Annotated in this window: 104 protein-coding genes, 14 tRNA genes and 1 pseudogene (1 of these 119 running past the window's edge); 68 read left to right on the plus strand and 51 right to left on the minus strand. The window is 57.7% G+C overall.

What is annotated here, in order from left to right; translation table 11 throughout:
• Position 1: 1 nt before the first annotated feature.
• The 26 genes from K5R89_RS11405 to sdhC all read right to left on the minus strand — a co-directional run bounded on the left by K5R89_RS11405 (position 2) and on the right by sdhC (position 20,967).
• Positions 2 to 77, minus strand: a tRNA-Lys gene (locus tag K5R89_RS11405).
• Between the two features lie 133 nt (positions 78 to 210).
• Positions 211 to 286, minus strand: a tRNA-Lys gene (locus tag K5R89_RS11410).
• Positions 287 to 432: 146 nt separating this feature from the next.
• Positions 433 to 508 (minus strand) — tRNA-Lys (locus tag K5R89_RS11415).
• 3 nt (positions 509 to 511) lie between these two features.
• A tRNA-Val gene (locus K5R89_RS11420) sits at positions 512 to 587 on the minus strand.
• Between the two features lie 52 nt (positions 588 to 639).
• A tRNA-Lys gene (locus tag K5R89_RS11425) sits at positions 640 to 715 on the minus strand.
• A 3-nt stretch (positions 716 to 718) separates the two neighbouring features.
• Positions 719 to 794 (minus strand) — tRNA-Val (locus tag K5R89_RS11430).
• A gap of 125 nt (positions 795 to 919) precedes the next feature.
• Positions 920 to 995: transfer RNA gene (locus tag K5R89_RS11435), tRNA-Lys, on the minus strand.
• Positions 996 to 1,156: 161 nt separating this feature from the next.
• Positions 1,157 to 1,954, minus strand: a complete 798-nt coding sequence (gene cpoB / locus K5R89_RS11440; protein WP_065804712.1) for a cell division protein CpoB — start codon at positions 1,952 to 1,954, stop codon at positions 1,157 to 1,159.
• Positions 1,955 to 1,963: 9 nt separating this feature from the next.
• Entirely contained in the window at positions 1,964 to 2,488 is a 525-nt protein-coding gene (pal, locus tag K5R89_RS11445; RefSeq protein ID WP_002895068.1) for a peptidoglycan-associated lipoprotein Pal, read from the minus strand.
• A gap of 34 nt (positions 2,489 to 2,522) precedes the next feature.
• On the minus strand, positions 2,523 to 3,815 hold the full coding sequence (tolB, locus tag K5R89_RS11450) for a Tol-Pal system beta propeller repeat protein TolB (protein WP_023288877.1): 1,293 nt from the start codon (positions 3,813 to 3,815) through the stop codon (positions 2,523 to 2,525).
• A 131-nt stretch (positions 3,816 to 3,946) separates the two neighbouring features.
• Positions 3,947 to 5,275: a cell envelope integrity protein TolA gene (gene tolA / locus K5R89_RS11455; RefSeq protein WP_086075267.1), complete on the minus strand. Its 1,329-nt coding sequence runs from the start codon at positions 5,273 to 5,275 to the stop codon at positions 3,947 to 3,949.
• 99 nt (positions 5,276 to 5,374) lie between these two features.
• Positions 5,375 to 5,803, minus strand: a complete 429-nt coding sequence (gene tolR, locus K5R89_RS11460; RefSeq protein ID WP_002895061.1) for a colicin uptake protein TolR — start codon at positions 5,801 to 5,803, stop codon at positions 5,375 to 5,377.
• 3 nt (positions 5,804 to 5,806) lie between these two features.
• Positions 5,807 to 6,499, minus strand: a complete 693-nt coding sequence (gene tolQ, locus K5R89_RS11465) for a Tol-Pal system protein TolQ (protein WP_004152221.1) — start codon at positions 6,497 to 6,499, stop codon at positions 5,807 to 5,809.
• Entirely contained in the window at positions 6,496 to 6,900 is a 405-nt protein-coding gene (gene ybgC / locus K5R89_RS11470) for a tol-pal system-associated acyl-CoA thioesterase (protein WP_002895056.1), read from the minus strand. The genes tolQ and ybgC overlap by 4 nt, the downstream gene beginning before the upstream one ends.
• Positions 6,901 to 7,049: 149 nt before the next feature.
• Positions 7,050 to 7,334: a cyd operon protein YbgE gene (ybgE, locus tag K5R89_RS11475; protein WP_008805691.1), complete on the minus strand. Its 285-nt coding sequence runs from the start codon at positions 7,332 to 7,334 to the stop codon at positions 7,050 to 7,052.
• A gap of 130 nt (positions 7,335 to 7,464) precedes the next feature.
• On the minus strand, positions 7,465 to 7,578 hold the full coding sequence (gene cydX / locus K5R89_RS11480) for a cytochrome bd-I oxidase subunit CydX (protein WP_004100325.1): 114 nt from the start codon (positions 7,576 to 7,578) through the stop codon (positions 7,465 to 7,467).
• A 15-nt stretch (positions 7,579 to 7,593) separates the two neighbouring features.
• Complete coding sequence (gene cydB, locus K5R89_RS11485; protein ID WP_004885993.1) at positions 7,594 to 8,733, minus strand: cytochrome d ubiquinol oxidase subunit II; 1,140 nt, start codon at positions 8,731 to 8,733, stop codon at positions 7,594 to 7,596.
• Between the two features lie 15 nt (positions 8,734 to 8,748).
• Positions 8,749 to 10,317, minus strand: coding sequence for a cytochrome ubiquinol oxidase subunit I (cydA, locus tag K5R89_RS11490; protein ID WP_002895047.1), 1,569 nt, complete (start codon positions 10,315 to 10,317; stop codon positions 8,749 to 8,751).
• A gap of 827 nt (positions 10,318 to 11,144) precedes the next feature.
• The gene (gene sucD / locus K5R89_RS11495) at positions 11,145 to 12,014 is read right to left on the minus strand and encodes a succinate--CoA ligase subunit alpha (protein ID WP_004885990.1); all 870 of its coding nucleotides are present in this window, start codon (positions 12,012 to 12,014) and stop codon (positions 11,145 to 11,147) included.
• Positions 12,014 to 13,180, minus strand: a complete 1,167-nt coding sequence (sucC, locus tag K5R89_RS11500) for an ADP-forming succinate--CoA ligase subunit beta (RefSeq protein WP_002895039.1) — start codon at positions 13,178 to 13,180, stop codon at positions 12,014 to 12,016. Before sucC ends, sucD begins: the two co-directional genes overlap by 1 nt.
• A 103-nt stretch (positions 13,181 to 13,283) precedes the next feature.
• Complete coding sequence (odhB, locus tag K5R89_RS11505) at positions 13,284 to 14,510, minus strand: 2-oxoglutarate dehydrogenase complex dihydrolipoyllysine-residue succinyltransferase (protein WP_023288876.1); 1,227 nt, start codon at positions 14,508 to 14,510, stop codon at positions 13,284 to 13,286.
• A gap of 14 nt (positions 14,511 to 14,524) precedes the next feature.
• Entirely contained in the window at positions 14,525 to 17,332 is a 2,808-nt protein-coding gene (gene sucA, locus K5R89_RS11510) for a 2-oxoglutarate dehydrogenase E1 component (protein ID WP_023288875.1), read from the minus strand.
• Between the two features lie 391 nt (positions 17,333 to 17,723).
• Positions 17,724 to 18,440, minus strand: coding sequence for a succinate dehydrogenase iron-sulfur subunit SdhB (gene sdhB, locus K5R89_RS11515; protein ID WP_023288874.1), 717 nt, complete (start codon positions 18,438 to 18,440; stop codon positions 17,724 to 17,726).
• A 15-nt stretch (positions 18,441 to 18,455) separates the two neighbouring features.
• Positions 18,456 to 20,222 (minus strand): succinate dehydrogenase flavoprotein subunit, encoded by a 1,767-nt coding sequence (sdhA, locus tag K5R89_RS11520; protein ID WP_004179067.1) that lies wholly within the window; start codon positions 20,220 to 20,222, stop codon positions 18,456 to 18,458.
• Positions 20,222 to 20,569, minus strand: coding sequence for a succinate dehydrogenase membrane anchor subunit (gene sdhD, locus K5R89_RS11525; protein WP_002894949.1), 348 nt, complete (start codon positions 20,567 to 20,569; stop codon positions 20,222 to 20,224). Before sdhD ends, sdhA begins: the two co-directional genes overlap by 1 nt.
• On the minus strand, positions 20,563 to 20,967 hold the full coding sequence (gene sdhC / locus K5R89_RS11530) for a succinate dehydrogenase cytochrome b556 subunit (RefSeq protein WP_004142216.1): 405 nt from the start codon (positions 20,965 to 20,967) through the stop codon (positions 20,563 to 20,565). The genes sdhD and sdhC overlap by 7 nt, the downstream gene beginning before the upstream one ends.
• 640 nt (positions 20,968 to 21,607) lie before the next feature.
• On the opposite strand from sdhC, the gene gltA reads away from it, so the two are divergent.
• Positions 21,608 to 22,891, plus strand: coding sequence for a citrate synthase (gltA, locus tag K5R89_RS11535; protein ID WP_023288873.1), 1,284 nt, complete (start codon positions 21,608 to 21,610; stop codon positions 22,889 to 22,891).
• Positions 22,892 to 22,976: 85 nt separating this feature from the next.
• Here gltA and nei read toward each other — a convergent pair whose 3' ends face one another.
• From nei to K5R89_RS11565, 6 genes are read right to left on the minus strand one after another with little or no spacing between them, the layout of a single operon-like run.
• Complete coding sequence (gene nei, locus K5R89_RS11540) at positions 22,977 to 23,768, minus strand: endonuclease VIII (protein WP_032455160.1); 792 nt, start codon at positions 23,766 to 23,768, stop codon at positions 22,977 to 22,979.
• A gap of 15 nt (positions 23,769 to 23,783) precedes the next feature.
• A complete protein-coding gene (gene pcp / locus K5R89_RS11545) occupies positions 23,784 to 24,428 on the minus strand; it encodes a pyroglutamyl-peptidase I (protein ID WP_044521708.1) in 645 nt (214 codons plus the stop codon).
• A gap of 29 nt (positions 24,429 to 24,457) precedes the next feature.
• Complete coding sequence (pxpA, locus tag K5R89_RS11550) at positions 24,458 to 25,210, minus strand: 5-oxoprolinase subunit PxpA (RefSeq protein ID WP_044521673.1); 753 nt, start codon at positions 25,208 to 25,210, stop codon at positions 24,458 to 24,460.
• Positions 25,200 to 26,132 carry a 5-oxoprolinase subunit PxpC gene (gene pxpC / locus K5R89_RS11555; protein WP_023288869.1) on the minus strand — a complete coding sequence of 311 codons (933 nt, stop codon included), beginning with the start codon at positions 26,130 to 26,132 and terminating at the stop codon, positions 25,200 to 25,202. The genes pxpA and pxpC overlap by 11 nt, the downstream gene beginning before the upstream one ends.
• Entirely contained in the window at positions 26,126 to 26,782 is a 657-nt protein-coding gene (pxpB, locus tag K5R89_RS11560; RefSeq protein ID WP_044521671.1) for a 5-oxoprolinase subunit PxpB, read from the minus strand. Before pxpB ends, pxpC begins: the two co-directional genes overlap by 7 nt.
• A gap of 14 nt (positions 26,783 to 26,796) precedes the next feature.
• The gene (locus tag K5R89_RS11565; RefSeq protein ID WP_004885970.1) at positions 26,797 to 27,540 is read right to left on the minus strand and encodes a type 2 GTP cyclohydrolase I; all 744 of its coding nucleotides are present in this window, start codon (positions 27,538 to 27,540) and stop codon (positions 26,797 to 26,799) included.
• A gap of 267 nt (positions 27,541 to 27,807) precedes the next feature.
• On the opposite strand from K5R89_RS11565, the gene K5R89_RS11570 reads away from it, so the two are divergent.
• Positions 27,808 to 29,286 carry an MFS transporter gene (locus K5R89_RS11570; protein WP_032455154.1) on the plus strand — a complete coding sequence of 493 codons (1,479 nt, stop codon included), beginning with the start codon at positions 27,808 to 27,810 and terminating at the stop codon, positions 29,284 to 29,286.
• On the opposite strand, the gene phrB is transcribed toward K5R89_RS11570, so the two are convergent.
• Together phrB and K5R89_RS11580 are read right to left on the minus strand one after the other, a co-directional pair.
• Complete coding sequence (gene phrB, locus K5R89_RS11575; protein WP_064155119.1) at positions 29,258 to 30,700, minus strand: deoxyribodipyrimidine photo-lyase; 1,443 nt, start codon at positions 30,698 to 30,700, stop codon at positions 29,258 to 29,260. The genes K5R89_RS11570 and phrB overlap by 29 nt on opposite strands.
• 182 nt (positions 30,701 to 30,882) lie before the next feature.
• Complete coding sequence (locus K5R89_RS11580; protein ID WP_004142243.1) at positions 30,883 to 31,092, minus strand: DUF2517 family protein; 210 nt, start codon at positions 31,090 to 31,092, stop codon at positions 30,883 to 30,885.
• A gap of 307 nt (positions 31,093 to 31,399) precedes the next feature.
• On the opposite strand from K5R89_RS11580, the gene kdpF reads away from it, so the two are divergent.
• From kdpF to kdpE, 6 genes are read left to right on the plus strand one after another with little or no spacing between them, the layout of a single operon-like run.
• Positions 31,400 to 31,489 (plus strand): K(+)-transporting ATPase subunit F, encoded by a 90-nt coding sequence (kdpF, locus tag K5R89_RS27785; RefSeq protein WP_020323459.1) that lies wholly within the window; start codon positions 31,400 to 31,402, stop codon positions 31,487 to 31,489.
• Entirely contained in the window at positions 31,489 to 33,168 is a 1,680-nt protein-coding gene (gene kdpA, locus K5R89_RS11590) for a potassium-transporting ATPase subunit KdpA (protein WP_217259392.1), read from the plus strand. The genes kdpF and kdpA overlap by 1 nt, the downstream gene beginning before the upstream one ends.
• 20 nt (positions 33,169 to 33,188) lie before the next feature.
• Positions 33,189 to 35,237, plus strand: a complete 2,049-nt coding sequence (kdpB, locus tag K5R89_RS11595; RefSeq protein ID WP_101989801.1) for a potassium-transporting ATPase subunit KdpB — start codon at positions 33,189 to 33,191, stop codon at positions 35,235 to 35,237.
• A gap of 10 nt (positions 35,238 to 35,247) precedes the next feature.
• Positions 35,248 to 35,823 carry a potassium-transporting ATPase subunit KdpC gene (kdpC, locus tag K5R89_RS11600; protein ID WP_023288862.1) on the plus strand — a complete coding sequence of 192 codons (576 nt, stop codon included), beginning with the start codon at positions 35,248 to 35,250 and terminating at the stop codon, positions 35,821 to 35,823.
• The gene (gene kdpD / locus K5R89_RS11605; RefSeq protein ID WP_032455149.1) at positions 35,824 to 38,511 is read left to right on the plus strand and encodes a two-component system sensor histidine kinase KdpD; all 2,688 of its coding nucleotides are present in this window, start codon (positions 35,824 to 35,826) and stop codon (positions 38,509 to 38,511) included. It abuts the gene before it with no gap.
• A complete protein-coding gene (gene kdpE / locus K5R89_RS11610; RefSeq protein ID WP_002894776.1) occupies positions 38,508 to 39,185 on the plus strand; it encodes a two-component system response regulator KdpE in 678 nt (225 codons plus the stop codon). Before kdpD ends, kdpE begins: the two co-directional genes overlap by 4 nt.
• Here kdpE and K5R89_RS11615 read toward each other — a convergent pair.
• The 3 genes from K5R89_RS11615 to seqA are packed head-to-tail and all read right to left on the minus strand — an operon-like array spanning position 39,167 to position 41,880.
• The gene (locus K5R89_RS11615; protein ID WP_049014755.1) at positions 39,167 to 39,604 is read right to left on the minus strand and encodes a hypothetical protein; all 438 of its coding nucleotides are present in this window, start codon (positions 39,602 to 39,604) and stop codon (positions 39,167 to 39,169) included. The genes kdpE and K5R89_RS11615 overlap by 19 nt on opposite strands.
• A 54-nt stretch (positions 39,605 to 39,658) precedes the next feature.
• Complete coding sequence (gene pgm, locus K5R89_RS11620; RefSeq protein WP_023288859.1) at positions 39,659 to 41,299, minus strand: phosphoglucomutase (alpha-D-glucose-1,6-bisphosphate-dependent); 1,641 nt, start codon at positions 41,297 to 41,299, stop codon at positions 39,659 to 39,661.
• A gap of 32 nt (positions 41,300 to 41,331) precedes the next feature.
• Positions 41,332 to 41,880 (minus strand): replication initiation negative regulator SeqA, encoded by a 549-nt coding sequence (gene seqA, locus K5R89_RS11625; RefSeq protein ID WP_102004251.1) that lies wholly within the window; start codon positions 41,878 to 41,880, stop codon positions 41,332 to 41,334.
• 183 nt (positions 41,881 to 42,063) lie between these two features.
• Between seqA and ybfF the strand changes: the two genes are divergently transcribed.
• The 8 genes from ybfF (at position 42,064) to K5R89_RS11665 (ending at position 49,721) form a co-directional block, all read left to right on the plus strand.
• Positions 42,064 to 42,837: an esterase gene (ybfF, locus tag K5R89_RS11630; protein WP_044521651.1), complete on the plus strand. Its 774-nt coding sequence runs from the start codon at positions 42,064 to 42,066 to the stop codon at positions 42,835 to 42,837.
• 133 nt (positions 42,838 to 42,970) lie between these two features.
• Entirely contained in the window at positions 42,971 to 43,264 is a 294-nt protein-coding gene (ybfE, locus tag K5R89_RS11635) for a LexA regulated protein (RefSeq protein WP_002894767.1), read from the plus strand.
• 151 nt (positions 43,265 to 43,415) lie between these two features.
• Entirely contained in the window at positions 43,416 to 43,946 is a 531-nt protein-coding gene (gene fldA, locus K5R89_RS11640; protein ID WP_002894765.1) for a flavodoxin FldA, read from the plus strand.
• A 291-nt stretch (positions 43,947 to 44,237) separates the two neighbouring features.
• A complete protein-coding gene (gene fur / locus K5R89_RS11645; protein WP_004885952.1) occupies positions 44,238 to 44,690 on the plus strand; it encodes a ferric iron uptake transcriptional regulator in 453 nt (150 codons plus the stop codon).
• A 127-nt stretch (positions 44,691 to 44,817) separates the two neighbouring features.
• On the plus strand, positions 44,818 to 45,744 hold the full coding sequence (gene tcuR, locus K5R89_RS11650) for a tricarballylate utilization LysR family transcriptional regulator TcuR (protein WP_023288855.1): 927 nt from the start codon (positions 44,818 to 44,820) through the stop codon (positions 45,742 to 45,744).
• A gap of 97 nt (positions 45,745 to 45,841) precedes the next feature.
• Entirely contained in the window at positions 45,842 to 47,245 is a 1,404-nt protein-coding gene (gene tcuA, locus K5R89_RS11655) for an FAD-dependent tricarballylate dehydrogenase TcuA (RefSeq protein WP_032455143.1), read from the plus strand.
• The gene (gene tcuB, locus K5R89_RS11660) at positions 47,232 to 48,371 is read left to right on the plus strand and encodes a tricarballylate utilization 4Fe-4S protein TcuB (protein WP_023288853.1); all 1,140 of its coding nucleotides are present in this window, start codon (positions 47,232 to 47,234) and stop codon (positions 48,369 to 48,371) included. Before tcuA ends, tcuB begins: the two co-directional genes overlap by 14 nt.
• A gap of 54 nt (positions 48,372 to 48,425) precedes the next feature.
• Positions 48,426 to 49,721, plus strand: a complete 1,296-nt coding sequence (locus K5R89_RS11665; protein ID WP_023288852.1) for an MFS transporter — start codon at positions 48,426 to 48,428, stop codon at positions 49,719 to 49,721.
• A 51-nt stretch (positions 49,722 to 49,772) separates the two neighbouring features.
• Here K5R89_RS11665 and chiQ read toward each other — a convergent pair whose 3' ends face one another.
• Together chiQ and chiP are read right to left on the minus strand one after the other, a co-directional pair.
• Positions 49,773 to 50,105, minus strand: coding sequence for a ChiQ/YbfN family lipoprotein (gene chiQ / locus K5R89_RS11670; RefSeq protein WP_023288851.1), 333 nt, complete (start codon positions 50,103 to 50,105; stop codon positions 49,773 to 49,775).
• Between the two features lie 47 nt (positions 50,106 to 50,152).
• Positions 50,153 to 51,556, minus strand: a complete 1,404-nt coding sequence (gene chiP, locus K5R89_RS11675; protein WP_023288850.1) for a chitoporin — start codon at positions 51,554 to 51,556, stop codon at positions 50,153 to 50,155.
• A gap of 76 nt (positions 51,557 to 51,632) precedes the next feature.
• On the opposite strand from chiP, the pseudogene K5R89_RS11680 reads away from it, so the two are divergent.
• Positions 51,633 to 51,941: pseudogene (locus tag K5R89_RS11680) on the plus strand (methionine synthase).
• A gap of 54 nt (positions 51,942 to 51,995) precedes the next feature.
• Here K5R89_RS11680 and glnS read toward each other — a convergent pair.
• Together glnS and nagE are read right to left on the minus strand one after the other, a co-directional pair.
• Positions 51,996 to 53,663 (minus strand): glutamine--tRNA ligase, encoded by a 1,668-nt coding sequence (gene glnS, locus K5R89_RS11685; protein ID WP_032455140.1) that lies wholly within the window; start codon positions 53,661 to 53,663, stop codon positions 51,996 to 51,998.
• A 178-nt stretch (positions 53,664 to 53,841) separates the two neighbouring features.
• On the minus strand, positions 53,842 to 55,797 hold the full coding sequence (gene nagE / locus K5R89_RS11690; protein WP_217259391.1) for a PTS N-acetyl glucosamine transporter subunit IIABC: 1,956 nt from the start codon (positions 55,795 to 55,797) through the stop codon (positions 53,842 to 53,844).
• Positions 55,798 to 56,113: 316 nt separating this feature from the next.
• On the opposite strand from nagE, the gene nagB reads away from it, so the two are divergent.
• From nagB to K5R89_RS11750, 12 genes are all read left to right on the plus strand, one after another.
• Positions 56,114 to 56,914, plus strand: coding sequence for a glucosamine-6-phosphate deaminase (gene nagB / locus K5R89_RS11695; protein WP_012542446.1), 801 nt, complete (start codon positions 56,114 to 56,116; stop codon positions 56,912 to 56,914).
• A 114-nt stretch (positions 56,915 to 57,028) separates the two neighbouring features.
• On the plus strand, positions 57,029 to 58,177 hold the full coding sequence (gene nagA / locus K5R89_RS11700) for an N-acetylglucosamine-6-phosphate deacetylase (protein ID WP_032455137.1): 1,149 nt from the start codon (positions 57,029 to 57,031) through the stop codon (positions 58,175 to 58,177).
• An 8-nt stretch (positions 58,178 to 58,185) separates the two neighbouring features.
• Entirely contained in the window at positions 58,186 to 59,406 is a 1,221-nt protein-coding gene (locus tag K5R89_RS11705) for an N-acetylglucosamine repressor (protein ID WP_032455136.1), read from the plus strand.
• A 119-nt stretch (positions 59,407 to 59,525) separates the two neighbouring features.
• Positions 59,526 to 60,278 (plus strand): HAD-IIA family hydrolase, encoded by a 753-nt coding sequence (locus tag K5R89_RS11710; RefSeq protein ID WP_023288846.1) that lies wholly within the window; start codon positions 59,526 to 59,528, stop codon positions 60,276 to 60,278.
• Between the two features lie 278 nt (positions 60,279 to 60,556).
• Positions 60,557 to 62,221, plus strand: coding sequence for an asparagine synthase B (asnB, locus tag K5R89_RS11715; protein WP_217259390.1), 1,665 nt, complete (start codon positions 60,557 to 60,559; stop codon positions 62,219 to 62,221).
• A 237-nt stretch (positions 62,222 to 62,458) separates the two neighbouring features.
• Positions 62,459 to 62,535 (plus strand) — tRNA-Met (locus tag K5R89_RS11720).
• A 9-nt stretch (positions 62,536 to 62,544) separates the two neighbouring features.
• Positions 62,545 to 62,629 (plus strand) — tRNA-Leu (locus K5R89_RS11725).
• 23 nt (positions 62,630 to 62,652) lie between these two features.
• Positions 62,653 to 62,727, plus strand: a tRNA-Gln gene (locus tag K5R89_RS11730).
• A 36-nt stretch (positions 62,728 to 62,763) separates the two neighbouring features.
• Positions 62,764 to 62,838, plus strand: a tRNA-Gln gene (locus tag K5R89_RS11735).
• Positions 62,839 to 62,861: 23 nt separating this feature from the next.
• A tRNA-Met gene (locus K5R89_RS11740) sits at positions 62,862 to 62,938 on the plus strand.
• Positions 62,939 to 62,985: 47 nt separating this feature from the next.
• A tRNA-Gln gene (locus K5R89_RS11745) sits at positions 62,986 to 63,060 on the plus strand.
• Between the two features lie 76 nt (positions 63,061 to 63,136).
• Positions 63,137 to 63,211: transfer RNA gene (locus K5R89_RS11750), tRNA-Gln, on the plus strand.
• Between the two features lie 118 nt (positions 63,212 to 63,329).
• Here K5R89_RS11750 and ubiF read toward each other — a convergent pair.
• Complete coding sequence (ubiF, locus tag K5R89_RS11755) at positions 63,330 to 64,505, minus strand: 3-demethoxyubiquinol 3-hydroxylase (RefSeq protein ID WP_217259389.1); 1,176 nt, start codon at positions 64,503 to 64,505, stop codon at positions 63,330 to 63,332.
• 179 nt (positions 64,506 to 64,684) lie between these two features.
• Here ubiF and miaB point away from each other — a divergent pair, with 179 nt between their 5' ends.
• The 11 genes from miaB (at position 64,685) to K5R89_RS11810 (ending at position 77,856) form a co-directional block, all read left to right on the plus strand.
• Entirely contained in the window at positions 64,685 to 66,109 is a 1,425-nt protein-coding gene (miaB, locus tag K5R89_RS11760; RefSeq protein ID WP_004885906.1) for a tRNA (N6-isopentenyl adenosine(37)-C2)-methylthiotransferase MiaB, read from the plus strand.
• 153 nt (positions 66,110 to 66,262) lie between these two features.
• Positions 66,263 to 67,309 (plus strand): PhoH family protein, encoded by a 1,047-nt coding sequence (locus tag K5R89_RS11765; RefSeq protein WP_004176871.1) that lies wholly within the window; start codon positions 66,263 to 66,265, stop codon positions 67,307 to 67,309.
• A complete protein-coding gene (ybeY, locus tag K5R89_RS11770) occupies positions 67,306 to 67,779 on the plus strand; it encodes an rRNA maturation RNase YbeY (RefSeq protein WP_023288844.1) in 474 nt (157 codons plus the stop codon). The genes K5R89_RS11765 and ybeY overlap by 4 nt, the downstream gene beginning before the upstream one ends.
• Positions 67,780 to 67,925: 146 nt before the next feature.
• The gene (gene corC / locus K5R89_RS11775; RefSeq protein WP_004197606.1) at positions 67,926 to 68,804 is read left to right on the plus strand and encodes a CNNM family magnesium/cobalt transport protein CorC; all 879 of its coding nucleotides are present in this window, start codon (positions 67,926 to 67,928) and stop codon (positions 68,802 to 68,804) included.
• A gap of 128 nt (positions 68,805 to 68,932) precedes the next feature.
• Positions 68,933 to 70,471, plus strand: coding sequence for an apolipoprotein N-acyltransferase (gene lnt, locus K5R89_RS11780; RefSeq protein ID WP_217259388.1), 1,539 nt, complete (start codon positions 68,933 to 68,935; stop codon positions 70,469 to 70,471).
• A gap of 356 nt (positions 70,472 to 70,827) precedes the next feature.
• Entirely contained in the window at positions 70,828 to 71,739 is a 912-nt protein-coding gene (locus tag K5R89_RS11785; protein WP_023288842.1) for an amino acid ABC transporter substrate-binding protein, read from the plus strand.
• Between the two features lie 164 nt (positions 71,740 to 71,903).
• On the plus strand, positions 71,904 to 72,644 hold the full coding sequence (locus K5R89_RS11790) for an amino acid ABC transporter permease (RefSeq protein ID WP_032455129.1): 741 nt from the start codon (positions 71,904 to 71,906) through the stop codon (positions 72,642 to 72,644).
• Complete coding sequence (gltK, locus tag K5R89_RS11795; protein ID WP_002894707.1) at positions 72,644 to 73,318, plus strand: glutamate/aspartate ABC transporter permease GltK; 675 nt, start codon at positions 72,644 to 72,646, stop codon at positions 73,316 to 73,318. Before K5R89_RS11790 ends, gltK begins: the two co-directional genes overlap by 1 nt.
• Complete coding sequence (locus K5R89_RS11800; protein ID WP_004885898.1) at positions 73,318 to 74,043, plus strand: amino acid ABC transporter ATP-binding protein; 726 nt, start codon at positions 73,318 to 73,320, stop codon at positions 74,041 to 74,043. The genes gltK and K5R89_RS11800 overlap by 1 nt, the downstream gene beginning before the upstream one ends.
• 300 nt (positions 74,044 to 74,343) lie before the next feature.
• On the plus strand, positions 74,344 to 76,014 hold the full coding sequence (locus K5R89_RS11805) for a ShlB/FhaC/HecB family hemolysin secretion/activation protein (protein WP_217259387.1): 1,671 nt from the start codon (positions 74,344 to 74,346) through the stop codon (positions 76,012 to 76,014).
• A 63-nt stretch (positions 76,015 to 76,077) separates the two neighbouring features.
• Complete coding sequence (locus K5R89_RS11810; RefSeq protein ID WP_217259386.1) at positions 76,078 to 77,856, plus strand: filamentous hemagglutinin N-terminal domain-containing protein; 1,779 nt, start codon at positions 76,078 to 76,080, stop codon at positions 77,854 to 77,856.
• Between the two features lie 309 nt (positions 77,857 to 78,165).
• Here the strand turns inward: K5R89_RS11810 and K5R89_RS11815 are convergent, their stop codons facing one another.
• A complete protein-coding gene (locus K5R89_RS11815; RefSeq protein WP_025999140.1) occupies positions 78,166 to 78,648 on the minus strand; it encodes a zinc ribbon-containing protein in 483 nt (160 codons plus the stop codon).
• 226 nt (positions 78,649 to 78,874) lie between these two features.
• Between K5R89_RS11815 and leuS the strand changes: the two genes are divergently transcribed.
• From leuS to lipA, 15 genes are all read left to right on the plus strand, one after another.
• On the plus strand, positions 78,875 to 81,457 hold the full coding sequence (leuS, locus tag K5R89_RS11820) for a leucine--tRNA ligase (RefSeq protein ID WP_044521615.1): 2,583 nt from the start codon (positions 78,875 to 78,877) through the stop codon (positions 81,455 to 81,457).
• A 14-nt stretch (positions 81,458 to 81,471) separates the two neighbouring features.
• A complete protein-coding gene (gene lptE / locus K5R89_RS11825) occupies positions 81,472 to 82,062 on the plus strand; it encodes an LPS assembly lipoprotein LptE (RefSeq protein ID WP_004885890.1) in 591 nt (196 codons plus the stop codon).
• Complete coding sequence (gene holA / locus K5R89_RS11830; RefSeq protein WP_217259394.1) at positions 82,062 to 83,093, plus strand: DNA polymerase III subunit delta; 1,032 nt, start codon at positions 82,062 to 82,064, stop codon at positions 83,091 to 83,093. The genes lptE and holA overlap by 1 nt, the downstream gene beginning before the upstream one ends.
• A complete protein-coding gene (gene nadD, locus K5R89_RS11835; protein ID WP_032455122.1) occupies positions 83,086 to 83,736 on the plus strand; it encodes a nicotinate-nucleotide adenylyltransferase in 651 nt (216 codons plus the stop codon). The genes holA and nadD overlap by 8 nt, the downstream gene beginning before the upstream one ends.
• A gap of 72 nt (positions 83,737 to 83,808) precedes the next feature.
• Positions 83,809 to 84,438, plus strand: coding sequence for an adenosylcobalamin/alpha-ribazole phosphatase (locus tag K5R89_RS11840; RefSeq protein WP_101976521.1), 630 nt, complete (start codon positions 83,809 to 83,811; stop codon positions 84,436 to 84,438).
• Positions 84,439 to 84,660: 222 nt separating this feature from the next.
• Positions 84,661 to 84,978 carry a ribosome silencing factor gene (gene rsfS, locus K5R89_RS11845; RefSeq protein WP_023288834.1) on the plus strand — a complete coding sequence of 106 codons (318 nt, stop codon included), beginning with the start codon at positions 84,661 to 84,663 and terminating at the stop codon, positions 84,976 to 84,978.
• A 3-nt stretch (positions 84,979 to 84,981) separates the two neighbouring features.
• Positions 84,982 to 85,449 (plus strand): 23S rRNA (pseudouridine(1915)-N(3))-methyltransferase RlmH, encoded by a 468-nt coding sequence (gene rlmH, locus K5R89_RS11850; RefSeq protein ID WP_002894620.1) that lies wholly within the window; start codon positions 84,982 to 84,984, stop codon positions 85,447 to 85,449.
• 27 nt (positions 85,450 to 85,476) lie between these two features.
• Entirely contained in the window at positions 85,477 to 87,378 is a 1,902-nt protein-coding gene (gene mrdA / locus K5R89_RS11855; RefSeq protein ID WP_023288833.1) for a peptidoglycan DD-transpeptidase MrdA, read from the plus strand.
• Positions 87,378 to 88,490, plus strand: coding sequence for a peptidoglycan glycosyltransferase MrdB (gene mrdB, locus K5R89_RS11860; protein ID WP_004885876.1), 1,113 nt, complete (start codon positions 87,378 to 87,380; stop codon positions 88,488 to 88,490). Before mrdA ends, mrdB begins: the two co-directional genes overlap by 1 nt.
• Before the next feature lie 11 nt (positions 88,491 to 88,501).
• Positions 88,502 to 89,644 (plus strand): endolytic peptidoglycan transglycosylase RlpA, encoded by a 1,143-nt coding sequence (gene rlpA / locus K5R89_RS11865; protein ID WP_064158166.1) that lies wholly within the window; start codon positions 88,502 to 88,504, stop codon positions 89,642 to 89,644.
• Between the two features lie 139 nt (positions 89,645 to 89,783).
• Entirely contained in the window at positions 89,784 to 90,983 is a 1,200-nt protein-coding gene (gene dacA / locus K5R89_RS11870) for a D-alanyl-D-alanine carboxypeptidase DacA (protein WP_023288831.1), read from the plus strand.
• A gap of 112 nt (positions 90,984 to 91,095) precedes the next feature.
• Complete coding sequence (ybeD, locus tag K5R89_RS11875; RefSeq protein ID WP_002894474.1) at positions 91,096 to 91,359, plus strand: DUF493 family protein YbeD; 264 nt, start codon at positions 91,096 to 91,098, stop codon at positions 91,357 to 91,359.
• 104 nt (positions 91,360 to 91,463) lie between these two features.
• On the plus strand, positions 91,464 to 92,108 hold the full coding sequence (gene lipB, locus K5R89_RS11880; RefSeq protein ID WP_023288830.1) for a lipoyl(octanoyl) transferase LipB: 645 nt from the start codon (positions 91,464 to 91,466) through the stop codon (positions 92,106 to 92,108).
• Between the two features lie 129 nt (positions 92,109 to 92,237).
• Entirely contained in the window at positions 92,238 to 93,197 is a 960-nt protein-coding gene (locus tag K5R89_RS11885) for a YbeF family transcriptional regulator (RefSeq protein WP_217259385.1), read from the plus strand.
• Between the two features lie 180 nt (positions 93,198 to 93,377).
• On the plus strand, positions 93,378 to 94,343 hold the full coding sequence (lipA, locus tag K5R89_RS11890) for a lipoyl synthase (protein ID WP_023288828.1): 966 nt from the start codon (positions 93,378 to 93,380) through the stop codon (positions 94,341 to 94,343).
• A gap of 190 nt (positions 94,344 to 94,533) precedes the next feature.
• On the opposite strand, the gene tatE is transcribed toward lipA, so the two are convergent.
• Both tatE and K5R89_RS11900 read right to left on the minus strand, forming a co-directional pair.
• Positions 94,534 to 94,740: a twin-arginine translocase subunit TatE gene (tatE, locus tag K5R89_RS11895; protein ID WP_023288827.1), complete on the minus strand. Its 207-nt coding sequence runs from the start codon at positions 94,738 to 94,740 to the stop codon at positions 94,534 to 94,536.
• A gap of 242 nt (positions 94,741 to 94,982) precedes the next feature.
• Entirely contained in the window at positions 94,983 to 95,771 is a 789-nt protein-coding gene (locus K5R89_RS11900) for a deaminated glutathione amidase (RefSeq protein ID WP_023288826.1), read from the minus strand.
• 89 nt (positions 95,772 to 95,860) lie between these two features.
• Between K5R89_RS11900 and crcB the strand changes: the two genes are divergently transcribed.
• Positions 95,861 to 96,244 (plus strand): fluoride efflux transporter CrcB, encoded by a 384-nt coding sequence (gene crcB / locus K5R89_RS11905; RefSeq protein ID WP_002894459.1) that lies wholly within the window; start codon positions 95,861 to 95,863, stop codon positions 96,242 to 96,244.
• A 67-nt stretch (positions 96,245 to 96,311) separates the two neighbouring features.
• Here the strand turns inward: crcB and cspE are convergent, their stop codons facing one another.
• On the minus strand, positions 96,312 to 96,521 hold the full coding sequence (cspE, locus tag K5R89_RS11910) for a transcription antiterminator/RNA stability regulator CspE (protein ID WP_002439184.1): 210 nt from the start codon (positions 96,519 to 96,521) through the stop codon (positions 96,312 to 96,314).
• Positions 96,522 to 96,715: 194 nt separating this feature from the next.
• Positions 96,716 to 97,237, minus strand: coding sequence for a lipid IV(A) palmitoyltransferase PagP (gene pagP, locus K5R89_RS11915; RefSeq protein ID WP_223171797.1), 522 nt, complete (start codon positions 97,235 to 97,237; stop codon positions 96,716 to 96,718).
• Positions 97,238 to 97,572: 335 nt separating this feature from the next.
• Here pagP and dcuC point away from each other — a divergent pair, with 335 nt between their 5' ends.
• From dcuC to uspG, 4 genes are all read left to right on the plus strand, one after another.
• Complete coding sequence (gene dcuC / locus K5R89_RS11920) at positions 97,573 to 98,946, plus strand: anaerobic C4-dicarboxylate transporter DcuC (RefSeq protein WP_023288824.1); 1,374 nt, start codon at positions 97,573 to 97,575, stop codon at positions 98,944 to 98,946.
• 92 nt (positions 98,947 to 99,038) lie between these two features.
• Positions 99,039 to 99,836, plus strand: coding sequence for a ribonuclease I (gene rna, locus K5R89_RS11925; RefSeq protein ID WP_217259384.1), 798 nt, complete (start codon positions 99,039 to 99,041; stop codon positions 99,834 to 99,836).
• 177 nt (positions 99,837 to 100,013) lie between these two features.
• Positions 100,014 to 100,424 carry a nucleoside diphosphate kinase regulator gene (rnk, locus tag K5R89_RS11930; RefSeq protein ID WP_032455114.1) on the plus strand — a complete coding sequence of 137 codons (411 nt, stop codon included), beginning with the start codon at positions 100,014 to 100,016 and terminating at the stop codon, positions 100,422 to 100,424.
• 188 nt (positions 100,425 to 100,612) lie between these two features.
• Entirely contained in the window at positions 100,613 to 101,041 is a 429-nt protein-coding gene (gene uspG / locus K5R89_RS11935) for a universal stress protein UspG (RefSeq protein ID WP_002894401.1), read from the plus strand.
• 76 nt (positions 101,042 to 101,117) lie between these two features.
• On the opposite strand, the gene ahpF is transcribed toward uspG, so the two are convergent.
• Together ahpF and ahpC are read right to left on the minus strand one after the other, a co-directional pair.
• Positions 101,118 to 102,683, minus strand: coding sequence for an alkyl hydroperoxide reductase subunit F (gene ahpF / locus K5R89_RS11940; RefSeq protein WP_017899084.1), 1,566 nt, complete (start codon positions 102,681 to 102,683; stop codon positions 101,118 to 101,120).
• A 187-nt stretch (positions 102,684 to 102,870) separates the two neighbouring features.
• Complete coding sequence (gene ahpC, locus K5R89_RS11945) at positions 102,871 to 103,434, minus strand: alkyl hydroperoxide reductase subunit C (RefSeq protein WP_002894394.1); 564 nt, start codon at positions 103,432 to 103,434, stop codon at positions 102,871 to 102,873.
• 410 nt (positions 103,435 to 103,844) lie between these two features.
• Between ahpC and dsbG the strand changes: the two genes are divergently transcribed.
• The 4 genes from dsbG (at position 103,845) to K5R89_RS11965 (ending at position 107,655) form a co-directional block, all read left to right on the plus strand.
• Complete coding sequence (dsbG, locus tag K5R89_RS11950) at positions 103,845 to 104,594, plus strand: thiol:disulfide interchange protein DsbG (RefSeq protein WP_217259383.1); 750 nt, start codon at positions 103,845 to 103,847, stop codon at positions 104,592 to 104,594.
• 180 nt (positions 104,595 to 104,774) lie between these two features.
• Positions 104,775 to 105,707, plus strand: coding sequence for a LysR family transcriptional regulator (locus K5R89_RS11955; protein ID WP_044521604.1), 933 nt, complete (start codon positions 104,775 to 104,777; stop codon positions 105,705 to 105,707).
• A gap of 113 nt (positions 105,708 to 105,820) precedes the next feature.
• Positions 105,821 to 107,044, plus strand: a complete 1,224-nt coding sequence (locus K5R89_RS11960) for a phosphoadenosine phosphosulfate reductase (RefSeq protein WP_048334386.1) — start codon at positions 105,821 to 105,823, stop codon at positions 107,042 to 107,044.
• Positions 107,029 to 107,655 carry a ParB/RepB/Spo0J family partition protein gene (locus K5R89_RS11965; RefSeq protein ID WP_217259382.1) on the plus strand — a complete coding sequence of 209 codons (627 nt, stop codon included), beginning with the start codon at positions 107,029 to 107,031 and terminating at the stop codon, positions 107,653 to 107,655. The genes K5R89_RS11960 and K5R89_RS11965 overlap by 16 nt, the downstream gene beginning before the upstream one ends.
• Here K5R89_RS11965 and K5R89_RS11970 read toward each other — a convergent pair whose 3' ends face one another.
• Positions 107,656 to 108,801, minus strand: a complete 1,146-nt coding sequence (locus tag K5R89_RS11970; protein WP_162543137.1) for a pyridoxal phosphate-dependent aminotransferase — start codon at positions 108,799 to 108,801, stop codon at positions 107,656 to 107,658.
• 141 nt (positions 108,802 to 108,942) lie between these two features.
• Between K5R89_RS11970 and mtnC the strand changes: the two genes are divergently transcribed.
• On the plus strand, positions 108,943 to 109,632 hold the full coding sequence (gene mtnC / locus K5R89_RS11975; RefSeq protein WP_023288816.1) for an acireductone synthase: 690 nt from the start codon (positions 108,943 to 108,945) through the stop codon (positions 109,630 to 109,632).
• Complete coding sequence (locus K5R89_RS11980) at positions 109,629 to 110,171, plus strand: acireductone dioxygenase (RefSeq protein WP_023288815.1); 543 nt, start codon at positions 109,629 to 109,631, stop codon at positions 110,169 to 110,171. The genes mtnC and K5R89_RS11980 overlap by 4 nt, the downstream gene beginning before the upstream one ends.
• 105 nt (positions 110,172 to 110,276) lie before the next feature.
• Here the strand turns inward: K5R89_RS11980 and K5R89_RS11985 are convergent, their stop codons facing one another.
• Positions 110,277 to 112,586, minus strand: coding sequence for a molybdopterin-dependent oxidoreductase (locus tag K5R89_RS11985; RefSeq protein WP_072421915.1), 2,310 nt, complete (start codon positions 112,584 to 112,586; stop codon positions 110,277 to 110,279).
• 408 nt (positions 112,587 to 112,994) lie between these two features.
• Here K5R89_RS11985 and K5R89_RS11990 point away from each other — a divergent pair, with 408 nt between their 5' ends.
• Positions 112,995 to 113,975, plus strand: a complete 981-nt coding sequence (locus tag K5R89_RS11990; protein WP_023288813.1) for a sugar ABC transporter substrate-binding protein — start codon at positions 112,995 to 112,997, stop codon at positions 113,973 to 113,975.
• Between the two features lie 44 nt (positions 113,976 to 114,019).
• Positions 114,020 to 115,343 carry the 5' portion of a sugar ABC transporter ATP-binding protein gene (locus K5R89_RS11995; RefSeq protein ID WP_074186689.1) on the plus strand. The gene runs 179 nt beyond the window's last position, so 1,324 of the gene's 1,503 nt are visible here — the first part of the coding sequence; it begins with the start codon at positions 114,020 to 114,022; the stop codon falls past the right edge of the window.

The following is a 115,343-nucleotide window of genomic DNA, read 5'->3' on the forward strand; positions in this document are numbered from 1 at the left end:
TTGGTGGGTCGTGCAGGATTCGAACCTGCGACCAATTGATTAAAAGTCAACTGCTCTACCAACTGAGCTAACGACCCCTTGCGGGATTTTGCTACTGTCACCATTCAGGATGGTGGGTCGTGCAGGATGACTCGGCTTCGCCTCGCCCTTCGGGCCGTCGCTGTCGCAACGTTATCCTTCACGTTTCTACCAGTTACCATCATTAAAGATTGGTGGGTCGTGCAGGATTCGAACCTGCGACCAATTGATTAAAAGTCAACTGCTCTACCAACTGAGCTAACGACCCGCTCTGGTACTACCTGAATAATTTCACTCGACACCAATATTGAAATTGGTGGGGCGTGCAGGATGACTCGGCTTCGCCTCGCCCTACGGGCCGTTGCTGACGCAACGTTATCCTTCACGTTCAACATCTGAGTTAAATGCTGAAATTGGTGGGTCGTGCAGGATTCGAACCTGCGACCAATTGATTAAAAGTCAACTGCTCTACCAACTGAGCTAACGACCCGAGTGGTGGGTGATGACGGGATCGAACCGCCGACCCCCTCCTTGTAAGGGAGGTGCTCTCCCAGCTGAGCTAATCACCCGAAACTGCGCTGGATACTGCTGATACTGCCTCCACCGACCCCATCATTAAAATGGTGGGTCGTGCAGGATTCGAACCTGCGACCAATTGATTAAAAGTCAACTGCTCTACCAACTGAGCTAACGACCCGAGTGGTGGGTGATGACGGGATCGAACCGCCGACCCCCTCCTTGTAAGGGAGGTGCTCTCCCAGCTGAGCTAATCACCCGATACTACGCTGGATACTGCTAATTGGTGGGTCGTGCAGGATGACTCGGCTTCGCCTCGCCCTGTGGGCCGTTGCTGTCGCAACGTTATCCTTCACGTTTTACTATCGCGTTCCACCAGAACGATTGGTGGGTCGTGCAGGATTCGAACCTGCGACCAATTGATTAAAAGTCAACTGCTCTACCAACTGAGCTAACGACCCACTCTGGCGTCGCTTTGGGCTTGTTTGATATCCCTTGGCAACGGCGGCATATATTACTGATTTCAGAATTCAGCGCAACTAAAATTTCGATAAAGATCACTTAACTGCTGGCGATTCAGGCGACAAGACCAGAAATAACGCGATTTCTGGTCATGCCGTAATCAACCAAGAGCATTAAGTCGTTTTTGCGCTTGTTTCGCACCGTCGGTGCCGGGGAATTTGCTGATCACCTGCTGGTAAACCGCTTTCGCTTTCGCGGTATCACCTTTGTCCTGCATGATCACGCCGACCTTAAACATGGCGTCCGGCGCTTTTGGCGATTTCGGGTAGTTCTTCACCACCGAGGCGAAGTAAAACGCCGCATCGTCTTTTTTCCCCTTATTGTAGTTCAACTGTCCGAGCCAATAGTTGGCGTTCGGCTGATAAGTTGAATCCGGGTACTTTTTAACGAAGTTCTGAAACGCCACCATGGCGTCATCCTGGCGTGAAGCATCCTTCACCAGGGCAATGGCCGCATTGTAATCGGTGTTCGCATCGCCGGTCATCGCCGGAGCGCCTGACGAGGCCGCTGGCGCTGCGCTGGCGGTAGCCGCGCTCTGATCGCCGGAAGACGACGACGCCTGGGCGCCCGCCGCCGCTGCGCCACCTCCGCTCGTCAGCCCGTCAATCTGCAGCAGAATCTGCTTCTGACGCTCAACGATCTGATTCAGCTGATACTGGTTCTCCTGGATCTGACCACGGAGAGAATCAATGTCAGTCTGGTTATCAGAGAGTTGTTGCTGGAGTTGGGTTAAAAGCTGGCTGTGAGCATTGGAAATACGCTCGAGTTGAGTGACACGGTCTTCGACCGAGCCTGAGCCGACACTACTGATTGGCGCCTGAGCAAAAGCGGCCCAGGGGGCCGCTATGCCAACCAGTAACGACAGACTCAATAAATGATGTCTGAAGTTACTGCTCATGCAATTCTCTTAGTAAACCAGTACGGCGCGACGGTTTTTGGCATATGCCGCTTCGTCATGACCCAGTACTGCTGGTTTTTCTTTACCGTAAGAAACGATGGAGATCTGATCGGCAGAAACACCTTTGCCCTGCAGATACATCTTAACGGCGTTAGCACGACGCTCACCCAGCGCGATGTTGTATTCCGGGGTACCGCGCTCATCCGCGTGACCTTCTACAGTCACTTTGTAGGACGGGTTGCTGCGCAGGAAGTTAGCGTGCGCGTCCAGCATTGCAGCGAAGTCAGAACGGATATCGTACTTGTCCAGATCGAAGTAAACGATGTTGTTCTGCTGCAGCTGCTGCATCTGCAGACGAGCTTGCTCTTCAGAAGACATGTTGCCGCCGTTACCGTTAGCGTCCATACCAGTGCCGGCACCCAGCATGCCTTCACCGCTCTGGTCGTTGCTGGCGTTCTTGTTAGAAGAACATGCCGCGATTGCCATAACCGGCAGAGCGATCATCAGCCCTTTCAGCACTTTGTTCAGTTGCATTTCTTTGATTCCTTTAATAATCAATTATTTATTATCACAGATACGGCGACCAGGCAGGCGATTTTACCTGTCCATCAGTTGCCGGAAGACGCGCTTTGAAACGCCCATCTGTAGAAACCAGATTCAGCACGGATCCCATCCCCTGAGAAGAGCTGTAGATTACCATAGTGCCGTTAGGTGCCAGACTTGGCGTTTCGTCTAAAAACGTTGATGACAGAACCTGTACACCACCCGCTTCCAGATCTTGTTTGGCAATGTGCTGCTGGCCGCCGGCCGAGCTGACCATTACCATCGTTTTACCATCCGCGCTCACGTCAGCGTCCTGGTTCTGCGAACCTTCCCAGGTGATACGCTGCGGCGTGCCGCCATTAATATTGACTTTATACACCTGCGGACGACCGGCCTGGTCAGAGGTGAAGGCCAGGTTCTGGCTGTCCGGGAACCAGCTTGGTTCGGTGTTGTTGCTGCGACCGTTGGTCACCTGACGAATCTGACCCGAGCCCAGATCCATCACGTACAGGTTCAGGCTACCGGTTTTCGACAGCGCGAAGGCCAGTTTAGAACCATCCGGCGAGAACGCCGGCGCGCCGTTGTGCTGCGGGAAGGAGGCAATCTGACGCACAGCGCCGTTCGCCAGGGTCTGCACCACCAGCGCAGAGCGACCGCTTTCGAAGGTGACGTAAGCCAGTTTTGAACCGTCCGGTGACCAGGCCGGGGACATCAGCGGCTGGGAGGAGCGGTGAACCACAAACTGGTTGTAGCCATCATAATCGGAAACGCGCAGCTCATACGGGAACTGACCGCCATTGGTCTGCACCACGTAGGCGATACGAGTCCGGAAGGCGCCTTTAATACCGGTCAGCTTTTCAAATACCGCGTCGCTGGCAGTGTGCGCGGCATAGCGCAGGTACTGTTTAGTGACTTTGAAAGAGCCTTGCGCCAGCGTTGTGCCCGGCGCACCGCCGGTATCCACCAGCTGATACGCTACCTGGTAAGAACCATCCGGGTTTGACGTCACCTGGCCGACGACCACGGCGTCAATGCCCAGCGCAGACCAGGCAGCAGGCTGCACTTCCTGGGCACTGGTCGGCTGCTGCGGCAGACGCGAGCGATCCAGCGGGTTGAATTTACCGCTGTTGCGCAGGTCAGCCGCCACGATACCGCCAACATCTTCCGGCGCAGCGCCCTGGCCGGCCCACTGGAACGGTACCACGCCGATGGGGCGCGCCGAGTCCACCCCCTGGGTGATCTCGATACGTACTTCTGCGTGCAGCACCGCCGCCCACAGCATTAAAAAACCAAATGCTACTCGTAATGCCTGCTTCATCATATCTCCCTTATCCGGGCGGAAAGCCCACGATAATTTAGCAGAATGTTAACAAACTCAAATACACAAAACTACCAAAACCCATGACCGCCCTATTTTCTTTCCCCCCGCTGACGCAGGGGAAAAAGCGCTTAAGGTTTGAAGTCCAGTGGCGCATTTTTGAACGTTTCATAAACAGCCTGCGACGGCGGTTTAGGGAATTTGCTCATCCGACTGGTGGCCGCCAGCATTTGCTGGCAGAACGCCGGATCGCCGCCTTCCGATTTCACACTCAACAACGTTCCATCCTGAGCCAGGTTTACGCGCAACGTACATACTTTACCCTTGTACGTATCCCAGTCATAGAGATGTCCTTTAATCGCGGCCTGCACCTGCGAAATATAGCTGGCAATCTCCGCCTGAGACGCACCGCCCTGCCCCGGTTTACTTCCTTTAGCAGGTGAAGAGCCACCTGTGCTACCGCTGGTGCTACCTTTCGGCGCATTCTTACCTGAGCTCAGATCGCCGAGCAGGTCGTCCACGCCGTCCGCTTCTTTCGCGGCAGCCGCTTTCTTCGCTGCCGCGGCTTTTGCTGCTGCCGCTTTGGCCGCTTTATCGGCCGCTGCCTTCTCAGCAGCAGCCGCTTTGGCTGCTGCGGCTTTTTCAGCTGCGGCGGCTTTCTCGGCGGCGGCCTTCTCCGCGGCCGCTTTTTGCGCGGCGGCCTTCTCAGCGGCTTTTTCTGCTGCCGCTTTTTCAGCCGCGGCCTGCTTAGCCGCTTCCTGCTGGGCCTTCTTCTCCGCTTCCTGTTGCGCTTTCTTCGCCGCTGCCGCTTCCGCTTTCTTCTGTGCCTCTGCCGCGGCTTTCGCCGCTTCGGCTTCCGCCTGTTTCTTCGCATCGGCAGCCGCTTTCGCGGCGGCGGCTTCGGCCTGTTTCTTCGCGTCAGCCGCCGCTTTCGCTGCCGCCAGTTCAGCCGCTTTCGCCTGGGCATCCGCCTTCGCTTTCGCCTCGGCGGCCGCTTTGGCCGCCGCTTCCTGCGCTTCTTTGGCCTGCGCATCCGCTTTGGCTTTCGCCGCCGCGGCAGCCTTGGCAGCGGCTTCCTCAGCCTGCTTCTGTTGTTCCTTCGCTTCTTTCGCCGCTTCCTGCGCCTGCAGCCGCTCCTGTTCGAGCTGTTTCAGCCGTTCCTGTTCCGCCGCCTGCTTCTCACGTAACTCTTCCGCCTGCTGCTGCGCCTGTTTTTCACGCTGTTCAGCGGCGCGACGTGCGCTGGCCTGCTGCTGTTGCTGACGGTTATAATTGTTTACCACCGCCCCCGGATCGACCATGACGGCATCAATCGACGATCCCCCGCCGCCGCCGGCAGAGGCATCCAGATGCTCGTCAAACGAACTCCAGATCAGCAGCGCGATCAGTATGATGTGCAGCGCGACTGAAATGATGATCGCTCGTTTAAGCTTGTCGTTTTGTTCGGTTGCCTTTGACACTATCGGTTCCCAAAAACTGTTCGCCTGTACCCGCGATGCGCACCGACGGCGAGCGATACTCGCCGCCGAACGCCGTGCGGACGCACCTACCTGAAGCGATTAAATAGGTTTGGTCATCAAGCCGACCGATTTAACCCCTGCGCTATGCAACAGGTTCAGCGCTTTAATAATTTCATCGTAAGGGACGTCTTTCGCACCGCCGATCAGGAATACCGTTTTCTCATTGGCTTCAAGACGACGCTTCGCTTCGGCAATCACCTGCTCCGGCGGCAGCTGGGACAGCGTCTCCTGCCCCACTTTCACGCTGTACTGCCCTACCCCGGAGACTTCCACAATCACCGGCGGATCGTCATTGCTTTTCACCGCTTGCGATTCCGTGGCGTCCGGCAGATCGACTTCCACGCTCTGCGTAATGATCGGCGCCGTTGCCATAAAGATCAGCAACAGCACCAGCAGGACATCCAGCAGCGGAACGATGTTGATCTCGGACTTCAGTTCGCGACGTCCGCGTCCACGTGCTCTGGCCATGGCTTACCCCTTATTGCTTTCGCTGGTGGTAAAGGCCTGACGGTGCAGAATAGCGGTGAACTCTTCCATAAAGTTGTCGTAATTCAGTTCAAGCTTGTTCACCCGCTGGTTCAGGCGGTTGTACGCCATCACCGCCGGGATAGCGGCGAACAGACCGATCGCGGTGGCGATCAGCGCTTCGGCGATACCCGGCGCCACCATCTGCAGGGTGGCCTGCTTCACCGCGCCAAGGGCGATAAAGGCGTGCATGATCCCCCAGACGGTGCCGAACAGACCGATATACGGGCTGATGGAGCCTACGGTGCCGAGGAACGGAATATGGGTCTCCAGCGTTTCCAGCTCGCGGTTCATCGAAATACGCATCGCGCGCGATGCCCCTTCGACGATCGCCTCCGGCGCATGGCTGTTGGCCCGATGCAAGCGCGCAAACTCTTTGAAGCCGCTGTAGAAGATCTGCTCCGAACCGGTCAGATTATCGCGACGCCCCTGGCTCTCCTGATACAAACGGGACAGTTCAATCCCGGACCAGAATTTGTCCTCGAACGCTTCAGCTTCGCGCGCGGCCGAGTTAAGGATACGCGTTCTCTGAATAATGATAGCCCAGGAAGCGATAGAAAAACCAATCAAAATCAACATGATAAGTTTAACCAGAAGGCTCGCCTTCAGGAACAAATCAAGGATATTCATGTCAGTCACTGCTTAAACTCCGCGACAATAGACTTGGGAAGCGCACGTGGCTTCATTAAGAGTGGATCAACGCACACGATGAGAACCTCAGCTTCGTTTAACACTGTATTCTCGGCGTTGACGATTCGCTGCGTGAAAACCAAAGAGGTGCCGCGCATCGAGGTAATTTCCGTCTGGACTTCGAGCATGTCGTCGAGTCTGGCGGGGGCAAAATACTCCAGCGTCATTTTGCGAACCACGAAGGCAACGCGTTCAGCCAACAGAACCTGTTGACTAAAGTGATGGTGGCGCAGCATCTCTGTGCGTGCTCTTTCATAAAAAGCGACGTAACTGGCGTGGTAAACCACACCACCGGCGTCGGTATCTTCGTAGTAGACCCGAACCGGCCATCGAAACAGCGTTGTATTCACTTTACATCCCGGTAATGCAAAAAAAGGTTAGAGCTTTCAAACTTCGCTACTATACGCGCGGGAAAGGTGGTTTGGAATGGGGGAAAGTAAACGGGGAGTAAATTTTTATGGGCTTATGCAAGCCCATAGCATTAACAGAGATCTCTTATTCAAAAGAAGAAAAAGAAGAGACCTAAAGCGAGCACGATATCAGCGATAAGCGGACAAAAAATCCCCTGCCAGTGAACGGCACGCGGGCGGAAGCCCACGCCGTGAATTACGCCGCTGCAAACCGCCCACATCAGCAAGAAACCGTGCCAGATTTCCAGCTCGCTGGTCTTCGCGGCAAAGCGCGACGGATCCCAGAAAATGCAGCCTGCCAGCAGCAGCGCCATCAACAAGGAAAGCGCCCTTAACGGGCGCTTGTCCATTATCGCATACATATACTTTATCATTCACGTCGCCTCTTTGTTGGCTCCGTCTGCTTACCCCAGTCACTTATTGGTGTAAGCTCCTGGGGATTCACAGACTTGCCGCCTCGATGCAACCCGAATGATTTCGTATATCGCATCACGATAATACTCATCAGTGTTCTTCTTTACCTGCTTTGGTGGCTTCCACGTGCTCAAGCGCCAGCGCGGTAATCACCCCAAAGGCACAGGCAAGAAGCGTTCCCAAAATCCATGCGAAGTACCACATATATAGCTCCTTACCTTAGTACAGCGAGTGGGTGTTCTTTTCGATGTCTTCACGGGTGATGCGGCCAAACATCTTCCAGTAACACCAGCTGGTGTAGCCCAGAATGATCGGCACGAAGACAATCGCCACGTAGGTCATCAGGTTCAGCGTCCGCTGGCTGGAGGTCGCGTCCCACATCGTCAGGCTGGCGTTCAGCATGGTGCTGGACGGCATGATGAACGGGAACATCGCGATACCGGCAGTCAGAATGATGCAGGCCAGGGTCAGCGAGGAGAACAGGAATGCCCAGGCGCCTTTATCCGCTTTGGTCGAAACGACGGTCAGCAGCGGCAGCACCACGCCCAGGGCAGGGATCGCCCACAGCGCTGGCATATTGTTAAAGTTCACCATCCACGCGCCAGCCTCACGCACCACTTCTTTGGTCAGCGGGTTAGACGGGCCGGTATGGTCAATCACCGATTTCACCACATAGCCGTCGATGCCGTAGTAGACCCACACGCCCGCCAGCGCGAAGCAGACCAGCGTCACCAGCGCCGCCACCGTGGAGACGGTGCGGGTGCGCAGATGCAGTTCGCCTACGGTACGCATCTGCAGGTAGGTCGCGCCCTGGGTGAGGATCATCGCCACGCTGACGATACCGGCCAGCAGACCAAACGGGTTCAGCAGCTGGAAGAAGTTACCGGTATAGAACAGACGCAGGTATTCGTCGACATGGAACGGCACGCCCTGCAGCAGGTTGCCGAAGGCCACGCCAATCACCAGCGGCGGCACGAAGCTGCCGATGAAGATGCCCCAGTCCCACATATTGCGCCAGCGGGTGTCCTCGATCTTGGAACGGTAGTCGAAACCGACCGGACGGAAGAACAACGAGGCCAGCACCAGAATCATCGCCACATAGAAACCGGAGAACGCCGCGGCGTAGACCATCGGCCAGGCAGCGAACAGCGCGCCGCCGGCGGTGATCAGCCACACCTGGTTACCGTCCCAGTGCGGGGCGATGGCGTTGATCATAATCCGACGCTCGGTGTCGTTACGGCCGAGGAAGCGGGTGAGCATGCCCACCCCCATGTCGAACCCGTCGGCGACGGCGAAGCCAATCAGCAGGATGCCAATCAGCAGCCACCAGATAAAACGCAATACTTCATAATCGATCATTTGACGACTCCTGTCTTAGCGTGCCGACTGAATAGCCGCAGAGGACTGTTCAAAGTGATAGCGGCCGGTTTTCAGGCTGCTAGGTCCTTTGCGGGCAAACTTGAACATCAGGAACAGTTCAGCCACCAGGAACAGCGTGTACAGACCGCAGATCAGCAACATAGAGAAGATCAGATCGCCCGCGGTCAGCGACGAGTTGGCCACCGCCGTCGGCAGGACTTCACCAATCGCCCACGGCTGACGGCCGTATTCGGCAACAAACCAGCCCGACTCCACGGCAATCCACGGCAGCGGCAGGCCATAGAACGCGGCGCGCAGCAGCCATTTTTTCTCGCCGATACGGTTACGAATCACGCTCCAGAAGGAGGCGCCGATAATCAACAGCATCAGGATGCCGCACGCCACCATGATACGGAAGGCGAAGTACAGCGGTGCGACGCTTGGAATAGAGTCTTTGGTGGCTTTGGCGATCTGCTCTTCCGTGGCGTCAGCGACGTTCGGGGTATAGCGTTTCAGCAGCAGACCATAGCCGAGATCTTTCTTCACGTTATTGAACTGGTCGCGAACGGCCTGGTCGGTGGAACCGGCGCGCAGTTGCTCCAGCAGCGCGTAGGCTTTCATGCCGTTACGGATACGCTCTTCGTGCTGAACCATCAGATCCTTCAGACCGATAACCGGCTTATCCACCGAGCGGGTGGCAATGATGCCCAGCGCGTAGGGGATCTGGATGGCGAAGTGGTTAGTTTGCGCATTCTGATCGGGAATACCAAACAGGGTAAAGGCCGCCGGCGCAGGCTGGGTTTCCCACTCTGCTTCGATAGCCGCCAGTTTGGTTTTCTGCACGTCACCCATTTCGTAACCGGATTCGTCACCCAGCACAATAACGGAGAGGATCGCCGCCATACCGAAGCTGGCTGCGATGGCGAAGGAGCGCTTAGCAAAGGCAAAGTCACGACCTTTCAGCATGTACCAGGAGCTGATAGCCAGGATAAACATCGCACCGGTGACATAGCCAGACGCCACAGTGTGAACGAATTTCACCTGAGCAACCGGGTTGAGCACCAGTTCGGAGAAGCTGACCATCTCCATACGCATGGTTTCAAAGTTGAAGTCCGATGCGATAGGGTTCTGCATCCAGCCGTTAGCGACGAGGATCCACAGCGCGGAGAGGTTAGAGCCCAGAGCGACCAGCCAGGTGACGGCCATATGCTGAACTTTACCCAGACGATCCCAACCGAAGAAGAACAGACCTACAAAGGTGGATTCGAGGAAGAAGGCCATCAGACCTTCAATGGCCAGCGGCGCGCCGAAGATATCGCCCACGTAGTGTGAGTAATACGACCAGTTAGTCCCGAACTGGAACTCCATGGTCAGACCGGTCGCCACACCCAGCGCGAAGTTGATACCAAACAACTTGCCCCAGAATTTGGTCATATCTTTATAAATCTGTTTGCCGGAAAGGACGTAGACCGTTTCCATGATGGCCAGCAGGAACGCCATACCGAGCGTCAGTGGCACAAACAGGAAGTGGTACATCGCGGTCAAGGCAAACTGTAAGCGCGACAGTTCGACTATATCTAACATCATGACTCCTTGCTCATCGCATGAAGACTCCGAAAATGAACCGTGAAGCTCTGGCTCATACGCATGCCCCAATACAAATTTTTATTTGTCGCCCGCCCGGAGCGGGTTTCAACCGAAAGTGAAACCACGCCAGGACAAGGTTACAAATACGTTAACGAAAAACCCAATTGATTCCCCAATATATTACGCCGCAATAACCTTACAATAAATATGTTTTTATTGTTCCAGTTTTACATTTTTCGACGGTGATCAATATATAGCGAAGATGGCCGGTTTAGGCCAATTTGACTTGAGACAATTTAACGTTTTTTGAAGGATTTTTCCAAGCATTAAGTATTGATATAAATCAATTTTTACTCTGCGTGTTAATTATGTAGCTCAATAAAGAATATTGGTAAACCCAATGTTAATGCTGTGTTTAAAGTATGCCTTGATTGGTTACTAAAAAGGGAAAGATGAGAATCATAGGTAATATTATTTAACGCCACAGAAAAAAAATAAAAAAAAGAGCCGATCCGATTAATGCTAGACCGCTCACAGTATTTTTTCCTGCTTTCTTCTCCCCTCCCCCACTCCTTTTTTACTGTCTGTTTCGTTACCCTGCGGTACGACCAGGGCAAATTTTCATTTCCGACAACCGCGCGTCGATAATATTTATGAAATAATTCATAAAATCAATATGATAGATAAGGTTTTTGCCAAACGCAGGGTTTACTGACGCAGCGGCGTACGGAAGAAGCGGACAACGGCCAAAAAAAAGGCCACCTGACGGTGGCCAACCATGTCGAAATCGGACAGATTTCTGCTTGCGGATAAGCAGAGAGGGTTTACTTGATGATAGCTTTCAGCGCTTCGCCGATATCGGCCAGGCTGCGAACGGTTTTCACACCGGCTGCTTCCAGGGCTGCGAATTTCTCATCGGCAGTACCTTTACCGCCAGCGATGATGGCGCCAGCATGGCCCATACGCTTGCCCTTCGGCGCGGTCACGCCGGCGATGTAACCGACAACCGGCTTGGTCACGTGCTCTTTGATGTAGGCAGCCGCTTCTTCTTCCGCGCTACCGCCGATCTCACCGATCATCACAATCGCTTCGGTCTGCGGGTCTTCCTGGAACAGCTTCAGGATATCGATGAAGTTAGAGCCCGGGATCGGGTCGCCGCCGATACCGACGCAGGTAGACTGACCGAAGCCGTAGTCGGTGGTCTGCTTAACTGCTTCATAGGTCAGGGTACCGGAACGGGAAACGATGCCCACTTTACCCGGCTTGTGAATGTGACCCGGCATGATGCCGATTTTGCATTCGCCCGGCGTGATCACGCCTGGGCAGTTCGGGCCGATCATACGCACGCCCGCTTCGTCCAGTTTCACTTTCACGGTCAGCATATCCAGCGTCGGGATACCTTCGGTGATGGTGATAATCAGCTTAATGCCCGCGTCAATCGCTTCCAGAATGGAATCTTTGCAGAACGGAGCCGGAACGTAGATCACGGTCGCGGTGGCGCCGGTCGCTTCAACGGCTTCGCGCACGGTGTTGAACACCGGCAGGCCCAGGTGAGTGGTGCCGCCTTTGCCTGGCGTCACGCCGCCAACCATTTGCGTACCGTAAGCGATCGCTTGTTCAGAGTGGAAGGTCCCCTGGCTACCGGTGAAGCCCTGGCAGATAACCTTGGTATCTTTATTAATTAAAACTGACATTATTTCCCCTCCACTGCGGCAACAACCTGCTGTGCTGCGTCCGTCAGACTTTTCGCTGCAATAATATTCAGGCCGCTGTCAGCCAGTTTTTTCGCGCCCAGTTCGGCGTTGTTACCTTCCAGACGAACCACGACCGGAACGTTAACCCCAACTTCCGCTACCGCACCGATGATGCCGTCAGCGATCAGGTCGCAACGCACAATACCGCCGAAGATGTTCACCAGCACCGCTTTCACATTGTCATCAGAGAGGATGATTTTGAACGCTTCGGTGACGCGCTCTTTGGTCGCACCGCCGCCCACGTCGAGGAAGTTAGCCGGTTCGCCGCCGTGCAGTTTAACGATGTCCATGGTACCCATCGCCAGGCCTGCGCCGTTAACCATGCAGCCGATGTTGCCGTCCAGCGCGACGTAGTTCAGTTCCCACTGCGCCGCCTGCGCTTCACGCGGATCTTCCTGCGACTGGTCGCGCATTTCGCGCAGATCCGGCTGGCGGAACAGCGCGTTGCCGTCAGCGCCCAGTTTGCCGTCGAGGCAGATCAGGTCGCCCTGCTTAGTGATAACCAGCGGGTTGATTTCGATCAGCGCCAGGTCGCGCTCCAGGAAAATGGTCGCCAGGCCCATGAAGATCTTGGTGAACTGCTGAACCTGTTTACCTTCCAGACCCAGTTTGAACGCCAGTTCACGACCTTGATAAGGCATCGGGCCCGCCAGCGGATCGATGGCGATCTTGTGGATCAGGTGCGGGGTCTCTTCCGCCACTTTTTCGATTTCCACGCCGCCTTCGGTAGAGGCCATGAACACTACGCGACGGGAGCTACGGTCCACGACCGCGCCCAGGTACAGCTCTTTGTCAATATCGGTCGCCGCTTCAACCAGGATCTGGTTAACCGGCTGGCCGTTCGCATCTGTTTGATAGGTCACCAGACGTTTGCCCAGCCAGTGCTCGGCAAATGCGCGGATCTCTTCTTTGCTCTTCACCACTTTCACACCGCCCGCTTTGCCGCGGCCACCAGCGTGAACCTGACATTTCACTACCCACGGACCCGCGCCGATTTTTGAAGCGGCTTCTTCTGCTTCACGCGGAGTAGTACAGGCATAACCCACCGGCGCCGGTAAGCCATAGCGGGCAAAAAGTTGTTTTGCCTGATATTCATGTAAGTTCATGTGTTCAGTCCATCCTTCAGGGTGTAATTATCTTTAAACCTGTAGGCCTGATAACGGCGTTAACGCGTGTTATCCGGCCTACGGTAGGTAATACGCTTGCTGACTACACGTCCAGCAGCAGACGGGTCGGATCTTCCAGCAGCTCTTTAATCGCCACCAGGAAGCCTACCGATTCACGTCCGTCGATCAGACGGTGGTCGTAGGAGAGCGCCAGGTACATCATCGGCAGGATCTCTACCTTGCCATTCACCGCCATCGGACGGTCTTTAATGGCATGCATACCCAGGATGGCGCTCTGCGGTGGGTTGATGATCGGCGTGGACATCAGGGAGCCGAACACGCCGCCGTTGGTAATGGTGAAGTTACCGCCGGTCAGGTCGTCTACGGTCAGCTTGCCGTCACGGCCTTTCACCGCCAACTCTTTAATATTCTTTTCGATATCCGCCATGCCCAGCAGGTCAACGTCACGCAGAACCGGGGTGACCAGGCCGCGTGGAGTGGATACGGCCATGCTGACGTCGAAGTAGTTGTGGTACACCACGTCGTCGCCATCGATAGAGGCGTTCACTTCCGGATAGCGTTTCAGCGCTTCCACGACCGCTTTCACGTAGAAGGACATAAAGCCCAGACGGATGCCGTGACGTTTTTCGAACGCGTCGCCGTACTGCTTACGCAGATCCATGATTGGCTTCATGTTGACTTCGTTGAACGTGGTCAGCATGGCGGTGGAGTTTTTCGCTTCCAGCAGACGCTCGGCCACGCGTTTACGCAGGCGGGTCATCGGGACGCGTTTTTCAGAGCGGTGGCCCAGCTGCGGCGCCGGCGCGGCTGCCGGGGCAGCGGCTGGCGCTTTGGCTTCTGCCGCCGCCGGGGCTTTCGCCAGATGTTTCTCGACATCTTCGCGGGTCAGGCGGCCGCCGACGCCGGTGCCTTTGATGGCCGCCGCGTCGAGGTTGTGTTCAGCCAGCAGACGACGGATCGCCGGGCTCAGCGCATCGTTGTTCTGCTCTTCCAGAGAGGCCTGCTGACGCTGCGCCGGCGTGGACGCTTTCGCATCGGCTTTTTCGCTGCTTTCTTTACCTGCGCTGTTACCTTCGCGCAGGCGGCCAAGGATCTGGCGAGACAGGACGGTAGCGCCCTCGTCTTCCAGCACTGCATCCAGAATGCCGTCCGCTGATGCCGGTACTTCCAGTACCACTTTGTCAGTTTCGATTTCGACCAGGACTTCGTCACGGACGACCGCGTCGCCCGGTTTTTTGTGCCAGGTGGCGACGGTTGCGTCAGCTACGGACTCAGGCAGGTCGGGAACCAGAATATCTACGCTACTCATTGTGTATCCTTTAATTAATCGACGTTCAGCGCGTCATTGACCAGATCTTGTTGCTGTTTCTGGTGAACGGACATATACCCTACCGCCGGAGAGGCGGAGGCCGGGCGGCCTGCATAACGCAGAGAGGCCCCAAACGGAATCACTTCACGGAAGTGATGCTGGCTGCAGTACCATGCGCCCTGGTTGAGCGGCTCTTCCTGGCACCAGACAAAATCATGTACGTGCGCATACGCTTTCAGCGCATCCTGCACCGCCTGATGCGGGAACGGATAGAGCTGCTCGATACGAACGATAGCGACATCTTTTTGCTCGTTTTTACGGCGCTGTTCCAGCAGGTCGTAGTAAACCTTACCAGAGCACAGCACCACGCGCTTCACAGCCTGCGGATCAAGTTGATCGATTTCACCGATGGCCGGCAGGAAAGTGCCGTTCGCCAGCTCATCCATGCTGGAGACCGCCAGCGGATGACGCAGCAGCGACTTCGGCGACATCACCACCAGCGGACGACGCATACCGCGCAGCGCCTGACGACGCAGCATGTGGTACACCTGCGCCGGCGTGGACGGCACGCATACCTGCATATTCTGCTCAGCGCACAGCTGCAGATAACGCTCCAGACGGGCGGAGGAGTGCTCCGGGCCCTGGCCTTCGTAGCCGTGCGGCAGGAGCATCACCAGGCCGCACATCCGGCCCCACTTCTGCTCACCGGAGGAGATGAACTGGTCGATCACCACCTGCGCGCCGTTGGCGAAGTCGCCAAACTGCGCTTCCCAGATGGTCAGGGTGCGCGGCTCTGCAGTGGCGTAACCATATTCAAACGCCAGCACCGCTTCTTCAGACAGCACGGAGTCCCAAACGCGGAACTGGCCCTGACCGTTATGGACATGCTGCAGCGGGGTGTAGGTTGAACCATTGGTCTGGTTATGGATCACCGCATGACGGTGGAAGAAGGTGCCGCGACCGGAGTCTTCCCCGGACAGACGCACCGGAATACCTTCGTCAACCAACGTGGCGTAGGCCAGGTTTTCAGCGCCGCCCCAATCGAACAGCTTCTCACCTGCCGCCATCGCCTGGCGGTCGGCGTAAATTTTCGCCACGCGGGACTGCATTTCGATACCTTCCGGCACCGTGCTGATGCGTTTGGCCAGCTCCTGCAGACGCTTCGGCTCCACTTTATCCGGATAGCTCTCGTCCCACTCATGGTTGAGGTACGGCGACCAGGTAAAGGAGTGCATGTTCATCGGACGCCATTCCTTCACCACGCATTCGCCGGCATCCAGCGCATCGCGGTAGAGGTTAACCTGCTCGGTAGCATCTTCCAGGGTCGCGACCTTGTCCTGCTCCAGCTTGTCAGCATAGATTTTGCGCGGAGTCGGGTGCTTTTTGATCTTCTGATACATCAGCGGCTGGGTTGCGCTCGGCTCATCGGCTTCGTTATGGCCGTGACGGCGGTAGCACACCAGGTCGATGAAGACATCGCGTTTGAAGGTATTGCGGAAATCCAGCGCCAGACGGGTGACGAAAGCGACCGCTTCCGGATCGTCGGCGTTGACGTGGAAAATCGGCGCCTGCACCATTTTACCGATGTCGGTGCAGTACGGGGTCGAACGCGCATCCAGCGGGTTAGAGGTCGTGAAGCCCACCTGGTTGTTGATAACGATGCGCACGGTCCCGCCCACTTCGTAACCGCGGGCTTTGGACATGTTCAGGGTTTCCTGAACCACGCCCTGGCCGGTCACCGCGGCGTCGCCGTGGATAGTGATCGGCAGAACCTTGTTGCTGCTCGGCTCGTCCAGACGATCCAGACGGGCGCGTACGGAACCGATCACCACCGGGCTGACGATCTCGAGGTGCGACGGGTTAAACGCCAGCGCCAGGTGCACCAGACCGCCTTCGGTTTCTATATCGGAAGAGAAGCCCATGTGGTACTTCACATCGCCGGTACCGAGGTGTTCTTTATGTTTGCCGGCAAACTCGTCGAACAGGTCCTGCGGTTTTTTACCCAGCACGTTGACCAGCACGTTCAGACGGCCACGGTGCGCCATGCCCAGCACCACTTCACGGGTGCCGCTCTTACCCGCATGGCGGATCATCTCTTTGAGCATGGGGATCAGGGCGTCGCCACCCTCCAGCGAGAAGCGCTTCGCCCCCGGGAATTTGGCGCCGAGGTAGCGCTCCAGCCCTTCCGCGGCAGTCAGTTCGCCGAGGAAACGTTTTTTCTCTTCCGCGGTAAAGCTCGCTTTGCCGGCTACCGATTCAATGCGCTGCTGGATCCAGCGTTTTTCTTCGGTAGAGGTGATATGCATGTATTCCGCGCCGATGGAGCCGCAGTAGGTTTGCTTAAGGGCGGCAATCAGCTCGCCCAGCTTCATCGTGTCTTTACCGATGGCAAATGAACCTACGTTATAGCTTTCCTGGAAATCGGCCTCGGTCAGATCGTGGTAGGCCGGATCGAGATCCGCCACTCTCTCTTGCTTCCACAGCCCCAGCGGATCGAGATTCGCATGCTGGTGGCCACGGAAACGGTATGCGTTGATGAGCTGCAGGACTTTAACCTGCTTCACATTGGTGTCTGGGTCGGAAATCGAAGAAGTGTAACGTGAGGCATCCTTCGCCAGTCGACGGAAATAATCACGCGTTTTGGAATGAAATTGATCCGGTTTAACTCCGGTGCCAGGTAACTGCTGGAACATTGAACGCCAGTTGGCGTCAACAGAGTCAGGATCGGTTAAGAAGTCTTCATAGAGCTGTTCTATCCAGCTCTGGTTCGAACCAGAGAGGTAAGAAGAGTCCAGCCAGGCTTTCATTGCGCCGTTCTGCATCGTGATCCCTTAAGCATTCATATGCTTATTTCGCCGTAGAAACTACCACGCACACCGAGTGCACGTGCCGGGGTTCACTTGTTGCGGACGAGTTGTGGTTTCTATCCGCTAAGGAACCTTTAAAAACTGCCATTAATCTTCGGCGTTCAGGCTGCGGTTGCGTTAGCTGCCTTCACTTACCCCGGTCACATAGTTCACTATGCTCCCGGGGATGCGTTCAGTTGCCGCCTTACCTCGCTCTGAACGCCTTGATTACTGGTACATATTTGGCGGTTTTTAAAGATTTCCTGCTATATCTATTGCCTGATGGCGCTTCGCTTATCAGGCCTACAAAATATGCTCCTGTAGGCCGGATAAGACGTTTACGTCGCCATCCGGCAACTAAAACAACTTACGCGCTGCGCTGCAGCAGCATCGACTTAATATGGCCGATGGCGCGCGTCGGGTTCAGCCCCTTAGGACACACACTGACGCAGTTCATAATGCTGTGACAGCGGAATACGCTGAAAGCATCGCTCAGGCCGTCCAGACGCTCGCTGGTTTCGGTATCGCGACTGTCGATCAGGAAGCGATACGCGGCCAGCAGGCCTGCCGGGCCGATGAACTTGTCCGGGTTCCACCAGAACGACGGGCATGAGGTCGAACAACATGCGCACAGAATACACTCGTACAGGCCATCGAGCTTCTCACGCTGCTCAGGCATCTGCAGATGCTCGCGAGCCGGAGGATTTTGCCCATTATTCAACAAGTAAGGCTTAATCTTCTCATATTGTGCATAGAATTGCCCCATGTCCACCACCAAATCACGGATAACCGGTAATCCTGGCAGCGGGCGGATAACAATCTTCTTGCCCGGCTGATTCAGCGCGGAGATCGGCGTGATGCACGCCAGACCGTTTTTCCCGTTCATGTTCAGGCCATCGGAACCGCAGACCCCTTCACGGCAGGAGCGGCGGAACGACAGCGACGGATCTTTTTCTTTCAGCTGGATCAGCGCATCCAGCAGCATCATGTCACGACCTTCTTCCGCGTCGAGGGTGTAATCCTGCATGTGCGGAGCGTCGTCAACATCCGGGTTATAGCGATAAATTGAAAACTCGAGTTTCATTTTCCTGTCTCCGCATTAATAAGTACGAATCTTCGGCGGGAATGCCGGACGCAGTTTCGGTTCCATGTTGACGCTACGACGCGTCATGGATTCCGACTCTGGCAGATACAGGGAATGGCACAGCCAGTTTTCATCATCACGATCCGGGAAGTCGAAGCGGCTGTGAGCGCCACGGCTCTCGGTACGGAAGTTAGCGGATACGGCGGTCGCGTACGCGGTTTCCATCAGGTTATCCAGCTCCAGGCACTCAACGCGCTGGGTGTTGAACTCGCTGGAGGTATCGTCGAGACGGGCGTTTTTCAGGCGCTCGCGGATCACTTTCAGCTGTTCCAGACCTTTGTGCATCGCATCGCCTTCGCGGAACACCGAGAAGTTATGCTGCATACATTCCTGCAGCGCTTTGCGGATCGCCACCGGATCTTCACCGGAACGGGTGTTGTTCCAGCGGTTGAGGCGGTCCAGCGAGCCTTCGATATCGGATTCGCTGGCGTCGCGCAGCGTGCCCTGCTCGGCGATAGACTCCTGCAGATGCAGACCCGCCGCGCGGCCGAAGACCACCAGGTCGAGCAGCGAGTTGCCGCCCAGACGGTTGGCGCCGTGGACCGATACGCAGGCGATTTCGCCCACCGCGAACAGACCCGGGATCACCACGTCTTCGCCCTTCTCATTGACGGTCAGCGCCTGGCCGGTCACTTTGGTCGGAATACCGCCCATCATGTAGTGGCAGGTTGGGATAACCGGGATCGGCTCTTTCACCGGATCGACGTGAGCAAAGGTGCGGGACAGCTCAAGGATACCCGGCAGACGAGATTCCAGAACCTCTTTACCCAGGTGATCCAGTTTCAGTTTCGCGTGCGGGCCCCACGGACCGTCGCAGCCGCGGCCTTCGCGGATCTCGATCATGATGGAACGCGCCACCACGTCACGACCCGCCAGGTCTTTCGCGTTCGGCGCATAACGCTCCATAAAGCGCTCGCCGTGTTTATTCAGCAGATAACCGCCTTCGCCGCGGCAACCTTCGGTGACCAGAACCCCGGCCCCGGCGATACCGGTCGGGTGGAACTGCCACATTTCCATATCCTGCACCGGCACGCCGGCGCGGATGGCCATCCCGACGCCGTCACCGGTGTTGATGTGGGCGTTGGTGGTGGACTGATAGATACGGCCTGCGCCGCCGGTCGCCAGCACGGTGGCGCGGGCTTTAAAGTAGACCACTTCGCCGGTCTCGATGCACAGGGCGGTACAACCCACCACCGCGCCGTCCTGGTTTTTCACCAGATCGAGGGCATACCATTCGGAGAAGATAGTGGTGTGGTTTTTGAGGTTCTGCTGGTACAGGGTGTGCAGCAGGGCGTGGCCGGTACGGTCAGCCGCCGCCGCGGTACGCGCCGCCTGCTCGCCGCCGAAGTTCTTCGACTGGCCGCCGAACGGGCGCTGATAAATACGGCCGTCGTCAAGACGGGAGAACGGCAAGCCCATATGCTCCAGCTCGAGAATCGCTTCCGGGCCGGTCTTACACATATATTCGATGGCGTCCTGGTCGCCGATATAGTCCGACCCTTTTACGGTGTCGTACATATGCCATTCCCAGTTATCTTCATGGGAGTTACCGAGCGCGACGGTGATACCACCCTGCGCGGATACGGTGTGCGAACGGGTCGGGAAAACTTTGGAGAGCAGCGCACAGGTCTGTCCGCTCTGGGAAATTTGCAGCGCCGCGCGCATACCTGCGCCGCCGGCACCGATGACAACAGCATCAAACTCTCTGACTGGCAATTTCATTACACACCCCACACCACAACAAATCCATAAAGAACGTAAGCCACCAGCGCCACAACGATAGCCAGTTGCAGAACCAGGCGCAGAGCCAGTGGTTTAACGTAGTCCGTTAACACCTGCCACATCCCGATCCAGGCATGGATAAGAATGGAAACGAGAGCCAGCAGAGTGAAGACTTTAGTGAAGCCGGAGGCAAAGAATCCGGTCCACACTTCCCATGAGATTTCACCGGTGGTAGCGAAGAAGCCAACCATGTAGATGATGTAGAGGGTCAGAACGATGGCGGTAGCACGGACCAGAATAAAGTCATGTACGCCGTTGCGTCCCAGTGCTGAGGCGTTGCTTACCATACGAGGACTCCTGCGAGAAGTGAAAGCACGACAGTAATAACAAAAGAAATCTTGGCGGAACGTTTCCCTGCTTCGAGGGTTTCGTCCAGGTAGCCAAAGTCCATCATCAGATGGCGGATACCAACAACGACGTGATAGGCCAGCGCGGTGAGAATGCCCCACATGATGAACTTCACAAAGAAGCTATCCATGATCGAGGCCGCCGTCAGAAAACCTTCAGGGGAGGAGAGGCTGGTGCCCAGCAGCCAAAGCAGAATTCCGACCGCCACGAAGGTGATGACACCGGAAACGCGATGGAGAATGGACGCTATCGCCGTGATTGGGAACCGTATCGTTTGTAGATCCAGATTGACAGGTCTTTGTTTTTTCACATTTCTTACCATGAATAACGCCCACATGCTGTTCTTATTGTTTCCTTCCTCCGGTCTGCTTGCGGGTCAGACAGCGTCCTTTCTATAACCAGAAGTCATGTTAAAACGTCTTTTCAGGCATTAAAACATCACTAAACAACGCTGGGTGGCTCGGGATTGCAGGGTGTTCCGGAGACCTGGCCGCAGTATAGGCCGTTCACAAAATCATTACAATTAACCTACATATAGTTTGTTGGGTTTTCTCCGGAACAGTGATCAAGGTCACGATAACAACATTTTTTTAATTTTTAATCACCTGATTTGACAAATATTAAACATTCTTGTTACAACCATTACCAGTTAAATGCAATAATGCTCAAAAGTTATGAGGTCATGCTTTCACCTGAGAATAAGTTATGTAACAGTGTGTCAGTATTGACCGATGTAATCAGGACAGTTATTAGTGGTATACAGGTTTTAATATTCGGACTGCTAAAACGCTGATTTGCTGTTGTTTCACCGCAGCCCTGAAGAACGTGCCATCAAGCGCCGTTGCTCTGTACCCTGCCCTTTTCGCTGACGCAGAGCTGTGTGCAACATAACAAACTGGTAACGTATACGGGCGCGGGCCGAAAGCAAATCCACCACCCGGCAGTCTTAAGCAATAAAGGCGCTAAGGAGACCATAAATGTCTGATGCTAAAGCAAAAATCACCCTGGGTGGTGACACTGCTATTGAACTGGATGTGCTAAAAGGCACGCTCGGTCAGGATGTTATTGATATTCGTAGTCTTGGTTCAAAAGGCGTATTTACCTTTGACCCAGGTTTCACATCTACCGCTTCCTGTGAATCTAAAATTACGTTTATCGATGGTGACGAGGGGATCCTGCTGCACCGTGGCTTCCCGATCGACCAGTTAGCGACCGAATCAAACTATCTTGAAGTTTGTTACATTCTGCTAAACGGTGAAAAACCGACCCAGGCAGAATATGACGAATTCAAAACCACCGTCACCCGCCACACCATGATCCATGAGCAGATTACTCGTCTGTTCCATGCGTTCCGTCGCGATTCTCACCCGATGGCCGTTATGTGCGGGATCACCGGCGCCCTGGCGGCGTTCTATCACGACTCCCTCGACGTGAATAACCCGCGTCACCGTGAAATTGCCGCCTATCGCCTGCTGTCCAAAATGCCGACCATGGCAGCCATGTGTTACAAGTATTCTATCGGCCAGCCGTTTGTTTATCCGCGCAATGACCTCTCCTACGCCGGCAACTTCCTGCGCATGATGTTCGCCACGCCGTGCGAAGAGTACGAAGTCAATCCGGTGCTGGAGCGCGCAATGGACCGTATTCTGATCCTGCACGCCGATCACGAACAGAACGCCTCGACCTCGACGGTACGTACCGCGGGCTCTTCCGGCGCTAACCCGTTCGCCTGTATCGCAGCCGGCATCGCCTCCCTGTGGGGACCGGCGCACGGCGGCGCCAACGAAGCGGCGCTGAAAATGCTGGAAGAGATCAGCTCCGTTGAGCACATTCCGGAATTTGTTCGTCGTGCGAAAGACAAGAATGACTCTTTCCGCCTGATGGGCTTTGGCCATCGTGTGTACAAAAACTACGACCCGCGCGCCACCGTGATGCGTGAAACCTGCCATGAAGTGCTGAAAGAGCTGGGCACCAAAGACGACCTGCTGCAGGTGGCCATGGAGCTGGAGCATATCGCGCTGAACGACCCGTACTTCATCGAGAAGAAACTCTACCCGAACGTCGACTTCTACTCCGGTATCATCCTGAAAGCGATGGGTATTCCGTCCTCCATGTTTACCGTTATCTTCGCCATGGCGCGTACCGTGGGCTGGATTGCGCACTGGAACGAAATGCACAGCGATGGCATGAAAATCGCCCGTCCGCGTCAGCTCTATACCGGCTACGAAAAACGCGATTTCCAGTCCGACATCAAGCGTTAATCTCGCTGTCCGGATGATAAAAACGCGCCTGATGGCGCGTTTTTTTATGCCTGACGATGAGGTCTGGCGCTGCCTGGCCGCCGGCTTAATGCTGGCAGCGCGGGCACCAGTAAAACGGCCGCGAGGAGAGCATCGTCTTCTCAATCACGCCCCCGCAGCGCTCGCACTGTTCGCCATCGCGATGGAACACCTTAAAGCGGAACAGCGCGCCGTGGTGCTTGTTGTCATCGGGCTGGCCGCGGGTACGATAAGAAAGCCGCGGGATATCGAGCAGCGCGTGCGCCAGCGCATCCAGTTGTATTGCATTCAGCTCCGAGGCCTTATGCTGCCCGGTCAGCCCCACCTGCCAGAGGATTTCCACCCGCAGATAGTTTCCCAGCCCGGCAAGAAAAGCCTGATCCAACAGCAGGCCGGAAAACTGACGATGGCGGAATTTGGCCGACAGCAGCCGCGCTTTCACCTGCTCCGCGGTTAACGTCATATCCAGTACGTCCGGACCGATGCGCAGCAAGAACGGATGGTTGGCCACCTGCTCCGCTGTGAGCATCTCAATGTCCGACGCGCTGTAGAGCAAAATCGCCTTGCTGGCGGTCTGGAGCCTGACGCGCAGCACCCGGTTAGAGGCGGGCTGTTCGCCAGCGTCAACCACGCGCCAGACGCCGTACAGCTGATTATGGCTGTACAGGGTCAGGCCGCCGGAGAAGCGGGTCAGCAGGGCTTTGCCCCGGGTGTCGATATGGGTAACCCGCTGACCAATCAGCGGGGTTTGGTAGGGTTGCAACCGGGGAAAGGCGAACCAGACGTCGGTTAAGGGTTCGTCTTTGATTGCCGCCTCCAGTGTATCCGCCGCGCGGCGGATCTCCGGACCTTCCGGCATACTGTCATCCTTTTGTCAGTGGGTGGCGCCGCCGCCCAGTTTACTGTCCACCGGCTGGCGCAGGGCCACGGCAATGGCCGTCTCCAGCGCCTCCCGCACGGTGGCGATCGCCATACTCGGCTCGCCGGGATGGGCCGCCGCCTGCGCCGGTAGCCATGGAATATGGATAAAACCGCCTCTCACCTCAGCCTGACCCTGCAGCCTGTGCAACAGGCCGTACATGACGTGGTTGCAGACGAAGGTGCCGGCGGTCTGCGACACCGAGGCCGGGATCCCGCGATCGCGCAGCGCGTTGACGATCGCTTTGATCGGCAAGGTGCTGAACCACGCCGCCGGCCCGCCGTCGACGATCGGCGTGTCGATGGGTTGCTGGCCTTTGTTATCGGGGATGCGCGCATCATCGACGTTGATCGCCACACGTTCGACGCTGATATCGACCCGACCGCCGGCCTGCCCCACCGCGATAACCAGCTTCGGCTGCAGGTCCTCTATCGCCGCGTCGAGCGCCGACAGCGCCTCGCCAAACACGCAGGGAAGCTGCCGGGCGGTCACCGGCTGGCCAGCAATCATAGTGCCGTCAAGCTGCTGCACCACTTCCCAGGAAGGGTTCACCGTCTCGCCGTCAAAGGGTTCGAAACCGGTGAGTAATACTCCCGCCACCATCCTCTCCTTCGCGGTCATGCCGATTGTCATATCTCAGCCTCAGGCTGAGCGCTGACCAGAATATGGCGCCCGGCGAACGCCGCCCGCAAACGGCGGGCAAAATCGAGGGCATGCGGACCATCACCGTGCAGACATACCGTCTGCGCCACCACATTCGCCCATTCGCCGCTGACGCTGCGCACCCGGTGGTGTTGCACCATCTCGAGGGTTTGCGCCAGGGCCTGCTCTTCGCTGTCAATCAGCGCCCCGGGCTGGCTGCGCGGCACCAGGCTGCCGTCGGCCAGATAACCGCGATCGGCAAACACCTCCTGACGCGTCGTCAGACCATAGCGCTGTCCGGCGCGGATCAATTCGCTGCCCGCCAGACCCACCAGCACCAGCTGCGGGTTAACATCGCGGACCGCGCGGGCGATCGCGTCGGCCAGCGGCGGCGATTTGGCCGCCTGGTTGTAGAGCATGCCGTGCGGCTTCACGTGCTGCAGCTCGCCGCCCTGCGCCTGAACGATCGCCGCCAGAGCGCCAATCTGATACAGCGTCTGGGCATAGACCGTTTCCGGCGGTAGATCCATCGCCGTGCGGCCAAAATTTTCCCGGTCGGGATATCCCGGATGGGCGCCCACCGCCACGCCGTACTTCAGCGCCTCGCGCACGCTCTGCACCATCAGCCCGGCGTCGCCGGCGTGAAAACCACAGGCGATATTCGCCGATGACACCAGCTGGAGCAGCGCGCTATCGTTCGCCCCGCCTTCCCCGAGATCGGCATTAAGATCAATCATCATCGTGGAGTCTCCAGGCCAGTTGTTCAAGATAACGCTGGCGATCGGCCCGCGCCTTCAGCGCCTCCTCCAGCGAGCAGGCCACGAAATGGATCGGCTGCCCCAGCGGGATCTGCGCCAGCTGGTACATATCGGCATCGATAATGCAGGCGATCCGCGGATAGCCGCCGGTGGTTTGCGCGTCGTTCATCAGCACAATGGGCTGGCCGTTGTGCGGCACCTGCACCACGCCCGGTAGCAGGCCGTGCGACAGCATTTCACGATCGGTGGTGCGTTTCAGCGGCTGCCCCTGCAGGCGGTACCCCATGCGGTTACTCTGCGGACTGAGCTTCCAGGGGGCGCGCCAGAATGACGCCTGCGAGGCCTCGTCAAATTCATGATACTCCGGCCCGGGCAGCGCACGAATGCGGTTGCCCAGCGGCAGCTGCTTGACGCCGCGCGGGGTGGTGAAGCGGCGGGCGGCTTTCCCGAGCTTCAGCTTGTCGCCATCCTGCAGGCGGCGTCCTTCCAGACCGCCAATCCCCGCCTTGAGATCCGTGCAGCGCGAGCCAAGGACCTCGGGGACCGCAATCCCGCCCGCCACCGCCAGATAGCTACGGATGCCATGCTGCGGCGTTTTCAGCACCAGCCGCTGCCCGGCCCGGTAGGCGGTGCGCCAGCCCACCCAGACCGCTTTACCGTCCAGCGTCGCTTCGCAGGCGGCGCCGGTCAGCGCAAACCAGCCGCTGCGGGCAAATTCGATCTCCACCTGGCCGAGGGTAATCTCCAGCCCGGCGGCATTCGCCTCGTTGCCAACCAGCAGATTGGCAATCACCAGCGAGGGATAATCCAGGGCGCCGCAGCGGCTGATGCCAGACTGGCGCAGGCCTTCTCGTCCACCGTCCTGTACCGAGGTGTACAGGCCGGCGCGGATCAAGGTCAACATACCCCCTCCTTTTGTGGCACAAAGCGAATTTTATCGCCCACGCGCAGTAGCGCAGGCTCCTTCCGCGCCGGGTCGAACAGCGTCAGCGCGGTGCGCCCCAGCAGCTGCCAGCCGCCGGGCGTCGCCAGCGGATAGATACCGGTTTGCGCGCCGCCGATACCCACCGATCCGGCCGGAACGAGCACGCGCGGTTCGGCGCGACGCGGTGTCGCCAGCGCCGCAGGCAGCCCGCCCAGGTAGGGAAATCCCGGCTGAAAACCAATAAACCAGACCAGATATTCCACCGAGGCGTGCAGCTCCACGACCTGTTTTTCACTCAGGCCGCTGTGCTGCGCCACTACACCGAGGTCAGGTCCGGCCTCGCCGCCGTAGACGACCGGAACAGACAGCGAGCGCGACTCAGGCTCGATCGCGAGGCTCTCCTCCCACCAGCGCTGCAGACGGTCTATCGCCTCCCACGCCACCTCCTGCGGGCGGCGGAGCACCACAGTGATATTGTTCATGCCGGGAATGGCGTCAATCACCTCTTCATGGTTTGCCAGACGCTGGGCTAATCCCCAGATCCGTTGCTGGCTTTCAAGGGTAACCGGCGGCTCCAGCTCCAACACGACAGCCGTTTCTCCTAACAGATAACAACGCGCTCGCTGCACTTTTCTCTCTCCCGTCAGGCAGGGTTAGGAATATCAATAAAGGTGACATCCAGGTCGGTGGTTTCCGTCAGCCATTCGCTGAGGGCGCGAATGCCGCCCCGCTCGGTGGCGTGGTGGCCGGCGGCATAAAAATGCAGGCCCTGCTCGCGGGCAGAGTGGATGGTTTGTTCCGACACCTCGCCGGTGATAAACGCGTCCACGCCAAAGCGCGCCGCGGCGTCGATAAAGCTCTGGCCGCCCCCGGTACACCAGGCGACGCGGCTGACGGTGTCCGGCCCGGTATCGCCGCACCACAGCGGCTTGCGTCCCAGCCGCGCTTCAATCCACGAGGCCAGCTCGAGGCCGGACACCGGCATCGACAGTTCGCCCCAGGGCACCAGGGGTTCGATTTCGCCCAGCACGTTAATCCCCAGCAGATGCGCCAGCTGCGCGTTATTGCCCAGCTCGGGATGGGCATCCAGCGGCAGGTGCCAGCCGTAGAGGTTGATATCGTTGGCCAGCAGGGTTTTCAGGCGCCGGCGCTTCATGCCGCGGATCACTGGCGATTCGTTTTTCCAGAAATAGCCGTGATGGACGATTACCGCATCCGCCTGCAGGCGGACGGCCTCATCCAACAGCGCCTGGCTGGCCGTGACTCCGGTGACGATCTTGTGCACCGTGTCGCGCCCTTCCACCTGCAGACCGTTAGGGGCGAAGTCACTGATGGCTGCGCTATTGAGCTTGTCGTTTATCAGTTGTTCCAGTTCGCTATTTTTCATCGCCACTCCAGCAGATAATCAGGGTATACAAAGGCATAACATAACCAGATCCATTCGGGTCGTCGATAGTCCGCCTCCGACACTGACGATGACTTTTTACCGAATAGCGCAATTTGTCTATTCATCCCGCCGCGCATTCGTGTATATTTATGCATTAATAAAGCATATTAAATAATCAGAAAGCCCCTCAAGCCATGAATATGACTAATTAAACGCTATTCATGCAGAACGATCGACTTTCGCTTTACGCCAGGAAACACACTTCTCATGAAGACAACATCATCGCAACCGCGGGCGATTTACTACGTCGTGGCGCTGCAAATCTGGGAATACTTTAGCTTCTACGGCATGCGCGCCCTGCTGATCCTCTATCTCACCAATCAGCTTAAATATGACGATAACCACGCTTACGCCCTGTTCAGCGCCTACTGTTCGCTGGTCTATGTGACGCCGATCCTCGGCGGCTATCTGGCCGATAAGCTGTTAGGCAACCGGATGGCGGTCATGCTCGGCGCGCTGCTGATGGCCATTGGCCATCTGGTGCTCGGGGCCAGCGAAACCGCCCCGGTCTTCCTCTACCTGTCGCTGGCGATCATCGTCTGCGGCTACGGGTTGTTTAAATCCAACGTCAGCTGTCTGCTGGGCGAGCTGTACGAACCCGCCGATCCGCGTCGCGATGGCGGTTTCTCGCTGATGTATGCCGCGGGCAATATCGGCTCGATCATCGCGCCGATCGCCTGCGGCTACGTCCAGGAGGAGTATAGCTGGGCGATGGGCTTTGCCCTGGCGGCCATCGGCATGGTGGCGGGACTGGTGATTTTCCTCTGCGGCAACCGTCACTTCCAGCATACCGCCGGCGTGAACCGCCAGGCGCTGTGCGCCCGTCGTTTCCTGCTGCCGAACTGGGGCTGGCTGCTGGTGCTGCTGGTCACTGCTCCGCTGCTGATTGCCGTGCTGTTCTGGCAGGAGTGGTCGGTATATGCCCTGATCGTGGCCACGGCCATTGGCCTCGCGGTGCTGGCGCGGATCTACCTGCGCGCTGAGACCGATAAACAGCGCAAGGATCTGCGCCTGATCGTCGTCCTGACCGCTTTCAGCCTGCTGTTCTGGGCCTTCGCCCAACAGGGCGGCAGCTCCATCAGCCTGTATATTGACCGCTTCGTTAACCGCCATATCATGAGCTACGAAGTCCCTACCGCTATGTTCCAGTCGATCAACGCCTTCGCGGTGATGCTCTGCGGCATGGTGCTGGCGTGGCTGGTGAAAGAGAGCGTCGGCGGTAATCGCACCGTGCGCATCTGGGGAAAATTTGCCCTCGGTCTGGGCCTGATGAGCGCCGGGTTCTGCATCCTAACCCTCAGCGCCCGCTGGTCGGCGGCCTATGGTCAGTCATCCATGCCGCTGATGGTGCTGGGGCTGGCGGTGATGGGTTTTGCCGAACTGTTTATCGACCCGGTCGCGATGTCGCAAATCACCCGCATTGAGATCCCGGGGGTCACCGGGGTGTTGACCGGCATCTATATGCTGCTCTCCGGGGCTATCGCCAACTATCTGGCCGGCGTTATCGCCGACCAGACCTCGCAGGCGTCATTCGACGCCGCCGGGGCGGTGAACTACTCCATTGACGCCTACATCAACGTCTTCAGCCAGATCACCTGGGGCGCGCTGGCCTGCGTCGGCGTGGTGCTGGTCATCTGGCTGTATCACTCGCTGAAGGTCAGGACCCGCCGTCTGGCGGTGGAGTAATCCCCTTTCTGGCGGCCTCCCAGGCCGCCAGCGTCTCCTGCCGCGCCTGCTTGTGATCGACTATCGGGCGCGGATAATCCAGCGTAATCCCCTGTTTATCCGCCCACGCCCACGGCTGATGCAGCGCCTTCTCCGGCACCTTTGCCAGCTCCGGCAGCCAGCGACGCATAAACACCCCCTGCTTATCAAACTTCTCGCCCTGGGTGGTGGGATTAAATATGCGGAAATAGGGCGCGGCGTCGGTGCCCGTCGAAGCCGCCCACTGCCAGCCGCCGTTGTTCGCCGCCAGGTCGCCATCAATCAGCTGGCTCATGAAATAGCGCTCCCCTGCCCGCCAGTCGAGGCGCAGATCTTTAGTCAGGAAGCTGGCGACGATCATGCGCAACCGGTTATGCATCCAGCCGGTGGCGTTAAGCTGGCGCATGGCGGCATCGACAATCGGATAGCCGGTCTCCCCGCGCTGCCAGGCCTGCAGGGCGCCATCCTCTTCGCGCCAGGCGACCTTATCGGTCCAGGCGACAAACGGCCGTCCTTTACAGAGTTTCGGATAGTAGACCATCAGATGGCGGTAAAACTCGCGCCAAATCAGCTCATTAAGCCAGGTGGCGCCTGCCCCGCCGTCCAGCGCGGCGGGGTGTTCCGTCAGCAGCCGATGCAGGCACTGGCGCGGCGACAGCACCCCGGTGGCCAGGCAGGGCGACAGGCGACTGGTCCCTTCCACGGCCGGGAAGTCGCGCTGCCCCTCATAATCCGCCGCCGGTTGCTGACAAAACGTGCGCAGCCGCGCCAGCGCCGTTTTTTCATCCGCGGCAAACAGCAGCCCATCGAACGGCGTTTGCGGATAGTTGAGCTCCGGCGGCGGCGGCGCCTGGCGGGCGGGTGCCTCGCGCGGCTTTGGCGCGGCCACGCACGCCGGCAGCCCTTCCCGCAGCCGGCGAATAAACGCATTCTTAAACGGAGTGAAGACTTTATACATTTCGCCGCCGCCGGTCAGTACGCTGCCGGGCGGCAACAGGACGCTGTCGTCAAATCCCTGGCAAATCACTTCGCTCAAGGTGTTCTCAACGGCGGCATCGCGCTGGCGTTCATTGAATTCGTACTGATAGTTGTAGAACAGATGACTGACCTGGTGCTGCTGGCAAAACTGGGCCAGCCGCTCGACGCTGGCGCTAAAATCGTCCGCCTCTTCTACCCACAACGGTATGCCACGCTCCGCCAGCGCGGCGTGCAGACTGTGCAAATGGCTGGCGATAAAAGCGGCCTGCCGCGGCGCCATATGATGCTCGCGCCACTGCCCCGGGGTGGCAATATAGAGCGCCAGCACCTGCGCCTGCGAATCGCGGCAGGCGGCGGCCAGCGCCAGGTTATCGTGAATGCGTAAATCCGTGCGTAACCAGACCAGATGGGTGGCCATATCACTCCTCATTATCCGTCAGCAAAACTCATCTCATGATCTAAGCCGGAAAAAATAGCGCGCTCCGGCAAAATAAGCACCTGCCAATTCCGCTGCGGCGCTTGCAACGAGTGTAGACAAGCGACGAAAAAAAACCGCCGGGGGCAACCGGCGGTTATTGGCTTTCATTGCAGCAGGGCGAATCAGTAGAAGTCGTGAGCGGCTTTTTCCGCCTGCGCCATCCACACCGGCTGCTCGCTGGTTTTCGACCACACCCGGTGCAGCCAGCTGTAATAGCGGGCGCGATCTTTCCAGAACAGCATCACCGGCAGCGCCGCGACGCCAGCCACGACGGCGAAAGCCCGACGCAGCAAAATAATATGAGCAGGATAAGCTTTGTACAACGCCATCATTTCTCTCCCCTTTGTCAGGCCGGCAAGTCGCGCCGGTAAAAAATTACCATGTTTGTTTGAGCAAAATAGTACCGCGTTGGTTGTAATTTTACTACTCATCCGACCACTAAAAAGCACGTATTTATACTTAATTTACATTCATCCCGTAAATTAGTTACGAAAAAGTTAAATTAATACTAACCATCAGTTAAATTGTGCCTTTGCCATTTTTATACTTTTTTTACACCGCGCCCGCGGATTTTTGCGAAATCTTTGCGCCGTAATTTCTATTCTCCTGGTAAATCAAAAACACACCCGGAGGTGGATTGTGACTGCAGGCGTACTCACTGGCGTTGGGCTGGTGTTCCTGTTACTGGCTTATCTGGTTTATGCCTTGATACATGCGGAGGCATTCTGATGGCTGCCCAGGGATTTTTATTATTAGCCAGCTACCTGCTGGTATTGCTGGCGCTGGCGCGCCCGCTGGGGATGTGTCTGGCGAGAATGGTGAACAACATCCCGCTTCCCGGCCTGGCCGGCGTCGAGCGCGTCCTGTGGCGCGTGGCCGGGATCCGCGCCGATGAGATGGGCTGGCTGCAGTATTTGCTGGCGATCCTGCTGTTTAACGCCCTCGGCGGCCTGGCGCTGTTTGCCCTGCTGATGCTCCAGGGCGTGCTGCCCTTTAACCCGCAGCACCTGCCGGGGCTGCCGTGGGATCTGGCGCTCAACACCGCGGTCAGCTTTGTCAGTAATACCAACTGGCAGGCTTACGCCGGCGAAAGCACCATGAGCTATCTCAGCCAGATGGTGGGGCTGACGGTGCAGAATTTCCTCTCCGCCGCCACCGGCATCGCCGTGGTCTTCGCCCTGACCCGCGCCTTCGCCCGACAGAAAATGTCCACCCTCGGCAATGCCTGGGTCGACCTGACGCGCATTACCCTGTGGCTGCTGCTGCCGCTCTCTCTGCTGGTGGCCCTGTTCTTTATTCAGCAAGGCGTGCCGCAGAACCTGCAGGCTTACCAGCCCTTTACCACCCTCGAAGGGGCGCACCAGCTGCTGCCGATGGGGCCTGTCGCCTCACAGGAAGCGATTAAGCTGCTGGGCACCAACGGCGGCGGTTTCTTTAACGCTAACTCCGCCCATCCGTTTGAAAACCCGACGGCGCTGACCAATCTCGTGCAGATGCTGGCCATCTTCCTGATCCCGGCGGCGCTGTGCTTCGCCTTCGGCGAGGTGGTGAGCGATCGCCGCCAGGGGCGCGCTATTCTGTGGGCGATGACGCTGATCTTTATCCTCTGCGTCGCCGTGGTGATGTGGGCGGAAACCCGCGGCAACCCGCACCTGCTGACGCTGGGCGCCGACAGCAGCCTGAATATGGAAGGTAAAGAGAGCCGCTTCGGTATTCTCGCCAGCAGTCTGTTCGCGGTGATCACCACCGCCGCCTCCTGCGGCGCGGTCAACGCCATGCATGACTCCTTCACCGCGCTGGGCGGGATGGTGCCGATGTGGCTGATGCAGATTGGCGAAGTGGTGTTCGGCGGCGTCGGCTCGGGTCTCTATGGCATGCTGCTGTTCGTTATGCTGGCGGTGTTTATCGCCGGGCTGATGGTCGGCCGCACCCCGGAGTACCTCGGGAAGAAAATCGATGTCCGGGAAATGAAAATGATCGCCCTGGCCATTCTGGTCACCCCGACGCTGGTACTGCTCGGCACGGCGCTGGCGATGATGACCGAGGCCGGCCGCGCCGGGATGTTCAACCCCGGCGCGCACGGCTTTAGCGAAGTGCTGTACGCCGTCACCTCGGCGGCCAATAACAACGGCAGCGCCTTCGCCGGCCTGGGCGCGGCGACGCCCTTCTGGAACCTGCTGCTGGCGTTCTGCATGCTGGCTGGACGCTTCGCCGTCATCATTCCGGTGATGGCTATCGCCGGCTCGCTGGTGACGAAGAAAATTCAACCGGCCAGCCCCGGTACCCTGGCCACCCACGACGCCCTGTTTATCGGTCTGCTGATCGGCACCGTGCTGCTGGTGGGCGCCCTGACCTTTATTCCTGCGCTGGCGCTTGGCCCGCTGGCCGAACACTTTTCCTTACTTTGAGCGATGCGGAGCCCCCTGTTATGAGTCGCAAACAATTAGCCCTGCTGGAGCCGACGCTGGTGCGCCAGGCGCTGCTGGATGCCGTGAAAAAACTCAGCCCGATGGTGCAGTGGCGCAATCCGGTGATGTTTATCGTCTGGGTGGGCAGCCTGTTAACCACCCTGCTGGCCATCGCCATGGCTGGCGGCGCCATGACCGGCAGCGCCACGTTTACCGCCGCCATCAGTATCTGGTTATGGTTTACCGTGCTGTTCGCCAACTTTGCCGAAGCGATGGCGGAAGGCCGCAGCAAAGCCCAGGCCAATAGCCTGAAAGGGGTGAAAAAAACGGCCTTCGCCCGTAAGCTGCGCGCCCCGCAGCATGACGCGACGGTCGACCATGTGCCGGCGGAAGACCTGCGCAAAGGCGACGTGGTGCTGGTGGAAGCCGGGGATATTATCCCCTGCGATGGCGAAGTCATCGAAGGCGGCGCCTCGGTGGACGAAAGCGCCATTACCGGCGAGTCCGCGCCGGTGATCCGCGAATCCGGCGGCGATTTCGCCTCAGTGACCGGCGGGACGCGCATCCTCTCCGACTGGCTGGTGATCCGCTGCAGCGTCAACCCGGGAGAAACCTTCCTCGACCGGATGATCGCCATGGTGGAAGGCGCCCAGCGCCGTAAAACGCCGAACGAAATCGCCCTGACGATCCTGCTGATCGCCCTGACGCTGGTGTTCCTGCTGGCCACCGCCACCATCTGGCCCTTCTCGGCCTGGAGCGGCAATGCGGTGAGCGTCACCGTGCTGGTCGCTCTGCTGGTGTGCCTGATCCCGACCACCATCGGCGGTCTGCTGTCGGCGATCGGCGTCGCCGGGATGAGCCGTATGCTGGGCGCCAACGTGATCGCCACCAGCGGCCGCGCGGTGGAGGCCGCTGGCGATGTCGATGTCCTGCTGCTGGATAAAACCGGGACCATTACGCTTGGCAACCGCCAGGCCTCCGCTTTCCTGCCGGCGCGCGGTGTGGAAGAGCGAACCCTCGCCGACGCCGCCCAGCTCTCCTCGCTGGCTGACGAAACCCCTGAGGGACGCAGCATCGTGGTGCTGGCGAAGCAGCGCTTCAACCTGCGCGAACGCGATCTGCAGTCGCTGCACGCCACCTTTGTCCCCTTTACCGCGCAAACGCGGATGAGCGGCATCAATATCGATCAGCGCATGATCCGTAAAGGCTCGGTGGACGCGATTCGCCGTCACGTAGAGGCCAACGGCGGCCACTTCCCTGCCGATGTCGAGAAGCAGGTGGAAGAGGTCGCCCGCCAGGGGGCAACGCCGCTGGTGGTTGCCGAAGGTGAAAAGGTGCTGGGGATTATTTCGCTCAAAGATATCGTCAAAGGCGGCATCAAAGAACGTTTCGCCCAGCTGCGCAAAATGGGCATTAAAACGGTGATGATCACCGGCGATAACCGCCTTACCGCCGCGGCGATCGCCGCCGAGGCCGGCGTCGACGATTTCCTCGCCGAAGCGACGCCGGAAGCCAAGCTGGCGCTGATCCGCCAGTATCAGTCGGAAGGTCGGCTGGTGGCGATGACCGGCGACGGCACCAACGACGCGCCCGCGCTTGCCCAGGCCGACGTGGCGGTGGCCATGAACTCAGGCACCCAGGCGGCGAAAGAGGCGGGCAACATGGTCGACCTGGATTCCAACCCCACCAAACTGATTGAGGTGGTCCATATCGGCAAACAGATGCTGATGACGCGCGGCTCGCTGACCACCTTCAGTATTGCCAACGACGTGGCGAAATATTTCGCCATTATTCCGGCGGCGTTTGCCGCGGTCTATCCCCAGCTGGCGATGCTGAACGTGATGGGCCTGCATTCGCCATCGTCGGCGATCCTCAGCGCCGTTATCTTCAACGCGCTGATCATCGTCTTCCTGATCCCGTTGGCCCTGAAAGGGGTGAGCTATCGCCCGCTCTCCGCCTCGGCGATGCTGCGCCGCAACCTGTGGATCTACGGCCTCGGCGGTCTGCTGGTGCCATTTATCGGTATTAAAGCCATTGACCTGCTGCTGACCCTGAGCGGTCTGGTGTGAGGAACAAACTATGTCATTGATTCGTCCAGCACTTGTGCTATTTATTCTGTTAACCCTGCTCACCGGCGGCGTTTATCCTCTGCTGACCACCAGCCTGGGACAGTGGTGGTTTAACTCACAGGCCAATGGCTCGCTGATCCGCCTGAACGGCGAGGTGCGCGGCTCGGCGCTGATTGGCCAGAACTTTACCGCCGCAGGCTATTTCCAGGGCCGCCCGTCAGCCACCGCGGAGACAGCGGATAACCCGATGGCCTCTGGCGGCAGCAACCTCGCCGCCAGCAACCCGGCGCTGGATAAGGCGGTGAGCGAGCGGGTGCAGGCCCTGCGCGCCGCGAACCCGGATGCCGACCCGCGGGTGCCAGTCGAACTGGTCACCACCTCGGCGAGCGGTCTCGATAACAACCTGACCCCGGCCGCCGCGCTGTGGCAGGCGCCCCGGGTGGCCAAAGCGCGCCAGCTGAGCGTCGACCAGGTGACCGCGCTGGTTAACCAGGCCACACAAACGCCGCTGCTGAGCTTCCTTGGCCAGCCGGTGGTCAATATACTGCAACTCAATATGGCGCTGGATGCCCTGAAGGATAAGTAAATGAGTGACGAGCCGCTGCGTCCGGACCCTGACCGCCTGCTGCAGCACACCGCCGCCCCGCATCGCGGCAAACTGAAAGTCTTCTTCGGCGCCTGCGCCGGGGTGGGGAAAACCTGGGCGATGCTGGCGGAAGCGCAGCGGCTGCGGGCCCAGGGGCTGGATATTCTGATTGGCGTGGCGGAGACCCACGGCCGGAAAGAGACCGCCGCGATGCTGCAGGGCCTGAGCACCCTGCCGCCGCGGCGGCTCGCTCACCGCGGGCGCTACGTGTATGAGTTCGACCTCGACGCCGCCCTCGCCCGCCGCCCGGCGCTGATTCTGGTGGATGAACTGGCGCACAGTAATGCCCCCGGCTCCCGCCATCCGAAGCGCTGGCAGGATGTGGACGAACTGCTGGAAGCCGGGATTGACGTCTTCACCACGGTTAACGTTCAGCATCTGGAAAGCCTGAACGACGTTGTCAGCGGGATCACCGGCGTGCAGGTGCGGGAGACCGTCCCCGATCCCTTTTTTGACGCCGCGGACGACGTGGTGCTGGTGGACCTCCCCCCTGACGATCTGCGCCAGCGGCTCAATGAGGGCAAAGTCTACATCGGCGGCCAGGCCGAGCGCGCTATCGAGAACTTTTTCCGCAAAGGGAACCTGATTGCGCTGCGCGAACTGGCTCTGCGCCGTACCGCCGATCGCGTCGATGAGCAGATGCGCGCCTGGCGCGACCGCCAGGGCCAGGAGAAAGTCTGGCACACCCGCGACGCCATTCTGCTCTGTATCGGGCACAACACCGGCAGCGAAAAGCTGGTGCGTACCGCCGCCCGCCTCGCTGCCCGTCTGGGCAGCGTCTGGCATGCGGTATATGTCGAAACGCCTTCCCTGCACCGCCTGCCGGAATCCCGGCGGCGGGCCATCCTCGCCGCGCTGCGTCTGGCCCAGGAGCTGGGCGCCGAAACCGCCACCCTCTCCGACCCGTCTGAAGAGAAAGCGGTCCTCCATTACGCGCGCGAACATAACCTCGGAAAAATTGTCATCGGCCGCCAGAGCAAACGCCGCTGGTGGGATCGCAGCGGCTTCGCCGACCGTCTGGCTCGTCACGCGCCGGACCTCGATCTGGTGGTCATCGCCCTGGATGAAAAGCCCTTCCCCCTTCCGGCGCGCGCCAGCGACACTCGTCCGGCGCTGGAGAAATGGCGGCTGCAACTGCAGGGCTGCGCGTTGGCGGTGGCCCTGTGCGCCATCATTACCCTGGTGGCCATGCAGTGGCTGATGGCCTTCGAAGCCGCCAACCTGGTCATGCTCTATCTGCTGGGGGTGGTGATCATCGCCCTGCTCTATGGCCGCTGGCCGTCGGTGCTGGCGACGGTGATCAACGTTATCAGCTTCGATCTCTTTTTTGTCGCCCCGCGCGGCACGCTGGCGGTGTCAGATGTCCAGTATCTGCTCACCTTCGGCGTGATGCTCACCGTTGGCCTGCTTATCGGTAACCTCACCGCCGGCGTGCGCTACCAGGCGCGGGTGGCGCGCTATCGCGAGCGGCGTACCCGCCACCTGTATGAAATGTCCAAAGCGCTGGCGGTGGGTCGTAGCCAGCAGGATATCGCCACCACCAGTGAGCGGTTTATCGCCTCCACCTTTCAGGCTCGCAGCCAGCTGCTGCTCCCGGACGCCCAGGGGAAACTGCTGCCCTTAACCCACCAGCCCGGGCTGACGCCGTGGGATGACGCCATCGCCCGCTGGAGCTTTGATAAGGGTCAACCCGCCGGCGCCGGCACCGATACCCTGCCCGGCGTGCCGTATCAGATCCTGCCCCTGAAGAGCGCCGCCCGCACATGGGGACTGCTGGTGGTGGAGCCGGCGAATCTGCGCCAGCTGATGATCCCGGAGCAGCAGCGGCTGCTGGAGACCTTCACCCTGCTGGTGGCCAGCGCCCTGGAGCGTCTCACCCTGACCGCCAGCGAAGAGCAGGCCCGGTTGACCAGCGAGCGCGAAAGCCTGCGTAACTCGCTGCTCGCCGCCCTGTCCCACGATCTGCGTACCCCGCTCACCGTGCTGTTTGGCCAGGCGGAAATCCTGACCCTCGATCTGGCCAGCGAGGGCTCGAAGCATGCCCCGCAGGCCAATGAAATCCGCCAGCATGTGCTCAATACCACCCGGCTGGTAAACAACCTGCTGGATATGGCGCGGATCCAGTCCGGCGGCTTTAATCTGCACAAGGAGTGGCTGACGCTGGAGGAAGTGGTCGGCAGCGCGCTGCGTATGCTCGAGCCAAGCCTCGGCGGCCAGCACGTTCAACTGGATTTACCCGACCCGCTGCAGCTGGTGCATGTCGACGGGCCGCTGTTCGAGCGGGTGTTGATCAATCTGCTGGAGAATGCCCATAAGTATGCCGGCGCCCGGGCGGACATCGGTATTCGCGCCGAAGCGGACGCCCGGCAGCTGTCGCTGGAGGTATGGGATAATGGTCCGGGGATCCCGGCGGGCCAGGAACAGGCTATCTTTGATAAATTCGCCCGCGGCAACAAAGAGTCGGCGATCCCCGGCGTCGGGCTGGGCCTTGCCATCTGTCAGGCCATCGTCGACGTCCACGGCGGGACCATCTCCGCCAGCAACCGGCCGGAAGGCGGCGCCTCATTCCGTGTTACACTGCCGGGAGAAACGCCCCCTGAACTGGAAGAGCTATCTGAGGAATTGTGATTAACGTTCTGATTATCGAAGACGAACACGCTATCCGTCGCTTTCTGCGCACCGCGCTGGAAGCCGACGGCATGCGCGTATTTGAAGCGGAAACCCTGCAGCGCGGGCTGATCGAAGCCGCCACCCGTAAGCCCGACCTCGCGATCCTCGATCTCGGCCTGCCGGATGGCGACGGCATTGATTTTATTCGCGACCTGCGCCAGTGGAGTCAGATGCCGATTATCGTCCTGTCAGCGCGTAGCGAAGAGCACGACAAAATTGCCGCCCTGGATGCCGGCGCCGATGACTACTTAAGTAAACCCTTTGGCATCGGCGAGCTGCAGGCCCGCCTGCGCGTCGCGTTGCGTCGTCACGGCGCGGCGCAGGCCGACGAGCCGGTGGTGCGCTTCGCCGACCTGGAGGTCAATATCCCCGCCCGCCGCATCCTGCGCGGCAGCGAAGAGATCCACCTGACGCCCATCGAGTTTCGCCTGCTGGCGGCGCTATTGAATAATCCCGGCAAAGTGCTTACCCAGCGCCAGCTGCTGAATCAGGTGTGGGGCCCTAACGCCGTGGAGCACAGCCATTATCTGCGGATCTATATGGGTCACCTGCGGCAAAAGCTGGAGGCCGATCCGGCGCGCCCGCAGCATCTGCTGACCGAAACCGGGATTGGTTATCGCTTTATGCCCTGAGCCCCGCCTCTGCAGTACCAGAGGCTGGCGATTTTCAACCCTTCAGAGAGCAGCAGGAAGCCTGCCAGGATCGCGAAATGCCGGACGCCGGCGGCCTGAATCAGCCACAGACCCACAGAAAGCGAGGGCTGCATAAACACCAGCCTGAGCGGCGCCTGCCCCCAGGCCAGCCACAGCCCATAGCGGCTCTGACGGAAAAAGAGGATCATCGACAGCGGGATGCTGATAATCAGCAGCACATTCAGCGGATAGAGCCAGACCGCCGCAGCGCCCCAGTCGTGCAGCAGCTGGAGATAAGCCAGCAGGTCGTCGTAAAAAGGGAGTCGGCGGTGGGCAATATTCCACCATAAGAATTGCAGGACGAAAAAGAGATCCATCCACGCCCAGAACAAAAACAGGGACTTCCGTTGTATTTTCATCGCTATCCTTGCGAAAAAAATCAGGCCCGCGAGGGGCCTGATGGTCGTGCGCCTTTAGGCGTTCTTCAGCACTTCACTGACAATCTCTACCGCTTCTTTTTCGATCAGTTTGCGATGTTCTTCGCCGAGGAAGCTTTCGCAGTAGATCTTGTAGGCGTCTTCGGTGCCTGACGGACGCGCCGCGAACCAGCCGTTGTCGGTCATCACTTTCAGGCCGCCAATCGCCGCCCCGTTGCCCGGCGCTGCGGTCAGACGGGCGGTGATCGGATCCCCCGCCAGGGTGTCAGCGCTGACCATTTCCGGCGACAGCTTAGACAACGCCGCTTTCTGCGCGGAGGTCGCGGAAGCCTGCAGACGGTTGTAGCTCGGCGCTCCAAAGCGCTCCGCCAGCTCGTTATAGTGCTCCTGCGGGTTTTTCCCGGTCACTGCGGTGATTTCCGCCGCCAGCAGGCACATGATAATGCCGTCTTTATCGGTGGACCACGGCGTGCCGTCGAAGCGCAGGAAGGAGGCCCCGGCGCTTTCTTCGCCGCCGAAACCGAAGCTGCCGTCGAACAGGCCGTCGACGAACCACTTAAAGCCCACCGGCACTTCCACCAGCTTGCGGCCCAGATCGTTCACCACGCGGTCAATCATCGCCGAGGAGACGAGGGTTTTACCGACCGCCACCTCTTTGCCCCACTGCGGACGATGCTGGAACAGGTAGTTAATCGCCACCGCCAGATAGTGGTTCGGGTTCATCAGCCCGGCTGGGGTGACAATCCCGTGACGGTCGTAATCCGGGTCGTTGGCAAACGCCAGATCGAACTTATCGCGCAGCGCCAGCAGGCCCGCCATCGCACATTCCGAGGAGCAGTCCATGCGGATGGCGCCGTCTTTATCGAGGTGCATAAAGCGGAAGGTCTGGTCTACCTGGTCGTTCACAATGGTCAGATTGAGCTTGTAGTGCTCGCCAATGCGCTTCCAGTATTCGATACCGGAACCGCCCAGCGGATCGACGCCCAGCGTCAGGCCCGCTTTCTGGATCGCCGCCATGTCGACGATATCCGCCAGGCCTTCAATAAACGGCTGCACCAGATCCTGCTCTTTGACGTGGCCGGAAGCCAGCGCCGCGTCCAGAGGAAGGCGTTTCACGCCCTGCAGGCCAGCGGCCAGCAGTTCGTTGGCGCGGTTTTCCACCACTTTGGTGACGTTGGTATCAGCCGGACCGCCGTTTGGCGGGTTGTACTTGATACCGCCATCTTCCGGCGGGTTGTGTGACGGGGTGATCACAATGCCGTCCGCCAGCGGACCGCCTTTTTTGTTATGCACCAGAATCGCGTTGGAGACCGCCGGCGTCGGGGTGAAGCCGTTGTTTTCCTGCACGATCACGTCAACACCGTTGGCGGTTAACACTTCCAGCACCGAAATAAACGCCGGCTCGGACAGGGCGTGGGTATCTTTACCGACATAGCACGGACCGGTGATCCCGTTCTTCGCACGATCTTCCGCAATCGCCTGGGCGATGGCCAGGATATGCGGTTCGTTGAAGTTGTGACGCGCCGCGCTGCCGCGATGGCCGGAGGTGCCGAATTTGACCGCATGCTCCGCATTACCGACTTCAGGCTTCAGCACGTAGTACTGAGCAGTCAGTTGGGCGACGTTAATCAAATCACTCTGTTGCGCAGGCTGCCCCGCACGTTTATCGATTGCCATTGCCTGATCCTTCTGGTGCAAATGTTAAAAAGCTAGATCGTGCCGCAAACCTTTTCAATCAGCTCCGCAGGGAACTGCATCGACTGCATGATGTGCTCAATCATGCTGCATTTACGGCCGGTATTGGTATTGGTGATCACCCACCACGGTGTACCAGGAACCTGTTTCGGTTTGGTCTGATTACCGCTTTTCAGCAGCGTACGCGCATCTTCCGCGAAGTAGACGCGCGTGCGGCCATGCAGAGACTCGGTCGCCTCGGCAAATGCTTTACTGTCCAGGGAGTAGAGGGTCGTCAACACCAGCATAAAACGGTTCACCGCGCGCTTCTGCTCGGCGTATTCATCAGATAACAGCATCTCGCGCATGGCGCGGACTTTATCTTTCGCCGGGTTAGCGGATTTCACCTCAACGGCAGGCGCGGGCGCCAGCGCCGGCGCGGCTTTGCTGACCTGTGTAGCCGGTTGGGAAACGGCGGAAAATTTCAGCATGCGCCGTAAAATGTCGGATGCGCTCTCGCCGATATGCAGAGTGTGGCTGGCAATATAGCGATAGAGTTCATCATCAACTTCAATTGTTTTCATCTTAATCCAGTGCGATATCTTTTCTGAATACAAATCGTTGGGATTATAAGTACAAATCCCAACCGCGGATAGCGTCAAACCAGGATGGCGGTAAAACTCAGAAAACTTCTGGGTCTTGCAGCCGGATGGCAGAATGTCCAACATAATACCCTAACCCGACGGAGCGAAAAAAAGAACTTTGCCATGAAATTAAATAGCCGAGCGCAATCTGCACAGAATCCGCACAACCACTCCCCGATCGTGCTGGTCCACGGTCTGTTTGGCAGCCTGGACAACCTGGGCATCCTCGCCCGCGACCTGGTCGCCGACCACGATATTCTGCAGGTCGATATGCGCAACCACGGTTTGTCGCCGCGGTCGCCAGAGATGACCTACCCCGCGATGGCGCAGGATCTGCGCGATACGCTCGACGCGCACCAGATTGAACGCGCCACCTTTATCGGCCATTCGATGGGCGGCAAAGCGGTGATGGCGCTGACCGCCCTGGCGCCGGAGCGCATCAACGGTCTGGTGGCGATCGATATCGCCCCGGTGGATTATCATGTTCGCCGCCATGATGAGATCTTCGCCGCTATCCGCGCCGTCAGCGAATCCGCCGCCAGCACCCGCCAGCAGGCGGCGCAGGTGATGCGCGAGCATCTGCAGGAAGAGGGGGTGATTCAGTTCCTGCTGAAATCTTTCGTCGACGGCGACTGGCGCTTCAACGTCCCGGTGCTGTGGGACCAGTACCCGCATATCGTCGGCTGGGAAACCATCCCGGCCTGGCCGCACCCGACGCAGTTTATTCCCGGCGGCAACTCACCCTACGTGACCGACGCCTACCGCGACGCGCTGCTGGCCCAGTTCCCGCAGGCCCGGGCCCACGTCATCGCCGGCGCCGGACACTGGGTCCATGCCGAGAAACCCGAAGCGGTGTTGCGCGCGATCCGCCGCTATCTCACGAGCATTGGCGCCTGATTGGCTAAAATATGCCCGACCGCGCCGCAGAATGCCCGCGGTCGTTGGCGCAGCCGTTCGCCTGATGTATGATGGCGCGCTATCTGCGCCGGCTAGAGCCCGGCAGCTTGTTTCCCCGAAGTCACTCAGAATCATGGCAAAAGAACAAACGGACCGTACGACATTAGATTTGTTCGCAAACGAGCGTCGCCCGGGAAGACCAAAAACCAATCCGCTGTCGCGCGATGAACAACTGCGCATCAACAAACGTAATCAGCTGAAACGCGATAAAGTGCGCGGGCTGAAGCGCGTGGAGCTAAAGCTCAACGCCGACGCGGTCGATGCGCTTAACGAACTGGCGGAAGCGCGTAATATGAGCCGCAGCGATCTCATCGAAGAGATGCTGATGACGCAATTAACCGCCCTGCGCAGCCAGGGAAAAGTCTAACTTTCCGCGAAAAATCCGCATTCATGTAGCAGAGTGTGCAGTCGGGCGTGATTGCTGTTTCCGCGTCCTTGCCAGTTCTGCTATGATTGCCGTTATCTGTGGGCATCACGTCCCTACCACATCATTTAAGTTTCAAGAGGTTATTTTACTCATGGCAATCATCGGCATCTTTTTTGGCAGCGACACCGGCAACACCGAAAATATTGCAAAAATGATTCAAAAGCAGCTTGGTAAAGATGTTGCTGATGTTCACGACATTGCCAAAAGCAGCAAAGAAGATCTGGAAGCCCACGACATCCTGCTGCTCGGCATCCCGACCTGGTACTACGGTGAAGCCCAGTGTGACTGGGACGACTTCTTCCCGACGCTGGAAGAGATCGACTTTAACGGCAAGCTGGTGGCGCTGTTCGGCTGCGGCGACCAGGAAGACTACGCAGAGTACTTCTGCGATGCGCTGGGCACCATCCGCGACATCATTGAGCCGCGCGGCGCGACCATCGTTGGCCACTGGCCGACTGCCGGCTATCACTTCGAGGCCTCCAAAGGCCTGGCGGATGACGACCACTTCGTCGGCCTCGCCATTGATGAAGACCGTCAGCCGGAACTGACCAACGAGCGCGTTGAGAAGTGGGTGAAGCAGGTGGCTGAAGAGCTGCACCTCGAAGAAATCAAAAACGCCTGATAATTAAGCGGCGCAATCGTTGAGTTGCGTCGTATTAATAGACAAAAGCAATCAAACTAATAGCTACAAGTTTTTAACTTTTAATCACATATCTGTACAATGTCCTCTGAATCTACGAGGCACGTGACGCAGTTTGTAGCTGGTGCCTCGTTTTTGACAGCAAACCAGGCCCGATGCTTGCAGTTTTCATTTACCAGTGGCAGTTCTATAATGAGACGCATTACGTCGGGTTAATTTCTGTATGACTTCCGTTGAAGGAAGTAGATCGTTTAGCAACAGGACAGATTCCGCATGACTGACAACAATACCGCATTAAAGAAGGCTGGCCTGAAAGTCACACTTCCTCGACTGAAAATCCTTGAAGTGCTGCAGGAACCGGATAACCATCATGTCAGTGCGGAAGACTTATATAAACGCCTGATCGACATGGGCGAAGAGATTGGTCTGGCGACCGTTTACCGCGTCCTCAACCAGTTTGATGACGCCGGTATCGTGACTCGTCATAATTTTGAAGGCGGTAAATCCGTTTTCGAACTGACCCAGCAGCATCACCACGATCACCTGATCTGCCTCGACTGCGGCAAAGTGATCGAATTCAGTGATGACTCTATCGAAGCGCGCCAGCGTGAAATCGCTTCCCGTCACGGCATCCGCCTGACCAACCACAGTCTGTATCTGTACGGTCACTGTGCGGAAGGTGATTGCCGCGAGGACGAACACGCCCACGACGCAGTGGAAAAGTAATTCCCTGCTTCGCCTGCTCTGAAAAGCCAACCAGCCGGTTGGCTTTTTTATGGGCGCTTCTGCCGCGCTTCCCGCTCACGTCCCGGCGGCGACCCTCGCGAGTCCCCGCTTTGTCCGGAGAGTTGATATGGAACTTCGCCAGCTACGCTATTTTACGCGCATTGTTGAAACCGGCAGCATGGGCCGCGCCGCGCTCGATCTGAATATCGGCGTCTCGGCGCTCAGCCAGCAGATCGCGCGTCTGGAAAATGAGCTGTCCATTCGCCTCCTGCAGCGAACCTCTCGCGGCGTGACGCCCACCAGCGCGGGCCTCGCTTTCTACTCACAGGCGCAGCTGGCGCTGCGTCATGCCGATGATGCCATCCTCGCCGCCCGCGAGGCGCGGCTGTCGGGCCACGTCAGCGTCGGCATGGCCCCCAGCACCGCCTCCGTTCTTGGCGTACCGTTCATCAACGCGATGCGCGAGAGCTACCCCGACGTCCGCCTGCACCTGGTGGAAAGCCTCTCCGGGAATCTGGAGCGGATGATCAACACCCGCCAGCTGGATTTAGCCATCGTCTTCCAGCAGGAGAAGATCCTGCGCTGGAGCGCCAGACCGGTGCTCGAAGAGCGCCTGTTCCTGATTGGCACCCATGCGCTGTTGGCCTCGCTGCCGGATGACCCTGTTTCCCCTGACCAGCTCACCACCCTGCCGCTGATTATGCCAAGCCAGGGCCACGGCCTGCGCGGCAGGCTGGAGGCGGTTTGCCAGCAGCACAGCCTCAGCGTTGAGGTGGTGGCGGACATTGACGGTCTGGCCCTGCTGATGCAGGCCGTGCGCAGCGGACTGGGCGCCACTCTGCAGCCCGGGGCCGCTATTTCCCATCTCGACCATCAGGCGCTGAGGGTGATCGGCATCGCTAATCCGGTCCTCAGCCGCCCCAACTTTCTGGTCAGCCTGTCGGATGATGAGCTCACCCCGGCAGGCCTTGCGGCACGGGTCATACTAAGCAAAGTCATGCGCCAGCTGGTGGAGTCCGATCGCTGGCCAGGCGCCACCCTTTACGTTAACTAAACCCCTCTTTAGCGTTACGCCATAGCGCCCCGTCGCCGTTACCGCCTACATTCCCATTACAAATTTAACAATCCATTAAATTGTAAGGGAGCCGATAATGGTGGATGTACTGGTCATTGGCGGCGGCAATGCCGCGCTATGCGCCGCCTTAACCGCCCGGGAAGCCGGCGCCTCGGTGCTGCTGCTGGAGGCGGCGCCGCGGGAGTGGCGAGGCGGCAATTCGCAGCACACGCGTAACCTGCGCTGTATGCACGATGCGCCGCAGGACGTGCTGGTCGACAGCTATCCGGAAGAGGAGTACTGGCAGGATCTGCTGCGCGTCACCGAAGGGAACACCAACGAAGCGCTGGCCCGGCTGGTGATCCGCACCTCGTCACAGTGCCGGGACTGGATGCGTCAGCACGGGGTTAACTTTCAGCCGCCGCTCTCCGGCGCCCTGCACGTGGCCCGCACCAACGCCTTTTTTATGGGCGGCGGCAAAGCGCTGGTCAATGCCTATTACCGCAGCGCAGAGCGGATGGGGGTGCAGATCCGCTACAACACGCCGGTGCAGGCTCTGGAACTGCGCAACGGTGAATTTGTCGCCGCGCTGGCGGGCGAGGAACGGATTGTCGCGAGAAGCTGCGTCCTCGCCGCCGGCGGATTTGAATCCAACCGCGAGTGGCTGCGCGAGGCCTGGGGGCAAAATGACCGCGGCGAATGGCCCGCCGATAACTTTCTCATCCGCGGCACGCGCTTCAACCAGGGGGTGCTGCTCAAGTTTATGATCGACGCCGGGGCCGATATCATCGGCGATCCTTCCCAGTCCCACTGCGTCGCCATTGACGCCCGGGCGCCGCTCTATGACGGCGGGATCTGCACCCGCGTCGACTGCGTTTCGCTGGGGGTGGTGGTCAACCGCGATGCCGTGCGCTTTTATGATGAGGGGGAAGATTTCTGGCCTAAACGCTACGCCATCTGGGGCCGACTGGTCGCCCACCAGCCAGGACAGATCGGCTACTCGATCATCGACAGCAAAGCCATCGGCCACTTTATGCCCCCCGTCTTTCCCGGCGCTCAGGCCAATACCATCGAGGAACTGGCCCGCCAGCTGGGGCTGGACGGCGAACGCTTAGCGCAAACCATCGCCGACTATAATGCCGCCTGCGCGCCGGGCCAGTTCGATCACACCCGCCTGGATAACTGCGCGACCTCTGGCCTCACGCCGGCGAAAACCCACTGGGCGCGCCCCATCGATACGCCGCCTTACTACGGCTACGCCCTGCGTCCGGGGATCACCTTCACCTACCTCGGGCTCTACGTCGACGACACCGCCGCCGTCCATTTCGCCGGTCAACCCAGCCGTAATCTGTTCGTCGCCGGGGAAATGATGGCCGGCAACGTGCTGGGCAAGGGCTACACCGCCGGCGTCGGGATGTCGATCGGCACCACCTTCGGCCGCATCGCCGGCCAGCAAGCCGCCCGGGCGGCGCAGCAGGAGAAACACCATGAAGTCGCTTGAAAAGCTGATCATTGACGCGCAGATCATCACCGAACCGGAGGCGGAAGTCGAACGGGTGATGCAGGTGTGTAACGCCTGCCGCTACTGCGAAGGGTTTTGCGCCGTGTTCCCGGCGATGACCCAGCGCCTGGCCTTTGGCAAGGCGGATATCAACTATCTGGCTAACCTGTGCCATAACTGCGGCGCTTGCCTGCATGCCTGCCAGTATGCGCCGCCGCACGAGTTCGCCATTAACGTGCCGAAGGCGATGGCCGAAGTCCGGCTCGAGACCTATCAACACTACGCCCAGCCCGCCGCCTTTGGCAGCCTGTACCGCCGGGCCGGCATGACCACCGTGCTGGCGCTGGTCGGCGGCCTGATTGTCTTTCTGCTGCTGGCGATGGGGCTCAAAGGCTCGCTGCGCCATCCGCCGCTGGCGGGCGACTTCTACCAGATATTCCCCCATAACCTGCTGGCGTGGATGTTTGGTTCGGTCTTTGTGCTGGCGATTGGCTTACTGATGAGCGGGGTGATCCGCTTCTGGCGCGAGATCTCCCCGGGCCAGCCGCAACCGATTGATATTGCGAAGGCATCCCATGATGCGCTGACGCTGAAATATCTCGACGGCGGCCACGGGAAAGGCTGCAACGAAGCCGATGACGCCTTCACCCTGCTGCGCCGCCGTTTCCACCACTGCACCTTCTACGGCTTTATGCTCTGTTTCGCCGCCACCGTGGTGGCCACGGGCTATCACTATATCGCCGGCCAGGAAGCCCCCTACCCGTTCTTCAGCCTGCCGGTGCTGCTCGGCACCCTCGGCGGCATCGGCCTGCTGGTCGGCCCGGCGGGCCTGCTGTGGCTGAACCTGCGCCGCTCGCCGCTGCACGGCGACGCGCGGCAGAAACCGATGGATCGCGGATTTATTCTGCTGCTGCTGCTGACCAGCTTCACCGGCCTGGCGCTGCTGGCGGGGCGGGATACTTCGTGGATGGGCGTCCTGCTCGCCATCCACCTCGGGGTGGTGATGGCCCTGTTCTTAACCCTGCCGTATGGAAAATTTGCCCACGGATTTTATCGCTGTGCGGCGTTACTCAAGTGGGCGATTGAGAAACGCCGCGGAAAACAGGCGGGCGTCGCCGGCGACTGACCTGCCCCTCTGCACCCGATAACAACAAGATAAAGACAATGGAGAGCACCCCCTATGACCCAACAACCCACCCGCGCCGGCACCGTCGGCGCTATCCTCCGCGTGACCAGCGGGAATTTTCTCGAACAGTTCGACTTCTTCCTGTTTGGCTTTTACGCCACCTATATCGCCCGCACCTTCTTTCCGGCGGAGAGCGAGTTCGCGGCGCTGATGCTCACCTTTGCGGTATTTGGCTCGGGCTTCCTGATGCGTCCTATCGGCGCGGTGGTGCTCGGCGCTTATATCGACAGAATCGGTCGCCGCAAAGGGCTGATGGTTACCCTGGCGATCATGGGCTGCGGGACGCTACTCATCGCCCTGGTCCCTGGCTATCAGACTATCGGCGTGCTGGCGCCGATCCTCGTGTTAGTGGGCCGTCTGCTGCAGGGGTTCTCGGCGGGCGTCGAGCTTGGCGGAGTGTCGGTCTATCTCTCTGAAATCGCTACGCCGGGCAATAAAGGCTTCTATACCAGCTGGCAGTCCGCCAGCCAGCAGGTGGCTATTATCATGGCGGCGTTGATCGGCTATGCGCTGAACGCCACGCTGGAACATGAGGAGATTGCCGCCTGGGGCTGGCGCATCCCCTTTTTTATTGGCTGTATGATCATTCCGCTGATTTTCGTGCTGCGCCGCTCGCTGCAGGAGACCGAGGAATTCCTGCAGCGTAAACATCGCCCGGATACCAAAGAGATCCTGACCACCATCGCCAGAAACTGGCGCATTATTACCGCGGGGACGCTGCTGGTAGCGATGACCACCACCACTTTCTACTTTATTACCGTCTATACGCCAACCTACGGCAGAGCAGTGCTACACCTCAGCGCCCGCGACAGCCTGCTGGTCACCATGCTGGTGGGCATCTCCAATTTTATCTGGTTACCGATTGGCGGCGCGATCTCTGATCGGATCGGTCGTCGCCCGGTGCTGATGGGGATTACCGTGCTGGCGCTGCTCACCACATGGCCGGTGATGCACTGGCTCACCGCCGCGCCGGATTTCACCCGTATGACGCTGGTCCTGTTGTGGTTTTCCTTCTTCTTTGGCATGTATAACGGCGCGATGGTGGCGGCGCTCACTGAAGTGATGCCGGTTTATGTCCGCACCGTGGGCTTTTCGCTGGCCTTCAGCCTCGCCACCGCCATCTTCGGCGGCCTGACGCCGGCTATCTCCACTGCCCTGGTCGAGCTTACCGGCGATAAAAGCGCGCCGGGATGGTGGCTGATGTGCGCTGCGCTGTGCGGGTTCATCGCCACCGCGCTGCTGTTCGTGCGCCTGAGTCGCGGCTATCAGCCGGCGGAGAGTCAGCGCTAAAAAAACAAACGGGCGGAGATAGACTCCGCCCGTTTGCCGCTGCCGTCTGGCTTAATGGGTGGTGTTATTGCTGCGGATCTCTTTCCAGATCTGGTCGCAGCGCGCTTTCACCGCCTGATCGTTACCGGTACGGGTAGCCTGGATACACTGCTGATAATCCAGTACCCGGACGCTCTCCTGGTTAGCAAACTGCTGGTGCTGTTTATCCTCTTTCAGGACATTCAGTACGCTCTGGCAGGCTTCAATTTTGTCCGGATTGCCTTCCGCCGTATTAATACAGGCGCTATAGGCATCTTTCAGTTTGGTGTCTTCTTTCGGTGCCGGCGACGTGGTGCAGGCCACCAGAGCCGATGCCATCATGGCAATAAGCAGCATTTTTTTCATTGTCGTTCTCCCAGAGGTGCGGCAGGCTCACGCCCGCCGCGCAGGCATCAGAAAATTGTGAACGGGGCGATAACCATGAACTTCACGTCGCGCTCATCCTGGAAGATGTTGCCGTAGCCGCCGCTCCAGCTCGGAATATCGGAATGGTTGTCGTACTGGGTAAAGTGCAGTTTAAACAGCGTGCCCTTCGCCCGGCCTTCCTGCACGGTATACAGCGCATCCAGGCTGTAGGCCGACTCTTTCAGACGGTAATCAGCGTCATAGTAGGCGTCCGGGGAGGACATTTTGCCCGGCTTCGCATCCCAGGCGTACACATAAGACGCGCCAAACGCCCAGCCCGGCATATCCCAGTTTTTCATGTCATACATCGCGCCGAAGAAGACCGCTTTTTCGCCGTTGGCGTTGAAGTCGGAACGGTTATCCCACCAGATATCGAGACGACCGTTGGAGGAGGCGTAGGTCGGGGTCATACGCTGCAGGAAGTAGCCCTGCTGGCCATCGGCCTTCACCCAGGTCCCTTCCAGACGCAGATCCAGCACATCCGCCACTTTATAGCCAAAGGTTAACGCCTGCAGCCATGCGGTGCCGTCATAGATGTCGTTGACCCCGCCGTTGCTGACCTTATCGCGAGTGCCGTAGAACTGGTAGCTGGTGCTCAACGGCGCGCCGGCGACGTCAAACTTGTAGCTGGCTTTAGCAAAGTACTGATCGATATAGCCCTGAGCCTGACCAAATGCCGCCTCCAGCACCAGGTCGTTTTTGAAATCATATTTGGCGCCGACGGAGTGGAGATAATCGACTTTAGTCTTCTTATCGTTCTGGTAGAAATCATCCATCTCGATATGCCATGGCGCTTTATACTCGTTCGTCCACATGTAGGAGAAACTTAACGCGCCCGCGGTGCCATAGTCGAAGTTGGCCCCGGCTTCCGCCCCCTGATAGGTACCCGGCATAAAGCTCCAGTGCGGCGCCAGCAGGGTCTGACCGGTTGGCTGGATGTAGCCCGCGCGCGCCCACGCCGGACCGTATTTGAATTTCGCAGCGGCTTTATACAGGCTGATGCCGCTCTTATCGCCGGAGTAGTCTTCGTCATAGGCTTTGTTACGCGACGAGAAGGCAATTTCGTTCGGGTGGCCGCTGTCGCCGTTCTCCGCCATTTCAATCGCGGTAAACGCCGCAATATCAAGGCCAAACATATCGGCGGCATAGCCGGACTGGAAGTCCAGGTTGGCGTTCCAGGTGGAGTGGGAAAGGTTGGTTTTGTATTTGTCGCCGTCGGTCACATCTTTACGGTCACGCTCACGCTGCCAGTAATAGATACCGCCGGTTAAAGTAGAATCATCGATAAAGCCTGCTGCGCTGGCCTGCGGAATCACAACCCAGCCCGACATCGCGGTGACGGCGGCAATAGCCAGCGCCAGCGTACTACGTTTGCCACTAAACGTACGCATGTGCATATCCTCTTTGACGTTTTAAAAGGCGAAGACCAGGGGGTCATTCGCTAAAAAAAATAAATAACACTGCAAAATGTGGGGCGGTGAAAAAGGCCGCGAAACCACTGTAGATAGACTATTTTTCGTGACGCGAATTATCAATGTTTTTCGTGAGGCAAAGCTTAAGATTATGACAAAGCGCACATAATTTATGTCGTTTTGTTACAGTCTTATCTCTGATGATTTTGTCATGGAAGTCATTGCAAAATCAGGGAAAAACGCAAAACCTGAAAGCGATTACATTGGTTTTTTGTATGAGACAGGAAATATCAGAAGCGTTATTTATTTCCGATTTGAAACAGAATTAATTCGCTTCGCGAAAATAAAAAGAGTAATTGGCTGATTCTGAAACAAAAAAAGCGCCGCAGAGTGCGGCGCTTTGAAGGTAGGGAAACGGTTATTCGCCCGCTTTCGCCCAGGTATCGCGCAGACCGACGGTGCGGTTAAACACCAGGTTGGTTGCGGTTGCATAGCGGCTGTCGAGGCAGAAGTAACCTTCACGTTCAAACTGGTAAGCTTTACCGGCTTCCGCCTGCGCCAGGCTCGGCTCCGCGTAACCCTGTTTGATCACCAGCGATTCCGGATTGATCACCGCGAGGAAATCCTCCGCTGCGCCCGGGTTTGGTACGCTGAACAGGCGATCGTAGAGACGGATCTCTACCGGCAGCGCATGCGCCGCGCTCACCCAGTGGATCACGCCTTTGACCTTGCGGCCGTCAGCCGGATCTTTGCTCAGGGTGTCGGCATCGTAGGTGCAGAAGATAGTGGTGATATTGCCTTCGGCATCTTTCTCCACGCGTTCCGCTTTGATGACGTAGGCGTTGCGCAGACGCACTTCTTTGCCCAGCACCAGACGCTTGTACTGCTTGTTGGCTTCTTCACGGAAGTCCGCGCGGTCGATCCAGATTTCCGCGCTGAACGGCACTTCGCGGCTGCCCATCTCCGGCTTGTTCGGATGGTTCGGCATCGCCACCATTTCGCTTTCGCCCTGCGGGTAGTTCTCGATAACCAGTTTCACCGGATCGATCACTGCCATCGCGCGCGGCGCGTTTTCGTTGAGATCTTCGCGAATGCATGACTCCAGCGACGCCATCTCAATAGTGTTGTCCTGCTTGGTCACGCCGATGCGCTTGCAGAATTCGCGGATGGATTCGGCGGTGTAGCCGCGACGACGCAGACCGGAGATGGTCGGCATACGCGGATCGTCCCAACCTTCCACGTGCTTCTCGGTCACCAGCTGGTTCAGCTTACGCTTGGACATCACCGTGTATTCAAGATTCAGGCGCGAGAATTCGTACTGGCGCGGGTGAACCGGGATGCTGATGTTGTCCAGCACCCAGTCGTACAGACGACGGTTGTCCTGGAACTCCAGGGTACACAGCGAGTGGGTAATGCCTTCCAGCGCATCGCTGATGCAGTGGGTGAAGTCGTACATCGGGTAGATGCACCACTTGTTGCCGGTCTGATGATGCTCAGCGAACTTAATGCGGTACAGCACCGGATCGCGCATCACGATGAACGGCGACGCCATATCGATCTTCGCGCGCAGGCAGGCCTTGCCCTCTTCGAAGCCGCCGCTGCGCATTTTTTCGAACAACGCCAGGTTTTCTTCCACGCTGCGGTCGCGATACGGGCTGTTCTTACCCGGCGCTTTCAGGGTGCCGCGATATTCACGAATTTCATCAGGAGAGAGTTCATCAACATAGGCCAGGCCTTTGTTGATCAGCTCAACCGCATACTGATGCAGCTGATCAAAGTAGTCAGACGAGTAGCAAACGTCCCCGGACCAGTGGAAACCTAACCACTGCACGTCGTTTTTAATCGACTCCACGTATTCGATATCTTCTTTCACCGGGTTGGTGTCATCGAAACGCAGGTTGCATTGGCCCTGATAATCCTGGGCGATGCCGAAGTTCAGGCAGATGGATTTCGCATGGCCAATGTGCAGATAACCGTTCGGCTCCGGCGGGAAGCGGGTGTGAACGGTGGTGTGCTTACCGGTAGCCAGATCTTCATCAATGATCTGACGGATAAAGTTAGTCGGGCGGGCTTCTGCCTCACTCATCACGGGTTCCTCAAAGCGTAAACAACGTATAACGGCACATGATCTTACAAGCAGGGCGTAGTGACAACTATTAGTTACGTAAAATAGGTATCAGAAGAGGATTATGGGGCCGATTGCTGCAAAAAAAAGCGGCGAAGGTTTCCCTTCGCCGCTGAGGCATAAACTCGACTCAGGAGCCTTACTTGCCTTTAATCTCATACAGCGGCGTCTGGCCGGCAACGACCTTACCGCTCGCCAGTATCACCAGCGCGCTGTAGTCATCGCTGTTGCTGCAGACCACCGGGCTAATCATCGAGCGCGCGTTGGCGTTGAGGAAGTCCAGATCCATTTCCAGAATCGGCTCGCCCGCCTTCACGTCCGCGCCCTCTTCAACCAGACGTTTGAAGCCCTTGCCTTCCAGCGCCACGGTGTCGATACCCATGTGGACAACGATTTCCGCACCGTTGTTGGTTTCGAGGCAGAACGCGTGGTTAGTGTTGAAAATTTTCACCACGGTACCGGCGGCCGGGGCCACCACGATGTTGCTGGTCGGTTTCACCGCGATACCGTCGCCGACGGCTTTGCTGGCGAAGGCTTCGTCCGGCACCTGTTCGAGGGCCACCACGTCACCGGTAATCGGCGAAACCAGCGACTCAACGGTCTTCGCGTTCGCTACCGCCTGCGGTTTAGCCGCGGGCGCTGCGGTGGCGACGTTGCCAGCCGGCGCGGCTGCCGCTGCCGCTACCGGGCCGCGGGTCACCACTTTTTTCATCTCATCGCCGATAGACTCTGCCTTCGCGCCGACGATAACCTGGATGGTTTGCTTATTCAGTTTCACCACCCCGGACGCGCCGAGACGTTTACAGGCGGCGTCGTTGACTTTCGCCGAATCGCCCACGGTCAGGCGCAGACGGGTGATACAGGCGTCAATCGCTTTCAGGTTGTCCGTTCCGCCCACCGCGGCGATATAGCTGGTCGCCAGCTGGGTCAGGCCTTCTTCAGTGTTGCTGTTCGCTTCTTCCGTTACCACGTCAGCGGCTTTGTCTTCACGACCCGGCGTTTTCAGGTTGAACATGCGGATCACCGCGCTGAACAGCAGGAAGTAGACGAAGAAGAACACCACGCCCATCACCAGCAGCATCCAGACGTTTTTGCTGGCGGCCGGCAGGCTGTACATCAGCACGTAGTCAATAGCGCCTGCGGAGAAGGAGAAGCCCGCATGAATGCCCAGCGCCGTTGCGATGAACAGGCTGATACCGGTCAGTACCGCGTGCAGGAGGTACAGCAGCGGAGCCAGGAACATGAACAGGAATTCCAGCGGCTCGGTTACCCCGGTCAGGAACGCGGTGATGGCAACAGACAGCAGCATACCGCCCACCATCGGACGACGCGCTTTCGGAGCGGCCAGATACATCGCCAGCGCCGCGCCCGGCAGACCAAACATCATGATCGGGAAGAAGCCGGACATGAACATCCCCGCGGTGCCGTCGCCGGCGTAGAAGCGGTTGATGTCGCCGTGGAACACGGCGCCTGCGGCGTTCGTGAACTCACCAATCTGGAACCAGGCGATGGTGTTCAGCACCTGATGCAGACCGGTCGGGATCAGCAGACGGTTGATAAAGCCGAAGATACCGGAACCCAGCGCCCCTGCGGAAACGATCCACTCGCCGCCCGCATGGATAGCGTGCTGCACCGGCGGCCAGACGTAGCCGAAGAGCGCCGCGAGGATCAAACAGAAAAAGCCGGTGGCGATCGGCACGAAGCGTTTGCCGCCGAAGAAGCTCAGGAAGTCCGGCAGCTTGATGCCGGACCAGCGATTGTACACCGCCCCTGCTACCAGACCGGTAATGATACCGGCCAGTACGCCCATGTTGATTTCCGGATTGATGGTGACCATCGCTTTGGTCATCACGAAATAACCTACTGCCCCGGCCAGCGCCGCAGAACCGGCGTTATCCTTGGACCAGCTTGACGCCACACCGATAGCAAAGATCAGCGCCAGGTTGTCGAAGATAGCCCCACCCGCTTGCGCGATGAAGGGTACATTCAACAGGTCTGGTTGCCCGAAACGCAGCAGCAATGCCGCGACCGGCAGCACTGCGATAGGGAGCTGTAACGCCCTACCCAGTCGCTGAAAGAAACCTAAAATATTCATCTTATTCCCCCTATGAGACCCCGATGAGGCTCATTTTCAAAGCCACTTTTTTATTGTGTAACAAGGTCGGTTTTATCACTTACCGGCAAAGTGTGTGAAAAATTAATTCGTATCGCAAATTAAACGGGTATTTTTTGTGATAATTATCACCAAATATCGTATTCACCCCTCCCTTAGACTGGCTAACATCGAAAACTTATTTTATCATTCAAAAAATCAACACGGATTGACCCCGGTCGGCGCAGTTGCTGCAATACTCTCCTCAGAGTGCTGGCGCCAATCCGCCAGATTCTACTTTTAACTATAGAGGTGAAGAATGAGACTGATCCCCCTGGTAACCGCTGAGCAGGTCGGTAAATGGGCTGCCCGCCATATCGTGAACCGCATTAATGCATTCAAACCAACCGCGGACCGTCCGTTCGTGCTGGGTCTGCCGACCGGCGGCACCCCGCTCACCGCCTACAAGGCGCTGGTTGAAATGCATAAAGCAGGCCAGGTTAGCTTCAAACACGTTGTCACCTTCAACATGGATGAATACGTTGGCCTGCCGAAAGAGCATCCGGAAAGCTATCATAGCTTCATGCACCGTAATTTCTTTGACCACGTTGATATTCCGGCAGAAAATATCAACCTGCTGAATGGTAACGCGCCGGACATCGATGCGGAATGCCGTCGCTATGAAGAAAAAATTCGTTCCTACGGTAAAATCCACCTGTTTATGGGCGGCGTGGGCAACGATGGCCACATCGCGTTCAACGAACCGGCCTCTTCTCTGGCGTCCCGCACCCGTATTAAGACCCTGACCCATGACACCCGTGTGGCGAACTCCCGCTTCTTCGACGGCGACGTGGATCTGGTGCCGAAATATGCGCTGACCGTCGGCGTGGGCACCCTGCTGGATGCAGAAGAAGTCATGATTCTGGTGCTGGGCCATCAGAAAGCGCTAGCGCTGCAGGCGGCAGTTGAAGGTAACGTCAACCACATGTGGACCATTACCTGTCTGCAGCTGCATCCGAAGGCGGTGATCGTCTGTGACGAACCGTCCACCATGGAGCTGAAAGTGAAGACGCTGAAATATTTCAACGAATTAGAAGCTGAAAATATTAAAGGTCTGTAATGTAGTCGCGTCCCGCGACTTTGCGCGGGACCATCTTTTTCTTTGTATGCATCATCAGGCCGGCGGCAAACGAACGTTCCCGGGCCTGATGAGGCGTATATACCGGGGGTCGTAATGTATGCATTAACCCAGGGCCGGGTTTATACCGGTCATGAAATTCTCGATGACCATGCGGTTGTTATCGCTAATGGCCTTATCGAACGTCTTTGTCCGCTGGCAGATTTGCCGTCTGACATCGAGCAGCGCTCAGTCAACGGCGCAATCCTCGCCCCCGGTTTTATCGACGTCCAGCTCAACGGCTGCGGCGGCGTGCAGTTTAACGACAGCCCTGACGCGGTCACTGTCGAAACGCTGGAGATCATGCAGAAGGCCAACGAACGCTCAGGCTGCACCAGCTTCCTGCCGACGCTGATTACCTCCAGCGACGATCTGATGAAGCAAGGCGTCCGCGTGATGCGCGAATACCTGCAAAAGCACCCGAACCAGGCGCTGGGTCTGCATCTTGAAGGACCGTGGCTGAATATCGTTAAGAAAGGCACCCACAATCCCGACTACGTGCGTAAACCGGACGCGGCGCTGGTCGATTTTCTGTGCGACAACGCCGATGTGATCACCAAAGTGACCCTCGCCCCTGAGCGCGTCGAGCCGGAAGTGATCCGCAAACTGGTCGCCGCCGGGATCGTCGTCTCCGCGGGCCACTCCAACGCCACGCTGAAAGAGGCGAAAGTGGGCTTCCGCGCGGGCATTACCTTCGCCACCCACCTGTATAATGCGATGCCGTACATTACCGGCCGCGAACCGGGTCTGGCCGGGGCGATTTTTGACGAGCCGGATGTCTACTGCGGTATTATTGTCGACGGGATGCACGTCGATTACGCCAACGTGCGCAACGCCAAGCGCCTGAAAGGCGACAAACTGTGCCTGGTCACCGACGCCACCGCGCCGGCGGGGGCGAATATTGACCAGTTCATTTTTGCCGGGAAAACAATATACTACCGCAACGGGCTGTGCGTAGATGAAAACGGCACCCTCAGCGGATCTTCCCTGACCATGATTGAAGGGGTGCGTAATCTGGTTGAGCATTGCGGTGTGGCGCTGGACGAAGTATTGCGGATGGCGACGCTCTATCCCGCGCGCGCCATTGGTGTGGACAAGCAGCTCGGCAGCATTGCGCCGGGTATGGTCGCTAACCTGACCGCCTTTACACGCGATTATAAAATCACCAAGACCATCGTTAATGGTAACGAGGTCGTCACTGAGTAAGTAAAAGTATGACAGCAGGCGGACAAGCTCAAATTGGTAACGTTGACCTCGTAAAACAACTGAACAGCGCGGCCGTGTACCGCCTGATTGACCAGCATGGGCCTATCTCGCGCATTCAGATCGCGGAACAAAGCCAGCTTGCCCCTGCCAGCGTGACCAAAATCACGCGTCAGCTTATTGAGCGCGGCCTGATCAAAGAAGTCGATCAGCAGGCCTCCACCGGGGGTCGCCGCGCCATCTCCATCATTGCGGAGACGCGTAACTTCAACGCCATTGGCGTGCGCCTTGGCCGCTATGACGCCACCCTGACCCTCTATGATTTAAGCAGCAAGACCCTGGAGGAGGAGCATTTCCCGCTGCCCGAGCGCACCCAGGAAACGCTGGAACACGCCCTGCTGAATATCATCGCCACTTTTATCGAAAACTGTCAGCGCAAAATCCGCGAGCTGATCGCCATCTCGGTGATCCTGCCGGGGCTGGTGGATCCAGAAAGCGGCGTGATCCGCTATATGCCGCACATTGCGGTGGAAAACTGGGGCCTGGTCGGGGCACTGGAAAAACGCTTCAACGTTACCTGCTTTGTCGGGCACGATATCCGCAGTCTGGCGCTGGCCGAGCACTATTTTGGCGCAAGCCAGGACTGCGAAGACTCCATTCTGGTGCGCGTGCACCGCGGCACCGGGGCGGGGATCATCTCCAACGGACGCATTTTTATTGGCCGTAACGGCAACGTGGGCGAAATTGGCCATATTCAGGTCGATCCGCTGGGCGAACGCTGCCACTGCGGCAACTTCGGCTGCCTGGAGACCGTCGCGGCGAACGCCGCCATCGAACATCGCGTTCGCCATCTGCTGGACCAGGGCTACCAGAGCCGCCTGACCCTCGATGACTGCACGATCAAAACCATCTGCAAAGCGGCCAACAAGGGCGATGCCCTGGCCTGCGAGGTGATCGAGTACGTAGGGCGTCACCTCGGAAAAACGATCGCCATCGCCATCAACCTGTTCAATCCGCAAAAAATCGTCGTCGCCGGCGAAATTGTGGAAGCCGAGAAAGTGCTGCTCCCGGCCATTGAGGGCTGCATTAACGCCCAGGCGCTAAAGGCGTTTCGTAAGAACCTGCCGGTGGTGCGCTCCACCCTCGATCATCGCTCAGCGATTGGCGCCTTCGCGCTGGTCAAACGCGCCATGCTCAATGGCACGCTGCTGCAGCGCTTGCTTGAGAGCTAATCGCCCCCCTCTACAGATAAGCGCGTCGCTCTGTCACTGGCGGGCATCGCCCGTCAGAGGTGTGAAACCGCATCGATGACGCGTATAGTTTCGTCTTTGTTAATGATTCTGGACCCACCATGACCATTCAAAACATAATTTGTGATATTGACGGCGTGCTGATGCACGATAACGTCGCCGTTCCCGGCGCTGCCGAGTTTATCAAGCGCATCCTCGATAAAGGCATGCCGCTGGTGATGCTGACCAACTACCCGTCGCAAACCGGGCAGGATCTGGCGAACCGTTTCGCCACCGCCGGGATTGAGGTGCCGGATAGCGCCTTCTACACCTCGGCAATGGCGACGGCCGATTTTCTGCGCCGCCAGGAAGGCAAGAAAGCCTATGTGGTGGGTGAAGGGGCGCTGATCCACGAGCTGTATAAAGCCGGCTTTACCATCACCGATGTCAACCCGGACTTTGTCATCGTCGGGGAAACCCGCTCCTTTAACTGGGAGATGATGCATAAGGCGGCCTTCTTTGTCGCCAATGGCGCCCGCTTCATTGCCACCAACCCGGATACTCACGGTCGCGGCTTCTACCCGGCCTGCGGCGCCCTGTGCGCCGGGATCGAGAAGATCTCCGGCCGTAAGCCGTTTTACGTCGGTAAACCCAGCCCGTGGATCATCCGCTCAGCGCTGAACAAAATGCAGGCCCACTCCGAACAGACGGTGATCGTCGGCGACAATCTGCGCACCGACATTCTGGCCGGCTTCCAGGCGGGGCTGGAGACCATTCTGGTGCTCTCCGGCGTCTCGACCCTCGACGACATCGACAGCATGCCGTTCCGCCCGTCGTGGATCTACCCTTCCGTCGCGGAAATCGATATTTTCTAATGCCAGCCACGTCTCAGGACGTGGTTGTTCATTTCTGACGCCTGCTAAAAGCCCCCCATCTAATAAAAACGGCTTATAATTGCGTATTCTTCAATAAAGCCGTTCAAAAGATACTCTTTTTTTACTATTCAACAATCGCAGTTGCGTTTTTTCTTTTTCCGGCCGTAAAACCCTTGCGCCGGCTCCCCCTTTACGGCATTTTCTTAAGCACGCACTCAGGCTTCGCCACGAGACGAAGCCAGCACAACATCAAACACGACAGGGTAATGGAGAAGGCTATGTGTTCTATTTTTGGCGTACTGGATATTAAAACTGACGCAGGCGAGCTGCGTAAAAAGGCGCTGGAGCTTTCCCGCCTGATGCGCCATCGCGGTCCGGACTGGTCTGGCGTGTATGCCAGCGACAAAGCGATTCTGGCGCACGAGCGCCTGTCGATTGTCGACGTCAACGCCGGCGCCCAGCCGCTGTACAACGCCGAAAAAACCCATGCGCTGGCCGTTAACGGCGAAATCTACAACCATCAGGCGCTGCGCGCGGAATATGGCGATCGCTATCAGTTCCAGACCGGCTCCGACTGCGAAGTAATCCTCGCGCTGTATCAGGAAAAAGGCCCGGCGTTCCTCGACGACCTGCAGGGGATGTTCGCCTTCGCCCTGTACGACAGCGAAAAAGACGCGTACTTAATTGGTCGCGACCATATCGGTATTATTCCGCTGTATATGGGCCATGACGAACACGGCAACTTCTACGTCGCCTCAGAAATGAAAGCCCTGGTGCCGGTGTGCCGCACCATTAAAGAGTTCCCGGCGGGCAGCTACCTGTGGAGCAAAGACGGTGAAATTCGCCAGTACTATCAGCGCGACTGGTTCGATTACGACGCGGTAAAAGACAACGTTACCGATAAGAACGAGCTGCGTCAGGCGCTGGAAGAGTCGGTGAAAAGCCACCTGATGTCCGACGTGCCCTACGGCGTGCTGCTCTCCGGCGGCCTTGATTCTTCGGTCATCTCCGCCATCACCAAGAAATTCGCCGCCCGTCGCGTCGAAGATCAGGAGCGTAGCGAAGCCTGGTGGCCGCAGCTGCACTCCTTCGCGGTCGGTCTGGAAGGCTCTCCCGACCTGAAAGCGGCGCAGGAAGTGGCTAACCACCTCGGCACCGTGCACCATGAAATTCACTTTACCGTTCAGGAAGGGCTGGATGCGATCCGCGACGTTATCTATCACATCGAAACCTACGATGTGACCACCATTCGCGCTTCGACGCCGATGTACCTGATGTCACGTAAAATTAAAGCCATGGGCATCAAAATGGTGCTTTCCGGCGAAGGCTCAGACGAAGTGTTCGGCGGCTACCTCTACTTCCATAAGGCGCCGAACGCCAAAGAACTGCACGAAGAGACGGTGCGTAAGCTGCAGGCGCTGCATATGTTTGACTGCGCTCGCGCCAACAAAGCGATGTCCGCCTGGGGCGTGGAAGCCCGCGTGCCGTTCCTCGATAAGAGGTTTCTTGACGTGGCGATGCGCATCAACCCGCAGGATAAGATGTGCGGCAACGGTAAAATGGAAAAACATATTCTGCGCGAATGTTTTGAATCCTATCTGCCGGCCAGCGTGGCGTGGCGTCAGAAGGAGCAATTCTCTGACGGCGTCGGCTATAGCTGGATCGATACGCTGAAAGAAGTGGCCGCGAAACAGATCAGCGACCAGCAGCTGGAAACCGCAAGCTTCCGCTTCCCGTACAACACGCCGACCTCTAAAGAAGGCTATCTGTACCGCGAGATCTTCGAAGAGCTGTTCCCGCTGCCAAGCGCGGCGGAGTGTGTCCCTGGCGGTCCGTCGGTGGCCTGCTCTTCTGCCAAAGCCATTGAATGGGATGAAGCGTTCAAAACCATGAACGATCCGTCAGGCCGCGCGGTGGGCGTCCACCAGTCGGCCTATAAATAAGCCCTGACAGGCGATGAAACGCGAAACGGACCCTCCGGGGTCCGTTTTCTTTTTGCGGGATTTATGCCGCTGAAAAACGATAAATAACCAATAATTGCCGATTATTGCAGCGAGCTGTTCGCAACCTAACCAAACAGTCACATTACAACGATTTTCCTTGAAAAAGAGGTTGACGCTCGCAGGCCCAATACGCATAATGCGCCCCGCAACGCCGATAAGGTTACGCGAAAAAAAGATGGCTACGTAGCTCAGCTGGTTAGAGCACATCACTCATAATGATGGGGTCACAGGTTCGAATCCCGTCGTAGCCACCATCTTTTTTTGCGGGAGTGGCGAAATTGGTAGACGCACCAGATTTAGGTTCTGGCGCCGCAAGGTGTGCGAGTTCAAGTCTCGCCTCCCGCACCATTCACCAGTCAGCGTTGTACGGATGGGGTATCGCCAAGCGGTAAGGCACCGGTTTTTGATACCGGCATTCCCTGGTTCGAATCCAGGTACCCCAGCCATATTTCTTCGATATTTGCGGTTCACCGCGACGGTATTGGGGTATCGCCAAGCGGTAAGGCACCGGTTTTTGATACCGGCATTCCCTGGTTCGAATCCAGGTACCCCAGCCATCGAAGAAACAGTAAGACAATTTGGCTACGTAGCTCAGCTGGTTAGAGCACATCACTCATAATGATGGGGTCACAGGTTCGAATCCCGTCGTAGCCACCATATTCGGGACGTATCGATACACATCGATAAATCCGCAAACAATTTGTTGGGGTATCGCCAAGCGGTAAGGCACCGGATTCTGATTCCGGCATTCCGAGGTTCGAATCCTCGTACCCCAGCCAAATTAAAAAGTCGTTCAGCAATGAACGCACTGTTGCGCTAAAACCGGGATAGTGACGGTTAAATGCAACAGACAATTGGGGTATCGCCAAGCGGTAAGGCACCGGATTCTGATTCCGGCATTCCGAGGTTCGAATCCTCGTACCCCAGCCACTTCAATGCAAAAAAGCCCACCTCGGTGGGCTTTTTTGTTATTGGCGTTTTGCCATCCTGGCGCATCACTGACTGCCGGGCAGGCGCTTTCCACGACGCCCCTGCCCGCGACGCCGGTTTACAAGCCTAACGCATACTTCAGCGCCTGACGCTTCAGCACCCCGGCGCGTTCGGCCGCCATCAGGCCAATATTGCGCAGCATCCGCACCGGCGCCAGGTCATTGCTGAATCCGGCGTAAAACAGATCCATCCCCGACTGCATAATAAAATTATCCGCCCGCCGCCGCCCCTGGTAGCGCTTGAGCACCGGCAGGCTGGCCCACTCTTCGCCGCGGCCGCGCGCTTGCGTCAGGATCTCCAGCAGGGCGTCGACATCACGGTAGCCAAGGTTAACCCCCTGACCCGCCAGCGGATGAATGGTGTGCGCCGCATCGCCCACCAGCGCCAGACCAGGCTGAACATACTGCAGCGCATGACGCCGGGTGAGCGGGAAGGCGCCGGCCGCCTGCGGCGTCACCCGCCCGAGACGCGCCGGGAAATGGCGGGCGATCTCCTGCTGGAGCTGGGGCATGGACATACCCTGCAGCTGACGGATCCGCGCCGGGGCGTCATACCACACCAGCGAGGCCCAGTTGTCGAACAGCGGCAGGAAAGCGCGCGGTCCGCTGGGGGTAAACTGCTGCCAGGTGCTGTCGCCGGGATCGTCGGCGCATTGGACGCTAATGAGCATACAGGATTGCTGATATTGCCAGGCATGCACGCCGATGCCGGCCATCTCCCGCACCTGAGAGCTGGCGCCGTCGGCGCCGATAACCAGCCGGGCGTGGATCGTCTCCCCGTCGCGTAAACGCAACGCCGTCTCCGCCTCGCCGCGCTGCATCGCCTCCAGTTCGCCGCCAACGCGCAGGGTAACCCCTTCGTGCGCCGTCAGCGCTTGCCACAGGCCCCACTGCAGGACCTTGTTCTCGACCATATAGCCCAGCTCCGGCAGCTTAAGCTCGGCGGCGTCAAAGGCGACGTGGGCGCTCTCCCACTCCCAGGTCTCCAGTCGACGGTAAGCGTGGACGCGCATCGCCCGCACGGCATCCCAGACGCTAAGGCTTTTCAGCAGGCCGACCGAGGCCGCGCTGATCGCCGAGATCCGCACATCGGGAGCGGATGCCGGATCGAAAGCCGGAGGCGCCGTTTTCTCAAGCACCGTCACGGTAAATCCCTGTTGCGCCAGCCCCAACGCCAGGGCGCCGCCGACCATGCCGCCGCCCACGATGGCGACATCTGTTGCGTGAATTGTCATGGCTATTATCCTTAAAGCAGAATCCGTTAAGTTTACCGGATTTTTCGCCCTCTTGCGGTGATAACGCTCGCACTGGTCAGGGGGCGACCAAAGCATTACAATACGCGCCCTGGAATGCGAAATTCACCCTGTATATATCCCCGCGTTTTGGATATCTATTACTGAGCATGAGCAAGTCAATGACAAAAAAACTCCATATTAAAACCTGGGGCTGTCAGATGAACGAGTATGATTCATCAAAGATGGCCGATCTGCTGGATGCGACACATGGGTATCAACTGACCGAAGTGGCGGAAGAAGCAGATGTGCTGTTGCTCAATACCTGCTCAATTCGTGAGAAGGCCCAGGAAAAAGTTTTCCATCAGCTTGGCCGCTGGAAGCTGCTGAAAGAGAAGAACCCGGACCTGATTATTGGCGTTGGCGGCTGCGTGGCTTCCCAGGAAGGCGACCATATTCGTCAGCGCGCGCACTATGTCGATATTATTTTCGGGCCGCAAACCCTGCACCGCCTGCCGGAGATGATTAACTCCGTGCGCGGCAACCGCAGCCCGGTGGTTGATATCAGCTTCCCGGAAATTGAAAAATTCGATCGCCTGCCAGAACCGCGCGCCGAAGGCCCGACCGCCTTTGTCTCGATTATGGAAGGCTGCAATAAATACTGCACCTACTGCGTGGTGCCCTATACCCGCGGAGAAGAAGTCAGCCGCCCGTGCGACGATATCCTGTTTGAAATCGCCCAACTGGCGGCGCAGGGTGTGCGTGAAGTCAACCTGCTGGGCCAGAACGTGAACGCCTGGCGCGGCGAGAACTACGACGGCACTACCGGCAGCTTTGCCGATCTGCTGCGCCTGGTGGCCGCTATCGACGGCATCGACCGCATTCGCTTCACCACCAGCCACCCGATCGAATTTACCGACGATATCATCGATGTCTATCGCGATACGCCGGAGCTGGTGAGCTTCCTGCACCTGCCGGTGCAAAGCGGCTCCGACCGCGTGCTGAACCTGATGGGACGCACCCATACCGCGCTGGAGTATAAAGCGATTATTCGCAAGCTGCGTGAAGCGCGTCCGGATATTCAGATAAGCTCCGACTTTATCGTCGGCTTCCCCGGCGAAACTACGGAAGATTTCGAAAAGACAATGAAGCTTATCGCCGACGTCAATTTCGATATGAGCTACAGCTTTATCTTCTCCGCCCGCCCGGGCACCCCGGCGGCCGATATGGTAGACGACGTGCCGGATGCCGATAAGAAACAGCGTCTGTATATTCTGCAGGAGCGCATCAACCAGCAGGCGATGGCCTGGAGCCGTCGCATGCTCGGCACGGTACAGCGCATCCTGGTGGAAGGCACGTCGCGCAAGAACATCATGGAGCTTTCCGGACGTACGGAGAACAACCGGGTGGTCAACTTTGAAGGCACCCCGGACCTCGTCGGCAAGTTTGTGGATGTCGAAATTGTCGATGTTTACACCAACTCGCTGCGCGGCAAAATCGTGCGCACCGAAGCGGAGATGGGTCTGCGTATCGCTGAATCACCTGAATCAGTGATTGCCCGCACCCGTAAAGAGAACGATCTTGGCGTGGGTATCTATCAGCCGTGATCCCTTCAGGCCTGTCGGTTCCGGCAGGCCTTGTAATTCCTCTCTCCGTCCCTATATCTACAGCAATGCTTGCGCCATTTTCCTGTGACGTAAATAATTTCCTGATTAGCCGGCCACGCGCCGCGTCCGGCCACCTGCGTAAAGAGGAACAGTTTGAACATAGACACTCGTGAAATTACCCTGGAGCCAGCGGATAACGCACGCCTGTTAGCCCTGTGCGGCCCGTTTGACGACAACATCAAACAGCTGGAACGTCGGTTAGGCATTGAGATCAACCGCCGTGACAATCACTTTAAACTGACCGGACGCGCCCTATGCGTGCACGCCGCCGCCGATATTCTGCGCAGCCTGTATGTCGACACGGCGCCGATGCGCGGTCAGATTCAGGATATTGAACCAGAGCAGATCCATCTGGCGATCAAAGAGGCGCGCGTGCTGGAGCAGAGCGCCGAGAGCGTGCCGGAGTACGGAAAAGCCGTCAATATCAAGACCAAGCGCGGGGTGATCAAACCGCGTACGCCGAACCAGGCGCAGTACATCGCCAATATCCTCGATCACGACATCACCTTCGGCGTGGGTCCGGCAGGTACCGGGAAAACCTATCTGGCGGTGGCGGCGGCGGTCGATGCGCTGGAGCGCCAGGAGATCCGCCGCATTCTGCTGACCCGTCCGGCCGTCGAGGCGGGCGAAAAGCTCGGCTTCCTGCCCGGCGATCTGAGCCAGAAGGTCGACCCGTATCTGCGCCCGCTGTACGACGCGCTGTTCGAGATGCTCGGCTTTGAGAAGGTGGAAAAGCTGATTGAGCGTAACGTCATCGAAGTGGCTCCGCTGGCCTATATGCGCGGACGGACGCTGAATGACGCCTTTATCATTCTTGATGAAAGCCAGAACACCACCATCGAGCAGATGAAGATGTTCCTGACCCGCATCGGCTTTAACTCCAAGGCGGTGATCACCGGCGACATCACGCAGATTGACCTGCCGCGCAGCACCAAATCCGGTCTGCGCCACGCCATCGAAGTGCTGGCGGAAGTGGATGAGATCAGCTTTAACTTCTTCCATAGCGAAGACGTGGTCCGCCATCCGGTGGTCGCCCGCATCGTGAACGCCTATGAGGCATGGGAAGCCGCAGACCAGAAACGTAAAGCAGAACTGGCCGCCGAGCGCAAACGCGAAGCCCAGGAACAGGAGCAAAAATGAGTCAGGTGATCCTCGATTTACAGCTGGCCTGCGAAGAGACCAGCGGCCTGCCGGACGAAGCCCTTTTTCAACGATGGGTCGACGCCGTCATTCCGCCGTTTCAGGAGGAGTCAGAGTTAACGATTCGTCTGGTCGACGTTGCAGAAAGCCATGAGCTGAACCTGACCTATCGCGGCAAGGATAAACCGACCAACGTCCTCTCTTTCCCGTTTGAAGCGCCGCCGGGGATTGAAATGCCGCTGCTCGGCGATCTGATCATTTGCCGTCAGGTGGTGGAGCAGGAAGCCAGCGAGCAAGGGAAGCCGCTGGAGGCGCACTGGGCGCATATGGTGGTTCACGGCAGCCTCCATCTGCTGGGCTACGATCACATCGAAGATGACGAAGCGGAAGAGATGGAAGCCCTCGAAACAGAGATAATGCTTGCTCTGGGCTATGAGGACCCGTACATTTCCGAGAAGATTGCTGAATAGCCCCCTGCCGGATGGCGGCGCTTGCGTCTCATCCGGCCGCTGTTCATGCATTTTACCCGCCTGAACCTCAGGCAACCCATGCCGTCCGGCGCTGAGTGTACGCGCGACGAGCGACATTAAATCAACATGAGAACCCAAACGACGCCATGAGCGACGACAATTCACACAGTAGTGACACAGTAAACAGCAAAAAGGGATTTTTCTCCCTGTTACTCAGCCAGCTCTTTCACGGGGAACCGAAAAACCGCGATGAACTGCTGGCGCTGATCCGTGATTCCGGGCAGAACGACCTTATCGATGAAGATACCCGTGACATGCTCGAAGGGGTAATGGATATCGCCGACCAGCGGGTCCGCGACATTATGATCCCCCGTTCACAAATGATTACCCTGAAACGCAATCAGACGCTGGACGAGTGCCTTGATGTCATCATCGAATCCGCCCACTCGCGCTTCCCGGTCATCAGTGAAGATAAAGATCACATCGAAGGGATTCTGATGGCCAAGGATCTGCTGCCGTTTATGCGCAGCGACGCCGAAGCTTTCAGCATGGAAAAAGTGTTACGGCCGGCGGTTGTCGTTCCGGAAAGCAAGCGGGTCGACCGCATGCTGAAAGAGTTTCGCTCACAGCGCTACCATATGGCGATCGTTATTGACGAATTCGGCGGCGTCTCCGGTCTGGTGACCATCGAGGATATCCTTGAGCTCATCGTCGGGGAAATTGAAGACGAATACGACGAAGAAGAAGATATCGATTTCCGCCAGCTGAGCCGCCATACCTGGACGGTGCGCGCTCTGGCCTCCATCGAAGACTTCAATGACGCCTTCGATACGCACTTCAGCGATGAAGAAGTGGATACCATTGGCGGACTGGTAATGCAGGCCTTTGGCCACCTGCCGGCTCGCGGCGAATCTATCGACATTGATGGTTACCAATTCAAGGTAGCAATGGCAGATAGTCGTCGTATCATTCAGGTGCATGTTAAGCTGCCGGATGACGCTCCCCAGCCGAAGCTGGAAGAGTAAGCGGCGGCGCTGAAGGTCACGGCCAGCCGGGAGACAGACCGTGGGCGATCCCCGGTTGTCCCCTCCCCCGGCTGGCAAACAGCATAGCCTGTGGCAACAGGCGTTAATTAACGGGACGATTAGCCTAAATGGTATTTGCCTCTCTTCTTGAACGTCAGCGCGTACGTCTGCTGCTGGCGCTGCTATTCGGAGCCAGCGGAACGCTGGCTTTTTCACCTTATGACTTCTGGCCCGCGGCGATTATTTCGCTGGTCGGTCTGCAGGCGTTAACCCTCAACCGCCGCCCGCTGCAAAGCGCCGGCATCGGCTATTTCTGGGGGCTCGGCCTGTTCGGCACGGGTATCAACTGGGTCTATGTCAGCATCGCGCAGTTTGGCGGTATGCCGGGCCCGGTTAACGTCTTCCTCGTCGTGCTGCTGGCGGCCTATCTCTCGCTCTACACCGGCCTGTTTGCCGGCCTGCTCGCCCGTCTGTGGCCCAAAACCAGCTGGCTGCGGGTGGCGATCGCCGCTCCCGTCGTCTGGCAGATCACCGAGTTCCTGCGCGGCTGGGTGCTGACCGGTTTTCCGTGGCTGCAGTTCGGCTACAGCCAGATTGACGGCCCGCTGAAAGGCCTGGCGCCGGTGATGGGCGTCGAGGCGATCAACTTCCTGCTGATGATGGTAAGCGGCCTGCTGGCCCTGGCCCTCGTACAGCGCAACGGGAAGTCGCTGGTCATTGCCGCGCTGCTGTTCGCCCTGCCGTTCCCGCTGCGCTATATCCAGTGGTATCAGCTGCTGCCGGCGCGTGCGACGCAGGTCTCGCTGGTGCAAGGCGATATCCCGCAGGCCATGAAGTGGGACGAGAAGCAGCTGGTTAACACTCTGAAAACCTATCTGACGCTGACCCAGCCGCATATCGGCCACTCGCAGCTGATTATCTGGCCCGAATCGGCGATCCCGGATCTCGAGATCAACCAGCAGCAGTTCCTCAGCATGATGGACGATCTGCTGCGCGCAAAAGACAGCTCACTGATCACCGGCATCGTCGACGCGCGTCTCAATAAGCAGAACCGCTACGACACCTACAACACCATCATTACCCTCGGCAAAGATAATCCGTACCGCTACGACTCGACCAACCGCTACAACAAGAACCATCTGGTGCCGTTCGGCGAGTTTGTACCGCTGGAGTCGATTCTGCGTCCGCTGGCGCCATTCTTCGACCTGCCGATGTCCTCCTTCAGCCGCGGTCCCTACGTGCAGCCGCAGCTGATGGCGCATAACCTAAAGCTGACCGCGGCCATCTGCTACGAGATCATCCTCGGGGAACAGGTGCGGGATAACTTCCGTCCGGACACCGACTTCCTGCTGACCATCTCCAACGACGCCTGGTTCGGCAAGTCCATCGGCCCGTGGCAACACTTCCAGATGGCGCGGATGCGCGCCCTGGAGCTGGCCCGCCCGCTGCTGCGCAGCACCAACAACGGCATTACCGCCGTCATCGGCCCGCGCGGCGAGATTCAGAAGATGATCCCGCAGTTTACCCGCGAGGTGTTGACCACCACCGTGACGCCCACCAGCGGCTTGACCCCTTACGCCCGCACTGGCAACTGGCCGCTGTGGGCGCTGACGGCGCTGCTCGGCTTCGGCGCGCTGCTGATGAGCCTGCGTCAGCGTCGCCGATAAATGCTCTGCCGGCGACGCCCGTCGTCGGCTTTTTTTTCTTCCCGTCATTTGCCACCCTGGCACAGTCATTGCTTTATTTAATCGGGTAGCGCCGTCCTCTGGCCCAGTGCAACCGGGTTGCACCATAAACGATCGGCGGTCGCGCTATTTTGGTGCAATGGAAGATATTTGCCTCCGATTGGTGCGGAGCGCTTCGCAAAAATAAACAATAAAACAGCAAAATCTTTACATTAAGCCAAACTAAATGCTAACAAACACATACAAATGCGGCACGTGGATGCGTGCCCCCAATAACAACACACACAATCACAATGGGTATCAATAGCGTCGGTGACGCTGCGGATAAGGAGTTGGATATGCAATTACGTAAACTGGCCACGGCAATGCTGGTAATGGGAATGACCGCTGGTCTGGCGCAGGCGGAAGATGCTGCCCCGGCGGCTGGCCAGAGCACTCTGGATAAGATCGCGAAAAACGGCGTTATCGTTGTCGGCCATCGCGAATCTTCCGTCCCTTTCTCTTACTACGATAACCAACAGAAGGTTGTGGGTTACTCTCAGGACTACTCCAACGCCATCGTCGATGCCATCAAGAAGAAGCTGAACAAACCCGATCTGCAGGTCAAACTGATCCCGGTTACCTCGCAGAATCGTATCCCGCTGCTGCAGAATGGCACCTTTGATTTCGAGTGCGGCTCAACCACCAACAACCTCGAGCGCCAGAAACAGGCGGCCTTCTCCGATACTATCTTCGTCGTCGGCACTCGTCTGCTGGTGAAGAAAGGCGGCCCGATCAAAGATTTCCCGGACCTGAAGGATAAAGCGGTCGTTGTCACCTCCGGGACCACCTCAGAGATCCTGCTGCATAAGCTGAACGATGAGAAAAAAATGAATATGCGCATCATCAGCGCCAAAGATCATGGCGACTCTTTCCGCACCCTGGAGAGCGGACGCGCGGTGGCCTTTATGATGGATGACGCTCTGCTGGCCGGCGAACGCGCCAAGGCGAAGAAACCGGATAACTGGGAAATCGTCGGCACCGCGCAGTCGAAAGAAGCCTATGGCTGCATGCTGCGTAAGGACGATCCGGCCTTCAAGGCGCTGGTCGATGAAACTGTTGCCCAGGCCCAGACCTCTGGCGAAGCGGCGAAGTGGTTCGATAAATGGTTCAAAAACCCGATTCCGCCAAAAAATCTTAACCTGAACTTCGAGCTGTCGGACGACATGAAAGCGCTGTTCAAATCACCTAATGACAAAGCACTGAACTAATTATAACAACCAGGGGCGGGATATCCTGCCCTCCCGATGGTTGTCACAGCACGGACAGACTATACGGCGGCTGGTCGTTCCCCAGCCGCCGCGAATACCGAAACAAGCTGGACAACCGTCTTCGAGGGTAGCAATGGCTACCCTTTTTTTTCCAGGAGTCATGTATGTCAATAGACTGGAACTGGGGGATATTCCTGCAACAGGCCCCCTTCGGCAACACTACCTACCTGGGCTGGCTGTGGAGCGGTTTTCAGATCACCGTCGCCCTCTCCATCTCGGCCTGGATCATCGCTTTTCTCGTCGGCTCGCTGTTCGGTATTTTGCGCACGGTGCCCAATCGTCTGCTCTCAGGGATTGGCACCTGCTATGTCGAACTGTTTCGCAACGTGCCGCTGATCGTGCAGTTCTTTACCTGGTACCTGGTGGTGCCGGAATTCCTGCCGGAAAATATCGGCATGTGGTTTAAATCGGAGCTGGACCCAAACATTCAGTTCTTTGTCTCCTCGATGCTGTGCCTGGGGCTGTTTACCGCCGCTCGCGTCTGCGAGCAGGTACGCGCCGCTATCCAGTCGCTGCCGCGCGGGCAAAAGAACGCCGGTCTGGCGATGGGGTTGACCCTGCCGCAAACCTACCGCTACGTGCTGCTGCCGAACGCCTATCGCGTTATCGTGCCGCCGATGACCTCGGAGATGATGAACCTGGTGAAAAACTCGGCCATCGCCTCCACCATCGGTCTGGCCGATATGGCCGCGCAGGCGGGCAAACTGCTGGACTACTCCGCTCATGCCTGGGAGTCTTTTACGGCCATCACCCTGGCCTATGTTTTCATCAACGCGGTGATTATGCTGATTATGTATGTGGTCGAGCGTAAGGTTCGCCTGCCTGGCAATATGGGAGGCAAATAATGTACGATTTTGACTGGAGTTCGATCGTTCCCTCCATGCCCTACCTGCTGGCGGGACTGGTGATCACCCTGAAGATCACAGTGATCGCCATCGTGGTCGGTATCGTCTGGGGCACCCTGCTGGCGGTAATGCGCCTGTCCAGCTTTTTGCCGCTGGCCTGGTTTGCTAAATCCTACGTTAACGTGTTCCGTTCCATCCCGCTGGTGATGGTTCTGCTGTGGTTCTACCTGATTGTCCCGGGCTTCCTGCAGAACGTGCTGGGACTGTCGCCGAAGACGGATATTCGCCTGATCTCGGCGATGGTGGCGTTTTCGATGTTCGAAGCCGCCTACTACTCGGAGATTATCCGCGCCGGCATCCAGAGCATCTCCCGCGGCCAGTCGAGCGCCGCGCTGGCGCTGGGAATGACCCACTGGCAGTCGATGCGGCTGGTGATCCTGCCGCAGGCCTTCCGCGCCATGGTGCCGCTGCTGTTAACCCAGGGGATCGTCCTCTTCCAGGATACCTCGCTGGTGTATGTTTTGAGCCTCGCCGACTTCTTCCGTACCGCCTCGACGATTGGCGAGCGTGACGGGACCCAGGTTGAAATGATCCTGTTCGCGGGCGGCGTCTATTTTGTGATTAGCCTCAGCGCCTCGCTGTTGGTCAGCTGGTTGAAGAAAAGGACTGTGTAATGATTACCCTGAAAAATGTTTCAAAATGGTATGGTCACTTTCAGGTGCTGACCGATTGCTCCACGGAAGTGAAAAAAGGCGAAGTCGTGGTGGTCTGCGGGCCGTCAGGCTCCGGTAAATCCACACTGATTAAAACCGTGAACGGCCTTGAGCCGGTGCAGCAGGGGCAGATTATCGTCGATGGCACCGTGGTTAACGATAAAAAGACCAATCTTGCCAAACTGCGCTCGCATGTCGGAATGGTGTTTCAGCATTTTGAACTGTTCCCGCACCTGTCGATTATCGACAACCTGACGCTGGCGCAGGTTAAGGTGCTCAATCGTGACAAAGCGTCATCGCGCAAGAAGGGTCTCAAGCTGCTGGAGCGCGTGGGCCTGGCGGCGCATGCGGAAAAATACCCGGCGCAGCTCTCCGGCGGCCAGCAGCAGCGCGTGGCCATCGCCCGTGCGCTGTGCATGGACCCGATCGCCATGCTGTTTGATGAACCTACCTCCGCGCTCGACCCGGAGATGATCAACGAGGTACTGGACGTCATGGTGGAACTGGCCAACGAAGGGATGACTATGATGGTGGTTACCCACGAAATGGGCTTCGCCCGCAAGGTGGCCAACCGGGTGATCTTTATGGATGAAGGAAAGATTGTCGAAGACGCCGATAAAGAAGCGTTCTTCGCTAACCCACAATCCGATCGCGCCAAAGACTTCCTCGCCAAAATTCTGCACTAACTTCTGCGGCGCGCACGATATCACCGTGCGCGCCTGTCAGCCCCTCCCCTTTTCAATCGCTTCCTCTCAAAGCGACAGCTTCACAACGTGAAGTAAAAATTTCACAAAGAATTCAGGGGCCGTAGAATAGATTAACCGCCACGTCATCGTTAGCATACGGCATCTTGTAATAATCCCCGTGAGTTTAAATTTCTTGAAAATAATATTTCAATTGACTTGCTATACGTCGCGCAGGCTATTTCATGCCGCGCACAACCATTAATTATAATCTTACTCAATGAAACAAACGGATATTGCTTCATGCGGACTAACACTAACAGACTGGCCATTATTTTGTGTTTAAATTTGCTCACCTGCTTTACCGCCTGGGCGGGTATTGAGGCCGCAACGGTAAACCAGGTTGAACAGGATAAAGCCCGTGAAAGCGCATTAATGCCCCATCAGCAGCAATACCAATCTTCTCGTACCCATACGAAAAAGCAAACCTTGATATTTCCCGAAGAAGCGACCTGTCGGTATATCACGAAAGTTGATATTACCTCCGAGGACAACGCAAAAACCACCGCCCTCCTCGGGAAGATCGCAGCCCAGGCGCCCGGCCATTGCCTCGGAATAGAAGGTATTCGCCTGCTGACGAACGCCTTACAAAATGAACTGATAACGCAAGGGTATATTACTTCCCTGATCGATATCCCTTCTCAGTCACTAGAAGGGGGCATACTCAAAATAACGCTGACTTATGGCAAAACGGGGCATATTGATTTTGCGCCGAAGAGCGCCACGACGAACCTGTGGACCTCCATGCCCACGCATACCGGTAAAATCCTGCGCCTCAGCGATCTTGAACAAGGGATGGCTAACCTGCAGCGGCTGCCTGGCGCCAGCGCCCATATGAAGCTGCGGCCCGGGGAACACATTGGCGAAAGTGATATTGAAATCGCCCGGGTAATGGATAAACAGTGGCAGGTTGGCGCCTGGCTTGATGACGCAGGCAGCCGCGCCAGCGGTCGCTATCAGGGCGGCGGCGCGCTATACCTTTACGATTTATCTTCATTGAACGATATTCTTTCCATCTCGGCAGGCGGCGACGTTGAATTCAACCAGCACAACGACGGCAACCATAACGGCAACCTTTACTACTCCGTGCCTTTTGGTTACTGGTCATTGAGCCTGTACGGCTCCTACAGCCAGTACCGCCAGCTGTTTAAAGGAAGATGGTCAAGCATCGACTATAAAAGTAAAAACCGTTATTACAGCGCGACCCTTAGCCGCCTGCTTTCGCATACCCGACAACAAAAAACGACCGCCGATCTGCGCATAGCAAAGAGCAGTTCGCACTACTTTTTTGGCGGCGATGAGCTGCATGTAATGCGTAAACAAAATCCTGTCTGGGAATTTACCCTGCGCCACCAGCGCTATTTTAACAATAAAATTGTCGACGCCAGCGTAGGTACTCAGCGCAGCCTGCCGTGGCTCAGCTCCGTGCCTACGCCGGAGGAAAAAGCCGGTTTATATAGCCGCCATTCGCGCATCGTTCACGCCGATATACAGGCCTTAATGCAGTTTGCCGCAACCGGCGATAAGTTTAGCTGGATGCCGCGTTTCCATGCCCAGTTCAGCCCGGATAGATTATCTTCGGACAACCAGTTTAATATCGGCAATCGCTGGACGGTTCGCGGCTTTGATGGTGAAAATACGCTTTCGGCCAATCAAGGCTGGTACTGGCGCAATGATTTTAGCTGGAATATTCCCACCCCCGACCGGCAGGTATATCTTGGTCTTGACTTCGGCCGGATCATTGGTAGCGAGCACGCCAGGCAAGGAAAAAGTCTTTCTGGCGCAGTCGGCGGCGTCCGCGGAGAAATAGCGTCTACGCAATATGACTTTTTTATCGGCACGCCCATTAGTAAACCTGACGACTTTCATAGCGATGCCATGAATATGGGCTTTTCATTACAGTGGAGGTATTAGTTTTCATCAGCACATTACTGCAATTTACTGATTCATTTTTTCATATTTAAAGGAATAAATTACATGTTTAAATTCAAGGTTTCATATGTTGCGCTGGCTGCAGCGCTAAGTTCATCCGTTGTTTATGCCGATCCCTCAAGCTATACGCATAAATCAGGGGCAAATGTTATTGATATCGAAGCCCCAAATGCCGCTGGCGTCTCGCATAAATTATATCGCGAATTTAACGTCGGCCCTAACGGCACCATATTAAACAATAGTGCCAGTGACGTTAATCACGAAACTCACGGTAATATCGCAAAGAATAACAATCTGACCAACGGCAGCGCTTCCGTCATTTTAAATGAAGTGACCTCCAATAAAATGAGTAACCTGCAGGGCTTTATCGAGGTTAACGGACAAAAAGCCGATGTCGTTATCGCCAACCCTAACGGCATCTCCTGCTCCGGATGCAGTTTTATTAATACTAACAAAGCAGTGCTGACGACAGGCCAGGTCAATCTGAGCGACACCGGTGCGATTGATAGCTATACGGTCACGCAAGGTAAAATCACCATCGGTGATAAAGGCATGAACGCCTCCTCAAACTATGCGATCTTGCTTGCGGATGCCATTGCGATTAACGGTACCCTTAACGCCGCCAGCACCGCCCTCAGCGCGGGTAACTTCACATATAATAACGCTACCGGAGAGATAGCAAACCATGGGAAAACGGCTACGGTCATGCAGATGCTCATACCGGAATATAGTATTGATATCAGCAATCTAGGCGGTATCAAGGCCAATAGCATCAGTATGGTGGGGAATACCTTAGGCCTCGGCGTGCGTAATAAAGGCGTTATTAGCGCAAACTCTATGCTTATGATGACGAGCTATGGTTCTCTGATTAATGAGGGCGCCATCAACGCGGACGGCCTTGTCGCTAATATGGTGTCTGCAGGGGATATGAAAAATAAAGGTACCATTAATAGCACCGCTTACGCTACGGCGTTGTCCAGTTTGGGGACATTAAACAATGAAGGCACTATTGCCAGCAGCAAAACACTTGGCGTAAATGCTAGCGGCGATCTCGTTAACGCGGGTACTTTTAGGGGAACTCAGATGCTATCCGTAGCCAGCGGGGGCAATCTCACTACTCGCTATGGGTCCTATATCGACACCGATGGCCAGTTAGCCGTGTCCGCCGTCAATATCGATAACGGCGGCTCAATCCTGGGCGATGTCACAAACATTGCTTTCAGCGGCAATACGCTTAACGTCACCGGCAACATCCGGGCTAACTCCAGCCTGACCGTGCAAGCTAAAAAGGATGACAACATCACTTCGGGGAAGATATATAACAAAGGTCGCATTGAAGGTAATGATGTATCCATAGTGACTAACGGTAATCTGGATCAGGAGGGGAATATTGTTGGTCAACATTCCCTGTCGATTAAAGGCGATGTGATCGATAATACTTATTATATTTACGGCGACACGCTGAACATCGAGAGTAACTACCTGCGGAACAGGGCAACGATCGACGGGAATGCTGTCAACATCACCGCGAATAACGGCATACTTAATGAGGGTCAAATGATGAGTAGCGGGGACATGACTCTGTATACGCAACAAACCGCTGACATCACCAACTATAAAACGATTAAGGCGAATGGTTCCCTGACGATGACCACCCGGTATGTCAAAAATGGTGGCTACCGCTGCGGTTTCCTGAACCTTTCAATTTGTAATGCAGGTTCTCTTTCTGCTGATAAGTTAGTGGTCAATTCTTACCATAACTACGCCTCTGACATGGGTGGTCGCCAGCAGTATAAGCAGGCAGAAATAAATACTATTCGTTGACAATAAGCGATGCGCTGGCGACAGCGCATCGCCGATGAGTCTCCGCAAATGACATAGCCTTGTTATCAGACAGCGCCCACGCCCCATTAGCAAGCGCACCGCGCATCTTATTCCAAATTAATTTGGTCAATATCATACGCTGAGCTGGCTGCGATACGCTGCGCGTTATGCTCCACGATAATCCGTGGCGGTGTAAAAAATATGAGCATAACACCAATAAATCTATAAGGTTTATATTGCCCCATTAGATTTATCATTAATTATTTTTTCACCGGCCCGGCGCAATCATTCAGCACCGGGCCCGATCGATCAGGGCTCAAACGGGCGACGCTGGAACTGATCGTGGCCGCACTTCGGACAGCGCGGTAGCACATCCGGGGTATACACCGCCAGGTGATAGTGACACTTCTCACACACCAGGTTGCCTAAACCGACCACTTCGCCGCTGTGGTATACGCCGTGATGATTCAGATCCTGAAAAACCTCCCGCCACTCAAGCTGGGTTTTGTCAGTGATATCGGCCAGCTCCTGCCACAGGCTCTCTTTGATCACCCGCATAAACACGCTGTCGCTCTCGTCTTCATGACTCTCTTCGTAGCTGCGGGCAAACTCCTCAAGATCGCGCTTGACCGCGGCTATCACCGACTCAATCTCGCTCTGCGTCAGATCGCCGGCGCGGACAATTTTATCGCGTGCCTGCGTCACCAGCGCGTCAATATCGCGTTCTCCATGGCGGAGCCGTTCGCTGAGCGAGGAGACCAGTTCACGGTAATATTGAGCAACCTTGTTCATCATTTCGCCTCCGGTGTGGTTAACGTCTTCTGATAATAGACCTTATTCCTCTCCCGCTGTGTCTGACAAGCCACAGACTCGCGAAATAATCTGCCCAGCTTTTGCCGATGTTGATGTGCGAAAAGCTGTTTTGACGTTGGCGTTTGGGCTATGCTATGCCGATCTGAAATAACACATCCATTGGCTACATTTTGTAGCTGTATTGAAAACAGGACCACTGGCTGCCATGCAAGAGCAATACCGCCCGGAAGAGATAGAATCGAAAGTCCAGCTTCACTGGGACGAAAATCGTACATTTGAAGTAACTGAAGACGAGAGCAAAGAGAAGTATTACTGCCTGTCGATGCTTCCTTATCCTTCTGGTCGACTACACATGGGTCACGTGCGTAACTACACCATCGGCGACGTGATTGCCCGCTATCAGCGTATGCTGGGTAAAAACGTCCTGCAGCCGATTGGCTGGGATGCGTTCGGTCTGCCTGCGGAAGGCGCGGCGGTAAAAAACAACACCGCGCCAGCGCCGTGGACCTACGACAACATCGCCTACATGAAAAACCAGCTCAAAATGCTGGGCTTCGGCTATGACTGGAGCCGCGAGCTGGCGACCTGCACCCCGGAATACTACCGCTGGGAGCAGAAGTTCTTCACCGAGCTGTACAAAAAAGGCCTGGTGTACAAAAAAACCTCCGCGGTGAACTGGTGCCCGAACGACCAGACCGTACTGGCCAACGAGCAGGTTATCGACGGCTGCTGCTGGCGCTGCGACACCAAAGTCGAGCGTAAAGAGATCCCGCAGTGGTTTATTAAAATCACCGCCTACGCCGATGAGCTGTTGAACGATCTGGATAAGCTGGACCACTGGCCGGACACCGTGAAGACCATGCAGCGCAACTGGATCGGCCGTTCTGAAGGGGTGGAAATCTCCTTTGACGTTAACCATTACGCCGACAAGCTGACCGTCTACACCACCCGCCCGGACACCTTTATGGGCTGTACCTACCTGGCGGTCGCTGCGGGTCACCCGCTGGCGCAGCAGGCTGCGGCCAACAATCCGGCGCTGGCCACCTTCATCGACGAATGCCGCAACACCAAAGTGGCGGAAGCCGACATGGCGACGATGGAGAAAAAAGGCGTCGATACCGGCTTTAAAGCTATCCACCCGCTGACTGGCGAAGAAATTCCGGTATGGGCGGCTAACTTCGTGCTGATGGAGTACGGCACCGGCGCGGTGATGGCCGTTCCGGGTCACGACCAGCGCGACTACGAGTTCGCCAGCAAATACGGGCTGAACATCAAGCCGGTGATCCTCGCCGCCGACGGTTCTGAGCCAGATCTCTCGGAGCAGGCGCTGACCGAGAAAGGCGTCCTGTTTAACTCCGGCGAGTTCAGCGGCCTCGATTATGAAGCGGGCTTCAACGCCATTGCCGACAAACTGGCAGCCATGGGCGTCGGCGAGCGTAAAATTAACTACCGCCTGCGCGACTGGGGCGTGTCCCGTCAGCGCTACTGGGGCGCGCCGATCCCGATGGTCACCCTGGAAGACGGCACCGTGCTGCCGACCCCGGAAGATCAGCTGCCGGTGATCCTGCCGGAAGACGTGGTCATGGACGGCATCACCAGCCCGATCAAAGCCGATCCTGAATGGGCCAAGACCACGGTTAACGGCCAGCCGGCGCTGCGCGAAACCGACACCTTCGACACCTTTATGGAATCCTCCTGGTACTATGCGCGCTACACCTGCCCGCAGTATCAGGAAGGGATGCTGGATTCGCAAGCGGCCAACTACTGGCTGCCGGTCGATATCTACATCGGCGGTATCGAACACGCGATCATGCACCTGCTCTACTTCCGCTTCTTCCACAAGCTGATGCGCGACGCGGGTATGGTCAACTCCGATGAGCCGGCGAAACAGCTGCTGTGCCAGGGCATGGTGCTGGCTGACGCTTTCTACTACGTAGGCGAAAACGGCGAACGTAACTGGGTCTCCCCGGTTGACGCCATCGTCGAACGTGACGAAAAAGGCCGTATCGTTAAGGCCAAAGACGCGGCGGGCCACGAGCTGGTGTACACCGGCATGAGCAAGATGTCCAAGTCGAAAAACAACGGCATCGACCCGCAGGTCATGGTTGAGCGCTACGGCGCGGATACCGTGCGTCTGTTCATGATGTTCGCCTCCCCGGCGGATATGACCCTCGAGTGGCAGGAATCTGGCGTCGAAGGGGCGAACCGCTTCCTGAAACGCGTCTGGAAGCTGGTCTACGAACACACCACCAAAGGGGACGTTGCGGCCCTGAACGTGGCGGCGCTGAGTGAAGATCAGAAAGCGCTGCGTCGCGATATCCACAAAACCATCGCCAAAGTGACCGATGACATCGGTCGTCGTCAGACCTTCAACACCGCCATCGCGGCGATCATGGAGCTGATGAACAAGCTGGCGAAAGCGCCGCAGGAAGATGAGCAGGATCGCGCTCTGATGCAGGAAGCCCTGCTGGCGGTCGTGCGTATGCTCAACCCGTTCACCCCGCACGCCAGCTTCACCCTGTGGCGTGAGCTGAACGGTGAAGGCGATATCGACAACGCGCCGTGGCCGGTGGCAGATGAAAGCGCGATGGTGGAAGACAGCACCCTCGTCGTCGTCCAGGTCAACGGCAAAGTTCGTGGTAAAATTACCGTTGCGGTAGACGCAACTGAAGAGCAGGTCCGCGAGCGCGCCGGCCAGGAGCATCTGGTGGCGAAGTATCTCGACGGCAAAACCGTGCGTAAAGTGATTTACGTTCCGGGTAAACTGCTCAATCTGGTCGTTGGCTAAGCGCGGGAGGAAGCGTGCGATATCTGGTAACAATGTTGTTATCTCTGGCGGTGCTTGCCACCGCCGGCTGTGGCTGGCATCTGCGTAGCACTACCAAGGTGCCCACCACCATGAAAACCATGATCTTCCAGTCGAGCGATCCGAACGGGCCGTTAAGCCGCGCGGTGCGTAATCAGCTGCGTCTTAACGGCGTGGAACTGATCGACGCCAGCACGCTGCGTAAAGATGTCCCTTCTCTGCGCCTCGATGGATCGTCGATTCAGAAAGATACGGCATCGGTGTTCCAGGACGGTCGTACGGCGGAATATCAGATGGTCATGACCGTTCATGCCAGCGTCCTGATCCCGGGTCACGATATCTATCCGATAACCACCAAGGTCTATCGTTCGTTCTTTGATAACCCGCAGGCGGCGCTAGCCAAAGACGCCGAGCAGGATATGATTATCCAGGAAATGTACGATAAAGCGGCGGAACAGCTGATTCGTAAACTGCCAAGCGTTCAGGTAGCGGATGTTGAAGCCACCCAGCAGGAAGAAAAACCGGTCGCGGGCAGCACCGCGCCGGCGTCCTCGGGTAACCGCGTCTCCACCACGCTGGGTCAATGATGATTCGGTTGTACCCGGAACAGCTCCGCGTGCAGCTCACTGAAGGGCTGCGCGCGGCCTATCTGCTGCTTGGCAACGATCCTCTGCTGTTGCAGGAAAGCCAGGACGCTATTCGCGAAGCCGCTGCCGCGCAGGGCTTTACCGAACACCACACCTTCACTATCGATAGCAGCACCGACTGGCAGGCGCTTTTCGCCTTAAGCCAGGCGATGAGCCTGTTTGCCAGCCGGCAAACCCTGCTGTTGATCCTGCCGGAAAACGGCCCCAACGCGGCGATCAATGAACAGCTGGCGACGCTGGTCGGTCTGCTGCACGACGACCTGCTGCTGATCGTTCGCGGCAGTAAGTTGACCAAAGCCCAGGAGAATGCCGCGTGGCTCACCGCGCTGGCTCAGCGCGCCGTCCAGGTCAGCTGCCAGACGCCGGAATACGCGCAGCTGCCGCGCTGGCTGGCTGCGCGGGCTAAACAGCATCAGCTGCAGCTCGACGACGCGGCCAGCCAGCTGCTGTGCTACTGTTACGAAGGCAATCTGCTGGCGCTGGCGCAGGCGCTGGAGCGGCTGGCACTCCTCTGGCCGGACGGTAAGCTGACCCTGCCCCGCGTTGAGCAGGCAGTGAACGATGCCGCGCACTTTACCCCTTACCATTGGGTCGATGCCCTGCTGGCAGGCAAAAGCAAGCGCGTGCTGCACGTTCTGCAGCAGCTCCGTCTTGAAGGCTGCGAGCCGGCGATCCTGCTGCGTACGCTACAGCGGGAGCTGCTGCTGCTGGTCACCCTCAAGCGCCAGTCGGCGCAGACGCCGCTGCGTTCGCTGTTTGATAAACATCGGGTCTGGCAAAACCGCCGTCAGCTGCTCAGCGACGCCCTCGCCCGACTCAGCGGCGAACAGCTGCGCCAGGCGGTGACCCTTCTGACCCGCGCGGAACTGACCTTTAAACAGGATTACGGGTACGACGTCTGGCCCGAACTGGAAAGTCTTTCGTTGTTGCTCTGCCACAAAGCCCTGGCGGACGTTTTTATTGATGGTTGATATGACTCACTTACAGGCAATCTATGGCGGCACCTTCGATCCGGTGCATTATGGTCACCTCAAGCCGGTCGAGATCCTGGCGAATCAGATTGGCCTGAGCAAGGTCATCATCATGCCTAATAACGTCCCGCCGCATCGTCCCCAGCCGGAAGCCACCAGCGCCCAGCGCGTGCACATGCTGAAGCTGGCGATTGCCGATAAGCCGCTGTTCACGCTTGATGAACGCGAACTGCGGCGCGATACCCCCTCCTGGACGGCGCAAACGCTGCAGGAGTGGCGCCAGGAGCAGGGGCCGCACAAGCCGCTGGCGTTTATCATTGGCCAGGATTCACTGCTCACCTTTCCCACCTGGCATAACTATGAAACCATCCTCGACAATGTCCACCTGATTGTCTGCCGCCGGCCGGGTTACCCGCTGACCATGGCCCATGAGGCCGATCAGCGCTGGCTGGATCGCCATTTAACCCACGACGTGGAGTCTTTGCATCACCGTCCTTCCGGCGTGATCTACCTGGCTGAGACCCCGTGGTTCGATATTTCGGCGACGATCATTCGCCAGCGCCTTGAGCGCGGCGAGTCCTGCGCCGAGATGCTGCCGGCCGCGGTGCTGGACTACATCCGCGAGCAGGGTCTCTATTGCTGACCCCGGGCTGGGCCTGGCGCGAAAAAAGCGCTATCGTAACGCCACCTCTCCAACGCCTGTCAGAGCCTGTTCATGAAATTGTGGTTAGTTCGCCATGGCGAAACCGAAGCCAACGTTGCCGGGTTATACAGCGGCCACGCCCCCACGCCCCTGACGCCGCGCGGCGTCGCTCAGGCGCGAGCACTCGGTGAACGACTGCGCGCGGTGCCTTTCGATAAAGTCTTCTGCAGCGAGCTGGCGCGGACCGGGACAACGGCCGATCTGCTGCTTGGCGATCGCGCTATCCCGCGCGAATGCCATGCCGCGCTCAATGAGATGTTTTTCGGCGACTGGGAGATGCGCCATCATCGCGACCTCCAGCGAGAAGATGCGGAAAACTATGCCGCATGGTGCGCTGACTGGCAGCACGCGGCCCCGACCAACGGCGAAAGCTTTCAGCGTTTTGCCCGCCGCGTCAGCGAGTTTACCCCCACGCTGACCGAATGCCGCCATCTTGACCACCTGCTGATCGTCGGCCATCAGGGCGTCCTGAGCCTGCTGACCGCCCTGCTGTTGCAGATGCCCGCCGCGGCGATGTGGCACTTTCCGATAGCCCATGGCGCCTGGAGTCTCCTCGACATTCGCGACGATTTCACCACCCTGCGGGTATTAAATAGCCAGGCCGTCTGGCAGCCGCAACAAGAATTCCCGCCGAACCATTGACAGGCCAGAGCAGGCTGCTATTCTCCGCTGCCAGGCAGCATCCGCCAAAGCAGGTTTGCAGAAATTGTTTTACAAAAATGGCGATGCAATCCTCGGCGAGGGATGGGATGATACTCCGCCGCGAACGCCTGCCGACAGACATTTCACCCGACTTTTTCATTAGTTCAGGTATACTGTCAGGCTCTTTATGATTATCAATCTTCACGCACCCAGGGGGAACACTTGCAGGGTAAAGCACTCCAGGATTTTGTTATCGACAAAATTGATGACCTGAAAGGTCAGGACATCGTTGCCATTGATGTACATGGCAAATCCAGCATCACCGATTGCATGATTATCTGCACCGGCACCTCCACGCGTCATGTGATGTCCATCGCCGACCACGTGGTTCAGGAATCCCGCGCCGCCGGCTTGCTGCCCCTGGGCGTTGAAGGGGAAGCCGCCGCCGACTGGATCGTCGTCGACCTCGGCGACGTGATGGTTCACGTCATGCAGGAAGAGAGCCGTCGTCTGTACGAGCTGGAAAAACTCTGGAGTTAATGCGTGAAGTTGCAGCTGGTGGCCGTTGGCACCAAAATGCCGGACTGGGTACAGACCGGCTTTAGCGAGTATCTGCGCCGTTTTCCCAAAGATATGCCGTTCGAACTGGTGGAGATCCCTGCCGGTAAGCGCGGCAAGAACGCTGATATCAAGCGCATCCTCGAAAAAGAGGGCGAGATGATGTTAGCCGCTGCCGGTAAAAACCGCATCGTGACCCTGGATATTCCGGGTAAACCATGGGATACGCCGCAGCTGGCGCGCGAACTGGAACGCTGGAAACAGGACGGGCGCGACGTCAGTTTGCTGGTCGGCGGCCCGGAAGGCCTCTCTCCAGCCTGTAAAGCAGCGGCGGAACAGAGTTGGTCGCTCTCCACCCTCACCTTACCTCACCCGCTGGTGCGCGTACTGGTGGCCGAGAGCCTGTATCGGGCGTGGAGCATTACCACCAACCATCCGTACCACCGTGAGTAATGATGATCAGGGTAGACTGAGCAGCGAATGAAATTACAGAATTCTTTCCGCGACTATACGGCTGAATCCTCGCTGTTCGTGCGCCGGGCGCTGGTCGCTTTTTTGGGGATTTTGCTGCTTACCGGCGTTCTGATCGCCAACCTGTACAATGTGCAAATCGTTCGCTTCGACGACTATCAGACGCGCTCGAACGAAAACCGCATCAAGCTGGTGCCGATCCCGCCGAGCCGCGGCATTATTTACGATCGCAACGGCACCCCGCTGGCGCTTAACCGCACCATTTATCAGCTGGAGATGATGCCGGAGAAAGTCGATAACGTGCAACAGACGCTGGATGCGCTACGCGACGTCGTCGATTTAACCGACGATGATATCGCCGGTTTCAAAAAGGAGCGCGCCCGCTCCCATCGCTTTACCTCGATTCCGGTCAAGGTCAACCTCAGCGAAGTGCAGGTGGCCCGCTTTGCCGTCAACCAGTACCGCTTTCCCGGCGTGGAAGTCAAAGGCTACAAGCGCCGTTACTACCCCTATAACTCGGCGCTGACGCACGTCATCGGCTACGTGTCGAAAATTAACGATAAAGACGTCGACCGCCTCGATAAAGAGGGCAAACTGGCCAACTACGCCTCGACCCATGACATCGGTAAGCTGGGTATTGAGCGTTATTACGAGGACGTCCTGCACGGTCAGACCGGCTACGAAGAGGTTGAAGTAAACAACCGCGGCCGCGTTATTCGTCAGCTCAAAGAGGTGCCTCCGCAGGCCGGACGCGACATCTACCTCACCCTCGACCTCAAGCTACAGCAGTATATCGAAACGCTGCTGGCCGGCAGCCGCGCCGCGGTGGTGGTCACCGACCCGCGTACCGGCGCCATTCTGGCGCTGGTTTCGACGCCGAGCTACGACCCGAACCTGTTCGTCGACGGCATCTCCAGCAAAGATTACTCCGGCCTGCTCAACGATCCCAACACGCCGCTGGTCAACCGTGCGACGCAAGGGGTCTATCCGCCGGCATCGACGGTCAAACCGTACGTCGCCGTCTCGGCGCTGAGCGCCGGGGTGATCACGCGCAATACCAGCCTGTTCGACCCGGGCTGGTGGCAGCTGCCCGGCTCGGAAAAACGCTATCGTGACTGGAAAAAATGGGGCCACGGCCACCTGAACGTCACCAAAGCGCTGGAGGAGTCTGCGGATACCTATTTCTATCAGGTCGCCTATGACATGGGCATCGATCGCCTCTCGGAGTGGATGAGCAAGTTCGGCTACGGCCACTATACCGGTATCGACCTCGCCGAAGAGCGCTCGGGCAACATGCCGACCCGCGAATGGAAGCTCAAACGCTTTAAGAAACCCTGGTACCAGGGGGACACCATTCCGGTGGGCATCGGCCAGGGTTACTGGACCGCCACGCCGATCCAGATGAACAAAGCGCTGATGATCCTGATTAACGACGGGGTGGTAAAAGTGCCGCACCTGCTGCAAAGCACCGTGGAAGACGGCAAGCCCGTTCCGTGGGTCCAGCCTCATGAGCCGCCGGTAGGCGACATCCATTCCGGCTACTGGGAAATCGCCAAAGACGGCATGTTCGGCGTGGCCAACCGCGGCAACGGCACCGCGCACAAATATTTCGCCAGCGCGCCGTATAAAATCGCGGCCAAGTCCGGTACCGCCCAGGTGTTCGGCCTGAAGGCCAACGAAACCTATAACGCGCACCGAATCTCTGAGCGTCTGCGTGACCATAAACTGATGACGGCGTTTGCGCCTTATAACAACCCGCAGGTTGCCGTGGCGATGATCCTGGAAAACGGCGGTGCCGGCCCGGCGGTCGGTACGATTATGCGCCAAATCCTCGATCACATCATGCTGGGCGATAATAACACCACGCTGCCAAGCGAAAACCCGGCGGTAACCGCAGGGGAGGATCAATAATGACGGATAATCCGAACAAAAAATCGCTGTGGGATAAGATCCATCTTGACCCCACTATGGTGCTGATCCTGCTGGCGCTGCTGACCTACAGCGCGCTGGTTATCTGGAGCGCCAGCGGTCAGGACGTCGGCATGATGGAGCGTAAAATCGGCCAGATCGCCATGGGCGTGGTGATCATGATCGTCATGGCGCAGATCCCGCCGCGGGTCTATGAGGGCTGGGCGCCCTACCTCTATATTTTCTGTATTATTCTGCTGGTGGCCGTCGACGCCTTCGGCGCCATCTCCAAAGGGGCTCAGCGCTGGCTGGATCTCGGTATCGTCCGCTTTCAGCCGTCGGAGATTGCAAAAATCGCCGTGCCGCTGATGGTGGCGCGCTTTATTAACCGCGACGTCTGCCCGCCTTCGCTGAAGAATACCGGTATTGCCCTGGTGCTGATCTTCCTGCCGACGCTGCTGGTGGCGGCGCAGCCTGACCTCGGCACCTCGATTCTGATCGCCCTCTCCGGGCTGTTTGTGCTGTTCCTTTCCGGTCTAAGCTGGCGTCTTATCGGGATCGCCGTGGTGCTGGTCGCCGCCTTTATACCGATCCTGTGGTTCTTCCTGATGCATGACTATCAGCGCCAGCGCGTGATGATGCTCCTCGACCCGGAAACCGACCCGCTGGGCGCCGGCTATCACATTATTCAGTCTAAAATTGCCATTGGCTCCGGCGGTCTGCGCGGCAAAGGCTGGCTGCACGGCACCCAGTCGCAGCTGGAGTTTCTGCCGGAACGCCATACCGACTTTATCTTTGCCGTTCTCGCCGAAGAGCTGGGCCTGATTGGCGTACTGATCCTGCTGGCGCTCTATATTCTGCTGATCATGCGCGGACTGTGGATCGCCGCCCAGGCGCAGACCACCTTTGGCCGGGTCATGGCCGGTGGTTTAATGTTGATTTTATTCGTTTATGTCTTCGTAAATATTGGTATGGTGAGTGGTATTTTACCGGTGGTGGGCGTACCGTTGCCGCTGGTGAGCTACGGGGGCTCCGCCCTGATCGTATTGATGGCCGGGTTTGGTATCGTGATGTCGATCCATACCCACAGAAAAATGTTGTCGAAAAGCGTTTAAAGGGGTTCGCAATGCGTAAGCAATGGCTGGGGATCTGCATAGCAGCGGGGCTGCTGGCGGCATGTTCGAGTGATGACGTGCAACAAAAGACGGTCAGTACTCCACAGCCGGCCGTCTGTAATGGCCCGACGGTTGAGATCAGCGGCGCCGATCCGCAGTATGAAACGCCGAACGCGACGGCGAATCAGGATTATGAGCGCGACGGTAAGCGCTACAACATCGTCCAGGATCCGGCAAACTTTACTCAGGCCGGTTTCGCGGCGATCTATGACGCGGAACCCAACAGCAACCTGACCGCCAGCGGTGAAACCTTCGACCCGACGCAGTTGACCGCGGCGCACCCGACGCTGCCGATCCCGAGCTATGCGCGGATCACCAACCTTGCCAACGGGCGCATGATCGTCGTGCGGATTAACGATCGCGGTCCCTACGGCAACGATCGGGTTATCTCGCTCTCCCGCGCGTCCGCCGACCGCCTGAACACCTCGAATAACACCAAAGTGCGTATCGACCCGATCATCGTCGCGCCTGACGGTTCGCTTTCCGGCCCGGGAATGGCTTGTACCACCGTCGCCAAACAGACTTACGCCCTGCCCGCCCGTCCGAATCTGGACGGCGGTGACGCCGCTGGCATGAGCCAGCCCGCGCCCACTGACGTTCGCCCGATCAGCAACAGCACGCTGAAGCCGGAAGACAGCGTTGGCGCACCGGTGAATAGCGGCGGTTTCCTCGGCGCCCCGACGCCGCTGAACAGCGGCGTGCTGGAGAGCAGCGAACCCGCCGCCGCCGCCGCGACGGCACCTGCCGCCGGCGCCACGCCAGCAGCGCCGGTAACCGCGCCCGGCTCCATCCAGGGTAGCGTCGCGCCCGCAGCGGCCACCGCCGCAGGCGCCGTTGCCGCTTCGTCTTCCGCCGCCTCCAGCGCCAGCGGTAGCTTTGTTGTGCAGGTAGGCGCAGTGAGCGACCAGGCGCGGGCGCAGCAGTATCAGCAGCGTCTGAGCCAGCAGTTCTCTGTGCCAGGCCGGGTCATGCAAAACGGCGCGGTGTGGCGTATTCAGCTGGGGCCGTTTGCCGACAAGGCGCAGGCCAGCGCCGTTCAGCAGCGCCTGCAAAGCGAAGCGCAGCTGCAGTCCTTTATTACTCGCGCCAACTAAAGGCCGCGGGCAGCCCGTTCACCTTGCGCATGTAAAAGTCATTAACAAACTCATGCGCAATGTCGGATGCTGGCCCGCAGAGCATTTGCTATAGTAAGGCACTTTTTTTAACTCCATCACGGATGCCGTTGTTCTGACCATGAAGACCTCTTTCACCGCTCGTTTACTCATCACGGCGCTCTCCGTTGCAGCGCTCTCCTCCGCTGCCCGCGCCGATGACCTGAATATCAAAACGATGATCCCAGGCGCCCCGCAGATTGACGCCGAATCCTGGATCCTTATCGATTACAACTCTGGCAAGGTGCTGGCTGAAAACAACGCCGACTCCCGCCGCGACCCGGCCAGTCTGACCAAAATGATGACCAGCTATGTTATCGGTCAGGCGATGAAAGCGGGCAAATTCAAAGAGTCCGATCTGGTCACCGTCGGCAACGACGCCTGGGCCACCGGCAACCCGGTATTCAAAGGCTCTTCCCTGATGTTCCTCAAGCCGGGGATGCAGGTGCCGGTTTCCCAGCTGATCCGCGGTATCAACCTGCAGTCCGGTAACGATGCCTGCGTGGCGATGGCCGACTATGTCGCCGGCAGCCAGGACGCCTTCGTCAGCCTGATGAACAACTACGTCAACGCCCTCGGCCTGAAAAACACCCATTTCCAGACTGTTCACGGCCTCGATGCTGACGGCCAGTTCAGCTCGGCGCGCGACATGGCGCTGATTGGCCAGGCGCTGATCCGCGACGTGCCGAACGAGTACTCCATCTATCGTGAGAAAGAGTTCACTTTCAACGGTATCCGCCAGCTGAACCGTAATGGCCTGCTGTGGGATAACAGCCTGAACGTCGACGGCATCAAAACCGGCCACACCGACAAAGCGGGCTACAACCTTGTCGCTTCCGCCACCGAAGGGCAGATGCGTCTGATCTCGGCGGTAATGGGCGGCCGGACGTTCAAAGGGCGTGAGTCGGAAAGCAAAAAACTGCTGACCTGGGGCTTCCGCTTCTTCGAAACCGTCAACCCAATTAAAGCCGGCAAAGAGTTTGCTTCCGAACCGGCCTGGTTCGGCGACAGCGATCGCGCTTCGCTGGGGGTGGATAAAGACGTCTACCTGACCATCCCGCGTGGCCGGATGAAAGATCTGAAAGCCAGCTACGTGCTGAATAACACTGAGCTGCACGCCCCGCTGCAGAAAAACCAGGTCGTCGGCACCATTAACTTCCAGCTGGATGGTAAAACCATTGACCAGCGCCCGCTGGTGGTGCTGCAGGAAATTCCGGAAGGTAATTTCTTCGGTAAAATTATTGATTACATTAAATTAATGTTCCACCACTGGTTTGGTTAAAAATCGAACACTTGAAAGTGTGATTTCCATCCCCATATACTATTCATCCAAGTAACCTGATAACTCCCGCCCTTGGTGGGAGTTATTATTTTGTCGTAACACCGGAGCTGACATGAAAACCAAACTTAACGAACTGCTTGAATTCCCTACGCCATTTACTTACAAAGTAATGGGGCAGGCGTTGCCTGAGCTGGTTGATCAGGTGGTGGAAGTGGTACAGCGCCATGCGCCTGGTGATTACTCGCCGTCAGTAAAACCGAGCAGCAAAGGTAACTACCACTCGGTCTCCATCACCATCAACGCCACTCACATTGAACAAGTGGAAACGCTGTACGAAGAGTTAGGCAATATCGATATCGTTCGGATGGTGCTGTAACCTTTTCCCTGACCCGGCCGCCGTGCCGGGTCTTCTCATTCCCTCCCGCACGGCTGTGATATACTCCCCGACCTGAATTCTCTCTTCCCGGCGGAGATGTTGTTTTGCAGCACAATAAAATTCTAATCCGGCAGCTTGGCCTGCAACCTTACGAACCCGTCTCGCAGGCGATGCACGAATTTACCGACGCCCGTGATGAAGATACCCTCGATGAGATCTGGCTGGTGGAACATCACCCGGTCTTCACCCAGGGTCAGGCCGGCAAAGCGGAACACCTGCTGGTGCCCGGTGATATTCCAGTGATCCAGAGCGATCGCGGCGGCCAGGTAACCTATCACGGCCCGGGACAGCAGGTAATGTACGTCCTGTTGAACCTCAAGCGCCGCAAGCTGGGCGTGCGTGAACTGGTGACGCTGCTGGAGCAAACGGTCGTCAATACCCTTGCCGAATACGGTATTGAGTCGCATCCCCGCGCCGACGCCCCTGGCGTCTACGTCGGCGATCGCAAAATATGCTCTCTGGGGCTGCGGATCCGCAAAGGCTGCTCTTTCCACGGCCTGGCGCTCAATATCGCGATGGATCTGACGCCGTTTCTGCGTATCAACCCCTGCGGCTATGCCGGTATGGAGATGACGCAAATGCGCCAGTGGCAGCCGGAAGCCACTCCGGAGACAGTGGCTCCGCGGCTGGTCGCCCATCTGCTGGCGCTGCTGAACAATCCCCCGCACGAATACCTTCCTCAGGGTTAAGGGCAGACCAGCGCCCCGCTGACGGCGGGGTGCTGAACGAGTAACACATTATTTTTGCAATCAATTGTCACGCACGGCAACGCGGTGGGCCGCTATACTTGGCCTATCATTCCCAACCGGACTCATCGCGTGCCAGAGAATACGCCGCCGTCAGAATCTCCTGACCGACAGGACGAACGTTACGACCGTCAGATGTTTCGCATCCTGCGTAATATTGACCTCAATCTGTTGACCATCTTCGAAGCCGTGTACGTACACAAAGGTATCGTCAATGCCGCGAAGATACTCAATATCACGCCGTCGGCCATTAGCCAGTCAATAAACAAACTGCGGGCGCTGTTCCCCGATCCGCTGTTTATCCGCAAAGGCCAGGGCGTAACGCCCACCGCCTATGCCACCCATCTTCACCAGTACATCAGCCGCGGTATGGAGGCTTTCCTCAGCGCGCTGGATATCACCGGCAGCCCGCAGCAGCAGCGGGTGATCACTATCGCCACCACCCCAGCCATGGGGGCGCTGCTGATGCCTGGCCTGGCCAGCGCGCTGAAGCCGGTCTTTCCGCAGATCCTGCTGCACAACATCGCCCTCACCGACGCCGCGCGGCAGCTTGACCAGCGCCAGGTGGATTTGTTGATTGATACCCATCTGCACAGCGGCCAGGCGATAAGCCATCACGTGCTGTATCAGGAACGGGTGCAGATGTACTGCCGCGCTGGGCATCCCGCGCTGGAGGGTCCGCAGGATGAATCCGCCCTTGCACAATACGAGTTTGCGCTGCTGCTGCCGGAAGGCCAGCGCTACCCTACGCTGCACCGTCGGCTGCAGGAGGAGATGGGCGAGCGCCGCTGCGGTTTCAGCACCTTCAACCTGCTAACCCAGGCGGCAATGATCGCCGAGAGCGACATGCTGGGGCTGACCACCGAGCGCCTGTTCGCCATGGTATCCCGTCTCTGGCCGCTACAGACCCTGGACTTCCCCTCCCTGCGGGAAGAGCAGATTGATGTTGCGCTGCACTTCAATAAGCAGAGCGGGAAAGAGCCATTGCTGAAAGAGATCATTGAGACCGTGATCCAGGCGTTTAAGGCGTAGCGCACGGAAGGGAAAAGGATAAAACAACAACTATTTTACAATTTGCCGGGCAGGCAGGCTGCTTTCTGCCCCTTTTCAATGGTATACTGCCTGCTCTTGATTCAAAAATAGTTGATAATTGCAACATTTCATTGAATTAATTCGCTTTCCTTCGTGACTCGCAACTGGAACACGCACGCTATGAGTAAACCCATTGTGATGGAACGCGGTGTTAAGTACCGCGACGCCGATAAAATGGCCCTTATCCCGGTGAAGAACGTGGCAACTGAGCGTGAAGCTCTGCTCAGAAAACCGGAATGGATGAAAATCAAACTTCCGGCAGACTCGTCCCGTATCCAGGGAATCAAAGCAGCGATGCGTAAGAACGGCCTGCACTCCGTGTGCGAAGAGGCCTCCTGCCCGAACCTTGCAGAGTGCTTCAACCACGGTACCGCGACCTTTATGATCCTCGGCGCGATCTGTACCCGCCGTTGCCCATTCTGCGACGTGGCGCATGGCCGCCCGGTCGCGCCAGATGCGAACGAGCCACAGAAGCTGGCGCAAACTATCGCCGATATGGGGCTGCGCTACGTGGTGGTCACTTCGGTGGACCGTGATGACCTGCGCGATGGCGGCGCACAGCATTTTGCCGACTGCATCAGCGCCATTCGCGAGAAAAACCCGACGATTAAAATCGAAACGCTGGTCCCGGATTTCCGCGGCCGCATGGATCGCGCCCTGGATATTCTGACGGTGACCCCGCCGGACGTCTTCAACCACAACCTCGAAAACGTACCGCGCCTCTATCGTCAGGTGCGTCCGGGCGCGGATTACAACTGGTCGCTGAAGCTGCTGGAGCGTTTTAAAGAAGCGCACCCGGAGATCCCGACAAAATCCGGCCTGATGGTGGGCCTGGGCGAAACCAACGACGAGATCATCGAAGTCATGCGCGACCTGCGCCGTCATGGCGTCACCATGCTGACATTAGGCCAGTATCTGCAGCCGAGCCGTCACCACCTGCCAGTGCAGCGTTACGTTAGCCCGGAAGAGTTTGAAGAGATGAAAGCGGAAGCCATGGCGATGGGCTTCACCCACGCCGCCTGCGGCCCCTTCGTTCGCTCTTCCTATCACGCCGACCTGCAGGCTAAAGGGATGGAAGTTAAATAACCTGCCGCTTCTCCCGCTGCGTCACGTCCTGGCGCAGCGGCGCTCTCCGCTTCATTCGCTTCGCCTTCCCGTAACAGTTAGTTGCATCTTTCCTGCGCGGCGTCGACAAAAACAACAAAGGCCGCAACGTCAAACGTCGCGGCCTCTTCGCCGTACCACCCGCATCCCATCAGGGGACGCAGCCGGAGAATTACTCTTTATGAGAGAGCTTCTGCGCCGGTGCTTCGTCTTCAGCGGTGGTTTTCTTCGCGCTATCGTCATCTTCGTTCATGGCTTTTTTAAAGCCCTTGATAGCCGACCCCAGGTCGCCGCCCAGCGTACGTAATTTCTTGGTACCAAACACTAAGATAATCAGTGCTGCGACTACCAGCAGTTTGGTAATACTAATCTCACCCATAGCTAACCTTCTTCTCTATACAAGCTGCGAATACGCCATCATACACGCATTTATCCGTCATATTGTAATCCACCTGTGCGTGGGCTGCGTGATTCAGCCCGAGGCCTCCCCTCCGGGAGTGAGCGCTGGGGTGTCCGTCCTGACGTGCACAGCGAATTATTGGGATAAACAATACGGGTATTTGGCGCGCGGACACAATAGCAATCTGTAACAAGGTGAATCAAGCCTTGTTTAAAAAAACGTCACAATAATTGCGGTGGCGCAAACCGTCGGTTCTGCAGCACCGGCAAACGCTCGCGAACCCGCGCAAGGTAGTCTGCGGAAATATCGGCATAGATCAGCTGCGGCTCGCTCCCCGCGCCCGCCACGGTGGTCCCCAGCGGATCGACGATGCGGCTCTGCCCGATGTTACGCGTCCCGCATTCGCCTGCCGCCACGACGTAGCAGGTCGTGTCCAGCGCGCGCGCCGCCAGCAGCGTCGCCCAGTGATGCTCTTTTTGCGGCCCTTTCACCCATGCGGTGGGCAGCACCAGCAGCTGCGCCCCGTTCAGCGCCAGCGACAGCGCCAGCTCCGGAAAACGCAGATCGTAACAGGTCATCAGGCCAACGCGGAAACCCGCCACTTCAATCACCGGCGGGATTTGCCGGCCGGGATCCACCCGCCGGGACTCCTGCATAGCGAAGGCGTCGTATAAATGAAGTTTGTGATAATGGGCAATAACCTTCCCTTCACGCAATACCACCAGCGTGTTGGTTGCTCTCCCCTCCCCCGACGGCACATGCAGCGTCAGGATCGTCGTCAGGCCGTTACGCGCGCTCTCGGCCAGCAGCAGCTGTAAAAACTCTCCATCCAGCGTTTGGGCCGAGTTCACCGACAGATCCGGGTCGTTGTCATCACGTGCCAGCAACGCCTCCGGCAGCACCAGCAGCGCCGCCCCTTCACGCGCCGCCTGCTGCATCATCGCCACACAAGTTTGCGCATTCGTCCGCCAAACTGGCGTGACGATAAACTGCCCTGCCGCTACCCGCATGTTTTTCTCCCGTCAGGTTATGAATAGCCAATTGCGCCCGTTGCGCGCTACACTTGACACTCTCTTACATCAAATAGCAGGAAACGACCGTGTTTCAACTTCTTTGCGCCGTTTTTATTGGCGGCGGCACCGGCAGCGTTTTGCGCTGGTGGCTCGGCATGAAGCTCAATCCTGTGCACCATGCTATCCCGATTGGGACGCTGACTGCCAACCTGTTAGGCGCCTTTGTGATCGGCGCCGGGCTGGCGTGGTTTAATAGACTGACCGGCATTGACCCGATGTGGAAACTGCTGATCACCACGGGTTTCTGCGGCGGGTTGACCACCTTCTCCACCTTCTCTGCGGAAGTGGTGTTTCTTCTGCAGCAGGGGCGAGTGAGCTGGGCGCTCCTCAACGTCGCGGTGAACTTGCTGGGCTCGTTTGCCATGACGGCTGTCGCCTTCTGGCTCTTCTCGCAGGCCGCCAGCCGCTAAAGGCGTAATCAACAGGCAAAAAAAAACCCGCTGATTAGCGGGTTTTTATATTCTACTGACGCGTTGCTTACAGAGCGATTACGTTTGCAGCAGAAGGGCCTTTGGCACCGTTAGTGATTTCGAACTCTACGCGCTGACCTTCAGCCAGAGTTTTGAAACCGTTGGACTGGATTGCAGAGAAGTGTACGAATACATCTTTGCTGCCATCTTCCGGAGTAATGAAACCGAATCCTTTGGACTCATTAAACCACTTAACGTTACCTTTAATCTTAGACATCAAAATTACCTTTATATGAAAAATCGACACTAATGCTGTGTCGGGTATCAGTACACCAATTGTGGTACCTTTTGTCCAGTGCAACTTTGCTAAAAAGTGATAAAAGTCGCTATCTTTTTTAGTGGGTAACGCTTTAGTCCTTGTTTTTCCACAAGACGCATCGCTTATCTCATTTATTGCTAAGACTTAGCGAATTAAAACTGTATGCGAGCCCAGGCGAAGTAAACGTTACCGTTATTGTAGGTACCGGGAATATAGGTCATCTGGAACGTTGCCGGACCGTAACCTATTGACGCTAAGGGCAAGATCACCGGAATCGGGATGTAGTTCCAGTTATCGCGCGCCGTCACCCCGAGGGTATAGCCGAGACCGAGGCGGAAGTTCTGGTCCGTCAGCGGACGCCAGGTTTTCTCCCAACCGTAGCCGCCGATGGGTTCCCACTTATTGAAAGAGTCTTTAAACGCCATCAGGTACAGGCCATGCCAGTTCCCTTTCTCATCCCAGCGCGAAACGCCGAAGCCTGCCCCCCACGGACGTTCATTATACTTGTCCGTCTTTTCCTTATCATAAGCAAAGCGCGCGTGCCAGGTGATGGCTGGAACGTACAGATCATAGTGCTCCGGCTCATTCCAGGTCTGCGCAACGTTATTACTTAAGGTATGGTAACCTTCGCTAAGGGTCGATGAAAACGACGCGCTGGCGTTTCCGGATACCAATAACCATCCTAAAAAACCAAGAGAAAACAATGAAAAACGACGTAACATCAACACTTTTCTATTACCACTTTCATTTAAAAGCCACCTAAGATAGCAAAGATAGTCTCAATACAGGTTGAACGAAATAAGGCAAACTCCTGATTTTCGCCCGCTGACCATCAGAACCGCTTAACTATCCATCTGGTGATTATATCCAGGCGGGACGGGAGGGGCGTAGTTCTTATCGCTTTATTGATTTGCATCAGCGAGTTTCGTCCGTTTTTTCGGCACATTCGCACATTAAAATTTGGTGTGGCGCTTTTTAACTACATATTCTTTGGGCTTAGGGGAAATGAATGCTGACGTTTGTTGAGATCCTGATCGGGATTGCGGTCATTGTGGGCGTCGCCCGCTATATCATTAAGGGCTATTCAGCCACCGGCGTGCTGTTCGTCGGCGGCTTAATATTGCTGATCGTCAGCGCCCTGCTGGGTCATAAAGTCTTACCAGGCAATACCGAGGGCACCGGTTACTCCGCCACTGACATTATTGAATACATTAAGATTCTACTCATGAGCCGTGGCGGCGATTTGGGTATGATGATCATGATGCTGTGCGGTTTCGCCACCTATATGACGCATATTGGCGCCAATGATATGGTGGTGAAATTAGCCTCAAAGCCATTGCGCTATATCAATTCGCCCTATCTGCTGATGATTGCCGCCTACTTTGTCGCCTGCCTGATGTCGCTGGCCGTCTCCTCCGCGACCGGCCTCGGCGTCCTGCTGATGGCGACGCTGTTCCCGGTGATGGTAAACGTTGGTATCAGCCGCGGTGCGGCGGCGGCCATCTGCGCCTCCCCGGCGGCGATTATCCTTTCGCCTACCTCGGGTGACGTCGTGCTGGCGGCAAAAGCGGCCGAAATGCCGCTGATCGACTTTGCCTTCAAGACCACGCTGCCGATCTCCATCGCCGCTATCATCTGCATGGCGATCGCCCACTTCTTCTGGCAGCGCTACCTGGATAAAAAAGAGAACATTTCCCACGAAATGCTCGACGTCAACGAGATCACCACCAATGCCCCGGCGCTGTACGCCATCCTGCCGTTTACCCCGATTATTGGCGTACTGATCTTTGATGGCAAATGGGGGCCGGAACTGCACATTATTACCATCCTCGTCGGCTGCATGCTGCTGGCGGCGATCCTCGAATTCCTGCGCGGGTTCAACACCAAAAACGTCTTCAGCGGACTGGAAGTCGCCTACCGCGGGATGGCTGACGCCTTCGCCGGGGTGGTGATGCTGCTGGTCGCCGCCGGTGTTTTTGCTCAGGGATTAAGCACCATCGGCTTCATCAACGGTCTGATCTCCATCGCCACTTCCTTCGGCTCGGCCAGTATTATTCTGATGCTGGTGCTGGTGATCCTGACCATGCTGGCGGCGATGACCACCGGCTCCGGCAATGCCCCGTTCTACGCCTTTGTCGAGATGATCCCCAAGCTGGCGCACTCCTCCGGCATCAATCCCGCCTATCTGTCGATCCCGATGCTGCAGGCCTCTAACCTTGGCCGCACGATCTCGCCGGTCTCCGGCGTGGTGGTGGCCGTCGCCGGGATGGCGAAGATCTCCCCGTTTGAAGTGGTCAAACGCACCTCGGTGCCGGTGATGGTTGGCCTGCTGGTGGTGATTGTCGCGACCGAGATCCTCGTCCCGGGCAGCGCGGTCCACTAATGGTCTAACCACGTGAAAAGGCGCCAGCAGGCGCCTTTTTTATGCTTTAATAACTCCCCGTTATCTTTTGCCATCCACAATCAGGAATAAACATGTTCAGGAAGGAATTCGCCGCGCTTGCCCTTGTGCTTACCGCCACTCAGGCCGGCGCTGAACCGCTCACCGCGACGCGATACGCTGATTTTGACCGCTATGTCCTGGCCCTCTCCTGGCAAACCGGATTCTGTCAGAGCATGTATGACCGTAACCGCAACGAACCGGAAGAGTGCCGCCTGCAGCAGGAAACCGCGAATAAAGCCGATTTTCTGACCGTGCACGGCCTGTGGCCCGGGCTGCCAAAGTCCATTGCCGCGCGCGGAGTGGATGAACGACGCTGGATGCGCTACGGCTGCGCCACGCGCCCGCTGCCCGACATGCCGGAGGTGAAAGCGAACCGCAAATGTCAGGCGGCGGAGACGGGATTGTCGCTGGAGATGGCCAACAAACTGAATAGCGTAATGCCGGGCGCGGGCGGCACCTCCTGCCTCGAACGTTACGAATATGCCAAACATGGCGTCTGCTTCGGCTTCGATCCCGACAGCTATTTTGGCGCCATGGTGCGCCTGAACGGGGAAATTAAGCGCAGCCCGGTTGGTGATTTCCTTGCCAAACACTATGGCCAAACCGTCAGTCGGGCCGACTTCGACGCCGCCGTGGCCCGCGCCTGGGGTCCGCAGAGCGTGAAGGCGGTTAAATTAACCTGTAACGGTAATCCTGCCTATTTGACCGAGATGCAAATCTCACTCAACGCCGCGACCATCAACGCCCCACTGGCCACCTCCGCCTTTCTGCCCCAGCCTCACCCGGGTAACTGCGGCGCGCAGTTTATCCTCGATAAGGTTGGCCAGTAGCGCAACGCGGCATACTGTTCAGAAAACGTCCTTCGCCGGAGGCGTTGCGCGCTGATTGTGCGTTTCATCACTTCAAACTGCCGGCAACTCTCAGTATGATGGGAGAACCTTAACCCTTGCCTTTTTCGGCGAGGGTTTTCTTTTACGGACAGGTTCCTGGATAACATGGAGTATGCAATGACCAGACCCGCAATCATCATTAACGAACTGGATGCCGAACGTATCGACAGGCTGCTGGAGCAGCCGGCTTTCGCCAGCTCGCCGGTTGCCGATGCCCTGAACGACGAGCTCGACCGCGCGCAAATGCTGGCGCCGGAAGCGATGCCGCACGATGTCGTCACCATGAACAGTACGGTTAAATTCCGCGATTTAACCAGCGGCGAAGAGCGCGTGCGGACGCTGGTGTTTCCGACGCAGGTGACCGACAGCGCCAGCCAGCTCTCCGTCCTCGCGCCGGTGGGCGCCGCGCTGCTCGGCCTCAAGGTCGGCAGCACCATTCACTGGGAGCTGCCGGGCGGGGCGTCAACGCACCTGGAAGTGCTGGCGCTGCTGTACCAGCCGGAAGCCGCTGGCGAATTCCACCGTTAATCCCCGCTGCCTGAGGCGTATCGCGCTTTATTCAGAGGATGTCCACACATCCTCTTTCTGCTGTCTTTCCCCCCGCTAACCTTTTTTTACGCTTTGCGCCTGCCTGACTGACAGTTTTGCGACCTGAATGACACAATATCCGCATATAATATGTTGATATAGACGCAAACGAACAAGGAGGATTGCATATGTATAAGACTATCATTATGCCGGTTGATGTCTTTGAGATGGCGCTGAGCGATAAAGCCGTCCGGCATGCGGAGTTTCTGGCCCAGCAGGACGGGGTGATCCATCTGCTCCACGTCTTACCCGGTTCAGCGAGCTTCACGATGAGCCGTTTTACCGCCGACCTGCGGCGTTTTGAGGAACATCTGCAGCACGAGGCGGAAACCCGCCTGCAGACCATGGTCAGCCATTTCAGCATTGACCCATCGCGGATCAAGCTGCATGTGCGTTTCGGCAGCGTGCGCGACATGGTCAACGAACTGGCCAGCGAAATAAACGCCGACGTGGTGGTGATTGGCTCACGCAATCCCTCCATCAGTACCCACCTGTTGGGCTCCAACGCCTCGAGCGTCATCCGTCACGCCCATATCCCGGTGATGGTCGTCAGGTAAGGCTGAGGAAAAGCGCATAAAAAAAGAGGCTACCCCTGGGTAGCCTCTTTGTTATGCAGGTCTATTGTCTGACTTGTTATGCGGTTTTCGTGCGGATCAGATAGTCGAAGGCGCTCAGCGACGCTTTCGCCCCCTCCCCTGCCGCGATGATAATCTGCTTGTACGGCACGGTGGTGCAGTCACCGGCGGCGAATACGCCTTTAACGTTGGTTTCGCACTTCGCATCGATGATGATCTCGCCCATGCGGTTACGCTCAACCGCGCCTTCCAGCCAGGTGGTATTAGGCAGCAGGCCGATCTGCACGAAGATGCCCGCCAGCGCGACGTGATGCTCATCGCCGCTCACCCGGTCACGATACTGCAGACCGGTGACCTTGCTGCCGTCGCCTTTCACTTCCGTGGTCTGCGCATTGAGAATAATGTCGACATTCTTCAGACTGCGGACTTTATCCTGCAGCACCTGGTCGGCCTTCATCTCCGGTGCGAATTCCAGCAGGGTCACGTGTTCCACGACGCCCGCCAGGTCGATGGCGGCTTCCACGCCGGAGTTCCCCCCGCCGATCACCGCCACGCGCTTACCTTTAAACAGCGGGCCGTCGCAGTGCGGGCAGTAGGTTACGCCCTTGGTGCGATACTGATCTTCGCCCGGCACGTTCATGTTGCGCCATTTCGCCCCGGTGGCAATGATGACGCTGCGCGCCTTCAGCACCGCGCCGGAGGCGGTTTCGATCTGATGCAGGCCGCCCTCTGTCGCCGCTGGCGTCAGTTTGGTCGCGCTCTGGGAGTCGATCACATCGACGTTATAGTCGCTAACGTGCGCTTTCAGAGCCCCGGCCAGCTTCTGGCCTTCGGTTTTCGGCACCGAAATGTAGTTTTCGATATCCACGGTATCCAGCACCTGGCCGCCGAAGCGCTCGCCCATCAGGCCGGTACGAATCCCTTTACGCGCAGAGTAAACCGCGGCCGCCGCGCCGGACGGGCCGGAACCGACGATCAGCACATCGTAAGCGTCACGCTGATTCAGCTCTTCCGCTGCGCGTTTTTCCGCACCGGTGTCCACTTTGGCGACGATTTCCGTCAGCGTCATCCGCCCCTGACCAAACTCCTGGCCGTTCATGAACACCGCCGGCACGCCCATCACGTTGCGCTCGGTGATCTCATTCTGGAACGTCCCACCGTCAATCGCCGTATGTTTGATACGCGGGTTGAGCACCGCCATCAGGTTCAGCGCCTGGACCACGTCCGGGCAGTTATGGCAGGAGAGCGAGTAGTAGGTTTCAAACTCGAAGTCGCCATCGATATCGCGGATCTGCTCCAGCAGAGACTGGGCCTCTTTCGACGGATGACCGCCGGTCCACAGCAGCGCCAGCACCAGCGAGGTAAACTCGTGGCCCAGCGGGGAGCCCGCAAAGCGTGGGCCCTGGTCGGAACCGGGGTTAGTAATCAGGAACGATGGCTTGCGTACCGCCAGCGTATTGTCTTCTTTAAAGGTGACTTTGTCTGACAGTTCAGCAATTTCAGCCAGCAGTTCCCTGATTTCTGCCGATTTAGCGCTGTCATCCAGCGTGGCAATCAGCTCAACAGGCTTGGTCAGCTTCTCAAGATAGGCCTTGAGCTGGGTTTTCATGTTGGTGTCGAGCATTGTTATCTCCTGGGCTTAAAACATCATCATGCAAGCGGCCTTGTCAGGCTGCCTGAATGCGCTTGCATCATGGTGTTGGAATGAAATGGGCGCCAAAGCGCCCATTGATTGCCGGGTGGCACGCCGTTTACCCGGCCTACAATCTTGTAGGCCCGTGCAAGCGTAGCGCCGCCGGGCACAAACAGACTTAAATCTTACCGACCAGGTCCAGGGATGGAGCCAGCGTCGCTTCGCCTTCTTTCCATTTCGCCGGGCACACTTCGCCTGGGTGGGAAGCAACATACTGCGCCGCTTTGATTTTACGCAGCAGGTCAGACGCGTCACGGCCGATACCTTCAGCGGTAACTTCGATCGCCTGGATGATACCCTGCGGGTCAACCACGAAGGTGGCGCGGTCAGCCAGACCTTCATCTTCACGCATGTTGTCGAAGTTACGGGTCAGGGCGCCAGTCGGGTCGCCAATCATCGCGTATTTGATTTTCGCGATGGTTTCAGAGCTGCTGTGCCACGCTTTGTGGGTGAAGTGGGTATCGGTAGAAACAGAGTAAACGTCTACGCCCAGCTTCTGCAGTTCTTCGTAATGGTCAGCCACGTCGCCCAGTTCGGTCGGGCAGACGAAAGTGAAGTCAGCCGGATAGAAGAAGAAGACGCTCCAGCGGCCTTCGGTGTCTTTCTCGGTGACTTCGATGAATTCACCATTTTTGAATGCCTGGTTTTTGAACGGTTTGATTTTGGTGTTAATTAAGGACATCTATACTTCCTCCGTGTTTTCGTTGAGGTCTAAGTTAACGAATTTTTCCTGACCCGACCAATGCGTTTACATTATCGAATCAATAAGCGTTATCTAACAACCGGAACAAGACAACAATGTGAACCTGTCGACGCGTTCAGCGCAGTTCGCTGTTTTTCGCATCATTTGCCGCGACAAAAGTAAAAAGGCCACCCTTTCAGGCGGCCCCGTTACCTGAAATACCCGAAGGTAGGTTCAGCGCCAGTCAGACTGGCTATGTGTTGCGCTCTACATTACCTTAATGTAACAGCATCCAGGATTACATCACCCACGCCAGGAAAGGGCAATCCGTCGTTCTGCTGATCCTGCCTATAACTGTAATAGGTTTGGCAATGTTTCTTCCTTTCCTGCTGATTTTACAAGGAATACTCATGTTAAAACGTCTGCTGTTGCTCAGCCTTTTGCCTTTTTGTAGCTATGCGGAAGAACTGCCCGCCCCGGTAAAAGCAATTGAAAAACAGGGCATTACCATCATCAAACCCTTTGACGCGCCGGGGGGAATGAAGGGCTGGCTGGGGAAATACCAGGATATGGGCGTCGCCATCTACCTCACGCCTGACGGCAAACATGCCATTTCCGGTTATATGTACGACGAAAACGGCAACAACCTCAGCGAGCAGTTATTTCAAAAAGCGCTCTACACGCCGGCGGGACAGGAGATGTGGAAGAAGATGGCCAGCGCCCACTGGCTGCAGGATGGCGAAAAGGACGCCCCCATCGTGCTGTATGTCTTTGCCGATCCCTTCTGCCCTTACTGCAAACAGTTCTGGCAGCAGTCCCGTCCCTGGGTGGAGGCCGGTAAAGTGCAGATCCGCACCCTGCTGGTGGGCGTGATCAAGCCGGAGAGCCCGGCCACCGCCGCGGCGATCCTCGCCAGTAAAGATCCGGCGAAAACCTGGCACGATTACGAGCAATCGAACGGCAAAATGGCCCTGACGATACCGAAGGCTATCCCGCCGGAGAAGATGAAAATGCTCAACGTCAATCAGCAGCTGATGGACGATCTGGGGGCCAACGTCACGCCAGCTATTTATTATATGAATAAGGATAATATGCTGCAGCAGGTGGTCGGCCTGCCGGATAAAGAGAAGCTGTCTATTATGATGGGTGAAAAAGAGTAATTTCGTCCCGGTGTGGCGCCTGGCGAATCCGACCGCTGGTGCCACTGCCGATAGTAAGATATATTAAGCAAAACTTAATTTTATTTGCCCACAATTAAATTCACACCGCAAATACTAAGACGCAAGATATTATCGTTAGAAATATTTTAACTTACACTGGCAATAAACAGGACTGTGTTAATGGCAAATCTTTACGATCTGAAAAAGTTCGATCTAAATTTATTGGTTATTTTTGAATGTATCTATCAGCATTTAAGCATCAGCAAAGCGGCGGCGATGTTATTTATCACCCCGTCTGCGGTAAGTCAGTCATTGCAGCGTCTGCGTCAGCAGTTAGACGATCCGCTATTTGTGCGCGTCGGGAAGGGAATGACGCCCACCACCGCCTGCGTGAATCTTCATTACCACCTGCAGCAAAATCTGGAGCAGCTGGAAAAAACGATCAATCTCAATAACCGCTCCGATCTGCGTAAACGTATTGTAATATATGGCCCCCCGCTGTTCTGTTCAGTAAACAGCCACTTTATGATTAACCAGCTTTGTCATCAGGCCAACTTGCAAATTGAACACCATAACCTAACCACCACCGAATCGGCAGAGGAGCTGCTGGCATATCGCCAGGCTGACCTGGTGTTCACCCGAATGCCCATCACCAACCGCGCCACCATCTGTCAGCCCTATCAGACGGTGCAGACCCTCGCGGTGTGTCGGACGAACCATCCGCGGCGCGAGGCGCTCACGTCAGTTGACGCGCTGGCGCAGGAGTTTTTCACCCACTATATTACCAACGATCCCGTTATCCAGCGCGTTCAGCAAAGCAGCACGCCCTGGCTGAACCCGCGTAATATTGCCTTTCGCAGCGACTCTTTTATGACCATTCTTAACATGATCAATAAAACCGATCTGATTGGCTTCTTGCCGTCTTATTTATATGATTTTATTTCGCCAGCCATGCAACTTCACGTCCTCGATATAAACGAACTTTTTCCAGACATTACGATATATATTAACTACCATCAATCATCCGCACAAAATCATTTTTTATCTGAATTAATCACCATTTTAATGAATGACAGAGAGATATCACGTCCCCAATTCAATAACAGCCAATAACGATCCGACTTATTGCCCCTCCCCAAAGGAAGGGAAAGTCGACCATTAATTTCCCGCTCGTCATCGTTTATACTGAGCGAACGGGAATCTCTAGTATTAAAGGATTAATGGTCATGTCGTTTATCAAATATCCCTTAGCGGAATCGGTGCTGCAGGCGACGGAGCAGCGGATCGATTGGGTTATGGATAATTTTTCACGCATTTGCGTCTCTTTCTCTGGCGGAAAAGACTCTACCGTTATGCTCCATTTAACCGCGCAGGCAGCGCGGTTACAGGGTAAGAAAATCAGTGTGCTGTTTATTGACTGGGAAGCGCAGTTCTCCTGCACCATCGCTCACTGTGAAAAACTGCGCGCCCTCTATCAGGATGTTATCGATACCTTTTACTGGGTCGCCCTGCCGCTCACTACCCAAAATGCCCTGACGCAGTATAAGCCGCAATGGCAATGCTGGCAGCCCGGCACCGCCTGGGTCCGCCAGCCCCCCTCCTGGGCCATTACCCACCCGGGCTATTTTTCGTTTTACCAGCCGGGGATGAGCTTTGAAGCCTTCGTCAGCCACTTTGCCGAGTGGTTTTCACAGCGCCGTCCCGCCGCCGTGCTGGTGGGTATTCGGGCAGATGAGTCGCTGAATCGCTTTATGACCATCTCTTCTCAGCGAAAACAGCGCTTCGCCGACGATAAACCGTGGACCACCTCGGCGCCGGGCGGCCACGCCTGGTACATCTACCCGATCTATGACTGGAAAACCGCCGATATCTGGACCTGGTTTGCTAAAAGCGGCCAGCCCTATAACCCGCTGTACGATCTGATGTATCAGGCCGGTGTGCCGCTGCGCTATATGCGCATCTGCGAGCCCTTCGGTCCGGAGCAGCGCCAGGGGCTATGGCTGTACCATGTGCTGGAGCCGGAGCGCTGGGCCGCGATGTGCCAGCGGGTGAGCGGCGCGCACAGCGGCGGCGTCTATGCCGGGCATGATAACCAATTCTACGGTCACCGAAAAATCGACAAACCGGACCATTTGACATGGAAAAGCTATGCGCTGTTTCTGCTCGACAGCATGCCGGAAACCACCGCCGAGCATTACCGCAATAAGATCGCCGTCTACCTGCGCTGGTACCAGAAAAAAGGCATGGAAGAGATCCCTGATACTCAGCCCGCGGACGTTGGCACCAAAGATATCCCCTCCTGGCGACGGATCTGCAAAGTGCTACTCAATAATGACTACTGGTGCCGCCAGCTCTCCTTCAGCCCAACCAAAAGCAGCCACTATCAGCGCTACCGAAAACGTATGGAAAAACATCGCCAACAATGGGGGATATTATGCAACAACAACTAACGCAGGCGCTGGAGGATTTCCTGCAAACGCTGGATGACGAAGCGCGTATCGAGGCTATCAACGCGTTTCGCCAGGTGCTCCACCAACACAGCCCCTTCCGCTCGCAGCCCGTTGACTGTGTGCTGTGGGTCAAACAGGAGCAGGTTATCCCCAACGACTATAATCCGAATAACGTGGCGCCGCCGGAGAAGCGCCTGCTGCAGACCTCGCTGGAGGCCGATGGCTTTACCCAGCCGGTGGTGGTCATCAGGCAGGGACCGCAGGGGTACGCGATTGTCGACGGTTTTCACCGCCATGAGCTGGCCTGCAGCAAAGCGTCGCTGAAAAAAAAGCTGAAAGGCTATCTACCGGTCACCTGCCTGCCGAATGAAAACGCCTCACGCGACGGGCTGATGGCAGCGACAATACGCCACAACCGGGCGCGCGGACGCCACCAGATCCACGCCATGTCAGATATTGTCCGCGAGCTAACCCGCCTCGGCTGGACGCCGCAGAAGATCGGCAAAGAGCTGGGGATGGATGCCGATGAGGTGCTGCGCCTGAAGCAAATTAGCGGCCTGGCAGAGATGTTCGCCGACCGCCAGTTCTCTCAGGCGTGGACCATAAAGTAACTACAGCTCGCACAAACGCGCCGCCGCGGCCAGCAGGGTCTCCGGTTGTTTAGCGAAGCACAAGCGGATCAGCTTGTGCGGGAACGGGTCGGCGCAGAAGACAGAGAGCGGGATCGCCGCCACCCCAACCTCTGTCGTCAGCCAGCGGCAGAAGCTGACGTCGTCAAGGTCGGAGATGGCGCTGTAGTCCGCCAGCAGGAAATAGGTCCCCTCACAGGGCAGGAGCTCCAGCCGGCTGGGGCGCAGCGCCTCAATAAACAGATCGCGGCGTTCACGGTAAAAGGCCGGTAGTTCTTGGTAGTGATCCGGCGCCTCGCGCAGCATGTCGGCGATCGCCAGCTGCGCCGGGGTATTTACCGAGAAGGTCAGATACTGGTGCACCTTGCGCAGCTCCGCGCTGATGGCCGCCGGGGCCACGCAGTAGCCAACCTTCCAACCGGTCATATGAAACGTTTTGCCAAACGAAGAGACCGCCACCGCCCGCTCGCGCAATAGCGGATGCGCCAGCACGCTGGCGTGGCCGTCTTCGGCAAAGTTGATATGCTCATAGACCTCGTCGCTGAGAACATAGATCTCGCGTTCGGCAATCGCCTGCCACAGGGCGGCAAAATCCTCGCGTTGCCAGACCGTGGCCGAGGGGTTGTGCGGGGTGTTGAGGATCACCAGCCGGGTTTTGTCGCTCAGCGTCGCGGCAAACTGCTGCCAGTCGACGCGAAAATGCGGCGGCTGAAGGGCAATACGGCGTAATTCGCCGCCGGCCAGCGCCACCGCGGGAGCATAGCTGTCGTAGCTGGGATCGAAACAGACCACCTCGTCGCCGCGGCGCACCAGAGCGGTAATCGCCGCGTACAGGGCCTCCGTCGCCCCGGCGGTGACCGTGATATCGCTGTTGACGTCGGGTCGATATCCATACCGCTCCGCCGTCTTGTCAGCGATCGCCTCGCGCAGCGCCGGCACGCCGGTCATCGGGGCATACTGATTCGCCCCCTGCGCCACGTGGTACGCCAGACGCTCCTGAAGATAGCGCGGGCCGTCAAAATCGGGAAAGCCCTGCGACAGGTTTATGGCCTGATGCTGCTGGGCGAGAGCGCTCATCTGGGTAAAAATGGTGGTGCCAAGTGACGGGAGTTTACTCTCTGGAATCAATGGGTTATTACTCATTCTTTTTGTACCGATTGTAATGCTGTTGTTGAAGCCACTATAACACGATGTTAATATTTGGCAATCAAGACGCTTAGACGTCTAAATGCTAATGTTATTCCACGCTACGCCCACTCTGGAGAAACCATGATCCGCGCCATCGTGACCGACATAGAAGGCACCACCAGCGATATCCGCTTCGTGCATAACGTGCTGTTCCCCTACGCCCGCGAACGACTGGCCGGCTTTGTGACCGCTCAACAGCACGCTGAACCGGTGAGAACGATCCTCGACAACTTGCGCCGCGAGACAGACGCCCCCGCCGCCAGCACCGCCGACCTGATTGCTACCCTCTTCGCTTTTATGGACGAAGATCGGAAATCCACTGCGCTGAAGGCGCTGCAGGGGATCATCTGGCGCGATGGCTACCTCAACGGCGACTTTACCGGCCATCTCTACCCGGACGTGCTGCCGGCGCTGGAGAAATGGAAAGCACAGGGCATTGATCTGTATGTATATTCTTCTGGCTCCGTGGCAGCGCAGAAATTGTTATTTGGCTACAGCGATGAAGGTGATATTACTCATCTGTTTACGGGCTATTTCGATACCCTGGTAGGCGCCAAACGCGAAGCGCAGTCCTACCGCAACATTGCTGAACACCTGGGCCACGCCCCCGGGGCCATCCTGTTCCTGTCGGATATCCATCAGGAACTCGACGCCGCCGAAGCCGCGGGGTTGCGCACTGTCCAGTTGGTACGCGGCGACCGCGACCCGGCAAGCCGCCACCCTCAGGTTCAGCGTTTTGACGACATTCATCCGGAGCAGATCCCAGCATGAGCGCATTAACCCTTTTTTCCGTGAAAGATCCGCAAACGCCGGTCTGGCACAGCACCGACGCCAAAGCGATTCAGGAGCAGCTTAACGCCAAAGGCGTCCGTTTTGAGCGCTGGCAGGCTGACCGCGATCTCGGCGCGGCCCCCAGCGCAGAAACAGTGATTGCCGCCTATCAGCATGCGATTGACAAACTGGTCGCCGAAAAGGGCTATCAGAGCTGGGACGTCATCAGCCTGCGCGCCGATAACCCGCAGAAAGAGGCGCTGCGGGAAAAATTCCTGAACGAACACACTCATGGCGAAGACGAGGTCCGGTTTTTTGTCGAGGGCGCTGGCCTGTTCTGCCTGCACATTGGCGACGAGGTGTTCCAGGTGCTGTGCGAAAAAAACGATCTGATTTCGGTTCCCGCCCACACTCCGCACTGGTTTGATATGGGTTCAGAACCGAACTTCACCGCCATTCGCATTTTTGATAACCCGGAAGGCTGGATCGCCCAGTTTACCGGCGACGATATCGCCAGCGCCTACCCACGGCTGGCGTAACGTCGCCCTGTCATCAGCCTTAAAACGCCTGGCGCGCTTTCCCGGAGGCGGCGCATACCGCGCCTTCTGCGGGATAGCCGACCCGCCGCCGGCGATCCCTGACACCTAAACCGCAATAAACTTCGGCGGGTCAAAGGCGGTGATCGGCGGCAGTTCCTCTCGCCACGGGGCGATCTCCACCCAACAGCTCTGGGCGCTACAGCCCTGTCCCAGACGCGAACTGCCGCGATCCGCGGTTAACACGTTGGGATTACCGTGCTTATCGAGAGATCCTTTTTCATTCGGATCCAGAGGGTCATACCACGCGCCGGTGGACATCTGTACCACCCCCGGCAAAATCTGCTCGCTCAGGTGCACGCCCGCGAGAATCGCCCCACGGTCGTTATACACTTTCACCACGCTGCCTTCGCGAATGTCTCTTGCCTGCGCATCCTGCGGATGCATCCACAACGGCTCGCGTCCCTGAATTTTCGTCGCCCGGCTGACGCTGCCGTGGTCGTACTGACTGTGCAGACGGGCGCGCGGCTGACTGGAGAGCAGATGAAGCGGCCAGCGCGCCGCCTCCTGTCGCTGCCGGGCGGCCTCTTCCTCATCCCACCAGGGATGGCCAGGGCATTCGCGATAGCCAAACCCGGCGACGGTAGCGGAAAAGAGTTCAATCTTGCCGGAGGGCGTGGAAAGCGGATAGCGCTGCGGATCGGCGCGAAAATCGGCGAGAAAGACCTGCGGCCGCGCCGGCGCGCTGTACTCCAGCACCCCTTGCTGCCAGAAGTCTTCGAACGAGGGCAGCGCAATGCCCTCCTCCTGCGCCCGCGGTCTTGACTCCTCATAGAGATGGCGCAGCCATTGCCCGGCGTCCCGCCCCTCGCTGAACTGTTCTCCGAAGCCCAACCGCCCGGCAAGATCGAGGAAAATAGCGTAATCATCACGCGCTTCGCCCACTGGCGGGATCTGCGCGCTCATGGCAATCATAAACCCGTCGTGACCGCCGCTGCCGATATCCTCTCGCTCCAGCGAGGTGGTAGCCGGCAGAACGATGTCGGAGAATTTGGCCTGCGCGGTCCAGTACTGCTCATGCACCACCACCGTCTCCGGACGGCGCCAGGCCTCGCACAGTCGGTTAATATCCTGGTGATGATGAAACGCATTGCCTCCCGCCCAGTAGACCAGACGGATGTCGGGATAATGCAGCTGCTGACCGTCGAACTCATAGGCTTCTCCCGGGTGCAGCAGCATATCGGACAGCCGCGCCACCGGGATGACGCTGTCCACCGCATTCTCCCCGGCGGGCAAGCGCGGGCCGGAAAACGCTTTTCGCACCGCGCCCGCCAGGTTGGTACAGGCATAGCCAAACCCGAGGCCGCCGCCCGGCGTGCCGATCTGTCCCAGCAGCGCGGTCAGGGCCACCGTCGCCCAGTAGGCCTGCTCCCCCTGACGGGCGCGCTGGATAGACCAGGAGATATTCACCATCGTCCGGTGGCGGGCCATCTCCCGCGCCAGGTCGGCGATGCGCTGCGCGTCCAGGCCGGTTATCGCCGCCGCCCACGCCGGGGTTTTCGCCACGCCGTCATGCTCGCCCAACAGATAGGCGCGATAGGGAGCAAACCCGACGGTATGGCTGGCGACAAACGCCTGGTCGTAGAGGGACTCAGCGATCAGCACATAGCTCAGCGCCAGCAGCAGTGCGGTATCGGTACCCGGCCGAATGGCCAGCCACTCGGCGTCGGCCACCGCGCTGAGGTCATTGCGCACCGGACTGATATTAATAAACCGCGTGCCGTTGGCCTGCATCTTATCCAGCCAGTACGGCAGCATATGGTCATTGGCGCCGCCGCCGTTGACCTGGGCATTGCGCAGCGGCAGACCGCCAATCGCGACAAACAGCTGACACTCCCGCGCCAGCTCGGAAAAATGGGTATGCTGACGGTGCAGCGGGCTCAGCGGCCCGAGAATATGCGGCAGAATGCGCTCGCCCGCGGCGCTGCTATAGGTATTGGTGCTGGCGGTATACCCGCCAAAGCCCTTAAGAAAACGGTGCAGCTGGCTCTGCGCATGGTGAAAGCGCCCGGCGCTGGCCCAGCCGTAGGAGCCGCCGTAAATCGCCTCATTGCCGCAGCGCGCCTTGACCGAGCGCAGCTCGCGAGCCACCAGGTCCAGGGCCACCTCCCAGCTGACTTCGACAAAGGGCTCCTTGCCTCGCCCTTCTCGTGACGCCGGCCCGTGCTGCAGATAGCCGACGCGCACCGCCGGGCGGCGAATGCGCGTTTGGCTGGTCACCGCGTCGGGGAGCGATTGACCGATGCGTGAGGGGTTTTTATCCCAGGGCACCGGCTTAACCGCCACGATCTCGCCCTCGCGGCTCTCCACCTGCCAGGTTCCCCAGTGCATCACCGTATAATTATGCTGTTTCTTCATAGCGCCCGCGTTCTTCTCAGCCTAAGGTTCGTTAAAATAAAGCGGGGAAATGCGGTAATATTCCTTACCCGGCCAGACATTGCTCTGCTAAAAAAAGCGTTAGCCCGCGCAATCTTCTCTTTTTCGCAGTAGAGGCCGTATTTCCCATGCACTCATAATATTAAGAAAATTGTCTTTATCCGCTAAATAAACACAGAACAAACCAAAAATAAAACCACAAAATAAAAAGGCCTACCCGGCATCATGAAATATTTTCAGGTTCTTCATGACAAAATAAACTTTTTCTCTGGCGTTTCCGCGATATAACATTGCCGGCATAACTTAGACTTATTTTGTATTTGAGGTGGCGAGGTGCTTCTTGTCATGCTACCGGTCCGCAACCACCTTCATCACAGGATCATAATAACAATGTCGCAGAAGAGAAAATTATTGCCTGCCGCGCTGGGACTGCTTTCCCTTGCCTCGCTGAGCGTCACCGCCGCTGACGCCCTCTCATTACAGGGAAAAACCATTGGCGTGGCCGTCGTAGGCACCCAGCATTTCTGGGATCGCGAGGCTTTCAAAGGCGCGACAGAAGAAGTGGAGAAGCTGGGGGGCAAAGTCATTGGCGTCGATGGCGGCCGGGATAATCAGGTTCATGCCAATAATCACGATATTTTACTGTCACGCAAGGTGGACGCGGTAATTAGTATTCTCGGCGACAGCGCCGTCGAACCCAAATTTAAAGCCTTACGTGATGCCGGCATCCCGGTATTCACCGTGGATCATGTTTCACAATATTCGGTCAACAATTCCACCTCCGATAACTACACTCTGGGCTCCACCATCGGTCGCTACATGGCGGACGAATTAGGCGGCAAAGGTAATGTGGCGGTATTTAACGCGTTCTCCAGCGCGCTGCGTATTTGCGGAATTCGTTACGATCAGTGGAAATATGTCCTTAAGGATTATCCGGATATTCATATTATCCAGCCTGAGCTCGCGGAACAGTTCGCCAACTCGCCGGAAGACGCGCGGAAGAAAACCCTCGAATTACTCAGCCAGTACCCGAAAGGCAAACTGGATGCCATCCATGTCGCCTGCTGGGATCAACCGGCCATCGGTATCGTCCAGGCGCTGGAAGAGACCGGTCGTGATAAGGACGTGAAAGTGACGGCCATCGACGCCGGCCCGGAGACACTGGAGATCATGGCGGAGCCCGGCAGCCCCTTCGTGGCTAACGTCGCACAGCAGCCGCATCTGATCGGCCAGACCTCCGCCGATAACGTGGCCCGCTACTTTGCCGGTCAGAAACTGCCGGTGCAAACCTTTATCCCGGTCATACCGGTGAAAGGTCCGCAGGAAGCGAAAGCGGTGTATAAACAGTTGGGATACGGCGAACTGCAGTGATAAATCAACACCCTGGCGGGGAGCGCCCCGCCGCGGGTCTGGTCATGGACCAGATCGGCAAACGTTTTGCCAGCGTAACGGCGCTGAATGCGGTTACCCTGCGCCTCAACCCGGGGGAAATTCATGGCCTGATTGGCGAGAACGGCGCCGGTAAATCGACGCTGATCAAAATCCTCGCCGGCGTCTATCAGGCCGACAGCGGTAGCGCGACCCTCGACGGCCGCCCGCTGCCCCTCGGCAACCCGGCAGCCATCGAAGCCGCCGGCATCCGCGTGATCCACCAGGAGCTCAACCTGATCCCGCACTTTACCGTCGCGGAATCGGTGTTTCTGGGTCAGGAGTATCGCACCCGCTGGGGGGCGCTGGATCGCCGACGGATGAGGGCCGCCACGGCGCAATTTTTCCAGCAAAACTGGCAGCTGGCGATCGACCCCGAACGTCTGGTGCGGGATCTGAGCCTGGCCGAGCGCAAGCTGGTGCAAATCGCCCGCGCGCTGATCGACGGCGCGGCGCGGCTGGTGGTGTTCGACGAGCCCACCGCCCCCCTCGAGGCCCAGGAGGCCAGTCTGGTCTCCTCCGCCATCCTGCGCCTGCGCGACCAGGGCATTGCCATTCTGTATATTTCCCACTACCTCAATGAGATAGCCACCCTCTGCGACCGCGGCACCGTGCTGCGCAACGGGGAAGTGGTCGGCTACCCGGACCGCGACCTGCTGCAGAATACCGAGGCGCTGATCGCCATGATGGTCGGCCGGGAAATCGACCAGCTGTATACCCCGCGCCAGCGCCCGGCGGCAGACAACGGGGCTGCTCCATTACTCTCGGTGCGCCAGTTGAGCGACGGACGGCAGCTACAGGACCTCTCTTTTGATATTCACCCGGGGGAGATCGTCGGCGTCGCCGGCCTGCTCGGGGCCGGGCGCGATGTGCTGGTTGACTTACTCTACGGCTTGCGCCCGGCGGAGCGCGGTACGATCCACCTCGACGGCCAGCCGCGACGTATCCGTACGCCAAAGCAGGCGATCCGCGCCGGAATGGCGCTGGTCCCGCGTGACCGCCGTCATCAGGGGCTGATCCTGCCTTTCACCACCGCTGACAACATTAATCTCGCCTCGCTGCCCGAGACCGCCACCTTTGGCTGGGAGCGGCGGGGGCTTGCCGAGCAGAAAGCGCGCGACTGGATAGCACAGCTGGCGATCCGCCCGGGACGCCCGGCCCTGCCGGTACGCTACATGAGCGGCGGCAACCAGCAAAAAGCGATCCTCGCCCGCTGGCTCGGCACCGATGCCCGGCTGTTTATTCTCGATGAACCCACCCTTGGGGTTGATATCGGCGCCCGCCGCGATATTTATCAACGTACGCGCCAGC

This window comes from Klebsiella sp. TF21-TM, from assembly GCF_019753495.1.
Taxonomy (GTDB): Bacteria; Pseudomonadota; Gammaproteobacteria; order Enterobacterales; family Enterobacteriaceae; genus Klebsiella; species Klebsiella quasipneumoniae.

Coding starts and splice junctions, on each gene's coding strand:
- leuS (WP_044521615.1), top strand. CDS start 78,875: ATGCAAGAGCAATACCGCCCGGAAGAGATAGAATCGAAAGTCCAGCTT.
- cydX (WP_004100325.1), bottom strand. CDS start 7,578: ATGTGGTACTTCGCATGGATTTTGGGAACGCTTCTTGCCTGTGCCTTT.
- K5R89_RS11900 (WP_023288826.1), bottom strand. CDS start 95,771: ATGCGGGTAGCGGCAGGGCAGTTTATCGTCACGCCAGTTTGGCGGACG.
- K5R89_RS11665 (WP_023288852.1), top strand. CDS start 48,426: ATGACCCAACAACCCACCCGCGCCGGCACCGTCGGCGCTATCCTCCGC.
- asnB (WP_217259390.1), top strand. CDS start 60,557: ATGTGTTCTATTTTTGGCGTACTGGATATTAAAACTGACGCAGGCGAG.
- K5R89_RS11840 (WP_101976521.1), top strand. CDS start 83,809: ATGAAATTGTGGTTAGTTCGCCATGGCGAAACCGAAGCCAACGTTGCC.
- rna (WP_217259384.1), top strand. CDS start 99,039: ATGTTCAGGAAGGAATTCGCCGCGCTTGCCCTTGTGCTTACCGCCACT.
- nei (WP_032455160.1), bottom strand. CDS start 23,768: ATGCCGGAAGGTCCGGAGATCCGCCGCGCGGCGGATACACTGGAGGCG.
- sucC (WP_002895039.1), bottom strand. CDS start 13,180: ATGAACTTACATGAATATCAGGCAAAACAACTTTTTGCCCGCTATGGC.
- K5R89_RS11805 (WP_217259387.1), top strand. CDS start 74,344: ATGCGGACTAACACTAACAGACTGGCCATTATTTTGTGTTTAAATTTG.
- kdpB (WP_101989801.1), top strand. CDS start 33,189: ATGAGTCGCAAACAATTAGCCCTGCTGGAGCCGACGCTGGTGCGCCAG.
- ybfF (WP_044521651.1), top strand. CDS start 42,064: ATGAAATTAAATAGCCGAGCGCAATCTGCACAGAATCCGCACAACCAC.
- chiP (WP_023288850.1), bottom strand. CDS start 51,556: ATGCGTACGTTTAGTGGCAAACGTAGTACGCTGGCGCTGGCTATTGCC.
- cydB (WP_004885993.1), bottom strand. CDS start 8,733: ATGATCGATTATGAAGTATTGCGTTTTATCTGGTGGCTGCTGATTGGC.
- dsbG (WP_217259383.1), top strand. CDS start 103,845: ATGTTAAAACGTCTGCTGTTGCTCAGCCTTTTGCCTTTTTGTAGCTAT.
- uspG (WP_002894401.1), top strand. CDS start 100,613: ATGTATAAGACTATCATTATGCCGGTTGATGTCTTTGAGATGGCGCTG.
- K5R89_RS11565 (WP_004885970.1), bottom strand. CDS start 27,540: ATGAAAAATAGCGAACTGGAACAACTGATAAACGACAAGCTCAATAGC.
- rlpA (WP_064158166.1), top strand. CDS start 88,502: ATGCGTAAGCAATGGCTGGGGATCTGCATAGCAGCGGGGCTGCTGGCG.
- gltK (WP_002894707.1), top strand. CDS start 72,644: ATGTACGATTTTGACTGGAGTTCGATCGTTCCCTCCATGCCCTACCTG.
- ybfE (WP_002894767.1), top strand. CDS start 42,971: ATGGCAAAAGAACAAACGGACCGTACGACATTAGATTTGTTCGCAAAC.
- corC (WP_004197606.1), top strand. CDS start 67,926: ATGAGCGACGACAATTCACACAGTAGTGACACAGTAAACAGCAAAAAG.
- K5R89_RS11990 (WP_023288813.1), top strand. CDS start 112,995: ATGTCGCAGAAGAGAAAATTATTGCCTGCCGCGCTGGGACTGCTTTCC.
- lipA (WP_023288828.1), top strand. CDS start 93,378: ATGAGTAAACCCATTGTGATGGAACGCGGTGTTAAGTACCGCGACGCC.
- tatE (WP_023288827.1), bottom strand. CDS start 94,740: ATGGGTGAGATTAGTATTACCAAACTGCTGGTAGTCGCAGCACTGATT.
- cpoB (WP_065804712.1), bottom strand. CDS start 1,954: ATGAGCAGTAACTTCAGACATCATTTATTGAGTCTGTCGTTACTGGTT.
- lnt (WP_217259388.1), top strand. CDS start 68,933: ATGGTATTTGCCTCTCTTCTTGAACGTCAGCGCGTACGTCTGCTGCTG.
- glnS (WP_032455140.1), bottom strand. CDS start 53,663: ATGAGTGAGGCAGAAGCCCGCCCGACTAACTTTATCCGTCAGATCATT.
- tolB (WP_023288877.1), bottom strand. CDS start 3,815: ATGAAGCAGGCATTACGAGTAGCATTTGGTTTTTTAATGCTGTGGGCG.
- K5R89_RS11800 (WP_004885898.1), top strand. CDS start 73,318: ATGATTACCCTGAAAAATGTTTCAAAATGGTATGGTCACTTTCAGGTG.
- K5R89_RS11980 (WP_023288815.1), top strand. CDS start 109,629: ATGAGCGCATTAACCCTTTTTTCCGTGAAAGATCCGCAAACGCCGGTC.
- kdpA (WP_217259392.1), top strand. CDS start 31,489: ATGGCTGCCCAGGGATTTTTATTATTAGCCAGCTACCTGCTGGTATTG.
- pxpA (WP_044521673.1), bottom strand. CDS start 25,210: ATGATGATTGATCTTAATGCCGATCTCGGGGAAGGCGGGGCGAACGAT.
- K5R89_RS11785 (WP_023288842.1), top strand. CDS start 70,828: ATGCAATTACGTAAACTGGCCACGGCAATGCTGGTAATGGGAATGACC.
- K5R89_RS11790 (WP_032455129.1), top strand. CDS start 71,904: ATGTCAATAGACTGGAACTGGGGGATATTCCTGCAACAGGCCCCCTTC.
- cydA (WP_002895047.1), bottom strand. CDS start 10,317: ATGTTAGATATAGTCGAACTGTCGCGCTTACAGTTTGCCTTGACCGCG.
- cspE (WP_002439184.1), bottom strand. CDS start 96,521: ATGTCTAAGATTAAAGGTAACGTTAAGTGGTTTAATGAGTCCAAAGGA.
- K5R89_RS11815 (WP_025999140.1), bottom strand. CDS start 78,648: ATGAACAAGGTTGCTCAATATTACCGTGAACTGGTCTCCTCGCTCAGC.
- ubiF (WP_217259389.1), bottom strand. CDS start 64,505: ATGACAATTCACGCAACAGATGTCGCCATCGTGGGCGGCGGCATGGTC.
- K5R89_RS11965 (WP_217259382.1), top strand. CDS start 107,029: ATGCAACAACAACTAACGCAGGCGCTGGAGGATTTCCTGCAAACGCTG.
- sucD (WP_004885990.1), bottom strand. CDS start 12,014: ATGTCAGTTTTAATTAATAAAGATACCAAGGTTATCTGCCAGGGCTTC.
- ybeD (WP_002894474.1), top strand. CDS start 91,096: ATGAAAACCAAACTTAACGAACTGCTTGAATTCCCTACGCCATTTACT.
- mtnC (WP_023288816.1), top strand. CDS start 108,943: ATGATCCGCGCCATCGTGACCGACATAGAAGGCACCACCAGCGATATC.
- tcuR (WP_023288855.1), top strand. CDS start 44,818: ATGGAACTTCGCCAGCTACGCTATTTTACGCGCATTGTTGAAACCGGC.
- dacA (WP_023288831.1), top strand. CDS start 89,784: ATGAAGACCTCTTTCACCGCTCGTTTACTCATCACGGCGCTCTCCGTT.
- seqA (WP_102004251.1), bottom strand. CDS start 41,880: ATGAAAACAATTGAAGTTGATGATGAACTCTATCGCTATATTGCCAGC.
- rnk (WP_032455114.1), top strand. CDS start 100,014: ATGACCAGACCCGCAATCATCATTAACGAACTGGATGCCGAACGTATC.
- ybgE (WP_008805691.1), bottom strand. CDS start 7,334: ATGATAAAGTATATGTATGCGATAATGGACAAGCGCCCGTTAAGGGCG.
- sdhD (WP_002894949.1), bottom strand. CDS start 20,569: ATGGTAAGCAACGCCTCAGCACTGGGACGCAACGGCGTACATGACTTT.
- chiQ (WP_023288851.1), bottom strand. CDS start 50,105: ATGAAAAAAATGCTGCTTATTGCCATGATGGCATCGGCTCTGGTGGCC.
- K5R89_RS11710 (WP_023288846.1), top strand. CDS start 59,526: ATGACCATTCAAAACATAATTTGTGATATTGACGGCGTGCTGATGCAC.
- dcuC (WP_023288824.1), top strand. CDS start 97,573: ATGCTGACGTTTGTTGAGATCCTGATCGGGATTGCGGTCATTGTGGGC.
- K5R89_RS11580 (WP_004142243.1), bottom strand. CDS start 31,092: ATGATGGCGTTGTACAAAGCTTATCCTGCTCATATTATTTTGCTGCGT.
- K5R89_RS11955 (WP_044521604.1), top strand. CDS start 104,775: ATGGCAAATCTTTACGATCTGAAAAAGTTCGATCTAAATTTATTGGTT.
- K5R89_RS11810 (WP_217259386.1), top strand. CDS start 76,078: ATGTTTAAATTCAAGGTTTCATATGTTGCGCTGGCTGCAGCGCTAAGT.
- sdhC (WP_004142216.1), bottom strand. CDS start 20,967: ATGTGGGCGTTATTCATGGTAAGAAATGTGAAAAAACAAAGACCTGTC.
- fldA (WP_002894765.1), top strand. CDS start 43,416: ATGGCAATCATCGGCATCTTTTTTGGCAGCGACACCGGCAACACCGAA.
- ahpC (WP_002894394.1), bottom strand. CDS start 103,434: ATGTCCTTAATTAACACCAAAATCAAACCGTTCAAAAACCAGGCATTC.
- mrdB (WP_004885876.1), top strand. CDS start 87,378: ATGACGGATAATCCGAACAAAAAATCGCTGTGGGATAAGATCCATCTT.
- kdpD (WP_032455149.1), top strand. CDS start 35,824: ATGAGTGACGAGCCGCTGCGTCCGGACCCTGACCGCCTGCTGCAGCAC.
- miaB (WP_004885906.1), top strand. CDS start 64,685: ATGACAAAAAAACTCCATATTAAAACCTGGGGCTGTCAGATGAACGAG.
- sdhA (WP_004179067.1), bottom strand. CDS start 20,222: ATGAAATTGCCAGTCAGAGAGTTTGATGCTGTTGTCATCGGTGCCGGC.
- sdhB (WP_023288874.1), bottom strand. CDS start 18,440: ATGAAACTCGAGTTTTCAATTTATCGCTATAACCCGGATGTTGACGAC.
- phrB (WP_064155119.1), bottom strand. CDS start 30,700: ATGGCCACCCATCTGGTCTGGTTACGCACGGATTTACGCATTCACGAT.
- pal (WP_002895068.1), bottom strand. CDS start 2,488: ATGCAACTGAACAAAGTGCTGAAAGGGCTGATGATCGCTCTGCCGGTT.
- pgm (WP_023288859.1), bottom strand. CDS start 41,299: ATGGCAATCGATAAACGTGCGGGGCAGCCTGCGCAACAGAGTGATTTG.
- nagB (WP_012542446.1), top strand. CDS start 56,114: ATGAGACTGATCCCCCTGGTAACCGCTGAGCAGGTCGGTAAATGGGCT.
- nagE (WP_217259391.1), bottom strand. CDS start 55,797: ATGAATATTTTAGGTTTCTTTCAGCGACTGGGTAGGGCGTTACAGCTC.
- tcuB (WP_023288853.1), top strand. CDS start 47,232: ATGAAGTCGCTTGAAAAGCTGATCATTGACGCGCAGATCATCACCGAA.
- tcuA (WP_032455143.1), top strand. CDS start 45,842: ATGGTGGATGTACTGGTCATTGGCGGCGGCAATGCCGCGCTATGCGCC.
- nadD (WP_032455122.1), top strand. CDS start 83,086: ATGGTTGATATGACTCACTTACAGGCAATCTATGGCGGCACCTTCGAT.
- tolR (WP_002895061.1), bottom strand. CDS start 5,803: ATGGCCAGAGCACGTGGACGCGGACGTCGCGAACTGAAGTCCGAGATC.
- K5R89_RS11570 (WP_032455154.1), top strand. CDS start 27,808: ATGAAGACAACATCATCGCAACCGCGGGCGATTTACTACGTCGTGGCG.
- gltA (WP_023288873.1), top strand. CDS start 21,608: ATGTCTGATGCTAAAGCAAAAATCACCCTGGGTGGTGACACTGCTATT.
- K5R89_RS11705 (WP_032455136.1), top strand. CDS start 58,186: ATGACAGCAGGCGGACAAGCTCAAATTGGTAACGTTGACCTCGTAAAA.
- sucA (WP_023288875.1), bottom strand. CDS start 17,332: ATGCAGAACGGCGCAATGAAAGCCTGGCTGGACTCTTCTTACCTCTCT.
- K5R89_RS11985 (WP_072421915.1), bottom strand. CDS start 112,586: ATGAAGAAACAGCATAATTATACGGTGATGCACTGGGGAACCTGGCAG.
- pxpC (WP_023288869.1), bottom strand. CDS start 26,132: ATGTTGACCTTGATCCGCGCCGGCCTGTACACCTCGGTACAGGACGGT.
- nagA (WP_032455137.1), top strand. CDS start 57,029: ATGTATGCATTAACCCAGGGCCGGGTTTATACCGGTCATGAAATTCTC.
- odhB (WP_023288876.1), bottom strand. CDS start 14,510: ATGAGTAGCGTAGATATTCTGGTTCCCGACCTGCCTGAGTCCGTAGCT.
- ahpF (WP_017899084.1), bottom strand. CDS start 102,683: ATGCTCGACACCAACATGAAAACCCAGCTCAAGGCCTATCTTGAGAAG.
- ybeY (WP_023288844.1), top strand. CDS start 67,306: ATGAGTCAGGTGATCCTCGATTTACAGCTGGCCTGCGAAGAGACCAGC.
- holA (WP_217259394.1), top strand. CDS start 82,062: ATGATTCGGTTGTACCCGGAACAGCTCCGCGTGCAGCTCACTGAAGGG.
- mrdA (WP_023288833.1), top strand. CDS start 85,477: ATGAAATTACAGAATTCTTTCCGCGACTATACGGCTGAATCCTCGCTG.
- K5R89_RS11960 (WP_048334386.1), top strand. CDS start 105,821: ATGTCGTTTATCAAATATCCCTTAGCGGAATCGGTGCTGCAGGCGACG.
- K5R89_RS11615 (WP_049014755.1), bottom strand. CDS start 39,604: ATGAAAATACAACGGAAGTCCCTGTTTTTGTTCTGGGCGTGGATGGAT.
- kdpC (WP_023288862.1), top strand. CDS start 35,248: ATGTCATTGATTCGTCCAGCACTTGTGCTATTTATTCTGTTAACCCTG.
- fur (WP_004885952.1), top strand. CDS start 44,238: ATGACTGACAACAATACCGCATTAAAGAAGGCTGGCCTGAAAGTCACA.